The sequence below is a fragment of the Veillonella sp. HPA0037 genome (genome assembly GCF_000411535.1).
Lineage (GTDB): Bacteria > Bacillota > Negativicutes > Veillonellales > Veillonellaceae > Veillonella > Veillonella atypica.
Genome location: NZ_KE150483.1, coordinates 886993 through 1002335, shown reverse-complemented (window position 1 = coordinate 1002335; position 115343 = coordinate 886993). Strand labels below are relative to the sequence as shown.

The 115343-nt window shown below is 40.1% G+C and carries 114 protein-coding genes, 8 tRNA genes and 1 pseudogene (1 of these 123 running past the window's edge); 100 read left to right on the top strand and 23 right to left on the bottom strand.

The window, feature by feature from the left end; genetic code table 11:
• The 12 genes from trmB to HMPREF1477_RS04600 all read left to right on the top strand — a co-directional run.
• Window positions 1-162, top strand: the final stretch of a protein-coding gene (trmB, locus tag HMPREF1477_RS04655) for a tRNA (guanosine(46)-N7)-methyltransferase TrmB (protein WP_016475992.1). 498 nt of this gene lie to the left of the window's left edge; only the last 162 of its 660 coding nucleotides appear in the window; its start codon lies off the left edge, out of view; it ends in the stop codon at window positions 160-162.
• 1 nt (window position 163) lies between these two features.
• Window positions 164-1492: an FtsW/RodA/SpoVE family cell cycle protein gene (locus HMPREF1477_RS04650; protein WP_016475991.1), complete on the top strand. Its 1329-nt coding sequence runs from the start codon at window positions 164-166 to the stop codon at window positions 1490-1492.
• A gap of 27 nt (window positions 1493-1519) precedes the next feature.
• A complete protein-coding gene (uraA, locus tag HMPREF1477_RS04645; protein ID WP_016475990.1) occupies window positions 1520-2803 on the top strand; it encodes a uracil permease in 1284 nt (427 codons plus the stop codon).
• Between the two features lie 382 nt (window positions 2804-3185).
• On the top strand, window positions 3186-3635 hold the full coding sequence (locus HMPREF1477_RS04640) for a CopY/TcrY family copper transport repressor (RefSeq protein ID WP_016475989.1): 450 nt from the start codon (window positions 3186-3188) through the stop codon (window positions 3633-3635).
• Window positions 3636-3654: 19 nt separating this feature from the next.
• The gene (locus HMPREF1477_RS04635) at window positions 3655-5757 is read left to right on the top strand and encodes a heavy metal translocating P-type ATPase (protein ID WP_016475988.1); all 2103 of its coding nucleotides are present in this window, start codon (window positions 3655-3657) and stop codon (window positions 5755-5757) included.
• Between the two features lie 184 nt (window positions 5758-5941).
• Window positions 5942-6406 carry an NfeD family protein gene (locus tag HMPREF1477_RS04630; RefSeq protein WP_016475987.1) on the top strand — a complete coding sequence of 155 codons (465 nt, stop codon included), beginning with the start codon at window positions 5942-5944 and terminating at the stop codon, window positions 6404-6406.
• Window positions 6407-6442: 36 nt separating this feature from the next.
• Window positions 6443-7399 (top strand): flotillin-like protein FloA, encoded by a 957-nt coding sequence (gene floA / locus HMPREF1477_RS04625; RefSeq protein WP_005377705.1) that lies wholly within the window; start codon window positions 6443-6445, stop codon window positions 7397-7399.
• 8 nt (window positions 7400-7407) lie between these two features.
• Window positions 7408-7956 (top strand): hypothetical protein, encoded by a 549-nt coding sequence (locus HMPREF1477_RS04620; protein WP_016475986.1) that lies wholly within the window; start codon window positions 7408-7410, stop codon window positions 7954-7956.
• 155 nt (window positions 7957-8111) lie between these two features.
• Window positions 8112-8834, top strand: coding sequence for a helix-turn-helix domain-containing protein (locus HMPREF1477_RS04615; RefSeq protein WP_009661656.1), 723 nt, complete (start codon window positions 8112-8114; stop codon window positions 8832-8834).
• A gap of 120 nt (window positions 8835-8954) precedes the next feature.
• A complete protein-coding gene (locus tag HMPREF1477_RS04610; protein WP_016475985.1) occupies window positions 8955-9893 on the top strand; it encodes a hypothetical protein in 939 nt (312 codons plus the stop codon).
• Window positions 9894-9970: 77 nt separating this feature from the next.
• Window positions 9971-10603, top strand: a complete 633-nt coding sequence (locus tag HMPREF1477_RS04605; RefSeq protein ID WP_050777378.1) for a DNA glycosylase — start codon at window positions 9971-9973, stop codon at window positions 10601-10603.
• 263 nt (window positions 10604-10866) lie between these two features.
• A complete protein-coding gene (locus tag HMPREF1477_RS04600) occupies window positions 10867-12117 on the top strand; it encodes an MFS transporter (RefSeq protein WP_016475984.1) in 1251 nt (416 codons plus the stop codon).
• Window positions 12118-12211: 94 nt separating this feature from the next.
• Here HMPREF1477_RS04600 and pepT read toward each other — a convergent pair whose 3' ends face one another.
• Complete coding sequence (gene pepT, locus HMPREF1477_RS04595; protein ID WP_016475983.1) at window positions 12212-13435, bottom strand: peptidase T; 1224 nt, start codon at window positions 13433-13435, stop codon at window positions 12212-12214.
• Window positions 13436-13671: 236 nt separating this feature from the next.
• Between pepT and HMPREF1477_RS04590 the strand changes: the two genes are divergently transcribed.
• From HMPREF1477_RS04590 to mmuM, 3 genes and pseudogenes are all read left to right on the top strand, one after another.
• Window positions 13672-15612: an OPT family oligopeptide transporter gene (locus HMPREF1477_RS04590; RefSeq protein ID WP_016475982.1), complete on the top strand. Its 1941-nt coding sequence runs from the start codon at window positions 13672-13674 to the stop codon at window positions 15610-15612.
• Between the two features lie 191 nt (window positions 15613-15803).
• Window positions 15804-15986 (top strand): annotated as a pseudogene (locus HMPREF1477_RS09555) (transporter substrate-binding domain-containing protein); the annotation flags it as partial.
• 8 nt (window positions 15987-15994) lie between these two features.
• Window positions 15995-17014, top strand: coding sequence for a homocysteine S-methyltransferase (gene mmuM / locus HMPREF1477_RS04585; RefSeq protein WP_016475981.1), 1020 nt, complete (start codon window positions 15995-15997; stop codon window positions 17012-17014).
• Window positions 17015-17096: 82 nt separating this feature from the next.
• On the opposite strand, the gene HMPREF1477_RS04580 is transcribed toward mmuM, so the two are convergent.
• The 3 genes from HMPREF1477_RS04580 to HMPREF1477_RS04570 form a co-directional block, all read right to left on the bottom strand.
• Window positions 17097-17187 (bottom strand) — tRNA-Ser (locus HMPREF1477_RS04580).
• Between the two features lie 137 nt (window positions 17188-17324).
• Window positions 17325-18560 (bottom strand): FprA family A-type flavoprotein, encoded by a 1236-nt coding sequence (locus HMPREF1477_RS04575; protein ID WP_005382151.1) that lies wholly within the window; start codon window positions 18558-18560, stop codon window positions 17325-17327.
• A 215-nt stretch (window positions 18561-18775) separates the two neighbouring features.
• Entirely contained in the window at window positions 18776-22519 is a 3744-nt protein-coding gene (locus tag HMPREF1477_RS04570; RefSeq protein ID WP_016475980.1) for a phosphoribosylformylglycinamidine synthase, read from the bottom strand.
• 247 nt (window positions 22520-22766) lie between these two features.
• Between HMPREF1477_RS04570 and HMPREF1477_RS04565 the strand changes: the two genes are divergently transcribed.
• The 18 genes from HMPREF1477_RS04565 to HMPREF1477_RS04480 all read left to right on the top strand — a co-directional run bounded on the left by HMPREF1477_RS04565 (window position 22767) and on the right by HMPREF1477_RS04480 (window position 40720).
• Window positions 22767-23672, top strand: coding sequence for a LysR family transcriptional regulator (locus tag HMPREF1477_RS04565; protein WP_005377632.1), 906 nt, complete (start codon window positions 22767-22769; stop codon window positions 23670-23672).
• Window positions 23673-23785: 113 nt separating this feature from the next.
• Window positions 23786-24361: a xanthine phosphoribosyltransferase gene (locus HMPREF1477_RS04560; protein WP_016475979.1), complete on the top strand. Its 576-nt coding sequence runs from the start codon at window positions 23786-23788 to the stop codon at window positions 24359-24361.
• A 32-nt stretch (window positions 24362-24393) separates the two neighbouring features.
• A complete protein-coding gene (locus HMPREF1477_RS04555) occupies window positions 24394-24846 on the top strand; it encodes a hypothetical protein (RefSeq protein WP_009661657.1) in 453 nt (150 codons plus the stop codon).
• A gap of 9 nt (window positions 24847-24855) precedes the next feature.
• Entirely contained in the window at window positions 24856-25296 is a 441-nt protein-coding gene (locus tag HMPREF1477_RS04550; protein WP_005377730.1) for a hypothetical protein, read from the top strand.
• Window positions 25297-25679: 383 nt separating this feature from the next.
• Window positions 25680-26171: a 5-(carboxyamino)imidazole ribonucleotide mutase gene (gene purE, locus HMPREF1477_RS04545; RefSeq protein ID WP_005377732.1), complete on the top strand. Its 492-nt coding sequence runs from the start codon at window positions 25680-25682 to the stop codon at window positions 26169-26171.
• Between the two features lie 24 nt (window positions 26172-26195).
• Window positions 26196-26924: a phosphoribosylaminoimidazolesuccinocarboxamide synthase gene (gene purC, locus HMPREF1477_RS04540; RefSeq protein ID WP_005377738.1), complete on the top strand. Its 729-nt coding sequence runs from the start codon at window positions 26196-26198 to the stop codon at window positions 26922-26924.
• 14 nt (window positions 26925-26938) lie between these two features.
• Entirely contained in the window at window positions 26939-28357 is a 1419-nt protein-coding gene (gene purF / locus HMPREF1477_RS04535) for an amidophosphoribosyltransferase (RefSeq protein ID WP_009661649.1), read from the top strand.
• Window positions 28344-29405 (top strand): phosphoribosylformylglycinamidine cyclo-ligase, encoded by a 1062-nt coding sequence (purM, locus tag HMPREF1477_RS04530; protein WP_005380238.1) that lies wholly within the window; start codon window positions 28344-28346, stop codon window positions 29403-29405. The genes purF and purM overlap by 14 nt, the downstream gene beginning before the upstream one ends.
• Entirely contained in the window at window positions 29398-30018 is a 621-nt protein-coding gene (purN, locus tag HMPREF1477_RS04525; protein ID WP_016475978.1) for a phosphoribosylglycinamide formyltransferase, read from the top strand. Before purM ends, purN begins: the two co-directional genes overlap by 8 nt.
• An 8-nt stretch (window positions 30019-30026) precedes the next feature.
• Window positions 30027-31556, top strand: a complete 1530-nt coding sequence (gene purH / locus HMPREF1477_RS04520) for a bifunctional phosphoribosylaminoimidazolecarboxamide formyltransferase/IMP cyclohydrolase (RefSeq protein ID WP_016475977.1) — start codon at window positions 30027-30029, stop codon at window positions 31554-31556.
• An 8-nt stretch (window positions 31557-31564) separates the two neighbouring features.
• Window positions 31565-32827, top strand: a complete 1263-nt coding sequence (purD, locus tag HMPREF1477_RS04515; RefSeq protein WP_016475976.1) for a phosphoribosylamine--glycine ligase — start codon at window positions 31565-31567, stop codon at window positions 32825-32827.
• A 171-nt stretch (window positions 32828-32998) separates the two neighbouring features.
• Window positions 32999-34141: an isochorismate synthase gene (locus tag HMPREF1477_RS04510; RefSeq protein WP_016475975.1), complete on the top strand. Its 1143-nt coding sequence runs from the start codon at window positions 32999-33001 to the stop codon at window positions 34139-34141.
• Between the two features lie 68 nt (window positions 34142-34209).
• The gene (menD, locus tag HMPREF1477_RS04505; RefSeq protein ID WP_016475974.1) at window positions 34210-35949 is read left to right on the top strand and encodes a 2-succinyl-5-enolpyruvyl-6-hydroxy-3-cyclohexene-1-carboxylic-acid synthase; all 1740 of its coding nucleotides are present in this window, start codon (window positions 34210-34212) and stop codon (window positions 35947-35949) included.
• Complete coding sequence (menH, locus tag HMPREF1477_RS04500; RefSeq protein ID WP_016475973.1) at window positions 35946-36806, top strand: 2-succinyl-6-hydroxy-2,4-cyclohexadiene-1-carboxylate synthase; 861 nt, start codon at window positions 35946-35948, stop codon at window positions 36804-36806. The genes menD and menH overlap by 4 nt, the downstream gene beginning before the upstream one ends.
• Window positions 36807-36811: 5 nt before the next feature.
• Window positions 36812-37654, top strand: coding sequence for a 1,4-dihydroxy-2-naphthoyl-CoA synthase (gene menB, locus HMPREF1477_RS04495; RefSeq protein ID WP_005377688.1), 843 nt, complete (start codon window positions 36812-36814; stop codon window positions 37652-37654).
• 129 nt (window positions 37655-37783) lie between these two features.
• Complete coding sequence (menE, locus tag HMPREF1477_RS04490; protein ID WP_038148075.1) at window positions 37784-39211, top strand: o-succinylbenzoate--CoA ligase; 1428 nt, start codon at window positions 37784-37786, stop codon at window positions 39209-39211.
• Window positions 39204-40346, top strand: coding sequence for an o-succinylbenzoate synthase (menC, locus tag HMPREF1477_RS04485; RefSeq protein WP_016475971.1), 1143 nt, complete (start codon window positions 39204-39206; stop codon window positions 40344-40346). Before menE ends, menC begins: the two co-directional genes overlap by 8 nt.
• Complete coding sequence (locus HMPREF1477_RS04480; RefSeq protein WP_016475970.1) at window positions 40343-40720, top strand: PaaI family thioesterase; 378 nt, start codon at window positions 40343-40345, stop codon at window positions 40718-40720. Before menC ends, HMPREF1477_RS04480 begins: the two co-directional genes overlap by 4 nt.
• 160 nt (window positions 40721-40880) lie before the next feature.
• Here the strand turns inward: HMPREF1477_RS04480 and HMPREF1477_RS04475 are convergent, their stop codons facing one another.
• A complete protein-coding gene (locus HMPREF1477_RS04475) occupies window positions 40881-41498 on the bottom strand; it encodes a DUF2939 domain-containing protein (protein WP_005382170.1) in 618 nt (205 codons plus the stop codon).
• Window positions 41499-41645: 147 nt separating this feature from the next.
• Between HMPREF1477_RS04475 and HMPREF1477_RS09850 the strand changes: the two genes are divergently transcribed.
• The 5 genes from HMPREF1477_RS09850 (at window position 41646) to HMPREF1477_RS04455 (ending at window position 43428) form a co-directional block, all read left to right on the top strand.
• A complete protein-coding gene (locus tag HMPREF1477_RS09850; RefSeq protein WP_016475969.1) occupies window positions 41646-41990 on the top strand; it encodes a hypothetical protein in 345 nt (114 codons plus the stop codon).
• A gap of 78 nt (window positions 41991-42068) precedes the next feature.
• Entirely contained in the window at window positions 42069-42860 is a 792-nt protein-coding gene (locus tag HMPREF1477_RS09845; protein ID WP_342353674.1) for an inverse autotransporter beta domain-containing protein, read from the top strand.
• Between the two features lie 296 nt (window positions 42861-43156).
• Window positions 43157-43232: transfer RNA gene (locus tag HMPREF1477_RS04465), tRNA-Asp, on the top strand.
• 20 nt (window positions 43233-43252) lie between these two features.
• Window positions 43253-43328, top strand: a tRNA-Phe gene (locus tag HMPREF1477_RS04460).
• A gap of 14 nt (window positions 43329-43342) precedes the next feature.
• Window positions 43343-43428, top strand: a tRNA-Leu gene (locus HMPREF1477_RS04455).
• 92 nt (window positions 43429-43520) lie between these two features.
• Here the strand turns inward: HMPREF1477_RS04455 and HMPREF1477_RS04450 are convergent.
• Entirely contained in the window at window positions 43521-44594 is a 1074-nt protein-coding gene (locus tag HMPREF1477_RS04450) for a site-specific integrase (RefSeq protein WP_016475967.1), read from the bottom strand.
• A gap of 199 nt (window positions 44595-44793) precedes the next feature.
• Between HMPREF1477_RS04450 and HMPREF1477_RS04445 the strand changes: the two genes are divergently transcribed.
• Window positions 44794-44997 carry a hypothetical protein gene (locus HMPREF1477_RS04445; RefSeq protein WP_148529036.1) on the top strand — a complete coding sequence of 68 codons (204 nt, stop codon included), beginning with the start codon at window positions 44794-44796 and terminating at the stop codon, window positions 44995-44997.
• Here HMPREF1477_RS04445 and HMPREF1477_RS04440 read toward each other — a convergent pair whose 3' ends face one another.
• From HMPREF1477_RS04440 to HMPREF1477_RS09770, 5 genes are all read right to left on the bottom strand, one after another.
• Window positions 44998-45999 carry a restriction endonuclease gene (locus tag HMPREF1477_RS04440; protein ID WP_016475965.1) on the bottom strand — a complete coding sequence of 334 codons (1002 nt, stop codon included), beginning with the start codon at window positions 45997-45999 and terminating at the stop codon, window positions 44998-45000.
• Between the two features lie 59 nt (window positions 46000-46058).
• Window positions 46059-46442 carry a hypothetical protein gene (locus HMPREF1477_RS04435; RefSeq protein ID WP_016475964.1) on the bottom strand — a complete coding sequence of 128 codons (384 nt, stop codon included), beginning with the start codon at window positions 46440-46442 and terminating at the stop codon, window positions 46059-46061.
• Window positions 46443-46470: 28 nt separating this feature from the next.
• A complete protein-coding gene (locus HMPREF1477_RS04430; protein ID WP_016475963.1) occupies window positions 46471-47040 on the bottom strand; it encodes a hypothetical protein in 570 nt (189 codons plus the stop codon).
• Window positions 47041-47346: 306 nt separating this feature from the next.
• On the bottom strand, window positions 47347-48207 hold the full coding sequence (dinD, locus tag HMPREF1477_RS04425; RefSeq protein WP_016475962.1) for a DNA damage-inducible protein D: 861 nt from the start codon (window positions 48205-48207) through the stop codon (window positions 47347-47349).
• A 17-nt stretch (window positions 48208-48224) separates the two neighbouring features.
• The gene (locus HMPREF1477_RS09770) at window positions 48225-48602 is read right to left on the bottom strand and encodes a helix-turn-helix domain-containing protein (protein WP_016475961.1); all 378 of its coding nucleotides are present in this window, start codon (window positions 48600-48602) and stop codon (window positions 48225-48227) included.
• 203 nt (window positions 48603-48805) lie between these two features.
• On the opposite strand from HMPREF1477_RS09770, the gene HMPREF1477_RS04415 reads away from it, so the two are divergent.
• From HMPREF1477_RS04415 to HMPREF1477_RS04395, 5 genes are all read left to right on the top strand, one after another.
• A complete protein-coding gene (locus HMPREF1477_RS04415) occupies window positions 48806-49075 on the top strand; it encodes a hypothetical protein (protein WP_016475960.1) in 270 nt (89 codons plus the stop codon).
• 352 nt (window positions 49076-49427) lie between these two features.
• On the top strand, window positions 49428-50861 hold the full coding sequence (locus HMPREF1477_RS04410) for a hypothetical protein (RefSeq protein WP_016475959.1): 1434 nt from the start codon (window positions 49428-49430) through the stop codon (window positions 50859-50861).
• Between the two features lie 461 nt (window positions 50862-51322).
• Window positions 51323-51544 carry a type II toxin-antitoxin system RelB family antitoxin gene (gene relB / locus HMPREF1477_RS04405; protein WP_016475958.1) on the top strand — a complete coding sequence of 74 codons (222 nt, stop codon included), beginning with the start codon at window positions 51323-51325 and terminating at the stop codon, window positions 51542-51544.
• Window positions 51534-51800 (top strand): type II toxin-antitoxin system RelE/ParE family toxin, encoded by a 267-nt coding sequence (locus tag HMPREF1477_RS04400; protein ID WP_016475957.1) that lies wholly within the window; start codon window positions 51534-51536, stop codon window positions 51798-51800. Before relB ends, HMPREF1477_RS04400 begins: the two co-directional genes overlap by 11 nt.
• A gap of 11 nt (window positions 51801-51811) precedes the next feature.
• Window positions 51812-52024 carry a hypothetical protein gene (locus HMPREF1477_RS04395; protein WP_009661003.1) on the top strand — a complete coding sequence of 71 codons (213 nt, stop codon included), beginning with the start codon at window positions 51812-51814 and terminating at the stop codon, window positions 52022-52024.
• 42 nt (window positions 52025-52066) lie between these two features.
• Here HMPREF1477_RS04395 and HMPREF1477_RS04390 read toward each other — a convergent pair whose 3' ends face one another.
• Complete coding sequence (locus HMPREF1477_RS04390; RefSeq protein WP_016475956.1) at window positions 52067-52858, bottom strand: carbon-nitrogen family hydrolase; 792 nt, start codon at window positions 52856-52858, stop codon at window positions 52067-52069.
• A gap of 176 nt (window positions 52859-53034) precedes the next feature.
• Between HMPREF1477_RS04390 and HMPREF1477_RS04385 the strand changes: the two genes are divergently transcribed.
• The 13 genes from HMPREF1477_RS04385 to tnpA all read left to right on the top strand — a co-directional run bounded on the left by HMPREF1477_RS04385 (window position 53035) and on the right by tnpA (window position 65272).
• Entirely contained in the window at window positions 53035-53841 is an 807-nt protein-coding gene (locus HMPREF1477_RS04385) for a polysaccharide deacetylase family protein (protein ID WP_016475955.1), read from the top strand.
• Between the two features lie 11 nt (window positions 53842-53852).
• Window positions 53853-54791, top strand: coding sequence for a phosphodiester glycosidase family protein (locus HMPREF1477_RS04380; protein ID WP_005377648.1), 939 nt, complete (start codon window positions 53853-53855; stop codon window positions 54789-54791).
• An 8-nt stretch (window positions 54792-54799) separates the two neighbouring features.
• Window positions 54800-55741 carry a hypothetical protein gene (locus HMPREF1477_RS04375; protein WP_005377691.1) on the top strand — a complete coding sequence of 314 codons (942 nt, stop codon included), beginning with the start codon at window positions 54800-54802 and terminating at the stop codon, window positions 55739-55741.
• A gap of 168 nt (window positions 55742-55909) precedes the next feature.
• Window positions 55910-56989 (top strand): lipopolysaccharide heptosyltransferase II, encoded by a 1080-nt coding sequence (waaF, locus tag HMPREF1477_RS04370; RefSeq protein ID WP_016475954.1) that lies wholly within the window; start codon window positions 55910-55912, stop codon window positions 56987-56989.
• Between the two features lie 82 nt (window positions 56990-57071).
• Entirely contained in the window at window positions 57072-57389 is a 318-nt protein-coding gene (locus tag HMPREF1477_RS04365; RefSeq protein ID WP_005382186.1) for a hypothetical protein, read from the top strand.
• A gap of 490 nt (window positions 57390-57879) precedes the next feature.
• Entirely contained in the window at window positions 57880-59232 is a 1353-nt protein-coding gene (locus HMPREF1477_RS04360; protein ID WP_009661019.1) for a pyruvate carboxylase subunit B, read from the top strand.
• 138 nt (window positions 59233-59370) lie between these two features.
• Window positions 59371-60714: a cell wall metabolism sensor histidine kinase WalK gene (locus HMPREF1477_RS04355; protein ID WP_005377717.1), complete on the top strand. Its 1344-nt coding sequence runs from the start codon at window positions 59371-59373 to the stop codon at window positions 60712-60714.
• On the top strand, window positions 60707-61396 hold the full coding sequence (locus HMPREF1477_RS04350) for a response regulator transcription factor (protein ID WP_005377711.1): 690 nt from the start codon (window positions 60707-60709) through the stop codon (window positions 61394-61396). Before HMPREF1477_RS04355 ends, HMPREF1477_RS04350 begins: the two co-directional genes overlap by 8 nt.
• Before the next feature lie 445 nt (window positions 61397-61841).
• Window positions 61842-62939, top strand: coding sequence for a S1C family serine protease (locus HMPREF1477_RS04345; RefSeq protein ID WP_016475953.1), 1098 nt, complete (start codon window positions 61842-61844; stop codon window positions 62937-62939).
• A gap of 228 nt (window positions 62940-63167) precedes the next feature.
• Window positions 63168-63491 (top strand): PadR family transcriptional regulator, encoded by a 324-nt coding sequence (locus tag HMPREF1477_RS04340; RefSeq protein WP_016475952.1) that lies wholly within the window; start codon window positions 63168-63170, stop codon window positions 63489-63491.
• A complete protein-coding gene (locus HMPREF1477_RS04335) occupies window positions 63484-64059 on the top strand; it encodes a DUF1700 domain-containing protein (RefSeq protein WP_009661008.1) in 576 nt (191 codons plus the stop codon). The genes HMPREF1477_RS04340 and HMPREF1477_RS04335 overlap by 8 nt, the downstream gene beginning before the upstream one ends.
• A gap of 9 nt (window positions 64060-64068) precedes the next feature.
• Complete coding sequence (locus HMPREF1477_RS04330) at window positions 64069-64479, top strand: hypothetical protein (RefSeq protein ID WP_016475951.1); 411 nt, start codon at window positions 64069-64071, stop codon at window positions 64477-64479.
• Window positions 64480-64807: 328 nt separating this feature from the next.
• Window positions 64808-65272, top strand: coding sequence for an IS200/IS605 family transposase (gene tnpA, locus HMPREF1477_RS04325; protein ID WP_005375295.1), 465 nt, complete (start codon window positions 64808-64810; stop codon window positions 65270-65272).
• Window positions 65273-65417: 145 nt separating this feature from the next.
• Here the strand turns inward: tnpA and pyrE are convergent, their stop codons facing one another.
• Together pyrE and pyrF are read right to left on the bottom strand one after the other, a co-directional pair.
• Window positions 65418-66005 (bottom strand): orotate phosphoribosyltransferase, encoded by a 588-nt coding sequence (gene pyrE / locus HMPREF1477_RS04320; protein WP_009661023.1) that lies wholly within the window; start codon window positions 66003-66005, stop codon window positions 65418-65420.
• Entirely contained in the window at window positions 66002-66721 is a 720-nt protein-coding gene (gene pyrF / locus HMPREF1477_RS04315) for an orotidine-5'-phosphate decarboxylase (protein WP_005375655.1), read from the bottom strand. Before pyrF ends, pyrE begins: the two co-directional genes overlap by 4 nt.
• Window positions 66722-66948: 227 nt before the next feature.
• Between pyrF and HMPREF1477_RS04310 the strand changes: the two genes are divergently transcribed.
• The 4 genes from HMPREF1477_RS04310 to HMPREF1477_RS04295 all read left to right on the top strand — a co-directional run bounded on the left by HMPREF1477_RS04310 (window position 66949) and on the right by HMPREF1477_RS04295 (window position 70074).
• Window positions 66949-67578 (top strand): 3'-5' exonuclease, encoded by a 630-nt coding sequence (locus HMPREF1477_RS04310; RefSeq protein ID WP_016475950.1) that lies wholly within the window; start codon window positions 66949-66951, stop codon window positions 67576-67578.
• 63 nt (window positions 67579-67641) lie between these two features.
• Entirely contained in the window at window positions 67642-68304 is a 663-nt protein-coding gene (gene deoC / locus HMPREF1477_RS04305; RefSeq protein ID WP_016475949.1) for a deoxyribose-phosphate aldolase, read from the top strand.
• Between the two features lie 53 nt (window positions 68305-68357).
• Window positions 68358-69659 carry a pyrimidine-nucleoside phosphorylase gene (locus HMPREF1477_RS04300; RefSeq protein ID WP_016475948.1) on the top strand — a complete coding sequence of 434 codons (1302 nt, stop codon included), beginning with the start codon at window positions 68358-68360 and terminating at the stop codon, window positions 69657-69659.
• Window positions 69660-69669: 10 nt separating this feature from the next.
• Window positions 69670-70074 (top strand): cytidine deaminase, encoded by a 405-nt coding sequence (locus HMPREF1477_RS04295; RefSeq protein WP_016475947.1) that lies wholly within the window; start codon window positions 69670-69672, stop codon window positions 70072-70074.
• On the opposite strand, the gene HMPREF1477_RS04290 is transcribed toward HMPREF1477_RS04295, so the two are convergent.
• Window positions 70040-71509, bottom strand: coding sequence for a glycosyltransferase family 39 protein (locus HMPREF1477_RS04290; protein WP_016475946.1), 1470 nt, complete (start codon window positions 71507-71509; stop codon window positions 70040-70042). The two genes, HMPREF1477_RS04295 and HMPREF1477_RS04290, sit on opposite strands and share 35 nt — an antisense overlap.
• 4 nt (window positions 71510-71513) lie before the next feature.
• Window positions 71514-72149, bottom strand: a complete 636-nt coding sequence (locus HMPREF1477_RS04285; protein WP_016475945.1) for a phosphatase PAP2 family protein — start codon at window positions 72147-72149, stop codon at window positions 71514-71516.
• Window positions 72150-72307: 158 nt separating this feature from the next.
• Here HMPREF1477_RS04285 and HMPREF1477_RS04280 point away from each other — a divergent pair, with 158 nt between their 5' ends.
• Window positions 72308-73792: a HAMP domain-containing sensor histidine kinase gene (locus tag HMPREF1477_RS04280; RefSeq protein WP_016475944.1), complete on the top strand. Its 1485-nt coding sequence runs from the start codon at window positions 72308-72310 to the stop codon at window positions 73790-73792.
• A gap of 3 nt (window positions 73793-73795) precedes the next feature.
• Entirely contained in the window at window positions 73796-74518 is a 723-nt protein-coding gene (locus HMPREF1477_RS04275) for a response regulator transcription factor (RefSeq protein ID WP_016475943.1), read from the top strand.
• An 80-nt stretch (window positions 74519-74598) separates the two neighbouring features.
• On the opposite strand, the gene HMPREF1477_RS04270 is transcribed toward HMPREF1477_RS04275, so the two are convergent.
• Window positions 74599-75420, bottom strand: coding sequence for a MetQ/NlpA family ABC transporter substrate-binding protein (locus tag HMPREF1477_RS04270; RefSeq protein ID WP_009660992.1), 822 nt, complete (start codon window positions 75418-75420; stop codon window positions 74599-74601).
• Between the two features lie 237 nt (window positions 75421-75657).
• Complete coding sequence (locus tag HMPREF1477_RS04265) at window positions 75658-76554, bottom strand: prenyltransferase (protein WP_009661002.1); 897 nt, start codon at window positions 76552-76554, stop codon at window positions 75658-75660.
• Window positions 76555-76756: 202 nt separating this feature from the next.
• Between HMPREF1477_RS04265 and HMPREF1477_RS04260 the strand changes: the two genes are divergently transcribed.
• The 4 genes from HMPREF1477_RS04260 to HMPREF1477_RS04245 all read left to right on the top strand — a co-directional run bounded on the left by HMPREF1477_RS04260 (window position 76757) and on the right by HMPREF1477_RS04245 (window position 80221).
• Entirely contained in the window at window positions 76757-77701 is a 945-nt protein-coding gene (locus HMPREF1477_RS04260; protein ID WP_016475942.1) for a hypothetical protein, read from the top strand.
• Window positions 77701-78525 carry a hypothetical protein gene (locus HMPREF1477_RS04255; protein ID WP_016475941.1) on the top strand — a complete coding sequence of 275 codons (825 nt, stop codon included), beginning with the start codon at window positions 77701-77703 and terminating at the stop codon, window positions 78523-78525. Before HMPREF1477_RS04260 ends, HMPREF1477_RS04255 begins: the two co-directional genes overlap by 1 nt.
• A gap of 75 nt (window positions 78526-78600) precedes the next feature.
• Window positions 78601-78972: a RidA family protein gene (locus tag HMPREF1477_RS04250; protein WP_005375663.1), complete on the top strand. Its 372-nt coding sequence runs from the start codon at window positions 78601-78603 to the stop codon at window positions 78970-78972.
• 1 nt (window position 78973) lies between these two features.
• A complete protein-coding gene (locus tag HMPREF1477_RS04245) occupies window positions 78974-80221 on the top strand; it encodes a serine dehydratase subunit alpha family protein (RefSeq protein WP_016475940.1) in 1248 nt (415 codons plus the stop codon).
• Between the two features lie 86 nt (window positions 80222-80307).
• Here the strand turns inward: HMPREF1477_RS04245 and HMPREF1477_RS04240 are convergent, their stop codons facing one another.
• From HMPREF1477_RS04240 to tadA, 3 genes are all read right to left on the bottom strand, one after another.
• Window positions 80308-81495, bottom strand: a complete 1188-nt coding sequence (locus tag HMPREF1477_RS04240) for an MFS transporter (RefSeq protein ID WP_016475939.1) — start codon at window positions 81493-81495, stop codon at window positions 80308-80310.
• A 140-nt stretch (window positions 81496-81635) separates the two neighbouring features.
• Window positions 81636-81726, bottom strand: a tRNA-Ser gene (locus HMPREF1477_RS04235).
• Window positions 81680-82189, bottom strand: a complete 510-nt coding sequence (gene tadA / locus HMPREF1477_RS09545) for a tRNA adenosine(34) deaminase TadA (RefSeq protein ID WP_100068639.1) — start codon at window positions 82187-82189, stop codon at window positions 81680-81682. The genes HMPREF1477_RS04235 and tadA overlap by 47 nt, the downstream gene beginning before the upstream one ends.
• Window positions 82190-82333: 144 nt before the next feature.
• On the opposite strand from tadA, the gene HMPREF1477_RS04230 reads away from it, so the two are divergent.
• From HMPREF1477_RS04230 to HMPREF1477_RS04105, 26 genes are all read left to right on the top strand, one after another.
• Window positions 82334-82960 carry a trimeric intracellular cation channel family protein gene (locus tag HMPREF1477_RS04230; RefSeq protein WP_005375667.1) on the top strand — a complete coding sequence of 209 codons (627 nt, stop codon included), beginning with the start codon at window positions 82334-82336 and terminating at the stop codon, window positions 82958-82960.
• 139 nt (window positions 82961-83099) lie between these two features.
• Entirely contained in the window at window positions 83100-84893 is a 1794-nt protein-coding gene (locus tag HMPREF1477_RS04225; protein ID WP_016475937.1) for a DUF4127 family protein, read from the top strand.
• A gap of 6 nt (window positions 84894-84899) precedes the next feature.
• Window positions 84900-86015: an acyltransferase gene (locus HMPREF1477_RS04220; RefSeq protein ID WP_005377259.1), complete on the top strand. Its 1116-nt coding sequence runs from the start codon at window positions 84900-84902 to the stop codon at window positions 86013-86015.
• A 208-nt stretch (window positions 86016-86223) separates the two neighbouring features.
• A complete protein-coding gene (gene dat, locus HMPREF1477_RS04215) occupies window positions 86224-87081 on the top strand; it encodes a D-amino-acid transaminase (protein WP_016475935.1) in 858 nt (285 codons plus the stop codon).
• 73 nt (window positions 87082-87154) lie between these two features.
• A complete protein-coding gene (locus HMPREF1477_RS04210) occupies window positions 87155-88201 on the top strand; it encodes a methionine ABC transporter ATP-binding protein (RefSeq protein ID WP_016475934.1) in 1047 nt (348 codons plus the stop codon).
• Entirely contained in the window at window positions 88182-88835 is a 654-nt protein-coding gene (locus HMPREF1477_RS04205) for a methionine ABC transporter permease (protein WP_005377242.1), read from the top strand. The genes HMPREF1477_RS04210 and HMPREF1477_RS04205 overlap by 20 nt, the downstream gene beginning before the upstream one ends.
• Before the next feature lie 8 nt (window positions 88836-88843).
• Window positions 88844-89143 carry a YerC/YecD family TrpR-related protein gene (locus HMPREF1477_RS04200; protein ID WP_005380196.1) on the top strand — a complete coding sequence of 100 codons (300 nt, stop codon included), beginning with the start codon at window positions 88844-88846 and terminating at the stop codon, window positions 89141-89143.
• Between the two features lie 135 nt (window positions 89144-89278).
• Complete coding sequence (locus tag HMPREF1477_RS04195; RefSeq protein WP_009660997.1) at window positions 89279-90073, top strand: TSUP family transporter; 795 nt, start codon at window positions 89279-89281, stop codon at window positions 90071-90073.
• An 11-nt stretch (window positions 90074-90084) separates the two neighbouring features.
• On the top strand, window positions 90085-90852 hold the full coding sequence (locus tag HMPREF1477_RS04190) for an SDR family NAD(P)-dependent oxidoreductase (RefSeq protein ID WP_016475933.1): 768 nt from the start codon (window positions 90085-90087) through the stop codon (window positions 90850-90852).
• A 160-nt stretch (window positions 90853-91012) separates the two neighbouring features.
• Window positions 91013-91876 (top strand): hypothetical protein, encoded by an 864-nt coding sequence (locus HMPREF1477_RS04185; RefSeq protein ID WP_016475932.1) that lies wholly within the window; start codon window positions 91013-91015, stop codon window positions 91874-91876.
• Between the two features lie 14 nt (window positions 91877-91890).
• Window positions 91891-92229, top strand: coding sequence for a YkvA family protein (locus tag HMPREF1477_RS04180; RefSeq protein ID WP_005377221.1), 339 nt, complete (start codon window positions 91891-91893; stop codon window positions 92227-92229).
• A gap of 117 nt (window positions 92230-92346) precedes the next feature.
• Complete coding sequence (locus tag HMPREF1477_RS04175) at window positions 92347-92766, top strand: thioesterase family protein (RefSeq protein WP_005377257.1); 420 nt, start codon at window positions 92347-92349, stop codon at window positions 92764-92766.
• Entirely contained in the window at window positions 92759-93568 is an 810-nt protein-coding gene (gene murI, locus HMPREF1477_RS04170; protein ID WP_005380166.1) for a glutamate racemase, read from the top strand. The genes HMPREF1477_RS04175 and murI overlap by 8 nt, the downstream gene beginning before the upstream one ends.
• Before the next feature lie 12 nt (window positions 93569-93580).
• Window positions 93581-94120 carry a hypothetical protein gene (locus HMPREF1477_RS04165; protein ID WP_005383163.1) on the top strand — a complete coding sequence of 180 codons (540 nt, stop codon included), beginning with the start codon at window positions 93581-93583 and terminating at the stop codon, window positions 94118-94120.
• A 12-nt stretch (window positions 94121-94132) separates the two neighbouring features.
• Window positions 94133-94786 carry a coenzyme F420-0:L-glutamate ligase gene (locus tag HMPREF1477_RS04160; protein ID WP_005377243.1) on the top strand — a complete coding sequence of 218 codons (654 nt, stop codon included), beginning with the start codon at window positions 94133-94135 and terminating at the stop codon, window positions 94784-94786.
• Between the two features lie 94 nt (window positions 94787-94880).
• On the top strand, window positions 94881-96545 hold the full coding sequence (locus tag HMPREF1477_RS04155; RefSeq protein ID WP_016475931.1) for a hydantoinase/oxoprolinase family protein: 1665 nt from the start codon (window positions 94881-94883) through the stop codon (window positions 96543-96545).
• Entirely contained in the window at window positions 96532-97905 is a 1374-nt protein-coding gene (locus HMPREF1477_RS04150; protein WP_016475930.1) for a histone deacetylase, read from the top strand. The genes HMPREF1477_RS04155 and HMPREF1477_RS04150 overlap by 14 nt, the downstream gene beginning before the upstream one ends.
• 140 nt (window positions 97906-98045) lie before the next feature.
• Window positions 98046-98819: a ribonuclease PH gene (rph, locus tag HMPREF1477_RS04145; RefSeq protein WP_016475929.1), complete on the top strand. Its 774-nt coding sequence runs from the start codon at window positions 98046-98048 to the stop codon at window positions 98817-98819.
• A gap of 1 nt (window position 98820) precedes the next feature.
• Window positions 98821-99402 (top strand): XTP/dITP diphosphatase, encoded by a 582-nt coding sequence (locus HMPREF1477_RS04140; protein WP_016475928.1) that lies wholly within the window; start codon window positions 98821-98823, stop codon window positions 99400-99402.
• Window positions 99399-99896, top strand: coding sequence for a metallophosphoesterase (locus HMPREF1477_RS04135; RefSeq protein WP_009661006.1), 498 nt, complete (start codon window positions 99399-99401; stop codon window positions 99894-99896). Before HMPREF1477_RS04140 ends, HMPREF1477_RS04135 begins: the two co-directional genes overlap by 4 nt.
• Before the next feature lie 79 nt (window positions 99897-99975).
• Complete coding sequence (speD, locus tag HMPREF1477_RS04130) at window positions 99976-100758, top strand: adenosylmethionine decarboxylase (RefSeq protein ID WP_005377253.1); 783 nt, start codon at window positions 99976-99978, stop codon at window positions 100756-100758.
• Between the two features lie 203 nt (window positions 100759-100961).
• Entirely contained in the window at window positions 100962-102167 is a 1206-nt protein-coding gene (locus HMPREF1477_RS04125) for an NADP-dependent malic enzyme (RefSeq protein WP_005380274.1), read from the top strand.
• Between the two features lie 127 nt (window positions 102168-102294).
• Window positions 102295-102888, top strand: a complete 594-nt coding sequence (locus HMPREF1477_RS04120) for a type IV toxin-antitoxin system AbiEi family antitoxin domain-containing protein (protein WP_016475927.1) — start codon at window positions 102295-102297, stop codon at window positions 102886-102888.
• A 184-nt stretch (window positions 102889-103072) separates the two neighbouring features.
• A tRNA-Pro gene (locus HMPREF1477_RS04115) sits at window positions 103073-103149 on the top strand.
• A gap of 11 nt (window positions 103150-103160) precedes the next feature.
• Window positions 103161-103234: transfer RNA gene (locus HMPREF1477_RS04110), tRNA-Gly, on the top strand.
• A gap of 108 nt (window positions 103235-103342) precedes the next feature.
• Window positions 103343-103419 (top strand) — tRNA-Arg (locus HMPREF1477_RS04105).
• 371 nt (window positions 103420-103790) lie between these two features.
• On the opposite strand, the gene HMPREF1477_RS04100 is transcribed toward HMPREF1477_RS04105, so the two are convergent.
• Window positions 103791-104198 carry a type II toxin-antitoxin system death-on-curing family toxin gene (locus HMPREF1477_RS04100; RefSeq protein ID WP_016475926.1) on the bottom strand — a complete coding sequence of 136 codons (408 nt, stop codon included), beginning with the start codon at window positions 104196-104198 and terminating at the stop codon, window positions 103791-103793.
• Window positions 104195-104356: a hypothetical protein gene (locus HMPREF1477_RS09765; protein WP_016475925.1), complete on the bottom strand. Its 162-nt coding sequence runs from the start codon at window positions 104354-104356 to the stop codon at window positions 104195-104197. Before HMPREF1477_RS09765 ends, HMPREF1477_RS04100 begins: the two co-directional genes overlap by 4 nt.
• A gap of 334 nt (window positions 104357-104690) precedes the next feature.
• Here HMPREF1477_RS09765 and HMPREF1477_RS04095 point away from each other — a divergent pair, with 334 nt between their 5' ends.
• The 7 genes from HMPREF1477_RS04095 to HMPREF1477_RS09760 form a co-directional block, all read left to right on the top strand.
• Entirely contained in the window at window positions 104691-106898 is a 2208-nt protein-coding gene (locus tag HMPREF1477_RS04095; RefSeq protein ID WP_016475924.1) for an ATP-dependent Clp protease ATP-binding subunit, read from the top strand.
• Window positions 106899-107207: 309 nt separating this feature from the next.
• Complete coding sequence (locus HMPREF1477_RS04090; protein WP_016475923.1) at window positions 107208-107975, top strand: LamB/YcsF family protein; 768 nt, start codon at window positions 107208-107210, stop codon at window positions 107973-107975.
• 55 nt (window positions 107976-108030) lie between these two features.
• Complete coding sequence (locus HMPREF1477_RS04085) at window positions 108031-109227, top strand: NRAMP family divalent metal transporter (protein ID WP_016475922.1); 1197 nt, start codon at window positions 108031-108033, stop codon at window positions 109225-109227.
• 9 nt (window positions 109228-109236) lie between these two features.
• A complete protein-coding gene (pxpB, locus tag HMPREF1477_RS04080; RefSeq protein WP_016475921.1) occupies window positions 109237-109980 on the top strand; it encodes a 5-oxoprolinase subunit PxpB in 744 nt (247 codons plus the stop codon).
• Between the two features lie 37 nt (window positions 109981-110017).
• Complete coding sequence (locus HMPREF1477_RS04075; RefSeq protein WP_369759371.1) at window positions 110018-110992, top strand: biotin-dependent carboxyltransferase family protein; 975 nt, start codon at window positions 110018-110020, stop codon at window positions 110990-110992.
• A 318-nt stretch (window positions 110993-111310) separates the two neighbouring features.
• Window positions 111311-112423, top strand: coding sequence for a DUF2827 family protein (locus HMPREF1477_RS04070; protein WP_083939103.1), 1113 nt, complete (start codon window positions 111311-111313; stop codon window positions 112421-112423).
• Between the two features lie 6 nt (window positions 112424-112429).
• On the top strand, window positions 112430-115343 hold a 2914-nt coding region (locus HMPREF1477_RS09760; RefSeq protein ID WP_016475918.1), incomplete at its 3' end, for an ESPR-type extended signal peptide-containing protein.

The window sequence follows — 115343 nt, the reverse complement described above, 5'->3', positions numbered from 1 at the left end:
GAGTTCAAAAATTGTGGGTGGGAACTCAAGAATGTCACCTATGATTTACATAGTACAGATTTACCGAATGTAAAAACGGAATATGAAGAGAAATTTAGCGCAAAGGGACAACCTATTTTCCGATTAGAAGCAGTAAAACCGACTGTTACTAAGGAGGCATAATATGGTGCAAAAAGGGGAAAAGAAGGGGCACTTTTGGGAGAAAGTGTTTAAGAACGACCTACAAGGCATGTTATTGCCTATAGCGCTTATGGCCTTGATTGGTAGCATTAATATCTTTAGTGCCACCTATGTTGGGTCGATTACAACAGATACTGGATTGTTGGGCTATGCACCGAGACATTTAGGTTATTTATTGGCTTCTGCTATTTTGGGTGTCCTTTTGTATCGATTTGATTATCGTCGATTACAAAATGCTAAATTACTGACTTGGATAATGGGATTGACCGCAGTATCCTTAGTGGCTATATATTTGGTTGGTGTAGAGGTCAATGGTGCGCGCCGGTGGATTTCTCTTGGCCTATTCTCGTTCCAGCCATCAGAGTTTGCTAAATTGGCTGCACTCATGTGGACAGCAGCTAAATTGGCGGATAAACCGTGGGTAAAACCCAGATTTACATCTATGATTAAACCTAAGAAGGGTTTGTCTCAAAAAGAGGTAGCATTAGGTTATATTTTTGAACGCGTAAGATATATGTGCTATATGTTGCTTTGGCCAATCATATTTGCTTTGCTCACTATTAAACAGCCAGATATGGGGACTGCCGTATTGATTATAGGTTTCTCATACCTGTTAATATTCTTATCTGGCTTTGAGAAAAGTATATTTGGCTTATCCTTGATGGGGGCTATTGTCGTAGGTATTTATGCTGCTCGTAGTAGTTCGTATCGGTGGGAACGCGTTGTATCTTGGTTTGATCCCTGGTCCTATGCACAGGATAAAGGCTATCAAACTGTACAAGGTTTGTTAGCCGTAGGCTCAGGTGGGTTCTTTGGACAAGGCCTTCTGAATGGTACGTCAAAGTATTTCTATCTACCTGAAGCACATACGGACTTTGCCTTCGCTGTTTGGGCACAGGAAATGGGCTTTTTAGGTGGTATTCTGGTCGTATTCTTAATGGCCATGTTTACGTATTTTGGATTCCGTATTGCTAATAGAGCACACGATGCTTTTGGTAGATGGTTAGCCATTGGGATTACGATTCTCATCAGTGGTCAAGCATTCTTCAATATCGCCATGGTTTGTGGTATGTTACCTGTAACAGGTGTGCCATTGCCATTCGTTAGCTATGGTGGTTCTTCTCTAATGATGAACTGTTTGGCCATCGGTATTTTAGCAAGTATTGCGAGACGTGGCGTAGAAGGTGTTAAACCAGTAGGTAATAAGGAAACGTTGCCGTCGTTGCGCGAGGAAACGCAGAGTCGGTTTAGACCGAATAGAACGGTTGAATCTAAATTACCGGGACGTTTTGTACCACCAAATAAACGATAATATATGTGTTGTGTATGAGGGAAAATTATGAACGATTTTATTGATATTCAAGAACGCCCATCATTGGGTAAATTATTGCCACTTAGCTTTCAACATTTATTTGCCATGTTTGGCTCTACCGTACTTGTACCGTATTTGTTGAAAGTCGATCCAGCAACGGCATTATTTATGAATGGTATTGGTACATTGCTATACTTATTTGTATGTAAAGGCAAGATTCCAGCCTATTTAGGATCTAGCTTTGCTTTCATTGCTCCTGTAGCAGGCGTATTATCTGCAGGTCTTGGTTATGAGGCCGCAAAGGGGGCTTTCGTTGTATTTGGTCTATCCTTTGTGATTTTATCTATTCTCGTTCGTTATATTGGTACTCGTTGGATTGATAAGTTATTCCCTCCAGCAGCGATGGGGGCTATCGTAGCTATTATCGGTTTGGAATTAGCACCAGTAGCGATGAGTATGTCTGGCCTTATTGGTAATCAAGATTTAGGCATGAGCCATAGCCAAGCTATTTTTATCTCTATGTTTTCCTTAGTCGTTACCTTGCTTGGTACTGTTGTGTTCCGTGGTTTCTTAGCTGTAATCCCTGTTTTGATTGGCGTTGTTTCCGGCTATATCTTGTCTGCCTTCATGGGCGTTGTTGATTTCTCTGGTGTAGAGGCTGCTCCTTGGTTCTCTTTACCACAGTTCTATGGCATGCCTGTATTTGATATCAATGCCATTATTATGATTATGCCAGCACTCTTTGTAGTATTTGCTGAGCACGTTGGTCATTTAGTTGTAACGAGCAACATTGTATCAAAAGACTTGATGAAAGAACCAGGTTTACAACGTTCCTTATTAGGTGATGGCCTTGCGAACATTCTTTCTGGTTTCTTTGGTGCTACACCAAATACGACATACGGTGAAAATATCGGTGTCCTCGCTATTACTCGTTGCTTTAGCGTATGGGTAATTGGTGGTGCTGCAGTTCTTGCGATGATTATCTCCTTTGTAGGTAAAGTAGCAGCTCTTATTCATGCTATTCCAGTTCCAGTTATGGGTGGTGTATCCATTCTCTTATTCGGTATCATTGCAGCATCCGGTTTACGCATGCTTGTAGAACGCAAGGTAGATTATACAAACCCTGTTAATATGATCTTAACATCTGTTATCCTTGTTGTAGGTCTTAGCGGTGCAGAACTTGCTGTAGGTCCTGTTGTATTGAAAGGCATGGGGCTTGCTACTGTAGTAGGCATGGCCATGAGTATTATCTTATTAATCCTTCAAAAAACAGGCGTTGGTAATGACCAATTGAAAAAAACAGAAGTATAATTCAAGTTGCTGTGAGGCTACCATATAAATCGTTGCGTTTATAAGCCCAATTTGTTTTTTACTCCTTATAATAAACGACTACTAGATCAGATGGATGTCTGTGAAAGTGGTCGTTTTTAGTTTACTTATTAAAATTGTAGATTTGGATACTGTTCAATTTCATATTGCAATTAAAAAAGAGTATTCTTTGAATAAAGAACAATTTTCTGACCTTGTTCAGTTTAGGAAAACTATGAAAATTATTATGGGATAGAAGTGGAGAGATAAAAAGCTATAAGTGTTGCTTACATTTATTAAAAAGACTTGACATAATTCGTTTACAATAGTAAACTTACATTAAACACATTTGTTTACACTTGTAAACGAAGAGGAGGAAAGGAAAATGAGCACAATAGAACTTAATACTTATATTACAGATGCTGAGTGGGAAGTCATGCGTGTAGTTTGGGCAAATGATCGAGTAACTAGTAAAAAAGTCATTTCCGTATTGCAAGAAAAAATGGGCTGGACACAATCCACTATCAAAACGATCTTAGGTCGATTAGTTGGAAAAGGCGTACTAAATACAGAGCAAGAAGGTAGAAATTTTATTTACACTGCCAATATTGAAGAGAAAGAAGCCGTAAGGGATTATGTAGAAGATATTTTTAACCGTATTTGCAATAAGAAAGTCGGAAATGTAATAGGAAGCATCATTGAAAATCATGTTTTAAGCTTCGATGATATAGATCGACTAGAAAAAATATTAGAGATGAAAAAATCTTTCGCAGTAGAAGAAGTGGATTGCAATTGTCCAGAAGGACAATGCGAATGTCACTTACATCATCATTAAGCATAAGGAGGAATTTAAAATGAATAATGACAACAGATATTCGTCCCATAGTCACCATGATTATGACGACATAGATAAGTTAAAACACGAGCATGGAATCACAGATGAACATGGAGACCATAAGGATCAACATCACGACCATCATGCTGGTCATGATCACAGTGGGCACGGAGGGCATGACCACCATCATCACGGAAGCTTTAAGGAACTTTTCTTAAAGTCATTGCCACTAGGAATCGTTATTATGCTCTTATCCCCTATGTATGGATTTGAACTACCATTCCAGTTTACTTTTCCATATTCTGATATTGTAGTAGCTATTTTATCTACTATATTAATTATTTATGGTGGACGTCCATTCTATCAAGGCGCAGTTGACGAATTTAAACAAAAAGAACCTGGAATGATGACTCTAGTTTCTTTAGGTTTAAGTGCTTCATATTTATACAGTATTTATGCTGTGATCATCACCTACGTAACGGGTGAACACGTGATGGACTTTTTCTTTGAATTTGCTTCATTACTATTAATCATGTTATTAGGTCACTGGATTGAGATGAAAGCTATTGGAGAAGCAGGAGACGCACAAGCAGCATTGGCTAAGTTAGTGCCGAAAGATGCTCACGTTGTATTAGAAGACGATTCAATTGAAACACGACCAGTTGCTGACTTAAAGATAGGTGATTTAATTCGTGTTCAAGCCGGAGAAAATGTGCCAGCAGACGGGATTATCGAGCGTGGCGAATCACGTGTAAATGAAGCTCTTCTAACTGGGGAGTCAAAAGCAGTAAAAAAAGGCCCTGGCGATGAAGTAATCGGAGGCTCAACAAATGGAGAAGGGGTACTTTATATTAAAGTGCTTGAGACAGGTGATCAATCCTTCATCTCTCAAGTTCAGAATTTAATCAGCCAAGCTCAAAGTCAGCCTTCCAGAGCAGAAAATATTGCTCAAAAGGTTGCAGGATGGCTCTTCTATATTGCGGTCATTGTCGCACTAATAGCTTTTGTAGTGTGGATGATTATTGGAGATATCCCAACGGCAGTTACCTTTGCTATCACTACCTTAGTTATAGCTTGTCCACATGCATTAGGTCTGGCTATTCCATTGGTCACCGCCCGTAGCACAAGCTTAGGAGCTAGTCGTGGGTTACTGGTGAAAGACCGCCAAGCCTTAGAAATAGCTCAAGATGCAGATGTGATGATTTTAGATAAAACAGGTACTTTAACAACTGGTGAGTTTAAAGTATTAGACGTTGAACTTTTTAATAACAAATATAAGAAAGAGGAAATCATTGCCTTATTGGCAGGTATTGAAGGAGGATCTAGTCACCCAATTGCTCAATCAATTATAAGTTTCGCCGAGCAGCAAGATATACGTCCAGCATCTTTTGATTCTATTGATGTGATTTCCGGTGCTGGAGTAGAGGGTAAAGCAGGCGGACACCGTTACCAATTAATCAGTCAAAAAGCCTACGGACGTAATCTGGATATTGATATTCCAAAAGGAGCAACTCTCAGTGTCTTAGTAGAAAACGATGATGCTATTGGTGCTGTAGCTTTAGGGGATGAATTAAAACCAACGAGCAAAGAGTTAATTAAAGTTCTTAAAAAGAACAATATTCAACCAATTATGGCAACAGGTGATAATGAAAAAGCAGCTCAAGGCGTGGCAGAATATTTAGAGATTGAATATAGATCAAATCAATCTCCACAAGACAAATATGAGTTAGTAAAAACACTTAAAGAAGAAGGAAAAAAAGTTATCATGGTAGGTGACGGTATCAATGATGCTCCTTCTCTTGCCTTGGCAGATGTTGGAATAGCGGTCGGTGCAGGAACTCAAGTGGCGTTGGATTCAGCTGATGTCATCTTGACTCAATCTGATCCAGGAGATATTGAATCATTTATTGAATTAGCACACAAAACAACTCGTAAAATGAAACAAAATCTCTTTTGGGGAGCCGGTTATAACTTTATAGCTATCCCTCTAGCTGCAGGAATTTTGGCTCCTATTGGTATCACATTAAGCCCTGCATTAGGAGCAGTCCTAATGTCTGTGTCAACAGTCATCGTCGCCATTAATGCTATGTTATTAAGGTTAGATCCCAAAAATAACGGTTAACAGATTGAATTATTGAAACTCCTTAAAGTATCAAGATACAATAGTTTTACAGGAGAAAAAGAGATGTAAGTACTAGCTCTTTTAATACCATGAAAGTTGGTACTATAGAATCTTTATAAATTATTTTTAATATTGTATAATGAGTATATAAGTTGTATAAAATTAATTATAGAGAGGAGGGCCTATGGAGTTTTTAATTTGGATGGCTATAGGGATCGCCCTGATGGCGGTAGAACTCGTTGTACCGGGCGGTATTTTAGGGCTCATCGGTTATTGTGCATTCCTTTGGGGCGTTTTTGTAGCTCTTGGAGAAGGAACGGTAGCGCTGTATGCAGTACTAGGATTAACGGCCTTACTAATTGTCCTTATCATCGTGTTCTTTAATCACTTTGAAAAGACTTGGATAGGCAAATTGTTTACCTTAGGGCAACGATCTACGACAAAAGCTGGCTATGTATCTAATGATGTATTAGATGACTTAGCTGGTAAAGAGGGGGTAGCTCATACTACACTGCGCCCTGCAGGTATCGCAAAAATTGATGGTAATTTGGTAGATGTTGTAACCGAAGGGGACTTCATCGATGCCGGTTCACCGATTGTGGTACTGCGTGTTGTAGGCGGCCGCAATATTGTTAGAAAGCGCGATTAAGCTTTCACCACATCGTCGTATATAATGGAGGTTATTATGGATGTAGGTATTTTAATTTTGATTCCCATTCTACTGATTGGGATTATGGTATTCTTGTATGTTGTGCCATTAGGCCTTTGGGTATCCGCATTGGCAGCCGGTGTTAACGTAGGCATTTTTACATTAGTTGGTATGCGTTTACGTCGTGTAAATCCATCTCAAATCGTAATGCCTTTGATTAAAGCTAATAAAGCGGGCCTTGAGGTTAATGTAAATCAATTGGAAGCGCATTACCTTGCAGGTGGTGACGTTGACCGCGTCGTAGATGCATTGATTGCCGCTGAGCGCGCATCCATTCCTTTGACATTTGAACGTTCTGCAGCTATCGATCTTGCAGGTCGCGATGTATTGGAAGCGGTTCAAATGTCCGTTAATCCTAAAGTGATTGAAACACCAATTATCTCTGCAGTAGCAAAAAACGGTATCGAACTCAAGGTTCGTGCTCGTGTAACTGTACGTGCTAATATTGACCGTCTCGTTGGTGGTGCTGGTGAAGCGACAATCATCGCCCGTGTTGGTGAAGGTATCGTAACAACTGTAGGTTCCTCTGAAGAGCATACAGATGTATTGGAAAATCCAGATCACATTTCTCGTACTGTATTGGGTAAAGGTCTTGATGCGGGTACTGCATTCGAAATCTTGTCCATCGATATTGCTGACGTAGACGTAGGACGTAACATTGGTGCCCAATTGCAAACAGACCAAGCTGAAGCAGATAAGAAAATTGCTCAAGCTCGTGCGGAAGAACGCCGTGCTATGGCAGTTGCTACAGAACAAGAAATGCGTGCTAAAACACAAGACATGCAAGCTAAGGTTGTGGAAGCACAAGCTGAAGTTCCTAAAGCATTGGCAGAAGCTTTCAGAAACGGTAATCTTGGCGTTATGGATTACTACAATATGAATAATATTATTGCAGACACTAAGATGCGTGAGAATTTAGCAGATGGTGAATAGGAGTAGCTATGGACTCTATTTTGTCTACAGTACTATCGGCCTTTACGCATAATCCTATATTTGTTCTAGCTATAATTGCTTATATCGTGTTCTCCTTTTTGAAAAGCTCAAAGACTGAAGATACTGATGAGTATGAAACCTCAGGTGCTGAAAAGACTTGGGAGGATATGGAGCGTGAATACGGTATTTCTATTGAACGTAAAATAGAAGAATCTCCGGTTAATGCTACATCTAATGATGCTGTCTATCAGTCGTCTAATACTCAGATTTCTTATAATCAATCTGCAGAACAACCTAAAAAAGAGCAACCTAAACAACGAGAAGAACATAAAGTATCTACTAGTAAAACGGTTGCAGTTTCTACATTGACTGAGCGCCTAGCAGAATTTAAGCGCCAAAAAGCAATGGAAGAAGTAAAAATTCCTCTTGTTGATGTAGAGACTCATGCGAAGACTGTAACGACGACGGCTCGCAAGTCGCGTCATGATATTAAAGAAGGTATGAAATGGGCTTTTATATTAGAAAAGCCGAAGGCATTGCGTCATAGGGCTCGATAATGTATATCTGTTCCTGATAAAGGCAGGGTTCCCAATGGTCACCGGGGTGACTATTGGGAACCCTTTTTCTATTGCTAAGACTATAACTAGCCTTTCATAATAAGTGTAATAGGTGTGTGAATATAGTTCGCCTAAATTATGAAAGGAGCGATTATATGTATCGCAGCGTACGAAATATTCCAAAACAATTATTAGAGAATCTATATGTTAAAGAGAAATGGACCTTACGAGACATTGCCGATTATATTGGGTGTAGTGTAGATACAATTGTAAGGCGTATGCAGATGTATAAGATTGCGCGACGTGAAACGCGTAAAGATATCAATCGCGCAACCTTGGTAAATTTATATGAAGTGAGTCATACGAGTATTGAAGCCTTGGCCCGTCGTTTTAATGTATCCACTGCGACCATATCTAATCGATTACATGAGTATGGGCTGCTGTGTACTCATGACCATTCTATACATAGTGTAGAACCAGATCGTATTAAAAAGGCTTATGAAAGTGGTAATAGTACAACTCGTATTGCCCATATGATGGGGCTTTCACGATGGAAGGTATTACATATCTTACATCACATGGGTGTCAATATACGCGGTGGGCGGCGTAAGGTGATGCCTATCGATGAAATGAGCTATTTGTATAGCTATCATGGGTTGAGTACAAAGGATATAGGGGTTGCTTATCAGTTACAAGCCAATACAGTCGCCTTATATTTACGAGAATCTGGTGTTGCATTGCGTGGTAAACGGTTAGAGGTAGATACGAATGAGATTAGTAGATTGCGGATGGAAGGATTATCCATTGCAGCTATCGCACGACAACTCGAATGTTCCCCGTCTGTTATAAGAAACCGATTAAAGCAGCAACAATCTTAGTAAAGACGTAGTATTGTATGGTGTCGTATGGTAAAACTGTATAAACCTCATCCCATTCGGTATAGAAATTTGTAGTTAATTACTATATACTTAGATTTATATGATGATGGGAGGTTTATTATGTTCGAATATTTAACATTATTATTACCATTTTTACTGCTAGGGTTCATCGCCGCCGGCCTATCTAGAATATCTGGTGTGGCGTTATCCATGATTATTGTACCAACCTTGTTGATTTGGGGGGCTACACCACTAGATGTGGTTGCGTTTATGCTCCTCTTTGTAGTGTATAATAATTTCACATCTGAAACACAAGATGTACGCCTTGATTACAAGGATCTCGTATTATTTCCTAAATGGCGTTTGTTAATTCCTTTGGTTTTGACGGTAGTTGGTATCTTCATTAACCCAGCTATTGGTATTGCTGTCTTTATGGCTTGCTTTGTATTGGAATTGCTAGCAACCGTGTTCAAACGCATTCCTGAACGGGAACGTCCTGCTGTTCATCGCGTCATTGTACTTTCCGTTCTCAGTGCTATTGTAACCGCTATTGGCGCCTATGTAGGTCCTACTATTAGTGGGGACTATTATTTTGGCTTAGTTGGCTTGGCTATTTTGGTGATTACAGGTTTTGCATGGTATGCAGGTCGTAATAGAAATGCATTTAAAGGTATTTGGGAATTTATCTGGGTTGATTTCGGCATTTTGCTTGGTTTATTCGGTATTGAAAGCTCCAACTATCCATCTGGGTTGACTCGAGACTATAAGAGTTCTATGGATCGTATGCTACCAATGATCACTGTAGTAGGCGGTTATGCGGGATTGATGGTTATCTTTGGCGTATATGGTATGTTCTCATTGCCATCCTTTATTACAGCCATTGGTGCGGCTATTGGCATACGCATGTTTGGTTTGTATGAATTCCCTAAACGGGGCACCTTCTCTTACCTAGCAATTGGATTTGCTATTGCTGCCGTTGTATGTTTATATCTCGTATCTCCTGTACCAACAGGATTTGATGCGGTCAATACGATTATGACCCAACCTATGGTTCAATAAAAGGTGAGTTTTATCATAGTATCAATCATCTAAACTTGTTAATGTGAGAGTAGATGGTTAACATAAACAATAAGGAGATGTGTATCGTGAAAGATAATACTACTGTTGAAGTACATTCTAATGAAGTTGTAGAGACGAGACCATTTCCGCCATTCTTGCCGAAGAATGCAACGGTTATGATGATGGGAACATTTCCACCAACATCTGAAAAGCGAGCCATGGAATTTCATTATCCGAATTTTCAAAATGATATGTGGCGTGTTTTCGGTTTGGTGTTCTTTGATGATAAAGAACATTTTAGAAAAGGGGAAGAAAAAGCATTTGATGCGGAAAAGATTAAAGCTTTTTTATCTCAAATTGGTATAGCTTCTTGTCCAACGGTATTGAAAGCTATTCGTGAGCATGGTAATGCATCTGATGCGTTTTTAAAGGTAGTTGAGCCCGTTCCTCTCGCTGACGTATTAGCACAAATACCAGATTGTACTCATATTGGTACAACAGGTGGCAAGGCTACAGAAATCTTACTTAGTTTATTACCTGAAAAGGTAAAACTACCTAAAACAGGAGAAACGATTCCTTTTGTTTATGAAGGTCGAGAACTTTCTTTGACGCGTTTGCCATCTACCTCTAGAGCCTATCCGTTGAGTCTTGTGAAGAAGGCAGAGGCTTATAAAGCATTTTTTAAAGCTTGTGGATTAGAAACAAAATAATTGAATAATAGTAGGATACCTTTGATGGTCTATTCTAACTGGTAAATTAGAGTAGAACCTATCAAAGGTATTTTTATTATTAAAAATTTACGTAAATAAGTGATATGGTAATTCGCTTATTGTATATAAATCTATGAGATTAGTCATAATTAAAAGTGATAACAAAAATAACTATTTAATTCTTGTTTTTTATGATGAGAGGTCTATAATTAACCAATGTCATTATATGGTTGACAAATATTTTAGAAATAGGAGTTGATACTATGGATAAGGCTAAGGCGGCCTTATGGACAAGATCATTTGTCCTCGATACTTTGATTAATTTCTTAGTATTTTTGATTTATTATTTATTAATTGTTATTATTGCCGTAGTGGCAAAAGATAACCTTCACGCCACAGCCAGTCAAGCAGGCTTAGCTGTTGGTATATATATTATCGGTACCGTCGTGGCACGATTGTTAGCGGGACGCTTTATTAGTGTCTTAAGTTGCCGAAAGATGCTGTACTTAGGTTTGTTTATTTATTTGGCTTCAACAGCCATGTACTTCTACACACCTAACTTGTTAATGCTCGATAGCGTTCGATTCATAAATGGTTTTGCTTACGGTATTACATCAACTGCAACAAGTACGATTATTGCTGCTATTATACCTCAATCTCGTCGTGGCGAAGGGATTAACTACTACGGTTTATCTACTTCTCTTGCTGCTGCAGTAGGTCCATTCTTAGGTATTTTAATGCTTCACAGTCTTGGCTATGATTTTATCATCGCATTCTGTGTTGCACTTATCGTTATTTGTGGCATTGGCGCCGTAATTATGAAATTTAAGGAACCTAAGCTTGATATCGATTCTGAAGCTCATAAGGGCATTAAGATTTCCGATTATATTGAACCTCGTATGAATTCTATTAGCCTTGTTTCTGTGCTTGTAGGCTTTGCATACTCTGGTGTTATCGGCTTTATGGCGGCCTATACAAAAGACTTAGATCTTATTATGGCAGGTACATTCTTCTTCGTTGTCTATGCCGTAGTGATCACTATTACAAGACCTTTACTTGGTATTCTATTTGATATGAAAGGGGAAAACTTCGTTTTATATCCTTGTTTCGTATCTTTAGCGCTTGGTATTTTCTTACTATCCATTGCTCACTCTACATGGCTTGTACTTTTATCCGCCGTATTCGTCGGACTTGGCTATGGTACATTCATGTCTAATGGTCAAGCGGTAACTGTTAAAATTGTACCGGTACACCGCATTGGTGTTGCTACATCAACATACTTTATCGCCTTGGATGTGGGCCTTGGCTTTGGTCCATATATCTTAGGTGCCATTAAGGAGGTAGTCGGTTATACAAGCATGTTCCATGTAACTGTTGTAGTAGCCCTTGTTGCCTTAGTTGCTTATTATTTATTCTATGGCCGTTATGTAGGCACAGATAAAGATCTTTCCATGAAAGCACGTGCTGAAGAAGAACAAATTAGAAATCGTAAACGTAATGGTAAACTTGTATAAAACGATGTTTGACATTGGGGATACAATTTTATAGAGTAATAAAAAATGACTATTCGAGCAGTTGCTCGGATAGTCATTTTGCTATCTTATAGTATTATTTTTCGATATTTACAATGTTGACGATAACTTCAACAGCTTTTTTCATATCGTCGATACATGCAAATTCATGACGACCATGGAGATTTTCTACACCAGTAAAAATATTAGGTGTTGGAATGCCCATAAAAGAAATTTTAGAGCCATCGGTACCGCCACGAATAGGATCGCAGATAGGTGTGATACCTGCTTTTTCCATGGCCGCTTTGGCTACGTTTACACATTCCATATTGTCTTTAATGATATCGTACATATTGTAATATTGATCTTTTACGGAGACTTCGCAAACTTCACGGCCATAGATTTCGTTTAATGTTTGACCTGCTTGTAGGAAAAATGCTTTTTTCGCTTCGAACAATTCTTTGTCATGGTCGCGGATGATGTAGTTCATCTTACCAGTATCTACTTGTGTTTCCATGCTCATGAGCATAAAGAAACCTTGACGACCACAAGTGTGTTCAGGAACGGCCGCCCCAGGTAATAACGCGTCAAATTGCATAGCCAGTTTAGCACAATTAATCATGATACCCTTTGCTGTACCCGTGTGAACCGATACGCCTTTGAGCATTACAGTACCGCCAGCCGCATTGAATGTTTCATACTCGAGTTGACCTAGGCTTTCACCATCAATCGTATAGGCAAAATCAACAGGGAATTGTTTCACATCAAAGTGATCTGCGCCAGTACCAATTTCTTCATCAGGGCCAAAGGCACACATGATTTTACCGTGTTTGATTTCTGGATGAGCCACGAGATAGGAGAGGGCTTCCATAATTTCGCAGATGCCAGCCTTGTCGTCACCGCCGAGTAGTGTGAGACCATCTGTTACGACCAAGGATTTACCAATATAGTTCTTTAAATTAGGAAAATCTGTACGACGTGTGAAAATCTGATGTTCTTCGTTGAGGCAAATATCGTTGCCATCATAGTTTTCAATGATGCGTGGCTTAATATTTTCTGCGTTATAGTCGGCCGTATCCATATGGGCGATAAAACCAATAGAAGGGGCCTTTGCATCTGTGTTAGCATTTAATGTACCGATGACAAATCCGTTTTCTCGATTGTAGATGACCTCATCAAGACCAATTGCTTTCAAATCAGGAACAAGCACATTGGTAGCAAAATCAACTTGCGTTTGCGTACTGGGAATCGTTGTACTTTCCTCGTTAGACCGTGTATTTATGCTTGTGTAGCGTACAAAACGTTCAACCATTGGTTCCATAATAAGCCTCCTTGAGAGAATGTATTGAATATATAATTGGTTGATACCATAGTTAGACCTATTTAGCCTATATATCTTAATTGTAGACTAGTAGTACATAAAATGCAAAGTCTATCGGTGCATAATGTGTAAAAATATTCGTATTATGCATATAAAGCAATTGAATCGTATATAATGCCGTGATAGTATAAAGGTGGATAGATATACGTTTGTGTTTTTTATGAGGAGGTTTTACTATGTCGGACGAAACTCGTTCTATTCCGCCCGTAGAACCGGTACTTGATCCTAAAAAGGACTACGAAGAAATTAATTCATACGTAGTATTTTGGGGCCTGTTCTATGCAGCAATCTTTACACTGGCTGTTGGCTATCTATGTTTGAAAATTGGTCAAACAGTAGATGCCTTTGCTCCAGTATCTGTACTTGCCATGGGTACAGCAGTTATTTTGAAACGGAAAAATGCGTTTGCTGAAACCGTACACATTCAAGCAATCGCCAGCTCTAGTACAAACACATTAGCTGGGGCTATGTTCTTCTTGCCAGCCCTTTACATTTGGGGTGTAACAGATGTAACCTTTACACAAATGGCAATTCCAATTATTCTCGGTGGCGTACTTGGTGTTCTATTATGCGTTATGTTCCGTCGCTATTTTGTAGAAGAAATGCACTATGTGTATCCATTCCCAAGCGGTCGCGCTGCAGCTGAAGTATTGATGAGTAATGAAGGTAGTAAAGCTAAATTGATGTTAGGTTCTGGCCTTATTGCTCTCGTATATGACTTTATTCTAAACAGCCTTGGCTGGTGGGAAGAGGTCATTCGTACAGCTACGTTTAAATGGGGCGCTGCCTTAGCCGACCAAACTAAATTGACGGCTGCCGTAGACACTGATGCAGCATTGCTCGGTCTTGGTTACTTTACAGGCCTTCGCTATGCAGCGATTATTGCAGCGGGCTCCTTCTTCTCTTGGTTCGTATGTATTCCAATTGTATACTTCTTAGCGCCAGAACATGTGATGCACATCAATGGTCAATCTGTATTTTTAGCGGATGCTCCAATTCGTAAGGTATTCCTTGATTATGTGCGTCATATTGGTATCGGTATGCTTGCCATGGCCGGCATCATTGGTCTTTTGAGCATGTCTAAGGTGGTTGGCAGCGTTGTTAAAAAAGCAGTTTTAGATATATTCACATCCAAAACTACAGAAGTTAACTTGCTCCGTACGCAACGTGATGTTCCTACATCTTGGATTGGTGCAGGCATCTTGTTATGTACTGTGTTATTTGCCGTATACTTCCACTTTATGTATTCTGAAAGCCTCGCGCAAACAGGCGTAGCATTCTTAATCGTTCTAATTATGTCCTTCTTACTTGCTGTAGTAGGTATTAGCTCTATTGCGTATACTGGTACAGAACCGGTATCCGGTATGACAATCTTTATGATTATCATTTCTGCTGTATGCTTAACAGCTGCTGGTATGACTGGTAAAGTCGGCATGATTGCAGTCCTCATGATGGCATCCTTTATCGGTACAACCATCGGTATGGCCGGTAACTTTATGTCCGAACTTAAGGTAGCGCACATGACAGGTGCTACACCTAAAAAAATGGAACAATGGCAAATCGTTGGTACCATTCTCTGTGCTGTACTTTCTGTAGGTGTCATGATCTTATTAAATGGTGCCTATGGTTTCGTAGGGGACCATGCATTGAATGCTCCTCAAGCGAATGCAATGGCTGCCATCATTGAACCAATGATGACTGGTGGTAGTGCACAATGGCCTTTATACATGGCAGGCGCATTGTTTGCAATCATCTTATGGATGGTGAAAGTTCCACCGTTGGCATTTGCATTAGGTACATATCTACCTATGGAAATCAACACCCCATTACTAGTTGGTGGTTTGATTGCATACTTTGTACAAAATAGTACAAACGATAAAGCGTTGGCAGACCTTCGATTCTCCAAAGGTAGTACAATTGCATCCGGTCTTGTAGCCGGTGGTGCTATTGGTTCCTTGTTCAGTGCCGTACTTCGTATTGCAGGTATTGATGTATTTGCTCAAGAATGGGTAGAAACACCAGAAGCAACATACCTCAGTATTGTAATGTACTTGTTACTCTGTGCATTCTTGTACAAGGTAGCTATGTACATTAAAGATAAAAAAACAGCTAAATAATATGAATCTCATCTAATGGGATTGCGAATAACGCTCTCTATGAATATAATTCGTAGAGAGCGTTTTTATATGGAGATGACTTGGGGATTGTCTTTGATATATAGATATAATCTATACCAAATAAAACATATTTATATAGTAGGAATTATTGACCTAGGATATATAGGGTGATATGATATGTTTATGTTATCATTGCTAAAGTAACCGGTGAAGACTATGATGCGGCGCCACTTGGTATTGCTGTGAAAAAAGGTAATACGGAGTTACTTGGTAAAATAAACGATGGATTAGCCAAAATTAAGGCTAATGGTAAATATGCAGAGATTTATAAAAAGTGGTTTGGTAAAGAACCACCTGCAGAAGATTTGAAATAGGTGATAGAATGGCTAAACGGAAAGCATTTTTGAAGATTGTAAAGGAAAATGGACCTCTTGTACTAGATGGTGCATTCGGTACAGAATTAGAGCGCCATGGATGTAATATTCATGATGAGTTGTGGTCATCTAAGATGCTTATTGAAAATCCAGAGATCATCAAAAAAGTTCACATTTCCTATTTGGCGGCCGGAGCAGATATTATTGAAAGTTCCGGTTATCAAGCAACTGTAGCCGGGTTTAAAGCTCATGGGTATGGTACAGAAGAAGCACTAGATTTGGTGAAGTTATCCGTTCGTTTAGCCGTGCAAGCACGTAATGAATTTTTAGAAGCTAAAGCGAATGATGCGCTTACATTGCGTGGCATTACATTAGGTGAACAATTGCCAGATGGCAGTGTCCGTTACTTCTCTGAAGGGGCCTTACCAAAACCATTAGTAGCCGCCTCTGTTGGCCCATATGGTGCTTTCTTGGCAGATGGCTCTGAATATCGTGGTGATTATGGTGTACAAACCGAATATTTGGAAGTATTCCATATTCCTCGTATAGCATTATTTTGCGAAGAAAATCCCGATGTGTTAGCCTGTGAAACGGTGCCGTGCTATGATGAGGCTATTGCCATTGCCCGTACCTTGTGTGATCCGCTTACGACAAAAGGCATTCCTGCATGGATTTCTTTCTCTTGCAAAGATGAACATCATATCTCAAGCGGAGAGACCATCATTAAATGCGCTGAAATGATCGATAAGGTGCGTCAAGTGACGGGCATAGGGATTAACTGTACAGCGCCGGAATATGTAGAATCCTTGATTAAAGATATACGGTCTGTAACTAATAAACCGATTGCTGTCTATCCAAATCTTGGTGAAACCTATGATGGAGAAACCAAAACATGGTCAGGTGGACAACAAAGCTTTATCGACTATGTTGATGTATGGCGCAAAGCTGGTGCGAATATAATCGGTGGATGTTGCCGAACAAATCCTGATATCATTAAAGAAGTAGCAAAACAAATACATGTAAAATAAATGAGAGGGACTGTATAAGTACAGTCCCTTTTTGCTTGTATATAGAAAAAGAAGGTCATCCATCGGATAACCTTCTTTTATGTGGCGGAGAGACAGGGATTTGAACCCTGGGTACGGTATAACCGCACACATGATTTCCAATCATGCTCCTTCAGCCGCTCGGACACCTCTCCATGTATTCTGTTGTGTAACAGGTACTTGTATAGTATATGAAAAAGTTAGATTTATGTCAAGAACAAAATAGTAGAATTATTATAGTTTCATAAGAGTTTTAAAAAGCCGCCCCGAAGGACGGCTTTTAGTATGTATATTATAATACTTCTTTAATTTCTTGTGCATCGATGGATGCTTTGATATCGTCTGCCATTTTTTCGATTAATGGGATATCTTCTTCTTTTAAAGAGGATTTGATATCAAGAGGTTGGGATACGATTTCAATATCTTTGAAGTCGTTTTCGAAATGAGCAACCATTGTTTTCATTGCAGCGGAAGCCCAGGAATGGTTTCCGATGATGGATACCTTATGATTTTGGAAGTTAAGCGCTTTTAACTCGTGAATGAAGTTTTCCATAGTAAGGTATAGGTTCAAGTTATAAGTTGGTGCAATTGTTACCAAGTTTGTATATTTCCAAGCATCAGCGATGATGTAGGAAGGATTAGTTTTGGAAACATCGTAGATTTTAATATCTGTAACACCCCGTTTAGACAATTGTTTAGCCAATTGTTGAGCGATGTCACGAGTGTTGCCATACATGGAACCGAAGGCGATAACAACACCTTTTTTCTCAGCTGTGTAGCTGGACCAGTGTAAGTATTTGTGCAAGATATATTCAATCGTTTCAGGTGTACGCCAGATTGGACCATGAAGTGGAGCAATGCGTTTGATTTCAAGGCCGGAAACCTTGCGAATTGCATTTTGTACTTGAGGACCGTATTTACCAACGATGTTTGTGTAGTAACGACGAGCTTCATCTTCATAGGTTGCTACGAAATCAGTTTGGTCAGCAAAGATGTTGCCATTGATTGTACCAAATGTACCGAATGCATCAGCAGAGAACAATGTACCTGTAGATTTTTCATAGGTACAAGTTACTTCTGGCCAGTGAACCATAGGCATTGTGTAGGATACAAGAGTATGTTTACCTAAGCAAATTTCGTCGCCTTCTTTTACTGTGTAATATTGATCAGGCTTTGGTGTGCGGTAGAATTGTTCGAACATGCGGAATGTTGTTGCATTACCAACCATTTTACAATTTGGATAGCGTTCCAATGTTTCTAACAATGTTTGACAGTGGTCAGGTTCCATATGGTTTACGATGATGTAATCAAGATCACGACCATTTAAAAGGTGGGATAAGTTGTCAAAGTATTCTTCGCGAATTTCTGCATCAACAGAGTCTACAACGCAAGTTTTTTCATCATCGATGAAATAGCTATTGTAGCTTACACCATTTGGAATAGGGAATAAGTTTTCAAAACGTTCAGTTGTCCAGTCATTACTACCAATCCAGTAGATATTATGGGTCATTTTTTGAGCACAATGCATAGTAATATCCTTTCCTTACACATATGTATATACATAACTAACCTCATCCATGTGATGACGGTTTAATTAATTATATTGACATCTTATAATACAGTTTTTTTCGAAAAAAATCAATATATCGATATATGTCAATGTGTTATAACTGTGTTAACTTTCACATATTAGAATGTGAAAGTTTGTAAATATAGCCCATTCCGAAGAATGGGCCATATAGATTATTTAAAGTATTTTACGCCGGATGTGAAGATTGGCATTTCTAAGTTGCCTGGAATATTTTTATTAATATCTGCACCACAGCGTTCGGAGTGCGCCATTTTACCAAATACGCGGCCATCAGGGCTATAAATACCTTCGATAGCAGCCACGGATTGGTTAGGATTAAATTGTCCATCCATGGATGCTATACCGTCAAAGTCGACATATTGTGTAGCGATTTGACCAGTTTTATTGAATTCCAATACTTGTTGAGGAGATGCGATAAACCGACCTTCACCATGAGATATAGGAACCGTATAAATTTCGCCAGCTTTAGCTTCACACATCCAAGGAGATTTTGTAGAAATAACCTTAGTGTTGGCCATACGGGATACGTGGCGTCCAATGGTATTGTATGTCAAGGTAGGGTGATCTGCCGTTAATGTTTCAATATGGCCACCAGGCAATAGACCTAATTTAATCAACGCTTGGAAACCGTTACAGATACCGAGAACTAGACCATCTTGTTTATAAAGTAGGTTTTCGAGGCCTTCTGCAAGATATGGGTTGCGGAATAGGGTAGCCATGAATTTACCAGACCCATCTGGTTCATCGCCACCGCTAAATCCACCAGGGAACATAAGAATTTGAGACTCTGCTAATTTAGCTTTGATTACGTCAATAGATTCTTTTAATTGTTCTGGCGTTTGATTGCGAATCAGTACGATGTCTGCAATAGCACCAGCTCGTTCAAAAGCACGAGCGGAATCGAATTCACAGTTAGTGCCAGGGAATACAGGGATAAGTACCTTTGGTTTAGCACCTAAGGAGGTACTGCGAGGTTTTGCGTGCTGATCGTGAATGTAAGCTACCGCTTCACCAGTACCGGATTTTGCTTCCAATGGGAATATATCGGATAATGGTTTTTCGTATGCTTTTTCGATTTCATCAAGTGTTACAGATTGGCCATTCCATTCGATGACAGGTTTGTCTTGGGTAACTGCAATAACGCGAACGTCGGACAATTCAAGTAAATGGTTAACCGCTGTAATATCTACTTCTACGATGAAAGAACCTATAGCTGGTTGGAAAATAGCTCGTTCTGCATATTTGTCGAACTTAGCGCCAATTTTATTGCCGAGAGCCATTTTGGAAACTGCTTCAGGGATGCCACCTTGGTCTACTACATAGGCAGAGTATACGCGACCTTTTTCAATTTCCTCTTGTAAGATATCACAATTTTCTTTGAAGTGATCCCAGTCAGGTGTATCGTTGTACGTACGAGGTACATCAAAGTATACGAGACGATGGTCAGGTCCTTTTAAATCTTGGCTTACAATATTTTTAACAGGAGCTGTTACCGCTGCGAAGGATACGAGGGTAGGAGGTACCGTTAAATCCATAAATGTACCACTCATAGAATCTTTGCCGCCAATGGCACCAATCTCAAGTTCTTTTTGCGCTTTGTACGCACCTAGAAGTGCTGATACCGGTTTACCCCAAGATTCTTTGGAGTGTAAACGTTCAAAGTATTCTTGTAAAGTAAGGTATGCATCTTGACGACGACCACCGAGTGCCACAAGTTTTGCAACGGATAAAAGCACGGCATATTGTGCGCCATGGTATGGACTCCAAGCGGACAATTCAGGTACAAAGCCATGTGTCATAATACTAGCAGTTGTTGTTTCACCGTGAAGAACTGGTAATTTTGCCACCATACCTTGGGTAGGTGTTTTTTGATATTTACCACCAAATGGCATGAGCACTGTATTGGCCCCAACTGTGCTATCAAAGCGTTCAACAAGGCCTTGTTGAGAAGCAGTATTTAATGTAGATATTGCTTCGAGCCATTGATCTTTGAAATTGTCGGCACTTGCAGAACCACGACGGAAATAAGATTTTTCAGTAGGAGCTGTCACTACAGCTTCTTGTTGTTGACTCGCTCCATTTGTATTTAAGAAATCACGACTGATATCGACAATTGTTTCTCCGCGCCATGTCATGATGAGGCGATTTGTATCGGTTACATCGGCAACGATTGTGCATTCAAGATTTTCTTCATCGCAATATTTCATAAATGCATCAACATCGGCTGGTGCAATGACACAAGCCATACGTTCTTGGGATTCGGAAATAGCGAGTTCTGTACCATCGAGACCGTCGTATTTTTTAGGTACTAAGTCAAGGTTGATGGTAACGCCATCTGTTAGTTCACCGATGGCTACGGAGACACCACCAGCACCAAAGTCATTACAACGTTTGATGCGTGTTGTTACCTCAGGGCGACGGAATAAGCGTTGAATTTTACGTTCTGTAAGGGCATTCCCTTTTTGAACCTCAGCACCACATGTAGCGAGGGATTCTAATGTATGTTCCTTAGAGGAACCTGTAGCCCCACCGCAGCCATCACGACCTGTTTTACCACCGAGTAGTACGATGATATCACCTGGTGTTGGTACTTCACGTCGCACTTGATTGCGCGGAGCAGCACCGATAACAGCACCGATTTCCATGCGTTTTGCCACATAACCTGGATGATAGTATTCTTTAACTTCGCCAGTAGCAAGGCCGATTTGGTTACCATAGGAGGAATAGCCACGTGCGGCTTCAACAGTAATTTTCTTTTGTGGTAGCTTGCCTTCTAGTGTATCGGCTAGCGGTGTGTGAGGGTCTCCGCTACCAGTGATGCGCATAGCTTGATACACATAAGAACGGCCACTTAGAGGATCGCGGATACAACCGCCAAGACATGTGGCAGCACCACCAAAAGGTTCGATTTCAGTTGGGTGATTGTGAGTTTCGTTTTTGAATAGCAAGAGCCATTCTTCTTCTTTACCATCTACATCAACGGGAACGATGATAGTGCATGCATTGATTTCTTCGGATTCATCAAGGTTAGTAAGACCGCCTACATGACGTAATTCTTTTACAGCTAATGTGGCCATATCCATGAGAGAACGAGCTTTCACCTTAGTTGTATATAACAAATTGCGACCTTCAGTATATTCTTCTAGTGCTTCCTTGATTGGTTCTGTGAAACGACTCTCTTCGATAGTAATATCCGTTAACTCTGTCATAAATGTAGTATGGCGGCAATGGTCAGACCAATATGTATCGAATAAGCGAATTTCTGTAATCGTTGGATTGCGTTTTTCTACATTCTTGTATTGCTTTTGAATTAATTTGATATCTGCCAATGTCATAGCGAGTCCATATTCGCTAATCATATTTTGTAGTGCATCCTCTGACATTTCTGTAAAACCGTCGATGATAGCTACATCTTCTGGCTCTTCTAGTTTAAGTGCCAAGGTATCAGGTAACTCGAGACTTGCTTCTCTAGAATCAACAGGATTGATGTAATATTGTTTGATTGATTCTTTTTCTTCGTCTGTAAAAGTACCTTCTATGACAAATACTCTTGCACAACGAACGGTATGACCTGTTGTAAGTGTGAGCATAGAAATACATTGCTCTGCACTGTCTGCACGTTGATCGTATTGTCCTGGTACATATTCGATAGCAAAGACAAAAGTATTTGCTGGAATATCTAATGTTTCTGCTACTAAATCAACAGGTGGTTCAGAAAAAATCAAATGTTTAGCCTTTTGTAATGCGTCATCGCTAAGATTTTCTACATCATAACGTTCATAGATTTGCACGGCTGTAGCTGGTACATGTAATTCTTGCTGTAATGTAGCTAATACATGTGCTGCTTCATTAGCGAAAGCATCACGTTTTCTTACAAATAGTCGTTGAATAGCCATATAGCCTCCTGTAATATGCAGAATAAATGAGTTCTGGTGTTGACAAGATAAGTATAGTCGGTCTAGACTTATAAGTAAAGATAATCTTACTTATATAAAGATTAACGCTACTTATAAATATGAAATTTTCATGAAGGTCATAAGACCAAAATTTCATAAACCGTAACAATAGCATCTTGTTTTGAGTAAAAAGTAGAATATTAATAATGTATTACTATACTATTAGTATATAACAGAGGAGGATAAAATGGCAGTATCAGCAGATCTATATAGATCATTTTTAGGAGTTGGGTTGTATTTGTCATTTTCTCGCGCTGCAAAAGAGCTAGGTGTTTCGCAGTCCGCAATTAGTCAAAGTATCAAACAATTAGAAGGCGAATTAAAAATGCCTTTATTTGTGCGCACTACTAAATCAGTAGCATTTACGCCAGAAGGCAAGGAATTATTCGATACAGTAGCCAAAGCATTTTCCATTCTAGATAATGGGATTACGCAATTACAAGAACGGGTGAATCAAGCTTACGAAAGCTTGAATATTGCCGCTACAGATACACTATGTCGTCATTTCTTGTTGCCCTACTTTCATAAATGGCAATTGCAAGAAAATCAAATTGGCTTGCATATCATAAACAGACCGTCCCCAGATTGTGTGGAAATGGTCATTAATAAAGAAGTACAGTTAGCTGTAGTTAATGACTACGAAGGTTTGCGTAGTAATACACAATTAGAAGTTACTACCTTGGCGAGCATCCAAGATATCTTTGTGGGCGGTCATGAATATAAAGGGGCAGGCTTCTTTGACCAAGGCCGCTTGCTCAGTGAGCCTATGTTGTTACTACAAAAGGGAACAGCTAGCCGTACTTTCTTTGATGAAGTAACGCATGGTGCTTGTAGTAAACCGCGTTTTGAATTGAGTAGTGTAGACGTTCTCCTCGATCTTGTGGAAATTAACATGGGTATCGCTATGTTGCCAAGTAATGTGGTGCAAGAAAAAATGCAAGAAGGTACTGTCGTAAAAATTGATACAGATATTCCTGTGCCAACGCGAGATATCGTACTTGTTCGGTCGCGTCTCGTTCCACAATCCGAAGGCGCTGCTAGATTTACAAATTTATTGACTAATCGTGAAGATAAGCGAGACAAAGTTTTATAAATATGAATTACAAACACACTTTATTCTTTTTTTCAATAAAGTGTGTTTTTTTGTTGACCCTAAGCGTTGATTTACGTTAAAATTTAAAGATAGTTATGCGGAGGTAAAACGAAATGGAATTATTAAAACAACGCATTCGTGAAGAAGGTATTGTCTTAAACAATCGTGTATTAAAAGTTGATGGTTTTTTGAATCATCAAATCGATCCACAATTATTTAAAGCTATTGGTAAAGAAATTGCTGACCGCTATCGTGATGCTGGTGTTCAACGTATTGTTACCATTGAAGCATCTGGTATTGCCTTGGCATTGATGGCTGCTCTTGAACTAGATGTGCCATTAGTATTTGCTCGTAAGAAAAAATCTATTCTTATGGTCGATGATGTGTATCACTCTGTTGTATATTCTTATACAAAAGAAGAAAATTATGACATTACAATTTCTAAAAAATTCTTGCCAGCAGGCGAAAAAGTTTTAATTATTGATGACTTCTTGGCTTCTGGTGAAGCAGCTATGGGGCTTGCTAAACTTGTAAAAGATGCAGGCGATGAAGTAGTTGGTATGGCAATTGCTATTGAAAAGTCTTTCCAACCAGGTCGTGAACGCTTAGAAAATGCTGGTTTCCGTGTTGAATCCTTAGTGCGCATCAAAGAATTTAAAGATAATAAATGTGTTTTTATAGAGGACTAGTCCTATAGTTTTTTGCGGAGAGAGGTAGAATAATGAACGTAAAAGCTGAGAAATTTGATGTACTAGTAGCGGACATTGAAAAATCTGGTAATACATGGTTTACAAAGGATGTTATTGAAGGCGATGAATACAATACGGTTGTATACCATGGTCGTTTAGAAATTCATGGTAATTCTTTACCTGTTTTTATCGTGTTGGATGATTCTGTATTCTCCTATATTCGTGTTGCAGTTACAACAACGAGCATTACAGATGCAGCCATTAAAAAAGTATTGCCTAAATTGAATGAGCTTAACCAACAATTTAAAGTGACAAAATACTATGTAAATGATGAAGACAGCAATATTTACACTGATATTTCTGTGCCATCTACAGCTGAAACATTTGAACCAGCAGTATTGGTTAATCTTATGTTAGAGGTTATTAAACCGCATTTAGATGAAGTTCATCCAGAAATTTTGAAAATTGTAGGACAAGCAAAATAAGAGGTTAGTATGAATCCTAAAGCATTAGCCTTTGATAAATTTATGAAGGCAGAAGAAGTAACGGCTTTTGAGCGCAAAGATTTTGATGATGAAGATGGTACAGTTGTATATCGATCCTATATTAAATCACCGCTTTGGGATATGCCGATGTTCGTGATCTTAGATAATAGTATTTATAGTGTTATCCGTTTAGTGCTTGGCCCTGAAAAGGTAACAGCGCAGAATATGGCGGCCATTAATGCATTGATCAATCGTGAGAATGCAATGTATAAAAACTATAAATTTTATATTGATGAACAAGACTCTACATTGTATTTAGATTGCGTCTACATGTGTGCTAATGATGAGTTTATACCAGAGTTGATGTATGCTTTAATGACGTCGATTGTGGATTATATTCCTGAGGCCGTTGGCGATTTAAAAGCTGCTTTTGAAAGCAATGTACAATAAAATATGATATTCCTTATACGATAGTATATCGTGTGAATAGGGAATAGAATACAAGGGACTTCCATACCTATGTGTGGAAGTCTTTTTTTATCAATGTACATTCGTACATAATAATTATTATTCGTATCATACTGTGTAATTTTCAACATAGGTATTATATAGTTCGGAATATAACGAACGATTATAAAAACTAATATAATTATTATTCGAAAAATGATTGACCGATATAAATTGGTCTGCTACAATTTAGATACAGATAAGGAGGCGTTATCATGAAGAGACATATGAACCTAACATCCGTTACTATTATGACTATTTCTGCTAACGCTATCAGTGCGTAAACTCGGCCTTTTTAGGTCGAGTTTTTTTATTAAGGAGGAACAATGAAGGTTGGCATTATCATGGGCAGTAAATCTGACCTAGACACGATGAAAAAAGCATCTGCTATATTAGATGAATTCAATATTCCTTATGAAATGGTGATCGCTTCGGCGCATCGTACACCAGAGGCTGTTAAATCCTTTGTGGAGCGTCTAGAAGCAGAAGGAGCAATCGCCTTTATCGCAGGTGCAGGCGCTGCAGCCCATCTACCTGGAGTAGTGGCAAGCTTTACTACGGTACCGGTTATTGGTATCCCTCTTAATGCGACAGCATTAAAGGGCATTGATTCCCTCTTGGCAATTGTACAAATGCCGTCCGGTATGCCGGTAGCTACGATGGCTGTAGATGGTGCAAAAAATGCTGCATTATTTGCAGTACAAATCGGTGCTACTTTCAACAAGGAACTAAAAGAAAAATATGTTGCCTATCGCAAAGATATGGCTGACAAGGTTTTAGCAGATAATGCTGCATTACAAGCAGAATTAAATAAATAATTATTACATAGGAGGATTACTATCATGGCTAATATCGATTTGGAAAAATTAACACTTTTATACGAAGGCAAAGCAAAACAAGTGTATCAAACAGATGACAAGGAAACATATATTGTTCACTACAAAGATGATGCCACTGCATTTAATGGTGAAAAACATGATACTATCCTTGGTAAAGGCGTATTGAATAATAAAATTTCCTCATTCTTCTTTGAATTATTGAAAAAAGAAGGCGTTCCAACACATTTCGTTCGTCGTGAAGATGACCGTAACCAAACAGTATTGACGTTGAACATTGTTCCTCTAGAAGTTATCGTTCGTAATATTGCTGCTGGTTCTATGGCTAAACGTTTTGGCATTGAAGAAGGCACGCCTCTTAAACATCCAATTCTTGAATTCTGCTACAAAAATGATGAACTTGGCGATCCATTTGCCAACGAATCTCAAATCACAGCTCTTGGCTGGGCTACGCAAGAACAATTGGATAGAATTTCCGAAATTACTATGAAGGTTAACGATATCCTTAAAAACTTCTTGGCTACTAAGAATGTAACATTAGTCGATTTTAAACTTGAATTTGGTACACATAATGGAGAAGTATTGCTTGGTGACGAAATTTCTCCTGATACATGCCGTTTCTGGGATGCAACAACAGGTGAAAAACTTGACAAAGACCGTTTCCGTCGCGACCTTGGCAATATCGAAGAAGCTTATAAAGAAATGTTATTCCGCTTAACGGGCGAACGTGCATAACCTGGGGGTTATTGATGAACTACGATCCAATTTTTGACAAATGGCATGAAGAATGTGGCGTCTTTGGTGTGTTTGACCGCACTGTTGACGTTGCACGATATGTATACTGGGGATTGTTTGCTCTTCAACACCGCGGTCAAGAAAGCGCAGGTATCGCTATTACCGATGGTAATGAAGTGGCTCTAAAAAAAGGTATGGGTTTATTGACTGAGGCTATCAAGGAATTACCAACATTAAAAAGCCATATGGGGACTGGTCATGTTCGGTATTCTACAACTGGCTCTAATAACCCACGTAATATTCAACCTCTTGTAATCCATTATCAAGGTGGCCAAATTGCAGTAGCCCATAATGGCAATTTGACGAATGCTCTAGGCATCCGTCGTCAACTTGAAGCAGATGGTTCCATTTTTCAAACAACTATGGATTCAGAGGTTATCGTAAACTTAATCGCTCGTTCTAAGGCTGAAACGCAAGAGGAACGCATTGCTGATGCAGCTCGACAAATCGAAGGGGCATTCTCCTTGGTTATTACAACTAATGACTCTCTCGTTGGGGTTCGCGATCCTCAAGGCTTTAGACCTCTTTGCTTAGGTAAGACTGAACATGGCTATGTGTTATCTAGTGAAAGCTGTGCTTTTGATGCTATAAAGGCTGAATTTATTCGCGATATTGACCCAGGTGAGATGGTTATCATCGATGATCGTGGTGTGCGCAGCACAATCTATGCAGAACCTCAAAAAATTGATAAAAAACTTTGTGTCTTTGAATATATTTATTTTGCGCGCTCCGATAGTAAAATCGATGGCCAATCTGTATATGAAACACGACTCAATATGGGACGTGAACTATATAATGAAACTAAATATGATGCAGATATCGTCATGTCTATTCCCGACTCTGGCACGACGGCTGCTCTTGGATATGCTCGTGCATCGGGCATCCCTTTCGCAGAAGGTTTGATTAAAAATCGATACAGTGGACGTACATTTATCAAACCTAATCAAGAAGAACGGGAACTAGCTGTGCGTATGAAGCTAAATGCTATGCCAGAGGTTGTAGGCGGTAAACGTATTGTATTAATCGATGACTCTATTGTGCGTGGTACCACAAGCGGCCTTATCGTTAAGATGTTAAAAGAGGCAGGCGCTAAGGAAATCTATATGTGTGTTAGCTCGCCGGCTATCGAATATTCTTGTCACTATGGTATTGATACGTCGGTTCGTAAAGAATTGATTGCGGCCACACATACAATTGAAGAAATTAGAGATTATATTAAGGCAGATAAATTGCATTATCTATCAAAAGAAGGCTTGTGCCGAGCTGTTAGCGGCGTGCCAGAAGCGGATTTATGTTTCGCTTGTTTCAATGGCGATTACAGGGTAGATGTGCCTACAGAACAAGAGGAAGGGGTCAAATATGTGCTCGAATAAAACAGGATTAACCTATCGTGATGCAGGTGTAGATATCGATGCCGGTAATAAAGCCGTAGAGTTGATGAAAGAATCCGTAAAAAGAACATACACAGCAGGTGTTGTAGGTGATTTAGGTGGCTTTGGTGGCCTATACTCCTTAGCAGGTCATTCCATGGAAGAACCAATGCTCGTATCTGGCACAGACGGTGTTGGCACAAAATTGCGCCTCGCTATCATGATGGATAAACATGATACGATTGGACAAGACTGTGTGGCCATGAGTGTAAATGATATTCTTGTACAAGGGGCAACGCCTCTGTTCTTCTTAGACTATGTAGCGGTTGGTAAACTTGATCCCGTACAAGTCGCTGATATCGTACGCGGCGTCGCTAATGCTTGTGAAGAATCAGGTTGTGCTCTCCTTGGTGGGGAAACAGCTGAGATGGCTGGTTTCTATGGTGAAGGTGACTATGATGTGGCAGGTTTTGCCGTAGGTATTGTAGATCGTCCTAAACTGATTACAGGTGAACATATTAAATCTGGTGATGTCATTCTTGGTTTGCCATCCTCCGGTGTTCATTCCAATGGCTTCTCCTTAGTTCGTAAAATCGTTTTCGACCATAAGGGTTTCTCTATAGATCAAGACATTCCCGAATTTGGTAAAACCCTTGGCGAAGAACTATTAACACCAACACGCTTGTATCCTAAAGCTGTATTACCGTTGATTAAAGAAAACTATATCAAAGGTATGGTTCATATCACAGGCGGTGGTTTCTATGAAAACATTCCACGCGTACTACCAAATGGCGTAACTGCTGAGGTAGATTGTGATACATGGCCACGCCTTCCTGTGTTTACAAAATTGCAAGAATGGGGCAATGTGGATTGGCATGAAATGTACCGTACGTTTAACATGGGAATCGGTATGATTCTCATCGTCGATGCCGATGATGTAGATACGGTGAAAGCTAATCTTGAAAGCCGAAATGAAGCTGTCTATGAAATTGGTCGTATCGTTGCAGGCGAAGGTCCTGTTGTCGTAAAAGGGGCGGTATTTAATGACTAATTCCGTATCTAAAAAGCGTCTTGCTCTATTTGCCAGTGGTAGAGGCTCAAATGGCGAAGCCTTGTACAAGGCGATGCAAGAGGGCCTTATCAATGGCGAGTTTGTCGTTATTATTACAGACCATGCAGATGCAGGTATTGTAGAACGCTCTAAAGGCTGGGGCATTCCACTTATTGCTATTGAACGTAGTCAATTTGATTCAAAGCAAGCCTTTGAACAAGCTCAATTAGATGCTCTTGATGCATATTGTGTCGATGGTATTGTGTTGGCAGGCTATATGCGTATTGTAGGGATCGGCCTTATTGCTCGCTATGAGCATAAGATTTTAAATATTCATCCTGCTCTATTGCCATCTTTTCCAGGACTTCATGGCCATCAACAGGCTATCGATGCGGGCGTAAAAGTAACAGGTTGTACCGTTCATTTTGTAGATGCCGGTATGGATACAGGTCCTATCATCATGCAAAATACAGTTCCTGTATATCCAGATGATACAGAGGATACTTTGTCCGAACGATTATTGCCCGTAGAACATGCAACATATCGTGAAGCACTTCGCTTGTTCTGTGAAGATGCATTACGTATAGAAGGACGCATTGTACATTATATTTAGGAGGAACGATGATTCAAAACGCATTACTTAGTGTTTCTGATAAAACAGGTATTGTCGACTTTGCCAAAGGTCTTGTGGACTTAGGGGTAACTATCTATTCTACAGGTGGCACGTTGAAAGCTATTTCTGATGCAGGCGTTCCTGCAAAGGCTGTAGAATCTCTTACCGGTTTTCCTGAAATGATGGATGGTCGTGTAAAGACGTTACATCCAAAGGTACATGGTGGCATCTTAGCGATTCGTGATAATGCAAAGCATCAAGCCGCTATGGAAGAACACGGTATTTTACCAATCGATTTAGTGGTCGTAAATTTATATCCTTTCCGCGAAACGATTGCAAAACCAAATGTTGCATTAGAAGATGCTATTGAAAACATCGATATTGGGGGACCAACTATGGTGCGCTCTGCGGCTAAAAATAATGCGTATGTAGGCATAGTAGTTAACCCTGATCACTATGATGAAATTTTAGAAATGCTTAGAACAAATGGTGCATTGACGCAAGATTATCGTTTTGCACTTGCTAAAGAAGCCTTTGCTCATACAGCTGCTTATGATACGGCTATTGCCAATTATATGAGTGGTGTTATTGGAGAAGGCCCTACACCTCCTGAATATTTAAGTGCTTATGAAAAGGTTATGGACCTTCGGTATGGCGAAAATCCTCATCAAAAGGCAGCTTTTTATAAAGAAATTGGCAAGGCTCACGGCATGGGGGCATTAAAACAACTACACGGTAAGGAATTATCCTATAACAATATCGTCGATATGGAAGCTGCGTGGAATATGGTGTGGGAATTTACGGATCCTGCGGCATGTATTATTAAACATACTAATCCATGTGGTGCTGCAACGGCAGCCACATTGCATGATGCCTATGTCAATGCCTATGAAGCCGATTCTGTATCTGCTTTTGGTGGCATCGTTGCGTTAAATCGCGAAGTTGATGCGGCCACTGCCGAAGAAATGAGCAAGATTTTCTTAGAAGTTATCATGGCGCCAGCTTTCAAAAAGGAAGCTCTAGATATTTTGGAAGCGAAGAAAAATATTCGTCTCATCGAGTTATCTAAGCCTGAATCTGGCCAAGTAACTGTGAAAAAGGTATCTGGCGGTATGCTCGTACAAACGGAAGATGACATCGTAGAAGACCGTGCTAATTATAAGGTTGTTACAAAGGCGCAACCTACAGAAGAACAATGGAAAGCTCTTGAATTTGCGTGGAAGCTTGTAAAGCATGTAAAGTCCAATGCTATCTTAATTTCTAACGAGAAACGAACACTCGGTGTTGGTGCCGGTCAAATGAATCGAGTTGGATCGGCTAAAATTGCCCTTGAACAAGCTGGAGAGGCTGCAAAAGGGGCTGTTCTTGCATCTGATGCGTTCTTCCCATTTGGTGATACCGTAGAAACAGCGGCTAAACATGGTATAGCGGCTATTATCCAACCAGGTGGTTCTATCCGTGATGAAGAATCCATTAAGGCTGCTGATGAAGCAGGTATTGCGATGGTATTTACAGGCATTCGTCATTTTAAACATTAGAGGTAACTATGAAGGTTTGCGTAATCGGTAGTGGCGGTCGCGAACACGCTATAGCGTGGCGTTTATCCATCAGTCCGAGTGTAGAAAAGGTGTATGCCGTTCCTGGCAGTGCGGCTATGAAAAATTGTGCTGAACTAGTAGGCATTGATTGGTGTCATACGGATCATCTTATCCGTTTTTTGAAAGATAATAAGGTGGACCTTGTTGTTGTAGGTCCTGAAGCGCCTCTTGTGGCAGGTCTTGCAGATGTGTTGCATGAAGCAGGAATTCCTGTGTTTGGGCCTTCCAAGGCGGCTGCTCAATTGGAAGGTTCTAAGGTCTTTGCTAAAGATCTTATGAAAAAATATAATATCCCTACAGCTGCTTACGGTGTATTCTCCAATGTAGATGAAGCAAAACAATTCATCGCCAAAACAGGGGCCCCTATTGTGGTGAAAGCAGATGGCCTAGCAGCTGGCAAGGGTGTTGTAGTGGCAATGACTGTTGAAGAAGCTAATGCAGCCGTTGATGACATGCTAAGCGGAAATCGCTTTGGCGAGGCTGGTAGTACCGTTGTTATTGAGGAATTCATGGTAGGTGAAGAAGCGAGCCTTCTTGCCTTTGTAGATGGTAAGACCGTAGTTCCTATGATTGCCTCTCAAGACCATAAGCGCATCTTTGATGGTGATAAGGGTCCTAATACAGGCGGTATGGGAACCTATGCACCAGCACCTGTGCTAACTGATGCATTGCGCGATGAAGCCATGAAGACCATTTTAGAGCCTATGGTAGCAGCCATGGCAAAGGAAGGTATGCCATATGTGGGCTGTCTTTATGCAGGCCTTATGATTACCAATGAAGGTCCGAAGGTGGTAGAATTTAATGCACGCTTTGGCGATCCAGAGACACAAGTGGTATTACCATTGTTGGAAGGTGATTTAGGACAAATTATGATGGCCTGTGCTACAGGTACATTACAACCTAATATGGTGAAATGGAAAGACTCTTCTGCTGCCTGTGTCATTCTCGCTTCAAAAGGCTATCCAGAAACCTCGTCTAAAGGCGATGTCATCTTAGGTGAACTTGTACAATATGATACATCCATCATTTTCCATTCTGGTACGAAGTTAGAAGGTGACCATTATGTCACGAATGGTGGTCGTGTTCTTGGCGTTGTGGGACTGGGTAAGGATTTGCGAACCGCTTTAGACCGTGCCTATGAGCGCGTTGACCATATTACATTTAAGGGCATGCAATATCGTAAGGATATTGGTGCAAAAGCTTTCAAATAATACATAATCCCCTATACTATATGCATATGCATACGGTGTAGGGGATTTTTATTGCCTATAATTTAGTATGTACCCGTGATATAATAATATCGATATACATAGAAACACCAATGTAGATGACATTTGGTGAAGTAATAGAGTCTGTTTTCTTTGTAATAGCGATATACCATTATGATTTATAATAAAGAACCGTTACAACTGAATAGTCCTGTAGCCTTTTGGCTTAATTTCCCCAATGAGGAACGTGTTTTTTGGGTGGACCGGCAAAGTAATCGTATTGTTGTAGGCGCTAAACGTCTAGCCACAGTTAAAGATGATGAGGACCGCCATAATTATGCGTATGTATTTTATGGGGATACTTTTTTTGACACATCAAAGGATCCTAAGTGGTCGGGAATGGGGCATGAAATGATTGCGTTCACCCATTACTACATCGTAGAAAATGGAGAAGCCTTTTATTTGCATGCTGGTGAAAGTGTTAGCATCGAAGATATAGAAGTGCCTCATATTCGTCATGATTTCCGTGAAACTAGTGATGATAAAGGCGATTGGGACCGCTTGATGAATGCCATTTCAGATGGCATCGGCCGTGGAGAGATGACAAAGGTGGTCGCATCCCGTGAGGTGCAATTCACAAGTGATACACCGTTTAATGTGGCGAGTATCTTGGCCAATTTGGTTGAAAATAATCCGAACTGTTTCATCTTTGGCTATGAGAAGGATGGGCGCACCTTTGTGGGGGCCTCTCCTGAAATTTTGGTGCGTCATCGTGGTAGCGAAATCCTTAGTTATGCATTGGCTGGAACCGCGCCAAAGGATGGCCCTAATGCGTGGACTAAGGAACAGTTGCTAAGTGATAAGAAAAATCTCTTTGAACATAATATCGTCCGTGACCGTATCGTGAACACGATGAAGCAAATCACTCCAGACGTTACGGTGGGGGAAACTGGCATTATGGAGCTAGCTCATCTCTATCATTTACGTACCATTATTACTGCAAAAGATAGCACAAAATCTCTCGTAGAATGGGCAAAATTACTACATCCAACACCGGCTCTTGGTGGTGAACCACGAGAGAAGGCGATGGCTCTCTTAGAAACATACGAAGCTCATGAGCGCGGTATGTACGCTGCACCATTTGGTTTTATGAAGGATATGGGGGATGGCATTGTTGTTGTTGCCATTCGTTCTGCCTTGATTATGGATAATATTCTCTATGCCTATGCAGGATGTGGTGTGGTTGCCGATTCTGATGCGGATGAAGAATATATAGAGACTAATAATAAAATGCGTACTATTCTAGATGCATTGTAAATGGTAAAGATCTAGTGCGAAAAAATATGATGAGGAATATATCCTCATCTATATTACGGAGAAATTACATGAATGAATATATCGCCGCCTTGGTGGATGAATTCGCCCAATTAGGCATCACATATGCTGTGTTTAGCCCTGGTTCGCGCTCTACAACGATGGCCATGCTATTTAGGGAACACGGTGCTTTTGAAACCTATATGAATATTGACGAAAGGTCCGCAGGATTTATGGCCTTAGGCATCGCAAAGGCCCATAGAAAGCCTGTAATTCTCGTGTGTACGTCGGGCTCAGCGGTAGCACATTATATGCCGGCTGTACTAGAAGCACAATATAACGGTGTACCCTTGATCATTTTATCCGCAGATAGGCCTCACACATTGCAACATGTAGGGGCTCCACAAACGGTAGATCAACAAAAAATATTTGGTACAGCTGTTAATTATTACGAGGAATTGGCAGTACCACAACAGGAGCATTACTATACATATCCGCGCCTAGTAGCTCGTAAGGCTTATATGAAGTCTATGGATGTGAAAAGGGGACCCGTGCATATTAATGTACCGCTCTTTGAGCCATTGGTACCGGAGTTGGATAGGAAACATTTTGAATGTGGCAGGCAACCATTTTCTGTTGTTCCGGCTGCTATTCAGCCAAGTGATGCATGCACTATCTATGACCTCCTTGCGAATAAAAAAGTGCTTATCTTAGCGGGGCCAAGTACGAATCTTGAGGATACCGATGCCATTCTTGGTCTATCTAATATATTCCATGCGCCAATATTAGGTGATCCATTGTCCAATATGCGTCGTGTTTATGATGAACGAGTCATTACATCTTATGATGCATTGCTTTCACAAGAGGTGTATCAAGATACATTGCGACCAGATTGCATTTTACAAATTGGTCAGATGGTCGTATCTAAACGCGTTCAGCAGTGGGTGGCATCCATGCAACATATCCCAATCATATCTGTTAGCCCTACAATGGACTATACAAACCCTGCAGGAAACACGACCCTCTTTGTACAATCGACACCACAAGGTTTGGTTGATGCACTAAAAATACAGATTCCTGAGCTTCATGTAATGGCAAATGAGGTCCATGCAGAAGTCGCTGATGAGGAACTCAATACAGCTGATAATGGCTATTTGGCTACGTGGATTGATGCAGATGGTGTAGGCCGTAAACAACTCGATACAGTAGCTAGGGAACAAGAGCTATTTGAAGGATGTACGATTCATCTCTTACAAGAATTGTTGCCGAAGAATAGCCAACTTGTGGTTGCCAACAGTATGAGTATTCGAGATATGGATTATTTCTGGTCAGGCAATCGTCACAGTGCTATTATCTATGGTAACCGTGGCGTTAACGGTATTGATGGTACCGTTTCTACCGCCCTTGGCATCGCTACAAATGGCATGCCTACCGTATTGCTTACGGGGGACTTGACCTTCTTTCACGATTTGAATGGCCTCGCCGTGGCGAAAACGCACACCTTAAATGTAACCATCATTGTTCACAATAATGATGGGGGTGGTATTTTTGAATATTTGCCGCAAAAGGGAACGCCGCATTTTGATTACTTATTTAGTACCGCACAAGGCCTAGACTATAGTGGCCTTGCGACCCTATATGGTATCGACTTTGTACGTGTATCGAGCAATGATGAATTGAAAAATGCGTTACAAAACTATGTAGGAATAGCAGGTGTTCACGTTATTGAAATCCCCACATCTAAAGAACGAAGTCGGGAATTACATGCGCTATATACGACGATTCCTACAAACAAGGAGGACCGACTATGAGCCAATATGCTTGCAGTATTATAGATAACTCCCTATTCAATCCAGCACTTCGCATGTATGTCGATCTTGGTGAATATCGATATGGCGTTACATTGGCTGGCGCTGGAAAACCTCTTGTGTGCTTACATGGCTTTTCTGAGTCTGGTTATACCTGGGATGGCATCGTTGTGCCAGGCTATCAACTTATCCGTATCGATACGATTGGACATGGAGATTCGGATATTCCAGAGGATGAGATTGCTTTTTCTATTCCTACTATGCTCAACGATTTACATACGGTAATTTCTGCCGTGGCTGGTGAAAGCTATTCTCTCATGGGATACTCCATGGGGGCACGATTAGCTTTACTATATGCTCTTGAGTATAGTTCTAAAATTGAAAACCTCATCTTAGAAAGTGGTTCTGTTGGCATTGAATCAGAGGTAGAGCGACAAGCGCGTAAAGCTGCTGATGAACAATTAGCACTAGCTATAGAAGATAATGATGGAGAGTGGTTTGCTACTAAATGGGCTAACATTTCTATTTTTGAAAGTCAACATCAGCTTTCACCAGTTGTACAAGATAAGTTGTTTCAACGTCGTGCACACAATAGCCCCTATGCATTAGCAGCTACATTGAGAGGCTCAGGACAGGGCGTTATGCCATATGTAGGCCATCGATTACAAGAATTATCTATGCCATCTCTATATATTAGTGGCGCGTTAGATACAAAATATACTACAATAGGAGAAGAGCGGTTTAGTAATTTACCAAACTGTGACCATGTCATCGTCAATGGGGCGGGACATAATGTACATTTAGAAAAGCCGGGTCCGTTTATGACGGCCTTAGCAGATTTTTTATATAAGGAAAGGTAACATCCATGAGCAAATTTGATTGGAAAGTATTGGATCGTAATTATGAAGATGTAATCTACGAAACCTATAATGGTATTGCAAAAATCACGATTAATCGCCCAGAAGTGCGCAACGCATTTCGTCCTAAAACCGTAATTGAGCTTATTGATGCATTTACAATTGCTCGCGACGATGCAGAAATCGGCGTTATTATCTTGACCGGTGCCAACCACGGCCAAGGCGAAGATAAAGAAGCATTCTGCTCCGGTGGTGACCAACGCGTGCGCGGTAATGGCGGCTATGTAGGCGATGACAATATCCCTCGTCTTAACGTACTTGATTTGCAACATTTAATCCGCATCATTCCAAAACCTGTTATCGCTATGGTAAATGGTTTTGCCATCGGCGGTGGCCATGTATTGCACATCGTATGTGACCTTACCATCGCTTCTGAAAATGCGAAATTCGGTCAAACAGGTCCTCGCGTAGGCTCCTTTGATGCTGGTTACGGTGCTGGTTATTTAGCGCGCATGATCGGTCACAAACGCGCTCGCGAAGTATGGTTCCTTTGCCGTCAATACACGGCTGCTCAAGCTTACGAAATGGGGATGGTTAACTGCGTGGTACCATTTGACAAATTGGAAGAAGAAACGGTTCAATGGTGTAATGAAATTTTGGCATTGTCCCCAATGGCATTGCGCATGTTGAAAGCATCCTTCAACGCAGATACAGATGGCCTTGCAGGTTTACAACAATTTGCAGGGGATGCAACGTTGATGTACTATACAACAGATGAAGCTAAAGAAGGTCGTGATGCGTTCAAAGAAAAACGCAAACCAGACTTCAAACAATTCCCTAAATTCCCTTAATAGGAATATGGTTATCAGTCCTTATGTATGGACTCGAACCTTTTACATGATAAGTGCAGTGCGCCTCTATATGAGGCGCCTTTCTTATACGTATATGTTTTATAGTATGATGGTTAGCTATGAGGTGAGATGATGGAATGGTTACGATATGGAAAACAGCATTATCCGAATCGTATATGTATGAATGAATATACCTATCGCGACATATATAGTGCCGTTGTGCACGTGGCAACGCGATTACAAGCATTGCCAGATACACGCATCGCGATAGTATCGGATAACTCCGTAACGATGGCCGTTTATCTCTTGGCTGCTATGCTAGTCCGTAAAGAGGTGCTCCTATTAAATGTTCATCTTACAGCACGTGAAATAGAAAATCAGTTGTGTCAGCTACACATTACAACTGTGTTACACAGCGCTAAACGACGTGAACAAGTACCAAAATCTGTAAAGGCTATTGAACTTGAATCCATGGACGTTGTGTTGCATGATGGGGTAAAGGATATCTTTGACTGGACCATGGATGACAATGACATTGCTGCTATTATGAATACCAGTGCTACAACGGGACAGTTTAAATCGGTGCCGCTTCGATGGAACCAAATTAAGGCTCATGTACAAGCATCACAAGAGGTGCTAGGCAGAACTAAACAGGATAATTGGCTTATGGTATTACCGTTGTTCCATGTAAGTGGATTATCTATTTTGATGCGGTCTTTGTATAATGGTACAGCTATGACCATTATGGAATCCTATGACGAAGAACAAGTACTGCAATATATTCATGATGGGCGCATTAATATGATGTCTCTGGTGCCTACCATCTTAAAGAATTTGGAACCGCGCATTACGCACCATCAATTGCGGGTTATCTTATTGGGTGGAGAATTTATACCTCGACCTCTAGTTGATGCGTGTGTAGCGAAGCAGTTACCGATTTATAAAACCTATGGTATGACAGAAACCTTTAGTCAAAGCGTGACCATGCCTGTATTATCCAATCTAAACAAACTAGATTCGGTAGGCAAACCCTTACCGGGGATGACCGTACATATTGTAAATCCTGATGCGGATGGGGTAGGGGAAATCCATTTGAATGGGCTCATGGTCATGAGTGGCTATATCAATCGCGAACCGATTCATGGCGATTTTAATACCGATGATATGGGTTATGTCGATGAAGATGGCTTTTTATACATTTTAAATCGCCGTACAGATTTAATCATTTCTGGAGGCGAAAATATCTATCCTAAGGAAATTGAAGATACCGTGTATGCTATGCAAGGTGTGAAGGAATGTGCTGTTATCCCTGTGCCTGATGCGAAATGGGGACAGGTGCCAGCATTATTCCTTGCCGTTGATGATGAGACACTATCAAATGATGATATAGAAATATCGGTACGAGACCATATTGCACATACATTGGCCAAATACAAGGTGCCTAAATACATTACAATTATGGATGCATTGCCACGTAATGAGACAGGTAAGATTATGCGCAAGTCGTTGGCCTCTCATCTCGATATGACTGCGTCAAATGGAGGTTCTCATGAATGATGTATTGAACTTTAAATCCATAACGACGTATCGTGTGGCTTTGCCGTTAAAGTTTGAATTTAAAACGGCTAAGGGTACTGTTCGTGTTCGTGAAAGTATCATCGTTCGTATCGAGGACCAACAAGGCTATGTTGGATACGGGGAATGTGTGGCTTTCACAGACCCTTTTTATACGGCGGAAACTGTTGATTCCGCATGGAAACAATTGGTGGATACCTATATTCTAGAGTTACGCTTGATGCGGCCAAAACCATTAATGGCCTATATTCGGCAGTTACAATTTTGGTTAAAGCGCGACAATATGCCCATGACGATAGCAGGCCTTGAAAATGCTTTAATTAATCTAGATTGCAATCGAAAAGGCGTGAATTCTGTGTCGTATATCATGGGGCAGTCTTTGGAATCAACTATTTCCAATGGCATCGTCATTGGTGACGTGTCCATGGATGAACTATTAGGTATCGTGGAACGGCATGTAGCCAATGGTTGTAAACGAATTAAACTCAAGGTATCGCCTCGTGATGGTTATGAACGGACCCGACTTGTGCGTGATGCTTATCCAGAATTAGCCTTAGCTGTTGATGCTAATCAAAGTTATACCTATGACCAGCTGGAAATGGTGGCTGCCTATAATGATTTGCATTTGCTCTGCATAGAGGAACCCTTTAGCATGACGAATTTGACCACCTATAAAGCGTGGAAGGAATCGTTGCCTAATTGGCCTATTACGACCTCTATTTGTTTAGATGAGTCGATTTTATCCTATGATGACTTATCTTATGCAATCGAGCATAGATTTATCGATGTACTCAATGTGAAAGTAGGTCGTCTTGGGGGCTTAATACAGACGCGAGCCGCTATTTTACGATGCCGCGAAGCAGGTATTCCGTATTGGATTGGCAGCATGGTTGAATCAGGCATCTCAAAGACATTACATGTTCAACTTTCGGCCTTAGGTGATACCTATATGGCAGGGGATTTATCCGATTCTAATCGCTATTTTGAACATGATCTTATCGACCCAGAAATTTTATTTACTGATGGGGCCATGCAGGTGCCTAATGGTGCTGGCCTTGGCGTTGATGTAGTAGATAGTCGTATTGAGGAATATACAGTGGAGAAACGAACACTATGACAATGATAGAAGCATTACAAATTGATTGTGTAGAGTTAACAGGGCCTACCAGTGGGCAAGGGGTGATGCATGTAACTAGTTATCATGCGCAACCACAAGGCTATCTCAATGGCGGAGCTACCTTGGCCTTTGGTGAAATTTTATCGGGGATGCTCAGCAATCAACTGATTCGAGATGATCAATTTGCTGTAGGACAATCGGTAACCGCAAATCACATGCGCCCTATGAAAGCAGAAGGCGATTTGATTGCTAAAGGACAGCTACTCTTACAAGGGAAAACATCTCATGTTTGGCGCTTTGATATGTATGATGAAAGCCATCGCTTGATATCTCAGGTTACCGTAACCTGTGCGATAGTACCTAAAAATCGATAAGAAAAAAAGACCTCTTTTTATAAGCTGATACGGAAAAGAGGTAGATGATAGCAAAATTCGACTTTGGCCCTGCGAAGCCCGAAGGGCGTAGACAGACCCGGCCGGTGGAGAGTTTTGCTATCATCTACCTCTACAAACGTATTTGCTACGAAAGAGGTCTTTATTTTCTTGTGATTTTATAGAGTGCTTCGATATCTGGGATATCATAGATAGCCCAAGTTCCGTCACCGATGTGCTTCATAAGTACTCGAATGGGAGCTGTTTGGTTTGTTTTTGTATTGTGAATCGTTACGGTTACTGTGGCAGTATCGCCATCATCTTCAGAGGTAATGTTCTTGATTTCCAAATGGCGTTGTTTAAATAATTCACCTCGTTGGATGCGGTCTACCATAGAAAACGTATTGGATGTATCTTCGCTTTCAACATCTGAATCACTACTATTTTGCGATTTGAAACTATCTGGATCCTCTACATATTTACGAATTACATCATCAAGAAGGGCTGGACCGAATGTTTTCGTTGCTGCCACTGCAGCCTTGCCTAATGGTGAGGATGTATCCACATAGGTGTTGCCCTCGCGGGTAACAATGTTTTTAACCAATGATGTTGTATCGATGTGCTCCAATACCGTGTCCGCATCTTTGTTTTCAACGGCTTCACGGATAGTTTGGAACGTATAGACTGGTGTATGAGGAATATACCATAAGAAATACCACATAGCGCTCAGTGCAGCTATGATGGCAATAATAATTGCTATTGTTAATGTTTTTGATCTCATAATGTTGCTCCGATGTATATAATACATATATTTTAACACATAAATTTCTCCTTCTCTATAGTTGTCAGCGCGTTAGATTATAGGTATAATAAAGTGTATTCATTTTATATTCATCATTAAAGTGAATGTGTAAGAGAGGAGTTAGAAATGAAAGACAAATTAATACTAAAAGCTCTGGTTTGCAGTGCTTTTATGTGCAGTCTAAGTGTGGGAACGATGGCTGCAGATGTGAGCATGGATGTAAAAGCTGGGGATACTGAACAAAGTAGCTGGATGGATCGTACGGACATCGGTATTGGTTTACAAGGGTCTCAGAAAGATTCTTATCATGATTATGCAATGCCTAATAAACAAATGACCGATAATAATCTAAGCTATGATACACGATTCCATTATCATAATCATAATTCTAAGCAGAAAATGAACGCAAAGTATTTTATAGAAACATTGCAACCTATAAAGAAATATGATAAATCTATGGTTTTTGTATAGGGGCGCTTAGATGGTAATGGTGGCGAAAAAGTTTCCACTACTACATATTGGAATGGGTCGGACTCAGATTTTGGAAGAATTGACGGTCAAGGAACTTATATTGATAAAGGTGAAGTAGTAGAACATGATACTCTTGGTGTTGTCGGTACTGCTGGTATTGGCTATCGTCGTCTTAGTACACATGAGCATGCCTACGTCGGTACCAATGTATTCTATGACTATGCTTTTAAGAATAAATTTTCTCGTATTAGTGCAGGATTAGAATATGTAGCTGGTCTAAATACGATTAGTGTCAATGTATACCATGGACTATCAGAAAAAACGGTGGGTCCTTATCACATTAACACACCTTTGCGTCAAGTACCACGGGCAATAGATTTTCATGATAGCTTAAGTTCACCGCCTAATGGTATTCGAAAAACACCTCGATATTCTTATGAACATGTATTGGATGGCTTTGATATACGGTATACACGAGATTATAAGAATGCTCGTTGGCTATCTAGTTATGTGGAAGGATATCATTGGAAAACAAAAGCGCCAGGAAAACATCCAGAAGAGATGTACTATATTGACCAACATAAGTGGCAATCTATACATGGATTAAAGGTAGGCGCTAAAATGAATGTGACGCCTCATATTTCTGTAGATTTAGGAATTGGTAAAAGTAATATTAGTTCTGTAGAACCGTATGTATCTGTTATGTATACCTTAGGTAAGTCTAAATATGCGTACTTTGGTGGTAAGCATAGCGAAAATGTGATGACTTCGCCACGTTCTAAGATGTTCGATAAGGTTAAACGCAGTGATATGAAGGTTGAGTATTATTGGGAACAAGACTTGCGTGATGGTCCTTGGGATCATCTATAATCAGTATCATGCTGGTAGAAATACTATAATCAACAATTTCATATAACTATATTTGAATTGGCACCTAAGGTTTCCTTATAGAAATCTAGGTGCCAATTTTATTTCTATAAATTTTGGTCTAATCTGGAGTATATTAAAGTATACTGAATATAAATGATTAATATATACGATTTTTGATGTATAATTCATATTTCTATATATTTTGGAAAAATTCATTTAAAAATTAGAAAAAAGTACTTGCATTATATGAGTGGCTCATGTTAATATATACGAGTAGTCAACGAGAGTTGATACGCGGCCCCGTGGTGTAGCGGTTAACATGTCGCCCTGTCACGGCGAAGATCGTCAGTTCAAATCTGATCGGGGTCGCCATTTTTTTTTACAAAAAACATGCCTCGGTAGCTCAGTCGGTAGAGCAACGGACTGAAAATCCGTGTGTCGACAGTTCGATTCTGTCCTGAGGCACCATTTTTGTATTCCACGCGGTTGTGGTGGAATGGCAGACACGCCATCTTGAGGGGGTGGTGAGCGTACGCTCGTGAGGGTTCAAGTCCCTCCAACCGCACCAAGCTGATTAAATAAGGGCTTACAGGTAATTCTGTAAGCCCTTATTTTTGTTTGACATCATAAAATCTTGCGTGGTTTGACATCATTTTGACATCAGAATATTTTAGAAATACGTTCTACGATGTCATCTTCCATTTTAGGTGTAACATGTGAGTAGGTATCCATCGTTTCTTGGAATGAAGCATGTCCTAGACGTTCCTGTATGGCTTTCATATTGGCCCCATTTTCAATGAGAAGGGTGGCATGGGTATGTCTAGTACCATGCATAGTAAAAGATGGCTTACCGATTAAATTAGCGTATTTCTTACATAGCTTGCTGACTTCATCAGGACAACGAGGACCGCCTTTTATACCAGGAAATACAAGGTTATTATTAATCCAGTTCATGGTTTTAATTCTACGCTTGTCTATGACCGTTTTGTGCTTCATAAGCTCCTGGAGTGTATCTGAATCGATGGCAATTATCCGATTTGAGGATGTTGTCTTAGTTGTATTGGATATAACTGCCGTAGATCCGATTTTGAGGGCAGTTTGTGAAATAGATACAGTTGATTTCTTGAAATCAATATCCGACCATCTTAAGCCTAATAATTCAGACCGCCGCATACCTGTTGCAAATGCTAATTTAAAGAGCGCATGATGTTCTACATTAGAGATATTGGATAAGAAGTTTTTAACCTCATCTGCAGATAGCGTTACCATATGACGGACTTTTACCTGTTTTGGCCGGTCTATGTTTTTCATATAGTTTTTAGGAATAATGTCATCTTTTACCGCCTGCTCTAATATGGATCCTAGAATTGTCATGGCGTAGGATATAGTCCTTGATGATAATCCATCCATTGATTCAAAGACATACCGTAATGTATTAGGTTTAATTTCGGCTAACTTCATGCCACCGATTTTATCTCTGATATAGCGATTAATAATGCCTGTATAGCTTTGATATGTGGCAGGGGTTATAGTCTTTTCCTTTAGATTCAGCCATATATTAATCCAGGTGTTTAATGAAATAGTATCGTCGAAATTAGCACATGCTTGATTTGTATTTACGTATTTCTCCATGGATTCTATGGCAGCTTTTTTGGTAGTACCATAAAAGTATTTACGCTTACCATTTATCATTTTGGATACTTGGTAGCGTCCATCGGTTCGTTTTTTAGCCATAAAAATAACCTCCTTGGCATAGTTAATAAGCCTTAGAGGTTTTATGGTATAATGTTATTGGAGTAAAAATGAAGTACCTCTAAGGTATGTAGTTTTTAATGGCCCTCACTGCGGTGAGGGCTTATTTTTTTATAGAGTTGGGTATTGCACGGATTAGCGAGGAAGAATTATAATGAGGGTAGGAAAGGAAGGTAATCATATGAATATGTTATATCAATATGTTGGATATGCTGTTTGGTATGGTACATTTATTTCAGCACTATCCGCAATTTTAGCAATACCCTTTATATGGATGCCTTCTGTTTGGCATTATTCTATTGCTGGTATTGAAATAACTAAGTATATAATTTGTATTATTGCAACAATATTAGTTATAACTAACGTGACAATAACTTTACATTAATTAACGAAGCTCTTTTGGTGTCTGAATTTTTAGATTTTCCATGGAGCTTTTTAATTTTTCTAACTCAATTCTAGCCATTTCTTCTTCATGTCTATTCATTTCTTTATAAATACTAATGGCTCCTTCGGAATTAATTGAATATTTTTGGCCGGCAATTTCAAAACTAGTATTTGCACCAAATGCAAATAAGGAGAAACCACCGAGTAAAATCGTAAGAGCGGCAGCACCTCCTATATATTGAATAACTCCAGGAGATTCGACCATCATTTTTATTTCTAGTTCATCCAATTCCTTTTCTTTTTCAGCAAAATTAAAACGGTCTATATAAGCGAGCGTATTACTAAGTAATGCATTCATATTACGAGTAGAAATCCCGTTTTCTTGTTCTACGTGCAAGGTTACGTTTAATTTATTGTTTTTATAATAAATTGAATGTAAGTTTCTATCTATATACATATCATAAGACGAGGCGTCTGTAATTGTGTTTCTAGCCCACATTAGCTTGAATAATTGAGGGTCCAGCTTATTCTTTTTTATAGTTGTAATCCATTTTATGTCTCTACGCTTTTTGTATTTACAGATTTTGTATCCAACATCTTCATCATCAAGAAAATCATCTGAATCGTTTAATTCGTCAGCATCTTCCGTATAAATATAAGCGTCGCTTGTAATTTCACCAATGGCCAAATCTCGACTATTTTTTGAAGGAATTAATACAATATCACCTATTTCCATTGTATTGATAAATGTAAGAATCTGATTAACTGCCAATCCAAAGCGACGCTCATTAGGATAGTGTTCTTTGAATTTGTTTTTTAGCGTATCAATATCGTCATAAGCAGTCATATTCTTTAAATTATCTATATTGCAAAAATCATCCCAGCCTAATGCAATAAAGTTATTAATTTTAAAGTCTGGATAATATTCTCCACCTTCTGTTCTAAAGAACCAGTATTTACGATCTGAAGGTATCTCCGGAATAACTATTGTACGTGTATCCATTTTTTCTCCTTTATTACAAAGCCTCTTACCCAGTAGTAGGGTAGGAGGCTTATTAGTTACTAACAAATCTTAGGAACCAGGTATTTAACAATTTCCCTTGCAGTATTAACTGAGTTTTCACTGTTAAAGTTGATATTGTTTTCATCGTTGGTCCTGTCAAAACCTTTCATCGATGTGTTTTCGTGGCCGTATGTGGCAAATTCTAAAAATCCGGAAGTAACACCAGTTGATTTTACTTGAATGGCTAAGATGTTCTTTATTGGAATGATTTTGTAGGTACGATTCCCCAAGTTGAATAGACCACCTTGGGTGCGATCGATAACAACACATGTATCATACACAAATAAATTAGCACCAATACCATCTAAGTGGTATAAGTGTTGACCCATAAAGTCCTTTGTAGGGCTTTCGATAACTTTCGGTTCACTGCTAAAAAATCCCATAATACTAACCTCCCTGTATTAAACACTTTTATATTCCAAATATCCCTTTAATGATGCTACGATTGCGCTCGTGTTTAGCTTTTCTTTCTGCTTCTTTTTGCTGAACAATTCTAGCTTCCTGTTGTGCCTGTTCTAGCTGAGCTTTTTCTTCAGCGCGTGCCTGTGCTTCATCGGCTTGTTGTTTCTTGTAATCTGCTAGTTTAGTATCACGGCCAACTAATCCTTTTACAGAAGCAATAAGTGCTTCATCACCACTACCTGGAGCGGCTACGTGGTTTTGGCCATTGAAATCATCTTGAACAATCGCAGCATCGGAACCATCTTGGTAAATATAATATTGACCAACATCCATAGAGTTATCTTTGAAGTATATGATATAAGACATAAGGTCTTGGTGACCGTTGGTCCGCACCCATACAGCCCATGCCGTCGCAGTATCTGTTGATGGGTCATATGACAATGTATTCAAATCGACTTTCCCCGTGTAGTTCGCATTTGAATAGAACCATTGCCAACGTGCGTCGTTAAATTCCTTCGCACTAACCATCATAGTTGAACATAATGCAAATATTGTTGCTAATACTAATCCCTTTTTCATTTTGTATCTCCCAGTATTAAATAATATGGTGATAAAAGTCGATTCCGTTAAGGTCAACATCTTCAATTTGAGACATTCTAACCATACGCTCGACTAAATTAACGTGATGATCGACATAAAAATCATCATTAATAATATGCATTAATTCATGTTTAATTTCCTCTCTCATGCGATCATGAGGGAGGTTTTTGTGTATGTAGATGTTTATGAGTATCTACATCTTCACATTCCTCTGACACAGCATTGGCATGTGGTAAGTCGCAGTATATCAAATTTACAACCAATATAACACTCTCCCCTTTAAAGTCATTTTTTATTTTGTGGATTGGTATCAATAGACTTTAAATGTTTATTAATTTTACGTTCGATTTTCTTCAAGTCTTTTTCTGCTGGCAGTTCCTCTGGTTTAATTCCGCGTTCCGCTAGCATTTCACGAATGGTCGAATTATTCTGTACGTGTTCGTCTGTAATAGGCTCTTCTCCATACATATCGTTTTGTTCAACATTATGATTCGTCATTTCTGTTGCTAGATTTTTAGCTGCAATTGTTACAGTGGGAAGAAAATCAGCTAGAGGACGTGTAGGGTTAACTCCAAGTTTGTCTTTCATAGCTTGTGTAGAATGCCCTCCAAATAATGCAGTATCACCTTTGGAGCGAATGCGTGCAAAGCCTTTATTATCAACGCCGCGCTCGTATATATTTTGTGAAAGTCGCTTTTCTGACTCTTTTAATTGGTCGCGAGCCTCCAGCCGTTTTATATCTTTGTCGTACCGCTCTAAGGTTTCTTGTTCGTGAGTTTTTACAGCAAAATAGGTCTGTGCTAAAGCAATGACCTCTTTGCGAGGGTCGCCATTCATGGCGATTAAATAGCAGGCGTATCTTGTCAATTTAATATCATCGACGTTTCTTGTTGCGCCACTTCCGATTTCAACCATTCCGCCCACGTCGGCGAAATGGTCAGAAGTTATATGACCACTGCTTTTACATGCTTTTTTAGCTTTGGCTATAACAGGTAAAAATTTTCTGTATTCAGTATATTCTAATAATCTTTGCAAATCCCTAGCATACCAATACTCAATACCTTCATCATCAAGTTGCTTTATAGAATCAAAAGGCGATGTATACGAACCTGTACCAGTATTTTCCTCAAGAAAAAAGAAAAACATATAAGCTTCACCTCCTATTATTTATGTTTTAGTTTTAGCAGCTCTATATACTCAACAGCCTTCTCCATGTCCTCCTTACTGATATCTTTTGCAGCAGAAAAAAGCATGCGTGCCCCTGGACGTGTGCGTAAGTATTCCGCGAATTCAGCTGCTTCAGGAATTGTGTAGTATCCTTTTGTTTCGCTTGGAATTGTTATTTCCTCACCAACTTCAGCTAACTCATCAGGCCTTATATTTAAGCCTTTACAAATTTTTATGATGTTATCAATTGATGCTCCACCAACATTTCGTAATATTGAAAATAATGTAGAAGGAGGCATTCCTATTTTTGCCGCAAATTCTCGTTGGGTACCTTGTTCTTTGATTTTCTCTTTTAGATAATCTTCTCTAGTCATTTTAGAAGCTCCTATATAAACAATCTATATCTGTATAATATCAATTAATGTTTGAAATTTCAATATAGATTTATTTGGCTTGCACGAAACATAAAGCTACAATAAATCCATAAAGATGAACGAAATTTCGTTTATCTGATGTTAAAATTTGTATATTGTCATTGAGCGAAGTTCAGAGCTTAACAGTCAAGCAGGCGACCGAATTGCAAGAATTGAAGATTATCAACGAAGAGAGGGCGAAGGACTTAACCGCCTTGAAGGATATCAACAAGAAACAGGGCGAAGAGTTAGCAAAGGCATCGGAAGTAATAACCGAGCAAGCAAGCTCATTGGAGAGAGCCTCGACATCATTAGACGAGTTTAAAGCGGAACTAAAGAACAACCGAAGAACTGAACAAAGGTTACGCCGTCAACGTGATACATGGGCGATTAGTAATGCTGCACTTTTCTTGGCTGGTGCATTACGTAGATAACATGGAGGTGATCTCATTTCTCCTTACTGCATAAAGGTGGATATGCAGACAATTTTTGATTATCAAACAAGGGCACTTACTATAAAAGTAGGTGCCCTATTTTTTGCAGTTTTGACATCAATTTATATTAAAATATGCTAAAATATATAATTATATATGTTATATAAAAGCTGATAGATACTGTATTCCTTGAGTTTATAAATATTTATTAAATGCTACGCCATCTTGAGGGGGTGGTGAACGTACGCTCGTGAGGGTTCAAGTCCCTCCAACCGCACCAAATATAAGGACCTACAGTTCACTGTAGGTCCTTTTTTATATCTGTATGAGCAGAGTTTTATGGGGGAGAGATATGATTAAAAAAAGTATTGCCTTATGCATGCTTTCACTAGCATTGTCTTGTCAATCTAGTTTAGCTGTATCAGTAGAAAATCAAAGTCAGACGTCAAGTATTACAATTAAAAGTAATATAAAATCTGAAGATTCTTTAAAGTCAGAGTTTGTTGAAATTATTCCTGGTGCATTTAAAAGAGTCGGGACGGGCAATTCAAAAACACCAAGAAAGCTTTCAGCAGAAGAAATTGAGTTATTGAAAGCACAAAGTCAGAAACGAGCTAAACAACGATTATTAGAACTACAAAAGTCAGATATGAAGGTGGAGTATCAAATTTTTGATCCCCTTTATAATGATCGGGATGAAAAGGCACTCAAACAAATTACGCGCTATAATACGTTAGAAACAAATAAGCAAGGTTATGGATATGGCAGTAGAGATAAACCATTACGTATCGTAAGTCCTTATATGAGAAAAAATGGACACGGGGAAATTAAATTAACGAATCCAGTTAATATTCCATCCTACAGAACACGTACAGATAAGAATAAAGCAAGTGATAAAGAATTTAAAGCCTTTCTAGAAAAGAATAAAGGGAAATCTTATGATCTGTATACGGCTAGAACTAAAGAGGAGATAAAAGAATCAATAGAGGCATTTTTTAAGCCCATAGAGTTAATTGAATATCCTATAAATAATCCTAAGGATTATAAGCTGGTTGCTACGATTCCAGGGTTTCCTAAACAAATACCTAGCTTTGCAAAGAATATTCATCTACATAGTAATCCCCCGTTCCTACAAGGCGGTTCATATGTACAACTGGCTTTTGGTGGTACACCAGATCAATTGAAGCCTTACATTGATGAGGCACGGATTGATTCTAAAGTTGTCATTTCGAAATCTGATCTATCCAATGTATATGTAAAAAACTATGTTGATTCAAATATGGAATATGCAGATACTTTGAAAACCTTACTGCCTACATCGATAGTTATTGTAAAAAATACAACAGTACCTATGGGCAAATATGTACAAAATCTAGTGGATAATCCTATTGAGAAATCTGTTGATGAAATGTATGCATTACAGAATCAAGTGTTGGCTGAATTTAATAAGATTAAGATTGATGGTGAGGATAGCGAAGCTAAGTATAAACGTTATGTAGAAACGCGCAAGAGAGTAGAGGCTGAACGAGATAGATTAAAACCTAAACCGACGGATACGGTAGGTTTAGGTAAGAAGAAATATCCTATTTATACAGAGTTGGAGAATCGAAAACTACAGAAACAATATTTACATAGATTGTCTTTTAATGAAGACTCGGTAGAAATACCTGCTGGTTATGTAATATATTTATTTGATTTCGGTGGTAATTGGAATCATCCATATGCGTTGGGCGCAGCGGTGAGCCCTGAGAAAAATTATATTATTTATTTCTGTCAGCGCGGTTAATTGTAGATTTAATATTGTAAGTAGCTGATTTAATCTCTTTATAAATGGCAATTATTAAACTAAAAATAAATTATTGACATAAAATATTTTAAAATATAAAATAATTGTAGACATACTGGCGTGTCAAAAAGGGATTAGAGAGTTTAGCCAGATACAATATGATATAGTTCGAGAGATCTATATACAAATTAAGACATGTTACGAGAGAGACGAGAGAAGAGTAACATGTCTTTTTTGTATACCTAAAAACAGATAATAGCTCGTTTTATATAGTATAATTACAGCTTTTTATACTACGGCTGATAAATAAATATAGTAAAAAATAAATAAAATATGGATGCTACAAGAACTTCGTGCAGAAATTGCTGTATTAAAAGCAAGCATGACAAAATAATATAATTATAGTTATAGACAGGCACCTCCTTATGTATTACAATGTAATACATAAGGAGGTGCTTTGTATGTCAAATATTTCTGTGAGACTTAATGAACAAGAAGAAACACTGTTTAAAACTTATGCGGAATTTATGGATGAAACCTTGTCAACACTATTTAAAAAAGCGTTACTAGAAAAAATTGAAAATGACTTTGATCTTAGAGTCGGCCAAGAAGCTCTGAAAGAATATAAACAGGATCCTGTTACATATTCTGTAGCGGAAATGCGTGCAAAGTATGGTTTATAAGCTAGAGTTTAGTAAACGGTTTGACCGACAATTTTCAAAGTTGGATAAGTCAACACAACGTTATATTTTTAATTGGTTGATAAAACATTTGGATAATGTAGAAAATCCACGATATTCTGGTAAATCATTGACTGGTAATAAACAAGGATTGTGGCGGTATAGAATTGGTAACTATAGAGTTATTGCTGATATTAGTGATACGAATTGTGTGATTATAGCGGTAGAAGTAGGACATCGGAAATTTATTTATAAGTAGAGGTCATAATAATGAAATACTTACGTCGTGAATTAAACCAAGTAGAAAAGGAATATTTAAAACAATTTGGCGAAGATTCCTTAAATCGTGTTATCCTTCATGATCCTAATACAAAGGACAAGCAAGAGGTTCAAGATACGATTGATATTTTAAAAGAAGCGATAGCAAAAAACAAACCTCTAGAACAAGTACCAGAGGATATGTGGAATCTTATTGAATTCTAATGTAAAAGACACATTGCAAATTATAGCAATGTGTCTTTTATGTTATAGATTATACAGTTCTGGTTTACGGTCCCTGAATATATTGATTTTGTTGCGAATGTCTTCGACAACATCGAAATCAATATCTACAGTAGCAATACCTTCCTCAGTATTCATTTCTAATAGATTTGTACCCCATGGATCATATACGGCGGAGTGTCCAGTACTTTGGACGCGACCAACCGTGCCACAGCCGTTTACAGCACACACGAATAATTGATTCTCTATGGAGCGTACTTCATTAAGTACTTGCCAGTGTCGTAGGCGCATAGTAGGCCATTGAGCTGGCACAAATAGCAATTCTGTATTCGGTAATGCGGCCATGCGCACTAATTCTGGAAAGCGGATATCGTAGCAAATAACGGTGCTACACGGAATGCCATCTAACTCAAAATGTGTGGTATGCGTGCCGCCTGCGAAGTATTGATCTTCTTTCGCGGGACTAAATCCATGCATTTTAGAGTACTCTCCAACGAGCGTGCCTTCTCGGTTATAGGCATAGGAGGTATTGAACACAACATCATTTTTAGCAACTGCTACGGAACCGCCTATGATGTTTACGTTGTGCTCTTTTGCAAATGCACTTAATAATGATTGAGTTCGTTCTCCGTTTCTGTCAGCGATGTTGATTAACTCTTTTGATGGATAGAACCCGGTATTCCAAGTTTCTGGTAATACGATAATATCTGGATGTTCAGAAAGTGATTGAGAGAGTAATTCTTGAACACGAGTATAGTTATATTCTACGTCATTTACATGGACGTCCATTTGAATAATAGTTAGGCGTTTTTTCATAGTAAATCCTTTATTTGATGAAATAGTATCATTTATGTGAAATATATTATAATTAAAATATTAAAACATTATTGAGTAGATTACAATCACGGGTAAACAATTCGCTAGTTTTTACTATTCTCTTTATAAATGATATAATATAAGTTATTAAATTGTGTCTATATAAAGGGGGACCTATGAAACGATTTTCATTGGTAGTGCTTTTCACAATTGTAATTGCTACAGCGTTAGCAGGATGTGGAATGCTTTCACAGCAAACGACAGAAAATGAAACTAAAACGCCACCTACACAACAGGTTACGATGGTACATCCGTCGGGAGTTCCGGTGCTCATGTATCACAAGATTGGCGATGATAAAGATAATGATGCGGTTATCCGCGAGGATTTATTCCGTCAGCAAATGAAGTTCCTCAAGGATAATGGATACCATCCATTGACGATGGATCAATTATACGATTATGTAGTTAATGGTGCAGCGGTACCTGAAAAGCCTGTAGTACTAACCTTTGATGATGGTTATGCAGATACATACTCTATCGTGTATCCATTGATGAAAGAATATGCTTTTGCTGCTACTGTATTTGTTAATCCAGGCGATGTAGGAACGCGGCTTACATGGGAACAGCTAAAAGAAATGAAAGACAATGGTATAACTATTTCTAATCATGGATTCCAACATGTGGAAATGGGCCAACTTTCAAAAGCAGCACAAATGGAAAACATTCAAAAAGCACAACAAGCGTTAGCTGATAAGTTAGGAATTACAGATAACCCTTGGTTCTGTTATCCCTATGGGGACAAAAATAAGGATACAGATGCTGCCACAAAAGACAGTGGTATAAAGATGGCAATGGCTATGAAGTCCGGTTGGGCTCATACAGGGGATAATCCATACAATATTTTACGTGTTTGGGTTGGTAATGCCGTAGACATCAAGCATTTTGAAGAACGAATTAGCACTGAACATTACAGTGATTTATAAGGAGATATACATTGTTTAAAAAGAATTGGGTAAAGTTCATCATTATGGTGTTCTTATTTACCGCAGTCACATCACCATTCGTGGTATTGTTTGGACCATTTAATAATGTAAAACGTGCCGTTATTGGTGCTATCTTACAATCTCGTCATCCTCAATACATTACATGGTTATTCAGCAACGATGAATTGCAATCTATTTTGGGGACAGTAGGCGTTGTAAAGAGTCAAGATTTGTTTAAATTTAATGCTCGCGAAGATAAAGACTTAAAATTGGAAAAAATTGAGTCTTCTCGTTATGTAGGGTACGTACTTGAAATTCCAGATCCACGCCGTATCCAAGTTGCGACAGCTGCAAACATTCAAGAAAAAGGGGATACTACAAGTAATATTGCTAAAATGAATGGTGCCGTAGCAGCTATCAATGGTGGTGGCTTTCACGATCCTAATGGTACTGGTACAGGCCGCTTGCCATATGGTTTTATCCTTCACGAAGGGGATTATATCATCGGTAAGGATGTGGGGCCTGATGAATCCGTTGATTTTGTAGGTTTCTCTAAATCTGGTAACCTCATTGCGGGCAACTATGATAAAACTGAATTAGCTGATATGAAAGCTATGGAAGGTATTACCTTTGGGCCACCTCTTATCGTAGATGGTAAGAAGATGATCACCGATGGCGATGGCGGTTGGGGCGTAGGTCCTCGTACGGCCATAGGTCAACGTAAGGATGGTACTGTGTTGTTCGTTGTAATCGACGGTCGTCAACCAGGTTATTCCTTGGGTGCTACCTTGCGTGATGTGCAAGATGTACTTTATGAAAAGGGCGCATACATCGCGGCTAACCTCGATGGTGGCTCTAGCTCTACATTGTATTTAAATGGCAAAGTTGTAAATAAACCAGCCGATTTGTTAGGGGAACGGATGATTCCTACGGCGTTTATCGTGAAATAGGAGGAACAATGAAACCTTTTACGCGTGTACTGAGCGCCTTTGCGGTAGGTATTCTACTGCAAGGAGGGGTGTATCTGTACCTTGATCAATATATGTTTGCACCGACTACGGAATTTAATGTCTCTGGTGCGTCTAAGGATGACACGAAAAACTTCCCTGACGTAAAGGAGGGACGTAAATACGTATCTTATGACCATCAATTTATGGCTGTTGTTACAGATGAATCTCTTCGGATTTATAAGGCTGGTGAAAGCAAGCCTACAACGGTTAGTTTGAAAGGTCGCTCCATTAGCTATTTTGATTGGATGCCAGATCGTAACTATGCAATTATGGGCCTGTATACGGACAACAAGGTTGTTATGGCCCGACTCAATGCAGATGATCCGGAACACGAAGTAGATACAGAACTTGAAGATGTACCAAAGGGAAGTCGCATTGTTGATGCGGCATATTCCGAAGCGACAAATGTGGTGTACATGAAGGTAAAAGTTCGTGAAGGTGCATACCGGATTTACAGAACTGATGCGAACTATGATACGCGTCGCGTTTACATGCAAGCTACGGACATTGGTCGTATTGCTGTATTCTATGATGAAGATAATTTCTTCTACGATAATGCTAAAACTGGCGACATCTTCATGTTTAATGGTATCGAAGGTGGTTGGCGTGTTATCAACCCACCTGGACGATTCCGTTTGCTTGGTGTAGATACTAGCAAGACCATCTATATTGCTCGTGTCGATGAAGATAATAATGTATTAACTGTATACTCTGGTAAATTAGGCGTAGGATTTAAACCTATTTATAAATACAATAATCCGACTACCTTGTCTGAAGTAACTATGAATGCGGTGAAAGAAATTATTGCCAATGGCAGTGATGATACGACCAAAGTAACAGAAGATAACGATAAATCATCTAAAGACTCTAGCTCTAAGAAAAAGAATTAATATAAAGCCTTTATAATCGCAGGTTATAAAGGCTTTATTTATAAACTTATTTAGTTTTATACGACATAATTCAAGTTGAACTCATATATATTTCGTTATAATCGGTATATGAGTATACGAGATGATGATTTAACGGGCGACGATAATACATGAGAAAGGCGGTTGTCTATGAATATATTGTTTGTACGGCTCAGTTATATTGGTGATATACTGCATGCCACAGCCGCCGCAAGGTGGATAAAGCAACAGTATCCGGATGCAAAATTACATTGGATTGTTACACCGAGCATGGCTGAACTATTAGAACATAATCCCTATGTAGATCATATAATTCCTTGGGAACGGGATGAATATGAGGCTCATTCAAAAAAATTACACCTTCGTACCATGTGGAATATGTGGTGGGATTTACGAAAACGTTTAAAGCCTTATCACTTCGATATAGCTGTTGATGTACAAGGTCGGCTTATTACGGGGCTTGTACTATTGGCATCTGGTGCACCTATACGGTTAGGATTAGGGGGTACTAAAGAACTGAATTGGTTATTTACTAATTACAAATCGAAGAATCGGTCAAAGCATGTTATAGAGCAATATCTTGATGTAGCTAAATTACTGCCAGGTGCATTAAACACAGAAACTATCCCTGTTGAGACTAAGAATATGAATCTAATGGATCTCATTGTAACAGCTGATGAGCAACAACGAGCTAAATTCGAAGTGGAAACGGCGTTTACAGAAAAAGATAGACCATTGATAGGTTTAGTTTTAGGTTCATCATGGCAGACTAAGTCCTGGCCTTATGAAAAGTGGCAACAACTAATTGATTCCCTGTCCTATAGAAGCAATTTTATATGCTTGGGTGGACCAAAAGAAGCACAAGAGTTTGAAGAATTGATGCAACATGTAGAGAAAGAGAATTTGCCAGTTTACAATAAATTAGGTAAGACTACTTTACGTGAAATGGCGGCTCTTCTTGGTGAATGTGAGGTGGTAGTAGCCTGTGATACGGGTGCACTACATATGGCCGTGGCTCTACAACGCCCTGTAATAGCTTTATTTGGCCCTACAAACCCTGCAGAGTGGGGACCTCTGACTGGAACCTATAAAGTGCTACAAAATCATGATATGGAGTGCTTAGGATGCCGTAAACGAAAATGTCCGAAGGGAAAAGCGTACTGTATGTCTGGTATTGATCCAGTTATGGTGAAGGAACATATTATTGAATTATTAGGTGTAAAGAATTAGACTTAAATAAGAGTGATAATATATAAAGTTAGCTAGAATACGCATTATGTTGGTCGTCTAACTAGTAGAATAGGAGTATATAATGGCAAAGTTTAAAATTCAAAAAGGCTTATCAGACGCAGAAATGATGAAGCAATGGGGTGGAAATGATAACTTTGAAGAAACTATGATGCAGGCGGAACGCAATGCAGCGAAACCTGTGATTCATCAAAGTCCTAAGCAAACACAAGATGCATTTTATCGTGAATTTTTAACTGAGAAGGTGGAAACGCTTATCGGTAAGATGCTGTTAGACATTAAAATGGAGTATTTTAAAGAGGGCGAAGGGGCATTCTCTATCCAAGTAAAACGAGATGGCAAGAATATTGTTCTTGAAACAGCACCTAAAAAGGTGAAATAAAAAGTATATTTGAAATAGAAAATGTATATTCATGAATATTAGATTACCTTTGTCAATCATCAAAAAAAGTGATAACAAGATCTGTAAATCAAGATAATTCGTTGTACTACATCAATAAATACTGATATACTTTCGTACATAAATAAAAATTATAACGATATGAGGATTAGTTTGCTTTTACATTCTCATTAACATACTCATTTGGTAATGATTAAAAATGCACGATAAAATCTAGCATAACGAGAGTTTTTGGTGATTTTTTTTACACTTTTATATCAAAAATGCATGCTTTTTGATGATAAATAAGCATAATATACTTGTTGACAAAGAATTTTAGAAGTAGTCTAATATAAGTATGTTCCAATAATTCCTAGCACATTTTACCTACATAAGTAGGAACTATAGGAATTGTTGATAAATAGGTATGAGATAGTCATTGAGTGTATGTATAAAATTACATCACCTTACTATTTCGAATTGGAGGATTAACATGGCTAAAAAATTAAGAATCTGTGAAACCGTTCTTCGTGACGGTCATCAATCTATTTTGGCAACTCGCATGCGTTACGAACAAATGGAACCAGTGCTTGGCCTTTTAGATGAAATCGGTTATGAAGCTCTTGAATGTTGGGGCGGCGCTACTTATGATAGCTGTCTTCGTTTCTTGAACGAAGATCCATGGGAACGTCTTCGCAAATTAAAAGCTAATGTAAAAAATACACCACTACAAATGTTACTTCGTGGCCAAAACTTGTTGGGCTACAAACATTACTCTGATGATGTAGTGGAAGCATTCTGTAAAGCTGCTGTAAAAAATGGTATCGACCGTATCCGTATTTTCGACGCATTGAACGACCCTCGTAACATGGAAGCTGCTATTAAATATTCCAAAAAAGCAGGCGCACACGTTCAATCCGCTATGGTATACACTATTTCTCCAGTTCATACAACTGAAAGCTTCTTGAAAGTTGCTGAAACTTTGGTTGAAATGGGTACTGATTCTCTTTGCATTAAAGATATGTCCGGTTTGTTAGGACCTGCTGATGCATATGATTTGGTTTCCACATTCAAAAAACGTTTTGGTGAATTGCCAATCGACTTGCACAGCCATTTCACTTGCGGTCTTGCAAGCACTACATACTGGGAAGCTGCTAAAGCTGGTGTAGATATCATCGATACTGCTATCTCCCCATTTGCTCATGCAACTAGCCAACCAGCTACTGAAACTATGATCGAAATGTTCAAAGGCACTGAATGGGATCTTGGTCTTGACCTTGATAAATATATTCCATTAGTTGATCATTTCCGTAAAGTAAAACAACAAATCGCTGAAGAATTCAACTTGAAACCAGCTAGCGATGTAATCCCAGCTGTTCGTCGTTACCAAATTCCTGGCGGTATGTTGTCCAATACTCAAAACCAATTGAACGAAATGGGTATGGGCGATCGCTTCTTCGACGTAATGGATGAAATGCCACGCGTTCGTGAAGACTTGGGTTACCCTCCATTGGTAACTCCAACATCTCAAATCGTTGGTACAATGGCTATGATGAACGTTATGATGGGCGACCGTTATAAAATGGTTCCTAACGAAGTTAAAGACCTTGTACGCGGTAAATATGGTGCATTGCCTGGTAAAATTTCTGACGAAATTCGTCACACTATCATTGATGATGAAGAACCTATCACTTGCCGTCCAGCAGATCTTATTGAACCTGAATTGGCAGGTTACACTGAAGATTTGAACTCCAAAGGTTACACTGGCATCACTGAAGAAGACGTATTAACATATGCTATGTTCCCAGAAGTTGCAATTAACTTCTTCGAAGCTAACCGTCGTTAATCTTAATATTAACAGCTCTACCTTTTAGGTAGGGCTGTTTTTATGTTTATACGAATTTTATATTTTCTCTTGCTAATCATGAGTAAAATAGCGTACACTATAAGGAGTATCTACTAATTATGATATTGAGGTAATCCTGTGAATTTACAAATTAGAATTTGGATATCCAATGTTGTTCTATTTGTAGTTCCTATATTAATTGCAATTATTCTATTTTTGTTATATTTTTCAGGACTACGCATTTTAGCGAATGCCGGATACTATTTGCGTATCGAGCAAGAACAACAGTTTAAAAGTGTTAGCCGTGTGGCTGAGACTATTACCTTTTATGGTATAGACAATGGTTTAATGGATTCTCTTGTTAAACCAAGCTATAGTTTGTTAGACCCTAATGAGGTGTATGTAGAAATTCTCGATCAGGGAAAGGTTCTGTATTCTTACGGTACACAACAGATTTATAATGAATCTGCTATCGTTGGCTTGATTGATGTAAATCCTGAGTTACAAGGGATTGTCTATCAGTCAAATCATACCTTTGTGTACGAAATGCGTAAGAATGAAGGACGTCATGCATATCTATATCACATAGCTATTAAACGAGCTGTGCATGGAAGTGATAGTTTGATGGAGACCGTTTCGTTCTACATTAGCATTGTTGCATTACTTTTGTTTATAGTTACATTTTTTGCAATTAACCGATTTGTGACAAAGTTCATTATGATTCACGTCCGCAATATGACGGAATCATTACGAGCTGCTAATTACCAAATCGAAATGGAGCAGGAGCAACAAAAAGAATTGCTTGCAGGTATTTCTCATGATATCCGTACTCCATTAACTGCAATTAAGGCCTATGCAGAAGGCGTTCGGGATGGTATCGCGCCAACCGAAGAGCAACAAAAACGCTACATGGGAATCATTTTGAAGCGCGCTAATGATCTAGATTCTATGTTGGAGGAATTGTTCCTTATTACAACATTGAACTATAAAAAGGAATCTAGACCATCAGAGAAAATAGAATTAGGGAAATACGTACAAGGTTTTGTAGAAGATCATATAGAACATTATAAGTCTAGAGGTCTTGAACTGAGCCAACGTGTTACAGTTAAGGATGCTACTATTATGGCGAATCCGCAGTTATTACAGCGGGTTTTGCAAAATATTTTAAATAATAGTGCAAAATATAAGATGGCAGATATAGGACATAGTGTTATTGATGTCACCGAAGATGAAAGTCATGTGTACTGTGTGGTAAGTGATGATGGCCCTGGGGTTCCGCCAGAGTCGCTTGACCGACTTATGCGTCCGTTTTATCGAGTTGATTCGTCCCGCACTAATCCACAGGAGGGGAGTGGACTTGGTCTTTCGATTATTAGACGTATTATGGAAATTTTCGAAGGTCGTGTAGTGATAGAAAATATTAGACCACATGGACTTAGAATTATTTTAGAGTTCCCGAAAAAAGGAGAAAATCATGAGTGAACATATTCTAATAATTGAAGACGATATTGATATTGCTAATATTGAGCGTGATTATTTGATGGTTGCTGGTTATGACGTAACTGTTATGAATAATGGTACTGATGGTATTGAAGCTGCTTTGAATACGCCAGTAGATTTAATTATTTTGGACGTTATGTTGCCAGAAATGGACGGCTTTGAAGTGTGTCGCGCCATTCGTGATAAAGTGCGCGTACCAATCGTGATGGTAACTGCACGCCTCGATGATATTGATAAAATTCGTGGCCTTGGCGTAGGTGCTGATGATTACATCGAAAAACCATTCTCTCCATCTGTATTGATTGCAAAAATTAAGGCTATGTTAGCACAATATAAACGACTTACTGAAAAAGATGTCGTTGATACAAATGCTATTCAATCCGGTGATATTCGCCTTGATCCTAAGATGATGAAAGTTTGGGTAAATGACAAAGAAGTTCATCTTAAGAAAAAAGAATTCCAATTATTAGAATTTCTTATGCGTAACCGGGATATCGTATTTTCTAAAGAAGAATTATATTCCCGTGTATGGGGGTTAGATTCGTATGGCGACTATGCAACTGTAGCAGTTCACATCAATCGTTTGCGTGAAGAAATCGAAGAAAATCCATCTGATAGTAAACATATCATTACAGTTTGGGGCGTAGGTTACAAGTTTGTATAAAAAGCATAGCTAAATTCACTTTTAGTTCATGGATTGGTGAGCTGTTGATGTTATATATGTTTTTAGGGACTATCTTATAGAGAAATAATTGAAGTTTTATATATTTTTTATATACTATGCTTTATTTTTTAGAGATTTTGTGTATACTATAACTGTAAGGATTATTATGAAGATATACGGAAAAGATACACTTAACTTCTCTCTCTTAATAAGTTCTCTCTCAACTTTTCCGTCTTCATATATAACTCTCTCTCACAGTCCTTACACTCTCAAACTATATGCAAAAGAGGTATTCATTAGTTAATGCTAATGAATACCTCTTTTGTTTTCTTATCTTTTTACATATAATTTAGGAATGGTAATAATTGTTATATTGCAAATCTAAAGAATTAGCCCTATAATAATTGTGCATTGATTGTATGCAATTAAAAATAGGAGACAAAATATGAATATAAAACAATATAAGAAACAGATTATAGCATGTGCTATTGCACTATGCGTAGGTGTAGGAGGAGGTTATTATTTCTTTGGTACACCAGCAGGTACGCAACAGAGTGTTGTGACAAATCAAACTAAGCAAACAAAACCGTTGACTGAAGCTCGTAATACCTATGTTGTACAAGCGGCTAAAAAATCGGGCCCCGCCATAGTAGGTATTACAACACAAGTATTCCAAAAGGATATTTTTAATCGTACCATTTATGCAGGTGAAGGCGTTGGTTCAGGTGTTTTAATAGATAATGAAGGTCATATTGTAACGAATAACCACGTTGTATCCGGTGCTAGCAATGGTGAGGTTACAGTTTCGCTGTCTGATGGTACTACCGTCAAAGGTACTGTTATGGGCACTGATGAACAATCTGATTTAGCTGTCGTAAAGATAGATCCACCTAAAAATATTCAACCTGTTGCTATAGGTGACTCCGATTCTTTACAGGTAGGTGAACCAGCAATTGCCATTGGCAACCCATTAGGTCTTGAATTTAAAGGTTCTGTTACATCTGGTGTAATTAGTGCTTTAGCTCGTACCATTGATGATCAAGGACAACGTTTCCCATTGATTCAAACTGATGCTGCCATTAACCCAGGAAACTCTGGTGGTGCATTGCTAAATGCTGATGGTGAGTTAATTGGCATTAATAGCTCTAAAATTTCTAAAGAGGGTGTAGAAGGAATGGGCTTTGCCATTCCTATTAATTCTGCAAAACCTATTATTGACTCTATCATTAAAAACGGTAAGGTCATTCGCCCATATTTAGGCGTATGGGCTGTAGATCGGCAAACAGCGGCTCGCAATAATGTAAGCTATGAAGGGGAAGGCCTTCTTATTGTACAATTGGATCCTACCGGTCCTGTGGCTCGAGCTGGTATTGTAGAAGGTGATACGATTGCTCAAATCGATGGTAAGAATGTAAGTACATTAATCGAATTGAAAGAGCAAATTGACGCCAAGAGCCCTGGCGATACTATTTTAGTATCCTATACTCATAATGGTAAAATGAAAAGTACTCAAGTTACATTAGGGCAATCCTCGTCTAACTAATAGTTTTAGAAATAGAAAATTATATATAAAATCCTTTCGACTGGTGGAACTCTAGATATTATCTGCATTTTTCAGCACGTTGAAAGGATTTTTTATTTTATAAAACATTTTTTACAAGGTACCTTGCAATTCGAGGTACCTTGTGATATTATGTATTTGTCAGTATAAGATAGTGACCGTAAGAGAGCTTTCACATTGGCAGGTAGGCACAACCTAAAGGGAGGAACTATGCAAGTTCAATTAAAAAAAGGTGTTATGGATATGTTGGTGCTAGCATTATTAACACAGCAGGATCGCTATGGATATGAAATTGTAAGCACTATTTCGGAATACATAGAAATTTCTGAAGGAACGATATATCCATTATTTAATAGGCTAAAAAAAGAGAAGTATGTTGAAACCTATTTAAAGGAATCTTCTACAGGGCCTTCTCGGAAATATTATCATATAACAGATACAGGCCGACAGGCTTATAACGAGATGAGACGAGAATGGAATGAGTTTTCTGGCGTTGTAAATATCCTGTTGAAAGGAGTCGACTATAATGAATAAGAAAAGTTTTTTAGAAGCACTGCGTAATATCTTCAAAAAGGCACGTGTTGCTGATGTTGAAAGTATTATAGAGGTTTATGAAGAACACTTTGCTGTAGGCCATGAAAAAGGCCTTACAGATGATGAAATTATTAAATCCTTGGGGACTCCAGAGGAAATTTATGCATCCTATGTAGATGCTGGAATTATTACAGATACGTTAAATGAGGATGGTAATACAAGTAAATCTGTGAATATGCAAGAAATCTATGCTAGATTTGATGAGTATAAAGAACGCTTATTACCACAACTGCCGGGAATGGCAAAAAAGGCATCGAAGACATTAGTTGCTATTGGCAGTGCGTTAGCCTATATTGTAGGCGTACTTATATTGGTGATTACGCCAGCTATTTTATATTTATTAGGTAGCTCATGGCAACCATTTGAAAATGTAACCGCATTTCCTGCGTTATCTATGATAACTTTAGTTGCACTCGCAGGTGTAGGCCTTTTTGGTGGCCTTACATGTATATTTATCGGTGCTGAACTTCGTGGTGTACGCGAACGTTATTTCAGCAATGTAGATTAAGGAGGACCTATGAGACGAATTATAATTGCTGCCATTCTAACTGTAATCAGTGCTGTAGGGGTAGGTACATCCTTTGCTGTAAATGATTTACCAAATTTTGGTGAATGGATGAAAACCAATGAACAACAGTTTAGAAAACCACATAGACATGATGGTTCTAATATGCATATGGACCAACATATGATGGATGGAAATAATCAAATGATGCCTCAAGATGGTATGGGGCCAAATAATGGTCAACATATGTACCAAAATTGTCAAAACCAAATGATGCCTCAAGATGGTATGGGACGAAATAATGGTCAGTATATGAATCAAAATGGTCAAATGCCTCCACAAGGTCCAGGATCACAACAATCTAATGGTAATGCACCACAACAACAAACTGGTCAAGGTGCACCACAAACTACACAAAACTAACAATATTTTATGAGTCCTTTTCTCTCATAAAATAATAGAGAACGTGGTCGTGAAAGTGCATTCATGGCCACCGTAGAGCCACACACTCTATGTGATACATTCGTATCAGAATCTCTCTCTTACACACAATAACTACACACAAACAAAAAGAGCTCCTCGGTGAAGGAGCTCTTTTTGTGTTGTTGTTGTACGCCGAATAGGCATGACTAAACCCCCAGTTAAACTGGGGGTCGGTAAAAAATTCTTAGAGAAAAGGAAAGAACCTCCTAGTGGTAAAATGAAGTTGGTCTGGCAACCACAACATTTCAACATAGGAGGTTCAATGTCAATGAATGACGTAAAAAGCTTATCACATAGTAAATGGAGATGTAAATATCATATTGTTTTTGCACCAAAGTATAGAAGGCAAATAATTTATGGACGGATAAAAGCTGATGTAGGTAAAATTTTAAGAGATTTATGTAATAGAAAAAATGTAGAGATTATAGAGGCAGAATGCTGTCCGGATCATATTCATATGTTAGTAACTATTCCACCACATTTAAGTGTATCAAGTTTTATGGGATATTTAAAAAGCAAAAGTAGCCTCATGATATTCGATAAACACGCAAATTTAAAATATAAGTATGGAAATAGACATTTCTGGTGTAGAGGATATTATGTGGATACAGTGGGAAGATACGAAGGAGCGATAAAAGAGTATATTCGCAATCAATTACAAGAAGATATAGCACAAGATACATTAAACTTTAAAGAATATACCGACCCGTTTACGGGTGAGCCGGTAAAATAGGCAAAATAAAAGCCCCCGAGTAGGGGGCAGCCAGTGGTAATAGAGTGGTTGTCAGATCATTCAAAGCCCTCTTTAGAGGGCCACCACTAGAGAAAGACCCTTATAGGGTCAGAGCAAACCACCCGTTCTACGGGTGGTTATGATTTTATTTAATGTGTTTAGAACCGCGTTCTGTCATAGCTACGCCATCTTTGCAAAGAGGGCATTCTTCAGGTTTGTATGTAGGAACTTCGAGGTTAAGCAATGCTTGTACTTTTTCTTTTGGTACACCGAATTCAGCTTTGCCGCCAGAACGGTTAACGAGAAGACCTACGCCTACGATTTCACCGCCGGATTGGTTAACTACGTTAACAACTTCTTGTACGGAACCGCCTGTAGTTACGATGTCTTCTACGATAAGTACGCGTGTACCTGGTTCGATTTTGAATCCACGACGCAATGTCATAACGCCTTTTTCACGTTCTGTAAAGATAGCGCGTGTGCCTAATTCTTTACCGACTTCGTGAGCTAATAAGATACCGCCAGTCATAGGTCCAATAACGAGTTCTACGTTTTGATCGCGGAAGCGTTCTGCCAATTCTTTGCACAATGTTTCAGTGTATTTTGGATGTTGTAACACGTTGAATTTTTCAACGTACATAGGGCTATGTAGGCCGGAAGTCAATAAGAAATGACCTTCTAAAATTGCTTGAGTATCGATAAGTAATTGTTTTACTTCTTGTTCTGACATCATTTGGATACACTCTCCATTTCTTCAATAATTAAACGTACCGCCTCTTGTGGGTGTTCAGCTTGCGTAATAGGTCGGCCAATAACGAGGCGAGATGCACCATCCTGTAATGCACTCGATGGTGTAGCAATGCGTTTCTGGTCATTTGTAGCTGCGAAGGATGGGCGAATACCTGGTGTAACGATAAGGAAATCAGGTCCACAGGCCTCGCGAATCATCTTAGCCTCTAAAGCGGAACATACAACACCGTCCATACCGGATTCTTTTGCTAGTTTAGCAAGGCGAATTACTTGGTCTGCAATTGGTAATTGACCGCCAATAGATGTCCAAGATTCGTCATCAAAGCTTGTTAATACGGTAATCGCTAATAGTTTTGGACGTTCGATGCCTAGTTTTTCAGCGCTTTCACGAGCAGCCTCAGCGGCAGCTTTCATCATTATAGGACCACCTTGACCATGAATGGTAATTAAATTGGCGCCTAAACGAGTAAGGGAAGATACGCCATGGGCCACCGTATTAGGAATATCATGTAATTTCAAATCGAGAAATACATGTTTGCCGTGCTCTTGCAAATAGCGAACCGTTTGGTCCCCTTCGGCGTAGAATAATTCCATGCCCACCTTATAGAAACTAACGGAGTCCCCGAGTGAGGACACGATAGATTTCATCGCATCCATTGTGGATACGTCGAGGGCGACGATTAATCTGTCATCTGCCATGTTATAACCTCCATAGTACTTATATATCTAAATAATTTTCACATAGAATAGGGCGTCCTGTCAATGAAAATCCGTTGTGAAAGTCGGCTTAAGAACTGCTTTTGTACATCGATTTTCTTCGCGTTCATGATATAATAATAGAGAAGTGAAGATGATTCCTAATACGAGTTGATATATGTATATCAGATGTATGTATATAATATTGTTGTAGCTAAGAAAGGATTGCCATGTTAGATTTTGTAGCATTGGATTTTGAAACAGCTAATAAATATAAAAATAGCGCCTGTTCCTTAGCGGTTATTACCGTTGAAAATGGGCAGATTACCAAAAAAGCGTATAGTCTTATTAAACCACCGTTTATGTCTTTTGACCCAGAATGCATTGAAATTCATGGAATTGAGCCTAAAGAAGTGTTGCATGAAAAGACATTTGATCAGTTATGGCCTGCTATCTATGAAAATCATTTGAAGGGAAAAATCATGATTGCCCACAATGCAAAATTCGATATGAATGTATTGCGAGCTACTCTTGATTACTATAAAATTCCTTGGCCAGAACTTGATTATGCATGTACTGTAAAAATTTCTCGCGCCGTATGGCCTGATTTGGTAAATCACAAATTGAATACAATGGCGGCGTACTTAGGCGTAGAATTTAAACATCACTATGCATTGGATGATGCTGAAACTTGTGCTAAGGTTGCCATCGAGGCAGCTCGTTTAAAAGGGGCAAACTCACTACCAGAACTGCTTTCAAAAACAGGCGTACCTCTTGAACCTTTCATCGATGAAAAAAATAAAGCGGCACAAGCAGAATTACATAAAGAACCAGAGCCAGAACAGATGTCATTTTTCTAAATGCGTGCTCGGTTACGATTGTAATGAATTCTGATAGTATACTAGATTGTTTGGGAGGTAGTCATGTTAGGTAAAGAATTATTAACCTATGTGGACCATACATTGTTAAGACCTATTGCGACATGGGACGAAATTAAGGTGATTTGTGAAGATGCATTAATCTATCATACGGCATCTGTATGTATTCCGCCTGATTTTGTAGCATCCGCTCGTAATGCGTATCCAGAATTGAATGTTTGTACCGTTATTGGATTTCCACTAGGCTATCAAACGACAGAAGCTAAGGTGGCAGAAACGAAGCAAGCCATTGCAGAAGGTGCATCAGAAGTGGATATGGTTATTAACTTAGGGGATGTTAAACAAGGTGATTTTCATGCCATAACCGAGGAAATTAAGGCCCTTAAAACCGTATGTGGTGATAAAATTTTAAAGGTTATCATCGAGGCCTGTTTCTTAACGACTGAAGAAAAGATTGAACTATGCCATTGTGTAACGGAAGGTGGCGCAGATTTTATCAAGACCTCGACTGGATTTGGTAGTGGTGGCGCTACATTAGAAGATGTGCAGCTATTTAAGAAGCACATTGGCCCTAATGTACGGATTAAGGCGGCTGGAGGCATTCGTTCCATTGCTGATATGAAATCCTATATTGCAGAAGGATGTAGTCGTATCGGGGCGAGTGCGGCCGTAGAGCTCCTAAAAAATCATTTGGACGAAGAAGTATAAAGAAAAACCACCTAGGCAGTGCTTAGGTGGTTTCTTAGAATGGTGGTGTAATTATGCGCATGTATGATATTATTTTGAAAAAACGAGCGAATTTGGCTCTCACAGATGATGAAATTCGTTTTGTCATCGATGGCTATGTGAACGGTATTATTCCTGACTATCAGGTGAGTGCGTTATTGATGACCATCGTATTTAATGGCATGAATGCTCGTGAACTCGGTACGTTGACACTCTCTATGGCTCAGTCTGGGCAGATGGTGAATTTATCATCCATTGATGGCATTACCGTAGATAAACATAGTACAGGCGGTGTAGGGGATAAGACGACACTTATCATCGCTCCTTTAGTGGCTGCTTGTGGTGGTAAGGTCGCAAAAATGTCTGGTAGAGGCCTAGGGCATACAGGGGGGACTATCGATAAAATGGAATCGATTCCTCATTTGAAAGTATCCTTAAGTCAAGAAGATTTTATCGCCCAAGTGAATAGAATAGGCATTGCTGTTATAGGTCAATCAGAAGGCTTGGCACCAGCCGATAAAAAACTTTACGCTTTGCGCGATGTAACGGGAACAGTGGACAGTATTCCTCTTATTGCTTCCTCCGTGATGAGCAAGAAATTGGCATCTGGTGCGCAAGCCATTCTACTAGATGTAAAGGTCGGCAGTGGAGCCTTTATGAAAACCATTGAAGAGGCCCGTTCCTTGGCTAAGGCTATGGTAGATATTGGACGTGAAAACGGTCGTTCCGTTAAGGCTGTTTTGACGGATATGGATCGGCCCCTTGGTCATGCCATAGGCAATGCCTTAGAAATTCGTGAGGTCATTGATACATTAAAAGGTCATGGCCCTGAGGACTTGACTCATGAATGTATTATCATGGCTGCTCACATGCTCGTTTTAAGCCACATCTGCGACTATGAAACCGCCCTAACTCGGGTGCGTGAGGCTCTCGATTCTGGCGCTGCACTCGAACGTTTACGCCTCATGATTGACGCTCAAGGTGGTAATAGCTCTGTGATTGATGATGAAAACCTACTCGCTATCGGTCAATATACATATGATGTGATTGCAACTCAGACCGGTTTTATTACGCATATGAATACGGAACAATGCGGTATTGCATCAGTCATGCTTGGTGCAGGACGCACCGTAAAAGATGGGCCTATTGATTATAGTGCAGGTATCGTGATGCACAAAAAAACGGGCGATACTATTACTACTGGTGAAAGTATAGCGACCTTGTATGCCTCTGATGAAAGCCTACTTGCTAATGCGGCTAAGGCCTATATAGAGGCGATTACAATTGGCGAAACAATGCCAAACATAGTGGATACCATCCTTGATATTGTAGAATGAGGAACAGTATATGATGGAATTAGAAATTCAGAATCTTATAAACCGTGCGATAGAAGCTCGTGAAAATGCTTATTGTCCATATTCACATTTCGCTGTTGGCGCTGCTTTATTATGCGAAGATGGCACCATTTACGAAGGATGTAACATAGAAAACGCATCCTATGGGCTTACCAATTGTGCGGAACGAACGGCTATTTTCAAAGCTGTATCTGAAGGCCATACAACATTTAAGGCCCTTGCCGTAGTTGCTGATACGGAAGGGCCTTGTGCTCCATGTGGTGCGTGTCGTCAGGTGATGGTGGAATTTAAGATTCCTCTTATTATTATGGGAAATTTGATGGGGGATATAAAAATAGTATCTATGGAGGAACTATTACCATTTAGCTTTTCGGAGAGCGATGTAATTGGTAAATAGATCCTTCTGAAGTGGAATAGAGTTTTGTCCAGTTGTTTTGATTGAGTGTAGATGGAAAACTATCGTCACCATAGATGAGTAGGTAGACGTCTTTATCTGTAGGAAGATTATTGACGGATATAAATGGCATAACCTCTTTGGCATTCCATGAAATTGTGTTTGGATTAGGGGCCACTTCATCTGGACCAATTAATTTATAGACTTCATGACCACTATAGTAGGTAGGTGAAACGCGATATCTGCCACTGCCTTGTACAACGAGAGCATCTTGGCTTATTGATTGACCAATATAGTTACTAATAGTTGGACTAGATGCCATATCCATTTGTGGTATAGCAATCGTAAAGGCCAGTGTAATATAGGCAATGCTTGTAACCAGTGCAGTTTTACATATGAATGAAGCTCGCTTATGGCACATGATAGCCATTAATATAGCTAGTGGTGTTAGCGCAGGGAATGTATAGGTGGAGTACTTGGTTGCCATACATGAGAAGAAAAGGATTATTGTGCCAGCCCAGACTGCTAAAAAAGTATGAAAGGGAACGTTCGTAAACCAATTTCTTCGGTTTGTATATACTAGTTTTGGCAGTAAAATGGACCAAGGCAATAAAGCGATTATAGTAATAGGAATATAATAGTACCAAACATTAAATTTAGGATGCTCTGATACTGTGGCGCGTAACCAATTATGGACGCCAAAAAAGACATTAACAAAGTCACTTCCATGTGTTGCGTACATATAGTAATACCAACTACCACCAAGAGTTAGAAGGATGAATAGACCTGGTATGAGCTGGAGGCTTAATAACTCGCGAAGATCTTTGCGAATGATTAAATATATGAGTATGATGAGCCCTGGTAATAAGAATCCGATAGGTCCTTTTGTTAATACTGCGATAGCTGATGCAGTATAAGCTGATAGATAATAGAACTTATAGTTTTTGTTGTGCTCCTTATGACGAGTATAGCCCATATAGAAACTCATCAATGTAGCGTTAAAGAATAAACCTAGTGTCATATCTGTTATAACTGCTTTAGCGATAATCCAATATTCAGCTGATATAGATACGATAATAGCACTAAGAATAGCGATGATATGGCTGCTTTGTGCTTTTACAAAGCGGTATACTAGGAAAACATTACAAAGTGCTAATAGACTAGAGAAGAAACGAGCCCCAAAATTTGAAATGCCAAAGAGTTTAAAGCCTACAATGAGTTCCCAGTAATAAAATATTGGTTTATCATACCAATAATGTCCAAAAATCTGTGGAGATAAATAGTTGTGATTGAGTACCATCTCCTTAGCAGTTAAGGCATAATTGGTTTCTACAGGATCTGTAATGCTGAGCCAAGTATTGCCAATAAAATAGACAATAGAGGATAAAAGAAGAACTATAAAAATATGATAGTCCTTATTTTTTAACATATATTTCATCGATTTATCCCCTTATATTAAATTGGTTAGTCACTGGTGTTTTTGATTTTTTTATAAGTTGCACACATTGTTTTATATTTACAAGTAAACGGAAAATATTATATTTAGGGTGATGTAACATCTTATCAATAATCGAAGAAATATAGTTTTGAGAAATTTTAAATAATAAGTAGGTAATGAGTATCCCCATGATGATATCAAGTGGGTAATGGTGCCCTACAAATACCTTTGCAAATCCTGTTACGATAGTGCCTGTTAGTAGTATTGATCCCAATCTTTTATAAGTGGCAAAAATCGGTAATGCAATAGCTGTCATAGCCATTGCATGAGTGCTAGGAAAACTAGAGTCAGCAGCGTGAGGAATTAGAAGATGTACTGTATGTGCAATAAAAGGTCTAGGTTCCTGAACTATGAATCCGATAATACTGTGAGTGATTAATATAATACCTAGAAATACTACGGTATGTATGCTTGTTTTTAAAAGTGTTTTGTCCTTGTAATAGATTCCAAGTCCTAATAATAGAAGAAGTAATGCAGCGAAGCAACCTGCCAGATATTTAACGATCAATATCATGGATATATCTAGCCAAGTGTAGGTGCCTGCGAGGTTATTAATGAGTTGAAATAATTCGTAATTCATATATATCTCCTTTTTTAGTGATGACTTAACTGTATGAGTACATCATAAAGGGTAAATATTACGAAATTATAACGACTGGATTACGTATTGAAAAAGATTAGTTTTCTATCATGACTGCTAGGATATGACCTTGTATAATAAATGAAAAGGAGGTTGCTATGTTATTTAATTGGTTTAACCATTTAGGTGTACAGAAAAAGATGATAATTAGCAACTTATTAATTATCATTGTACCCTTTGTAGTACTAATAACTTCTTTGGCTATGGTATGGGGTGTTATTCGCTATACAAATCCAGTTGCCCACCGCCAATGGATGATGCTCGCACCTAGTACGATTCAGTCACAAGTATTTCAATTAGGACTTGAGCAAATCAATAAAAAACTTTCGACGGAATCCACATCTATAAGTGATATCTTAGATAGTAGCGCCATATTAGAAGCACAGGGTTTAAATATAGTTATTCTTGAAGATAATCAGGTGGCCTATTCTACATCAGGTTTAGATGTAGATGGTCTATTGAAGAACTTTGATAGTACGATAAATTTATCAGAACCTGTTCATTATTTGAACTGGCAGGGCAATCAATTTACCTATGTGAATTCGTATGGAACAGGACTCACAATTTATGGATATGGGCAAATTCCATTTATGGCCAAGAGCATGGGGCCAGAGTCGATGGATAAGAAACTCGTCGAGGGCGCATTTGGCTTTGGTATCGTAGTGATGTTGGCTATTATTGTTGGCATAGGCATCTATATATCTAATCGCTTAGCACGATATATTTTGCGACCTGTGAAAGATTTGAAAGCAGCAGCTGACAATCTTAAGGATGGTATAGATCCTAAAATTATTACGGTCAGAACATATGATGAACTAGGGGATACTTGCGAGGCTTTCAATAATATGCAATCCACTCTGCTGAAAGCCCGAGAAGAACAGGCTGTTTATGAAGAGCGGAGACGGGAAATGATTGCTGGCATTTGTCACGATATTTCTACACCGCTTACCTCTGTAAAAGGGTATGCTAGCGGCATACTTGAAGGGGTTGCTAATACAGAGGAAAAACGAGCTAAATATGTACAGCGAATCTATGATATGGCAGGACGTATTGAACATTTAGTTACCATGTTATCTGATTTCTCTAAGCTAGAATTAAAACAAATTCATTATGATCGTCATATCTATGTATTAGATGATTTACTGCATGAATATGTCGTCAGTCGTCAGCTTGATGAACACGAACATATACATTTATATGAAACATATGATGCCGGTGATGACATGATTTCCATTGATCGGGAGCAGTTTTACCGCGTTTTAGATAATCTTGTGTCTAATAGCTTGAAATATAGGCGTAGTGAGTCTGTAGTAATTAATATAGCAACGACTAAAACGACTGATGGTTATAGATTAAGATTCTCTGATGATGGGCGAGGCGTATCTACAGAGGAGCTACACCGTTTGTTTGATATCTTTTTCCGCACTGATGAGGCGCGTACGGAAGTGGCCAATGGCAATGGCATAGGTCTAGCCATTGTAAAACAAATTGTTGAAGATATGAATGGTGTTATTTACGCTGAACATAATGAAAGCGGTACTGGATTATCTATTGTGATGGAATTTCCTCGCATAAAGGAGTAAGGTATGGGTAAAGTTTTGATTATTGAAGATGATATGGGCATCTATGAACTTGAACGTGATTATTTGGAAATTGAAGGCTTTGAAGTCGATATTGAAACAAATGGTATAGATGGCTTGAATAGGGCACTTAATAATGAGTATGACCTTATACTACTTGATATTATGATTCCTAAAAAGGATGGATTTGCTGTTTGTCGTGATATTCGTAAAGAAAAAGAAATTCCCATTATCATGGTTAGTGCTAAGCGAGAAGATATTGATAAGATACGAGGCTTAGGACTGGGTGCTGATGATTATATGATAAAACCCTTTAGCCCTGCTGAACTTGTAGCTCGTGTTAAATCCCATATTCAACGCTATAATAGAATACGCAATAGCTTGAATCTTATAGTGGACGTTGTTGATCCCAAAATCAGTGCAGGAAATTTAGAAATTATGCTAAATTCACATCAAGTGTTTTTAGGTGGATCTGAGGTAAATTTAACACCGCGCGAATACGATATTTTAGTACTTCTTGCATCGACTCCTAACCGTGTGTTCACAAAAGAAGAGGTTTTTGAACGTATTTGGGGTATTGATTCATTAGGTGAGACATCTACTGTCATGGTTCATATCAATAGATTAAGGGCCAAAATTGACAAACAATTCCAAGAAGAGGAATATATTGATACCGTTTGGGGTGTAGGCTATCGTTTTCATAAATGGGATAACTACAAAAAAATATAGTCGTAAACAATCTTTGTGTAAGATTATAAGAAAAAGGCTGGAGCACGTGGCTCCAGCCTTTTAGCATAAGATAATGACCATTAGAATGCAGGAACAATTGCACCTTGGTATTTATCTTGAATGAATTTTTTGATTTCAGGGCTATGAAGAGCTTCCATCAATTTCTTGATGCGAGGGTCATTTTCATTGCCTTTAAGAACAGTTACGACGTTTACGTAAGGGGAATCGTTGGATTCGATGAACAATGCATCTTTACCAGGGTTAAGACCTGCATTTAATGCAAAGTTAGTGTTGATAGCTGCTAGTGCAACATCGTCGATGGAACGAGGCACTTGAGCTGCTTCTAATTCTACGAATTGGTAACCATTAGGGTTAGAAGCGATATCTTGTACAGTGGATAAGATATTGTTAGAGTCTTTCAATGTGATAAGACCAGCTTTTTGTAATAACATTAATGCACGACCACCATTTGTAGGGTCATTAGGAATAGCGATTTTTGCACCTTTAGGAAGGTCTTTTAAATCTTTGATTTGACGGGAATATAAGCCCATTGGTTCGAGATGAACACCACCAGCAGATACTAGAGGAAGGTTATGTGCTTTTGCAAATTCTTCCATGTATGGTACATGTTGGAAGAAGTTAGCGTCGATTTCTTTATCGCCTAATGCAAGGTTAGGTGTGTTATAATCAGTGAATTCTGTGATTTGTAAATCGATGTTATCTTTTGCCAAGATGGGTTTTACTTGTTCTAAGATTTCCGCATGTGGTACTGCAGTAGCACCAATTTTTAATACTTGTTTGTCACCGCTGTTAGCCGCTTTGTTATTATCGCTGCCGCAACCTGCGATTAATAGCGCACCGCCGAGAACGACTGTAGCCGCTAATGCTAAAAATTTGTTCATACAAACACTCTCCTTTTCGAGAAAATTAAATGTAATTCGATAAGCTTATAGTACTAAATTATTTCCTATTCCGCAACTATGTATTATTAGAGGTTATCCATAACTAAAAGTTATAGGGCTCATTATACGTAAATGTAAAAGATAAGCCACCCTAAATAACTCCACCGGCCGGGTCTGACTCCGGCCTTCGGCCTTCGCAGGGCCAAAGTCGTAATTTAGGATGGCTTATCTTCTTTTTTACTTACCTATAATGAGCCCTATACTTAATAGTAATTGGTACAACATGGCGGCACCAGCAGTGGTACCCATGGCTTTATCTAGTTTGATTTCATCTACATGGGTATAGAATATGTTAATGGTTTTAAATGCTGGGATAATGGCTATTAATGCGAGTAATGCTGGAATAGGGAGGACTTTCAAATAGATCCATGCACCAATCCAGATGAAGTTAAAGATATAAGTGATGCTCATAAGGCTGATGGCACGGTCGCGGCCTAATACAATTGGTAATGTACGACGGCCGTGTTTTTCATCGTTTCGAATATCTCGAATGTTGTTGGTGAGCATGATGGATCCAACTAATAGGGTAGCCGGTAGTGCAGGGATTAGGAATGCTAGTGAAAGTTCACGCGTCCACGCAAAGCCTGTAATGAGGACAATAGCAAAACCCATGGCGATACCGGATGAGATTTCCCCAAATGGTGTGCGAGAAATTGGCTTTGGGCCACCTGAATACAAAAAACTAATTAAAATACAGATGATGCCGGCCGGAATGTACCACCATGTAATGGTGGCTGATAGGTATAGGCCGATGATGATAGGTACAATCATAAGAACCTTAATCATAGTGGAGATGAGCTTTGGCGTCACTGCACCACGGGTAAGGGAACCAGCATTACCTATTTTTTGCCCCGCATCAAGACCAGATTTAAAATCTTTCAATTCATTCCATAAATTAGCGATGATTTGAGCCGATACGACGGCTAAAAATATAAGAATTGTATGGAATATGGCGAGTCCTGTGCCATGAAGTGCACCGAAGGTATAATAACTAAATGCAGCACCTAAGATGGTTGGCCCTAATGCAGCAGCCAATGTGCGAGGTCTAGTGAGAGGAATTAATTCTTGTATCATAATGGTGTGGCGAAATGCCAACTCCTTTCTGTTAGAAATACGTTTTCTTATCTTTAAGTATTGTATAGTACATTAGGAGAAATGTAAATTTGGTGTCCCTATCATGTTAGTACAATTATATAGTATAATATTATATGTATATTTAAAATTCTTAATTTAACTTACTGATATAATTCAATTCATATATTCATGAGGTGAGACTATGAAAACGTGGAGTAAGAAGGTAATGACACTAGCTTGCGCGACCTGCTTAACGGTAGGTATGGCGGCTGTAGCTTGTGCCGATACAATTGATTTAGGCTATGGTCAGTATGCTACCACTAATAATGGTGTACACGCGGTAGCTGTAGATGCGATTCCTACAAATCCTACTTTCAGAACGATGGAACAAAATAAGACTCTTCAAAAGGCTAATGAACGAGCTGCACAATCTATGAACGACCGCATAAAAACATCCTACCCAATGGTAAAAGAAGAGTTTAAAGGTACTGCTCTAGATGGATATAGTTTGTATCAATTATCTGGGGATAGTACATTAGGTCATCATACAGGTTGGTTGCTTACATACAATGTAAATAAAGAGGCGATTAATTATCTCGATCGTACAGCTACTCAAATTGTTAACGCAGCAATGGCTGATAAACAAGTGAAAGCACAATCAGTTAGCGAGCCTTACACAAAATCTAATGCAGAGAAGTTTATTTCAAAAATGGCCACAGTTACACTTGACCGCAAGATGTTAGAGCCACAAATAGCAAATTTAAATGCGACTATGCATCGCGACATGATTAAAACAATACAACAAAGTGCTATGCAAGATGCGTCGTTGTCGCAAAAGAATAGACAAAGTGTGCAAGAGGGCGTAGATCTGTTTAAGAGAGTCATCCCTAACTTTACAATGGGCGCTACAGAAATATCATTTAAACCATATACATCTAAGTTTGGTGCTATGGCCGGTATGAGTGTGCGCGGCAGCTTAAAATATGATGGCTTTGTATTGCCTGGTAGCTTAACTATGTATGCAATGCCACAAAACGATGGGCTTACAGTACAAATCTTGGCTACCGAAGATACGAGCCGAGACTACTGGTCAGGACAATTAGAATCCATGTATGGATTGAAAACCCTAAAGGGAGGCAATAAATAATGAAACCATTAAAAACTCTTGTGCTAGCAGCTTGTTTAGTTGGTGCTGTGACTAGTTTTGCTGGTGCAAAAGATGTAAAAACCATAGCAGGATCCATGTCTGTTCCGAATACAGTTACGGTAGCAACTGCATCTACTACAGATTCTGTGGACATTATAAAGGATTTGCTTATCAAGGATAATGCAAAACCAACTACGAATAAACGGACCCGTCAAAGTAATGAGGATGCATTATCTGCGCTTAACTATATGGGCGTTTCCTATGATGTATATCAATTACAAGGGGAAGATAAAACTGGCCAAAAGGACGCTTTGTTAGTGGCCGTAGATTTGAAAACAGCAGCCAATGCACTGTTTGATAACCCTAAGGCTAATGCGTCTGTCCTTCCTGTATTAGCCATACTCAATAATGGTGAGTTGGATCCGATTACAGAACAACTCATGTTGACTACGGTTAATAATCTGTTGCCAAAAGAATCTAAAACATTTACATTGCCAGATAAGAACGTACCCGGTTCCATCTATGTAAGTGCTGGTACAGGTTACAGTGCTGCCTTTGGTGTAGTTGGTGAAAGCCAAAAACCTACTACCATTACTGTAGAAAACACGGAACAAATGGAGAAAATGAATAATACAAAGTATCAAACATATACGGTAGGTTCTCGCGTATTAGTTGATGCGGAAGGTATCAAATTCCCATATTATGCAAAAGCGGCACTCGTAATGAATCCACAAAAGCCTACATTGTTCTTGGCATTGACTAGTGATGTACAACGTCAATATTTTATGCCAATCTTTGCAGATGCTTTCAAATCTATTAAATAAAATATATTGAAAAACATCGATATTAATGTATAATAATTTCTATATGATGTATGTATTGTAAAAAGGAGTCCTATTATGAAAACAATTCACACAGATAAAGCGCCTGCAGCAGTAGGTCCCTATTCCCAAGCTAAAGTAGCTGGCGGTTTCTTGTTCGCTTCTGGTCAGGTAGCGATTAACCCTGCTACAGGTTCCGTAGTTGAAGGCGGTATTGAAGCACAAACTGAACAAGTATGCAAAAATATTGAAGCTGTATTAGCCGAAGCAGGTTCTGATTTCTCCAAGGTTATCAAAACAACATGCTTCTTAGCTGATATCAATGACTTCAAACCTTTCAACGAAGTATATGCAAAATATTTTACATCTAAACCAGCTCGTTCTTGCGTGGCTGTAAAAGATCTTCCATTGGGCGTTGCAGTAGAAGTGGAAATCATCGCGGAAGTATAATATGGATTATATTTCAGTATTACAAAAAGAAATGCGACCTGCCTTTGGCTGTACAGAGCCAATTGCGCTTGCCTATGCAGCAGCCAAGGCCGCATCCGTATTGGATGAGTTTCCCAACCACATTCATGCGCGATGCAGTGCCAATATCATTAAAAACGTAAAATCAGTGGTCATTCCGAACTCTGGAGGCCGCAAAGGCTTAGCTGCGGCTACCGTGCTCGGCGCCATCGTAGGCCATCCAGAACGAGAACTAGAGGTGTTAGAAGCGGCTACCGATGAAAATCGTAAGTGGTTAGGTACCTTATTAAAGGCTAACTTTTGCACTGTAGAACTAGCAGAAGGCGTTGATAATCTCTACATTGAAATTACGGCCACAACCGATGAACATACGGCAGTGGTACGCATTGAAAATGCACATACTAATATTACCTATGTGTCCGTAGATGGAAACGTGATTTCTGAAACCATTAATGAAATTAAAGAGGCTGAAAGTAGTACTTGTCCGATGACATTCGATAGTATCTACGAATTTACAAAAGCTGGTGACATTTCCGGTATCTTACCTAGCATTAAGCAGCAGGTAGAATATAATACGGCCATTTCGAATGAAGGGTTATCCAATGATTATGGTGCCAATATTGGTCGATTGTTATTGCTTGATGATGAAACCCCATCTCTAGAAACAAAGTGCAAGGCTCGTGCCGCAGCAGGATCCGATGCACGCATGAGTGGGTGCCCGTTGCCTGTAGTTATTTGCTCCGGCTCTGGAAACCAAGGATTGACCGTATCTATGCCTATCATTACAACCGCGGAGGAGCTTGGCAAAACCGATGAGGAACTGTACCGAGCTCTTGTGTTTGCCAATTTGTTAACGCTTTACGTTAAATCTGGTATTGGTAAACTATCCGCATATTGTGGTGTTGTATCGGCTGGCATTGTAAGTGTAGCTGGTATTGCCTTTTTGAAAGGCGATAGCAAAGATATTATCGAAGATACACTCGTAAATGGTCTTGTTAGCCTATCCGGTATCGTATGTGATGGGGCGAAACCATCTTGTGCCGGTAAAATTGCTATCTCCTTAGATGGAGCTTTCATGGGCTATAAACAAGCTCGCCTTAACAAGAGTTATCAAAAGGGTGATGGCCTTGTAGCCCACTCCGTTGATGATACGATTAAAAGTATTGGTGTCGTAGCACAAGGCATGAAAGAAACTGACGTAGTTATTTTGAATGAAATGTTGAAGCATTAATTGGCTCTATATATGGAGTATATTTTGTTCTAGAAACAAGAAAACAGCGTTATGATCGGTTTGGTCATAACGCTGTTTTTCTAATGTTATTGTAATTTTTTAGGATCCTTTAGTAGCAATGATGCGATCAGTCCAACAATAAGGAATGGAACTAGTGTCATCATGGCTGCTGGTAGGGAATAGGTATCTGCTAAATTCCCTACAATCGGTGCGATGATGCCGCCGATTGTTTGGCTTACGCCAAGGGTGATGCCTGATGCAAATCCGATGCTCTTAGCTAGATAAGTTTGGCCCAGTACAATAACAGGGCTATAACTGATGGCCTTTGCAGCACCAATCATGAGCAAAATCAGATAGGCGAGTGGCATCATAATCGTTACAGAAAACTCAGGGACTTGTGTTAATAGGAACATGGATGGCAACCAAATCAACAGAGATAATCTAATGATTTTGATAGGACCGTATTTATCGCCCAATAAGCCACCGATGTAGGTCATAAAGATGCCGATGCTAAAGAATACGGTTAATGCAAAACTACCTTGTTCGGGGCTCGTGCCGAGTTCATGAGTCCAGAATACAGGGATAAATGCATTAATTACGCGGAAATTAACCGATTGGCTTAGAATAATGATGAACAATATGCCAAAATATTTCCAATAATTTTTCAGTGGCTGAGCCGCAACTGTTGGATTTTCGGTGGCTACGGCTTGGTCGATAGTTTGGGCATGAGCTACGATACGTGGCATGAGCAAGAATAGAACGGTAGATATAATAATACCGGCTACGGTGAAAGCTGCTAGGCCATGTGCACCTACTGTATAGGCGATAGTGCCAGCAAATAGAGGACCAAAGGCGAAGCCTGAACTACCGCCGATGGCGAAGGTTCCCATTGCTTTGCCTTTCTTGCCACCTCCGAGGCGGTTCATAATTTTTGCCCCTTCAGGATGGAAAATGGAAGAACCTACACCGGCTAGTGTGGCACATACAAGGAGACTTTCATAAGACGAAACAAAACCCATCATCCCCGTACTACATGCGGATAATAACGTGCCTGCTGCAATGAGTCGTGGCTGATTGAGCTTGTCTGAAATATACCCTAGCAATGGCTGTAGCAATGACGATAATGCCGTGTTCGCTAAGATAAGAAAACCTGCTTGCTCCAAGGACAGTCCATACGTATAGATAAACAGCGGCAATAATGCGGGTAATACACTTTGGCATGAGTCATTAATCATGTGACTCAGCGTGATGAGATAAGGATAATACTTTTGCATAGTAAACCTCGTTGATTGATGATGTAATATATAATATATTTATATTATATACTATATGTATACAAATAAAACCTAGATAACATCTGTATTATGTGTATCTAGGTTTATCTATTATATCTCTATCATTATCATTTTAAATATGGCAGAGGAGGAGGGATTTGAACCCCCGCGCCGGTTGCCCGACCTACCGCATTTCGAGTGCGGACCCTTCAGCCTCTTGGGTACTCCTCCGTGCTTTACGACGCTCTTTAAAGAAATCTTTCATCAATTGGCTACATTCATCAGCGAGGATGCCTGCTTGCAATTGTGGCTCATGGTTCAATCCCGGGTGGGATAGCACATTAAACAGTGATTCTACGGCGCCTCCTTTGTAGTCGCTAGCACCATATACAACGCGATCAATACGGCTGTTAATAATGGCCCCTGCGCACATAGGACACGGCTCTATCGTAACATACAGGGTGCATCCAGTCAACCGCCAGCGCTTTAGGCTATTACAGGCCTCACGGATGACGAGAACCTCGGCGTGAGCTGTTGCATCATGATCCAGTTCACGGCGGTTATGATGACGTGAAATGACTTGATTATTGTGGACCAAAATGGCGCCAATAGGAATTTCGCCAAGGGCATACGCTTTTTTGCCTTCTTCGATGGCAAGGCTCATAAAGTATTCGTCACGACTGCGCTCGTCCATTGTATTAAGTTCGGTTGAATCCATTAGGTCTTTTGTCATTATTGCACCTCTTAATGTATAATATCTTACATAGAGTCTATCATATTTTATCGTATTTTTGCGAATAGATTTAATCGTTGTGTCAGTTGCTTGTGTGAGGCTAGTATGGATATTATTTGGTATATGTTTGACATGATCGGCACCGTCGCATTTGCCGTCTCTGGAGCACTTGTGGGTGTGTCCCGTAAAATGGATATTTTTGGCATGGCCGTGCTCGCGCTTGCTACCGCTATTGGGGGCGGTGTGATTCGTGATGTACTGTTAGGCTATTTCCCGCCCAATTCACTTCGTAATGTAGTGTACGTTACGGTCGTCCTCGCAGTGACCTTTATTGTATTTGTCATTTATAACAGTCGTTATCATCGCAACATAATGGGACCTCGTAGTAGGGCTAGTTATTTATTTGCCGATGCTCTTGGCTTAGCATCCTTTACCGTTACGGGTGCCTCTGCAGGGTATACACTATATCCGGACTTGCCTATATTCATCGTATTGCTTGGTACGATTACCGCTGTAGGTGGTGGCATTCTGCGCGATATGTTAGCGCAGCGCGTGCCTTCCGTACTGAAAGAAGACGTATATGCGTTGCCTAGTATTATTGGCGGTATAGCGTATTATCTACTGGTAATTAGCGATTGGGCAGGGCAAGCCGTATATGGGGCTTTCACCATTGTGCTTGTTATTCGTCTACTAGCTATAAAATATCACTGGAGCCTACCTCGTGTCAGATAATAATCGGTTTTATGCGATATATTTGCCAAATTATGACTAAGTGATATAATTGTAATATTAGTTATTTTTTTATGATTGTATCCCTTACAACAGTTGTGAAATGGTACGCACAAGCGTGCTTGATAAAGGAGTTTAACCTATGTCTAAAAAATGGTTGAAAGTAGCGTTAATGGTTACGGCTATTGCTACGGGTACATCCATTCAAGTTGATGCGGAAACTGTGTTATATGTTCCGCAAGATGATCGTCCAGTAAGCCTACAATATACAGTTGATACTGCAAAGGCAGCGGGAATGACGGTGTTAACACCACCACAAAATTTGATTTCCGGTAAAACCTACAAAGGGCAAGCCGATCAAATCTGGAATTGGGTAGAGCAAAATGCGGGCCGTGCCGATGTTATGGTATTGAGTACAGATACCTTAATCTATGGCGGCCTTGTGGATTCTCGTAAACATAATTTGCCATTGAGCACATTGGAAAATCGTTTAAAACGCATCGAAGCGCTTAAGGCAAACCATAAAAATATACGCATTTATGGTTTTGGTACCGTCATGCGTTCCCCACGCGCTAGTGGGGGTGGTACAGAACCATCCTACTATGCAGATTATGGTCCAACCATATTCCAAATTGCTGCGCTACAAGATAAATTGGATGCAGGCACATTGACACAAGCGGAAACACAAAAATTGATGACCTTGCAAGCCTCTGTCCCTGTAGAATATCTACAAGACTGGTTCTCTCGCCGTCAAAAAAATATGCAAGTGAATAAAGACTTGATCGATGAAGCGCGTAATGGTGTCTTTGCATACTTTGCATTAGGCCATGATGATACGTCTCAATTGTCTCAATCCGCATTGGAAGGACGCTATTTAAATCAATATTCCAAGGGCATTCCACGTACACAATATGGCAGCTTCCCTGGGGCAGATCAACTCGGTTTATTGTTGATGGCTCGTTCTCGTACCGATGAAAGTGCGGAAAAACCTACGTTCTCCGTTATCTATCCACTTGGTGGTGCCGGCAAAACATTGCCAGGTTACGAAGACCAAACCGTTGATAAAACGATTGCGGAACACGTAGAAGCCGTTGGTGGTACGATGACAACTGCAGGTAAACCAACTGTTCTTCTCGCTGTTAATACACCGCTTTCTACGAGTACATCCGAATCTGAAACCTTTGGTAACTTCCCAATGATTTCTCAAGCTACGACTGCCTTTGTAGATCGTATTCAACAAGCTACGGAACAAGGTGTAAACGTGAGCATTGCGGATATTGCCTATAACAATGGCTCCGATAATACCTTGTTAGGTGCTTTATATAAACGCGATTTACTCTATAAAATCGGCGCTTACAATGGCTGGAATACAGCAAGTAATACGGTAGGCTATGCGATTGCACAAGGCTTATTGCTACAAACTATGTCCCCAGAAGGGCATCGCGATATGTTGACCCAACAATACTTAGATAACTGGGCATACCAAGCGAATATCCGCAAGGATATTTATCGTATGCAAGATTCCATTCGTACCGACAATGTACGCTACTCTGGTGATTTGAATTCAAAATTAGAAGAGTATTTACAAGAACGTGTACAAGATTTCAGTGAAACTTATTTGAAGGTAGACCCTCGTACAGTTAAGGCTACATTCCCATGGGGCCGTTTGTTTGAAACGGATATTACTGTTTATGATAAACCAGTAGTACCTCTTCAAAAAGAAATTCGTATGCAACGGGAAGCAGAAGCGAAGAGACAAGCTGAAGCTGCAGCAGCTGCTGCGGCTGCACAAGCCAATGGCCAAGCACAAGCCGCTCCAGCTGTGCCAACTACAACAACTCAAGCTGCACCAGCTGCAACTTCGACAACGGTAGTACATCAAGCATCGACTTCACCGCGCATCGTTCCAACACCGGCCGCTGTGCCTCAACAATAATCGCCTATGAAACGATCATTTTTGCCTGAAATAACCTATATGCGTGGTCTCTGTATGCTCGGCGTTATCGGCATTCATGTCGGCTCCTATGCATTACAAAATCCGTTCGTTAATTTACAACTCATTAGCGTGTTGGAAATCTTATCGCGTTTTGCAGTGCCTGCATTTTTCTTCCTGTCAGCCTTTGGTTTGTTCTACCATACATCGGTAAACGATCCATTTAGCTACAAGGATTTTATGAAACGACGCTTTCAAGTGGTGCTCTATCCTTACATTGTGTGGTCTCTATTCTACCTTATCTATACAGGCATAACGGCGCACAATTTTGGAAATCTCCATCCCGGACCATTGCTTGTGAACCTCTTGTTTGGTAACAGTATGTACCATTTATATTTTATGGTTATACTGGTATGGTTCTATGTGCTCATGCCACTATGGCGTGTGATGGTACGGTGGATTTTGAAAGCCCCCATTCCGTGGCTTGTCATCTTATTTGCCATCCAATTAGGTGTTGACTTTATATCATCTTATCGATTGGGAGCCTGGGTGACACAACAGTTTAGCGATTCTCCAGCCATAAAATATCTCTTCGATATGCGCCTTAATTATTGGGTGATTCATTATGTATGGATATTCCTCTTTGGTGCTGTTGTAGCTGAGCGATATGAAATCGTGAAGGACTATATGTGGCGTTACCGATATCTATTGGCCACATGTGCCATTTTATCGATTCTATCCATGTTGGGCGCCTACTACTATGTCATGGATGTATGGCATTATACGGTGCTCGAAGCGATTTACACGGTACATCAGTTGAGTCCAATGGGTGTATTCTATACGGCATTAGGCACATTGTTTAGCTTATTCCTATTCCAAGTGATGCCCCTCAACAATACGATGGAGGCGTTCTGGTCACAAATTGGGGATACTTCATACGGCATCTATTTGGCACATCCGTTCTGGTTATTGATCATGACCGGTATCATGGCCAAGTATAATCTTCTATTTACAGTGCCTCACGTAGTGCTGTTGTATGTGATGGCCGTAGGATTATCCTACTTGACGACAGTAGGTTTACAACAAATACCAAAGCCAATTCGAAAATATATTCTTGGCAACTAATAGGCTTATACAAGCCCTGTAAGATTGGTATATAACTAATTACAATAGAATCCGCTCCTACCATAACTTATAGTTATCGGTAGAGGGCGGATTTTTTCATGACTAATTTGAAAACTTTCACAATGTAAAGTGTGAAAATTAATCTGTGATTGTGCTATAATACAATCATACTGATTAGAGTTACAACAAGGGAAAATGAGGTGCTCTTATGAAAGAATTAACATATTTTAACGGTGAATTCGTCGAACCAGGTGCAAAGGTAATCAGCATTGATGACCGTGGTTACTTATTCGGCGATTCTGTATATGAAGTTGTACGTGTTACAAAAGGTCGTTGTTTTGCATTGTCCTATCACCAAGATCGTCTATATCGGTCCATGCGTGAAATGGATATTCCTGTAAAAATGACGCCAGATGATTTGACCGAACTTCATGAAATTTTGATTGAACAAAGTGAAATCAAAGAAGGTTACATTTATTTACAAATCTCCCGTGGTGTAGCGCCACGCCATCATGCGTACGATCGCTCTAAACTTGAACCACAAATGCTCATGTCCATTCATAATCTCGATATGGATGCAGTGAACAAGTTGGAAACCGGTGTGAAAGCTATCGCATTGCCTGATGAACGTTGGGGTCATGTAGACATTAAAACAACGAATTTGATTCCTAACATTTTGGCGCAAACAAAGGCGGAAAAGAAATTTGCCTATACGGCGATGCTATTCCGCGATGGCATTTGTACCGAAGGGGCTACATCTAATGTATTTGCCGTGAAAGATGGAATTATTTATACACATCCAGCGGATAGTCATATTTTGAAGGGCATTACGCGTCAAATGGTTATCACTCGTGTGGCACCTTCATTGGGCATCACTGTTATCGAAAAAGAGTTTGACCGCGCCTTTGTTGATGATGCGGATGAACTATTCTTTACCAATACAACCGGTGGTGTGATTCCGATTATAAAACTCGACAGAAATCCTGTATCTGATGGTAAACCAGGTGCAGTGACTATGAAATTACGTCATGGTCTAGAAAAATTAATGGAAGAAGGCTTGGCTTAATTAGCATACATAGGTATCAATATGGTAGCTATAGTGGCTGGTAAGGGGAGCTTTCACAAAGAAAGGACATATTTTGATTACATTAGAACACATTAGCAAGGTCTACGAAGGTGCTAATCGTGTAGAAGCGCTGAAGGATATTAGCCTCACCATTGAAAAGGGGCAAATCTACGGCATTATTGGTCAATCAGGGGCCGGTAAATCTACACTGATTCGTTGCATCAATATGCTGGAAGCCCCTACATCGGGCTCCGTTATCGTAGACGGCACAGATTTAACGAAATTGAGTGCTAGTGAACTGCGTAAAGCGCGTAAACACATTGGCATGATTTTCCAACATTTTAATCTTTTATCTTCGCGCACGGTCTATGACAATGTAGCATTCCCATTGGAATTGCAAGGGCTTAGCAAGGCTGAAATCAAAGAACGCATCACTCCGATTCTCGATATCGTAGGTTTATCGGACCGCGTGAATAACTATCCATCCCAGCTATCCGGTGGTCAAAAGCAGCGCGTCGGCATTGCTCGTGCGTTGGCATCTAATCCAAAGGTATTATTGTGCGACGAAGCTACATCTGCGTTGGATCCACAAACAACAGAATCCATCTTGGAATTGTTGAAGGATATCAATGAACGGATGGGGCTTACCATTGTGCTCATCACTCATGAGATGAAGGTTATCCGTGAAATTTGCGACCGCGTAGCCGTTATCGAAGGCGGTGTTATCTTAGAAGAAGGTAGCACGCTCGAAGTATTTACAAATCCGAAGAAACCGACTACAAAAGATTTCGTTGGCTCAGTAGTAAGTGATAACCTACCACAAGAAGCGCTTGAACATATTGAACTTCATGATGACTGGATTGCTGGTACGGCACCATTGGTAAAATTGAAGTTTACCGGCCAAGCCACAGATGAACCTGTTGTAGCAGGTTTAGTACGTCGTTTTGATCTCGATGTAAGCATCTTATTTGGTGGCATCGACTACATTCAAAACACTAGTGTAGGCCGTCTCATCATCATTTTGAATGGTGATCCTATGAAGGCGCAAGAAGGGCTAGACTATATCAGAACATTACCAATTGAAAGCGAGGTGATCGGTTATGTCAGAGCAAGTAATTAAATTGTTGATAACCGGTACCTTGGATACATTGCAAATGACCGTTATCTCTACGATTATGGCCATGATTATTGGTATTCCGCTCGGTGTAGTATTGGTGGTTACATCTAAAGGGCATATTTTAGAAAATGCAGCGCTTAATAAGATTCTAGGGGCTATCGTTAATGCGACTCGTTCCATTCCGTTTATCATCTTAATGGTTGCCATCATTCCGTTTACACGTATGGTTGTTGGTACGTCCATTGGTACGACGGCTGCTTGTGTACCGTTGACATTGGCGGCGATTCCGTTTTTAGCACGTCTTGTAGAAACATCCATTAAGGATATTCAATTCGGTGTTATCGAAGCTGCTCAATCGATGGGGGCAAGCCCATTCCAAATTATCCGCAAGGTATTGTTACCAGAAGCATTGCCAACTATTATCGATAATGTTACGGTGCTTATCGTTAACTTGATTGGTTACTCTGCAATGGCTGGTGCTATTGGTGGCGGCGGCCTTGGTGATATTGCTATCCGCTACGGATACCAACGTTTCCAAGGAGATATCATGCTTGCTACCATTATCATTCTTATCATTATGGTTCAAGTTATCCAAATGATTGGTGACGGTTTATCCAAAGCGATGAATAAGAAATAGGAGGCGTTATGAGCGTCAATGAAAAATTGAGAAGTGCTCAACATGACGAGCTCTTTGAAGGCATTTTACAACTTCAAACTGTAGAAGAATGTTATGCATTCTTTGAGGATATTTGTACTGTTAATGAACTGAAAGCATTATCGCAACGACTTCAAGTGGCTAAAATGTTACGCGCTGGTGATAGCTATGAAACGATTGTAGAAGAAACCGGCGCTAGTACAGCGACGATTAGTCGTGTGAAACGATGCCTTGTATATGGTGCTGATGGTTATACAGTGGTATTAGATCGATTGGCAGACAAAAAATAGTCGTAACATATTCATAGTAGGATATAATACATAACGGTGACCCTGGTCACCGTTATTTTGTATATAGGACTATTGTTTTTACTTATACGAATGGTAAAATGATAGTATATGTATATGAGATATGGGAGGTCGTATATGGAATGGCTAATTGCAATAACCGGATTACCCTATGAGGTAATGATACTTATATTGCTTGCTGTAGCAGGGGCCTTTGCGGGCTTTGTGGATTCCATAGTGGGTGGCGGTGGATTGATATCTGTGCCGGCCATGTTGCTAACTAATTTGCCTCCTAGCATGGCTCTAGGTAGTAATAAATTGTCTAGTATCTTTGGGGCCGGTAGTGCATCAATTACATTTTTACGAAACCATATGGTTGATTTTAGGCTGGTTCGTAAACTATTGCCTTTTACCTTTATAGGTTCTATGCTGGGTACTTTGGCGGTTGTATCATTACCGCCGCTATATGTTAAACCGATTATCATCGTATTACTCGTGGCCGTTACATTATTTGTAGTCTTTAAAAAGAACTGGGGCGAAGTAAATCGCACCTCTCAAGTAATGGGGCGAGCACTTTATATTTGTATGGCCTTTGCCCTTGGCATCGGTATTTATGATGGCTTTATAGGCCCTGGTACGGGTACATTTCTCATTATGGGATTTATCTTTACCGGATTTGATTTTCTCCATGCTTCGGCGAATGCTAAAATTTTAAATTTCACCAGTAATTTAGCATCTTTACTTGTGTTTCTATATTTAGGACACGTCAATATTATGTATGGTCTTGCCGCTGCGGTGGGACAAGTTGTGGGCGCCTATTTAGGATCTCATTTAGCCATTGCGAAAGGGTCCTCTTTGGTGCGTGTTGTATTCCTGTCTGTTACGACAGTGATGTTGTTAAAATTAGTATTTGATTATATTTCTACCTTGTAGGAGGTGTGAGTATGCCTCATAAAAATGATGTTCAAGTGGCATTGATCAGCGGTGGTACATCGGGGATTGGATTTGCCACAGCTAAGCTATTATTGCAAGAAGGTTGGTGCGTCGTTATCAATGGCCGCGATGAACAAGCGGGACAAAGGGCAAAGATGAAATTGCGCCGATATTCTTCGAAGGTGCGCTATGTGAAAGGCGACGTATCTAGTGTTAGCGATTGTCAGCGCATCGTAAAAGAAACGGTAGATTTATTTGGTAGTATTTCGGCTCTTGTAACGGCGGCTGGATATTATGAAGAAGAGCTACTAGCCGATGTATCTGAATCGGCCTTTGATGAAATGTTTGGAACAAATGTAAAAGGAACTGTATTCTTGTGCCAAGCGGCATTGCCTTATTTACGTCAAGTAAAGGGCAGTATTGTTACCGTATCTAGTGATGCAGGCCTACAGGGCAATGTAGCCTGCTCAGTATATGGTGCATCAAAAGGTGCTATCGTAAGCTTTACAAAATCACTGTCCCTTGAGATGGCACCTCATGAAGTACGTGTAAATTGTGTATGTCCTGGCGACGTAGATACATCGCTTGTAGATAAGCAAATTGCCCAATCCCATCAAGATGCGGAACAAGTAAAAGAGGAGATGGGCCAACATTATCCGTTAGGACGTATTGCAAAACCTCATGAAATTGGAGAAGTTATCGCTTTTTTAATTAGTTCAAAAGCATCCTTTGTAACAGGTGCTGCGTGGACGATTGATGGAGGTCTTACGAGTTGGTAGTGAATAGAGTGTTATCTATTACTAATAGTCATAATAAGACAGTTTATACAGGGTAAAATATATATTATTCATTTCAATTCTACATTGAGAATGGTATAATAATACTAATGAACGATACATACATTCACAAGTGGAATCCGGAGAAAAAAGGAGAACGATTATGGCAGAATATAATGGCGTTAGAATTGAACCGCTTAGCGATGGTGGTCAAGATTTAAATTATCAAGTTGAACAATTTATTTTCTGGGGTGCAGGCCGTGCTGCCGTATTGGCTTTGTCTCCAAAATTCAGCAATGTTGCACTATGCACAAATGCAACATACATGGTAACTCGCATTGCTCATTTATATGATGTTGAATTACAAACAGGTGCTGTTGTAGGTTTAGTAGGTGGCTTGAGCACTGCTATTGCTACAGCTGCTATTTCCTTACTCGTACCTTTTAAAGCAGTACGCGTACCGGTAGCTGTTGGTTTGACCTATGCTATTGGTAAGGTAGCTCATATCTGGATCGAAGATGGTATGCCATCCGACATCGAACGCTACAAACCTATGATCGCTGAGTTCTATGAAAATGGTAAAACCATTGCTGGCGAAATCGCTCGCGATGCAGCAGCAAGCATTCCGTTCACTCAAGGCCAACGCGATGTATGGGCTGGTATTGCCAATGAAACAGGTCTTGCAAAAGAACAATTAGAACAAGTATATTCTGAAAAAGTAGCACCTGCTATTGAAAAATGGAATACGGAAACGAAATACCAATTGCATGATAATGCAGCAGAAGCAGTAGCAAAAGTAACTGATGCGGCAAAAGAAAAAATCGATGTAGCAAAAGAAACATTGGATACTGCAAAAGAATTGGCTAAAGGTGGCGTAGAAGTAGCGAAAGCAACTACTCAAGTGGCTGTGGAAAACGCAAAAACTACAGCGACTAAAGCTGTGGAAAATGCAAAAGATACTGCATTCCAAGCTGTTGAAACAGTAAAAGAAACGACAAAATCCACAATTAACGGTTTTCGTAAATAGTTAGAAGGATTGGTATGAATCCATTAAAGATCATCAAATATGGCAAGTATTTTAGTGAGTCTCGATTCTTGGCGTTTGCCACTCGCTATGGTAAAAAACTTGCCTTTGTACAAAAAGCAGTGGTGTTATTCTTTTGCTTGCGCGATCAAGATACACCAAAATATGTAAAGGCTATTTTAGCCGGCGCCTTAGGGTATCTCGTCCTACCAATCGACATCATTCCTGATACGATTGCGGGCCTTGGCTGGGTAGATGATGTAGCAGTTCTCGGCATTGCTTTCAAAATCGCCAACCGCTATATCAAAACATCCCACGAAGAACAAGCGAAAAAGCTATTCCCTTTTGGCAACTAACAAGTACATAAAAAGGCAGTTTAATCATTGTTATTGGTTGGACTGCCTTTGTTTATTTGACACCCTTTGTTAATAGATATACAATTAAATTTGTATTGTAATAAGAAGGATGAATAAATGTATACAGCGACAATTAACGTCCGTTTTTATGAAACCGATATGATGGGAATTGCTCACCATAGCAATCATTTTCGGTGGTTTGAAATGGCGCGTATTGAATTCCTTCGTCACATCGGTGTCACCTTGTGGGATATGATGGACGAGGATATAGTATTTCCAATTATGAATGTATCGTGTAACTATAAGGAACCGGCTCGGTTCGATGACACGATTAATATAGAAACCTATTTAGTCAAAATGACCCGTGCTCAGATGGTATTTAAATACCGCATGCGCCGCGCTAGCGATGGTGCACTATTGGCGACGGGTGAGACTAAGAATGCCTTTATGTCTAAATCGTCTGGGAAAATCGTACGATTAGAGGATCGCTTTTATCAACCTATTCTAAATGCTGTTGAGGAGATGCCTCATGACTAATATAGATACACAACGACTGCCTATCGGCGTCTTTGACTCAGGTGTAGGTGGTCTATCCGTTTTGAAAGTTCTACAGGAACAATTTCCCAATGAAAACTTCATCTATATAGGGGATAATGCTAATAATCCCGTTGGCAATCGTCCAACCGAGGAGATTACAGAAATCGCTTGCCGTATTGCAGAAACATTACATCAAGTACCTGTAAAATTGATGGTTATCGCTTGTAATACTTTCACCGTAGTGGCCCTCGATGAGGTGCGTAGTCGCGTCAACGTGCCGGTTATCGGTGTATCGCAAGGTGTTAAGACTGCTATTCGTGAAAGCAATAGTAATACCATCGGTATCATGGCGACGGTGGCGACCGTTAATAGTCATATTCATAAATATGTGGCTATGGACATCGACCATGAGGTTTTTGTATGGGAACAACCATGCCCAGAACTAGCCGGCTTAATTGAACAAGGTCATTTGCATGATGACGCTGTTCGTAAAGCCGCTAAGGAGTACTTAGCACCTATGCTAGAACGGGATATCGATGTTGTCGTATTGGGATGTACTCATTTCCCATTTGTTAGCCCTGTCCTGCAGGAGTTATCAGGTGACCGCATCCGATATATCGACCCTGCTTATGAGACTAGTGATCTAGTACGACGTACGATGGACAGCAATCATTTGCATAATCCATCTACTGAGAAGGGCCGTAGCACCTTGTATTTCACAAAGGATATTGCCCTAGGGGCTGATTTGGGTGCCCAATTCTTAGATACTGATGATTTTTCGGTGGAATTGATTACACTATAAAGGAGAATTCACATGTGGTTTTATGACATAATAAATGTGATAGTTGCCATTGCAGTTATCGTAGCTATTTTGTACTTACTATTCCGTCTATTCGTATTAAAACAAGGTAACGAACGAGTTATTTTGTTGCCAAAGCGAAAAACAAGCTTTCAATTGGCAGATATGAATATGAGCTCCATGACATTGTTCTGCGATGTGCCATTTGTAAACAAAGGCCGTCAACTTGGTACAATCATGGATTTATTTCCACGTCCTTTGCTTCCAGAAGAACATTTTGATGGTGTGAAAGTAGATGCTTGGGCTATGGATATCGATCGTCCTCGTCACGATGGTTACTTTGAAGCTATCATTATCAAGCCTCGCAAGGGTGGTACAATCCGCATTTACGTTACCTTAACTGGTAGAAATGGTAATATTCGTGAAGATATTAAGGGATTCCCTTATATGGACATCGATATTTATTACCAAATCGTAGGTCGTACCGATTACCATATCGATAAACAACGTATTCGTTTGACTGCAGAAGAAGTACAAGCAGCATTGGTTCACTAAGGAGGCATAACAATGGCAGAATTAGAATTAGTATGTGTTCCTACACGTATTCTTACAGATAATGATGACATCGTTGATGCTATCGTTGAATTTGGTGGTCACAATATTGGACCAGAAGATATCGTATGCGTAGCAGAATCCGTTGTGGCTATTACACAAGGTCGCTTTACACGTCCTGAAGAACTCAATGTATGTTGGCAAGCGCGTATGATCAACCGCTTTATCCATCCAGATGGTTCCATGGCTTCTATTTATGGTATGCAATCCGCTATGAACTTAGATGGTAAATGGAAGGTATTAGGTGCTTTCTTCTTAGGTGCTATTGCTAAAATTTTCCGCAAACCAGGCGTGTTTTACGCTATTGCCCGTGCTGCATCCTTAACCGATGACGTAACAGGTACAATGCCTCCATTTGATAAACACATCGTATTTGGTCCAAAAGATCCAGATAAGGTGGCTGAAAAAATCGTTCAACGCACAGGTTGCTATGGCGCTGTTGTAGCAGACGTAAACGACTTGAAACGCTCTGCAATTCTCGGTACAAGTCGCGGTATTGATGCGAAGAAAATCGCTAAATTGTTGATTGATAATCCGTTTGGTAATGATAGCCAAATGACACCAATCGTTATTATTAAAAACTACGCTTCCGTTTCGGGAGCAAAATAAAAGATTCTCGATGTTTCCGGTGCAGAACTGGTAAGTCTAGAGATTAACAAAAGAGACTGCTCCGGCGGTCTCTTTTCTGTTTAAAGGAGGATATATGTTATTAGGCATAGATGTAGGCGGCACCTTTACGGATGCCGTTATTATAGATGGGGGTACCATCGTTTCATCGGCGAAGCGGCGAACCACGAAGGAGAACCTCATGAATGGCATAACGGATGCCTTAGGTGCGGTGATGCGTGGTACGGACCCTGCACAAATAGAACAGGTAACGCTATCCACTACGGTAGTGACAAATACAATTGTGGAGCATAAAGAACAGCCTGTAGATCTCTATGTAGTAGCGGGACCAGGGCGCAATGTAGATGATATATTCCCTGTAAGACCTGTGTATCTTAAAGGGTATACGGACCATCGTGGCATCGTGGTGGAACGTACAGATATAGAGGGGACTCATCAACTAGCGAACATGGTGCAAGCTAAGAGTGGTACCGATTTGGCTGCTGTATCCGCAAAATTTGGTGTTCGCAATCCGAAGGAAGAAATCGATGTTGCTCAGGCTCTAGCTGACACATACCATACGATTTCTACAGGCAGTGCGTTAAGTGGCAATCTTAATTTTCCACGTCGCACCATCAGTGCCTATTTTAATAGCGCCGTGGCCTCTGTATTTAAGGAATTTAAGAACGCTGTTTACCACGCATTAGATACCTTTCACATTACGGCACCGGTATATATTTTGAAAGCTGACGGTGGTTCGCTACCGATAGATACGGTGGAATCCATTCCTGTAGAGACTGTATTTACCGGACCAGCTGCAACGGTACTTGGCTTGGAAGCATTGCGCAGCACTAAAGACGCCCATACGGTGGCCCTTGATATTGGTGGGACTACAACGGATATTTCCTTGTGGAAACAGGGCAAACCACTGATGACAAAGGAGGGCGTATCTATTCGTGAATATCCAAGTGCTGTACGTTCCTTTGCGGTTACCTCGGTGGGCATTGGCGGTGAATCGGCGGTGCGCTATGAAGATGGGAAACTCATGGTCGGCCCTGAACGGATTGGCCCATCTGTTGCATTGGGCGGCACAATCCCTACATTAGGGGATGCCCTCATCGTGCTTGGTAACGCGCATTATGGCGATGAACAGAAGGCGTACGATGCCATTGCACAGATTGATACGACCATTGATGCTAGCACTATGGCTCAACGCATCGTAGATGAAGCCGTCCGTGTTGTAAAGGAAGGGATTGATACGGTCGTGGCGAAGGAAAATAAACGACCTATCTATGTAGTAGCCGATATTGTGCATCCTGATCCATTTGTGCCGGCCCAGCTTGTTATCGTCGGTGGCACGGCGGCTAGTTTGGGCCCTATTATTGGGGACCAACTAGGATTGCCTGTTCATATTCCAGCCGATGCGGCCGTGGCTAATGCCATCGGTGCTGGTGTGGCTAATCATACGATGGCGATAACGGTTCACGTCGATACAAAACGTCGTACTATGGTGGTGCCAGAACTGGGAATTCAGGATACAGGTAGCTCTTTGCGCTCTGCTGACGCTGTGGAAGAGGTGGCGTATCGATTATTATGTGAAGCTGCTCAAGAACAAGGCCTTGTAGCAGCAGGCGTAATACCTGATGTAGAAACGATAAGCGTTGAAGATTTCCCTGTTGTCGATGGATGGCAATCGATGGAACGCATTATTACTGTGAAAGTACAATTGAAAGCGGGGGTGAGCGGCTATGTGGAATCATAAGGACAGTTACCGTGTGCGAAATGGAATCGTGTCGGCTAGCACAATAGAACATCCTTCATTAGGCCTTGTATTTTTCCCTGCCTTTGATTGGAAAATTTCTGCTACTCATCCAGAACGGCAAGAACGGTTGCTCTATACGCGGGATCAAATCGTAGAAGAAGGATTGCTCGATGTACCGAATATTAGAGAATATAATCCTATCGTAGCCGACTGGGATGTGATAGAACGAGTTCACGTTGGGGCCCCTGATTTAGCATCTTGGGTAACCGATGCGCATCGCGTATCGGCTGGTGGTGCCATTGCAGCAGCTGATGCGGTGCTACGAGGTGAAGTTGATCGGTCCTTTGCCCTCGTTAGACCACCAGGACATCATGCGATGGCTATGGTTCATGGCATCCGTGGATTCTGTACCATCAATATCGAAGCTGTTATGATTCAGCATATACGTCAAACCTATGGTGTGAAACGGGTGGCCATCGTCGATACTGATGTACATCATGGAGATGGATCGCAAGATGTGTTCTACCACGATCCGGATACCTTGTATATAAGCTTTCACCAAGATGGACGAACCTTATATCCGGGTACAGGATTTATGGATGAATTTGGTGGACCTCAAGCCATTGGTGCTAATATCGATATTCCGTTGCCACCGGGGACGGGCGATGAAGGCTTATTAAAGGTTATGCGTGAGCTAGTGCTGCCTATACTCCATGAATTTAAACCGGATATCGTCATTAATTCGGCGGGACAGGACAATCACTTCTCTGATCCGTTAGCTAATATGAATGTGACCGCTAAGGGCTATGCAGAATTAGTGGATTTATTGCAGGCAGATATTGCAGTCCTTGAAGGGGGCTATTCTGTACAAGAGGCCTTGCCTTATGTAAATACGGGTATCATTTTATCGATGGCTGGGTTAGATTACAGTCGCGTTATCGAGCCAAACTATGTAGAACAACATCAGTCGGCTGATGTAACGAGATATATTGATGATCTTATTTTGAAATGGAAGGACCAATGGGCACGGCGTGAGGAAATAGCACGAGATGAACTCATCGGCCATAAGGATAGATGGGTCCGTGATTATTCTGTGTATTACGACGAATCTGGTGTACAAGAAGAGCGTCGTGAAACAGTGCGCCTCTATCCTGATAAAATTGGTTGGCATAGCATTGAATCCTATGGAAATTATGGGCCCTATGCAAAGCAAAGTGTGTACGCTATGTTTATTCCATGGCAGGCCGATAATGCTACGCGCGAAGAGGCTTTCACAGAAGCACGTCGCATGAAAGAACAGGGTGGTCTCAATCGCTATGTAGTGGTGGACCCTATGGGACAGGGACAAGTTGAAATTTAGCCTGTCGAATGGGAACCATTGTTCATGATATAATAGAATAGACGAGATAGCGCCCCTCGTGTGAGGGGCGTTTCTATTGTAATACATATCCTATAATGAACAATTCAGCATGGTATACTAGACATAAAGGGGGCGTTGTTATGCGCAGTGATAATAGAACAGCAGGTCAATTGAGACCGATTAAAATAACAAGACATTTTACAGAATATGCAGAAGGTTCTGTACTCATCGAATGTGGTAAAACAAAGGTCATTTGTACAGCTACTATCGAGGAAAATGTACCGCGCTGGCTAAAAGGTTCTGGTCAAGGCTGGGTGACTGCAGAGTATTCCTTGTTGCCACGTTCTACAAAAACACGGGTAAGCCGTGAGGCCGCTCGAGGTAAACAAACGGGCCGTACCGTTGAAATTCAACGCTTAATCGGTCGTGCATTGCGCGCTGTTGTAGACTTAAAGGCTTTGGGCGAGCGCTCCATCACCGTAGACTGCGATGTTATCCAAGCCGATGGCGGTACGCGTACGGCGTCCATTACAGGTGCCTTTGTAGCCCTTGTGGATGCCATCGATTTTACATTTGGCGGCTTTGGTAAATTCCCTATTACCGATTTCTGTGCCGCTATTTCCGTCGGCATTGGCCCAGAAGGTCCTATTACAGACCTTTGCTATGAAGAGGATAGCGCTGCCGTCGTGGACATGAACGTGGTGCGCACCGGTGCGGGTAATCTTATCGAGGTACAAGGTACGGGTGAACATGGCACATTTAGCCGCGATGAACTTAACCAATTATTAGACCTTGCAGAATCTGCTACTGACGAATTGATGGCTGTGCAACGCAATGTACTCGGCTCTGTAGCGGACAAAATTGGCAAGGTGTATCCTGATGCACCTGTTCAAACCGCTGAAGGAGAACAATAATATGGAACGTATTGTATTAGCAACGGGCAATAAGGGGAAAATACGCGAATTTGAACGGGCCTTTTCTCATATGAACATCACCTGTGTGCCTGTGAAAGACATAGTGGACGTTCCGGAACCAGAGGAAACGGGCACAACTTTTATGGAAAATGCCATCCTCAAAGCGAAATACTATAGCGAAAAAACAGGATTGCCGTGCTTAGCTGATGATTCGGGGCTCACTGTCGATGCTCTTGATGGGGCACCTGGCGTATACTCCGCACGCTATGCAGGCGTTCATGGCGATGATGAAGCAAATAATGAAAAATTAATACGCGAATTACAAGGTAAATCGGATAGAACGGCGCACTATGTATGCGCTTTAGCTTTGGTACATCCGGACGGTGCTAGCGTGACGGCCGAAGCCTCTTGTGATGGTGAAATTCAAGATACACCGGTTGGCACCAATGGATTTGGGTATGATCCATACTTCTTTGTTCCCCGATTTGGCAAAACTATGGCGGAACTCGATATCGATACGAAGGAAACCATCAGTCATCGTGGCAAGGCGTTGCAAGAATTGGTTGCAAAGGTGAACAAATGAAACGAATAGGTATTATTAGTGATACACATGGCTATCTGGACACCATTGATCTCGTGCTAGATGCAACGATGGACCAAGATATCGACATCTGGCTACACGCCGGCGATTATGGCGATGATGCACGATATATGCAAACGCGTATTGATGTGCCGGTCTACGCCGTGCGCGGTAATAATGACCGCGTGCAGCCCTTAGAACCTAAGGAACAATTGATTCCCTTAGAGGATACCTATATTTACATGACCCATGGTCATGAGGTATCATATGATAAACGAATACAAGAATTGATACACATCGGCAATGCTATGGGTGCGCGCCTCATCGTGTGCGGGCACAGCCATGTTTATAAAAAAGAACTTTTAGGTGATACATTATTTATCAATCCTGGCAGCATTGCATTGCCGCGGGATGGATCGGGTGGTACCTTTGCCATCGTCACCTATGAAAATGGTGCCTTTGATGTAGAATTTGTGTATAAACAGGATATTATATAGTATATGTGTGAAAGCTACATTTTGTATGACTTTCACAAAAAAATAGTAAGTCTATGCATGGAAAGGGTTATGGCATATCATGGATACACCAGTTAAAGCAAAGCCTAAAATGAAGTTATATGGGTTTAATAATCTCACGAAGACGTTGAGTTTTAATATTTATGATATTTGTTATACTCGTACAGAGGAAGAAAAAAAGCAGTATATTCAATATATTGATGAAGTATACAACGCGGAACGTTTGACGAATATTTTGACCGAAGTGAGTCATATTATCGGTGCTAACATTTTAAATATTGCGAAACAAGATTACGACCCACAAGGGGCATCGGTTACGATTTTGATATCTGAAGAAGAAATTGAAAAAGAAGATGTGGTTATGCATTTGGATAAATCCCATCTTACAGTTCATACGTACCCTGAAAGCCATCCGCACAAGGGTATTAGTACATTTCGTGCCGATATCGAAGTGTCCACATGTGGTCAAATCTCTCCGCTAAAGGCCCTCAATTACTTGATCAATAGCTTTGATTCGGATATTTTGACATTGGACTATCATGTGCGTGGCTTTACGCGCGACGTGTCGGGCAAGAAAATCTACATCGACCATCGTATCAACTCTATTCAAAACTACATTAATGCGAAAACGCGCAATTTGTACAATATGATCGATGTGAACGTGTACCAAGAAAATATCTTCCACACTAAGATGATGCTCAAGGATTTCGATTTGGATAATTACTTATTCGGCATTACCGAAGCGGAATTGAGCGAACGAGAAATTAAGCAAATTAAACACCAATTGCGACAAGAAATGACAGAAATCTTCTACGGACGCAATTTGCCATCTGTGAAAGCCTAGATGGTTTAAAACGCTTAGTTATTTGTGGACATGTAATTAATGCTAAGAATATGAATTCATGGTTAATTCTAAAATTTTCGAAAAACTATATCGAAAAATCTTGTATTATTGTTTCTGATTCTGTATAATGAACTTGTAAGGGGTATTAATAATTAATACCAAGAAACTATTGTGTCCGTTGTCATCCACAAAGGAGAATTATTATGGACGTACGTGAATTAGCAGTACAAAAAAAACGTGAATTAAAAGGCTTCCTCACAGTAGGAACTAAATATGAATTAAAAGACGCTCATGATTTATCCGTTGCTTACACACCAGGTGTAGCAGAACCATGCTTGCGTATTAAAGACAATGAAGCAGAATCCTTTGAATTAACTTGCCGTTCCAACATGGTTGCTGTTGTATCCGACGGTACTCGTGTACTCGGCCTTGGCGATATCGGCGCTGCTGCCGCATTGCCTGTAATGGAAGGTAAATCCTTATTGTTCAAAAAATTTGGCGATGTAGACTGCATTCCATTGGTAGTAGATACTAAAGATGCTGATACATTAATCAACACTGTAAAATTGTTGCAAAAGAACTTTGCTGGCATCAACTTGGAAGACATTTCTTCTCCTAAATGCTACGAAATTGAAAATCGTTTGAAAGAAGAATTGGAAATCCCTGTATTCCATGATGACCAACATGGTACAGCAATCGCATGTTTAGCTGGTGTAAAAGGCGCTCTTCGCCTTGTTAAAAAAGATTTAGCAACTGCTAAAATCGTAGTAAACGGCGCTGGTGCAGCTGGTGCAAACATCGCTCGTTTGTTATACCTTGCAGGCGCTCGTGATATTACCGTATTGGTATCCTCTGGTGTATTGCACAAAGATTACAAACGCCTTGATTCCTTGCAAACTGAATTGATCGATCTGCTTGGCCTTGAAGAAAAACATGGCAACTTGGCTGAAAACGCTAAAGGCGCTGACATCCTTCTTGGCGTATCTGCAGCAGGTGCTTTCACAAAAGAAATCTTGGAAAACTTGGCTGACGACGCTATCGTATTCGCTATGGCGAACCCTAACCCAGAAGCAACATACGCTGATATGAAAGCTGCTGGCGTTCGCATCGCTGGTACAGGCCGTTCCGATGCACCTAACCAAATCAATAACGTAGCTGTATTCCCTGGTATCTTCCGTGGTGCTATCGACGTTCGTGCATCTAAAATCACTGACGAAATGAAATTGGCTGCTGCCGATGCATTGGCACACTTGATTCCAGACAGCGAATTGAATGATGAAAACATCATGCCATCCGTATTCGACCCTCGCGTAGCTCCTGCAGTGGCAAAAGCAGTTGCTGAAGTAGCTGTAAAACAAGGCATCGCCAAAAACCCTCAAATCGTTGAAGACGGTCATTACGAAGGCTAATTTTAACTAAATCAAATATGATTTTGAACATGCATCCTATGGGGTGCATGTTTTTTTATATAGATGTTGCATTTGTGCGTACAAAATTATAAAATGTAAGCACGATAATAACAATAGGAGATATTATATGGATTATAGAGGAATTATAGAATCAAAACTAGAACAAAATAATGGTATACTTTCAAGTCGCGATATTAAAGCTCTTAATATTCCTTCCATATACCTAACTAGAATGGTAAATGAGGGGATACTTAATCGTGTAAGTCGAGGTATTTATTTAAGCACAAAAGGTGATTATGATGAATACTATCTCTTTCAAAAACAATATGGAGTTCCCATTTTTTCATATGCATCAGCCCTGTATTTACATCAATTTACTGATGATATTTATCCGGTACTAGAGGTAACTGTGTATCGAGGGTATAATGTTCATAGAATTAACAACGTGACTCTTGTACATTATGTTACTAAAGATATATATGAATTAGGTATCACAGAGTGTAAAACGGTATATGGTAATATTGTCAAAACCTATGATTTAGAACGGACCTTATGTGATTTCATTAAAAATAGAAATAAGATCGATACTGAATTATTTTCTAAAACTTTACATAGGTATATGCGTTATAAAAATCGAAATCTAAATCGTTTATACGATTACGCTAAGAAAATGAAGATATATGATAAGGTTAAAAGTATTTTGGAGGTTATCTATGAATAAGGATAAACTGAAAGCTTTATGTCATAAATTTTTAATGAAGTTATAAAAAAACACTTGTCAGAATAGTAGTCCGATGATATAATAATTTTCGTTGCAGAGAGGTACTCACAATTGAGTAAAACTCAGCAAAAGTAGTGGTTGACATCAACTACCGGGTTTGCTATAATTAGCAAGTAATTAATGACGGGGCATAGCGCAGTTTGGTAGCGCACCTGGCTTGGGACCAGGGGGTCGCAGGTTCGAATCCTGCTGCTCCGACCATTTTTTATTTTGCGGGTGTAGCTCAATGGTAGAGCCCCAGCCTTCCAAGCTGGTCGCGAGGGTTCGATTCCCTTCACCCGCTCCATTTTTTTTTGCCTTTTTTAGGGTGAACGAAAAATGACGTCATTAGTTGACGATACATGCCACATAATTTATACTATAATAGATAATTACATATAAAGGTAATCCACATGGTTCAGTAGCTCAGTTGGATAGAGCAACGGCCTTCTAAGCCGTGGGTCGGGGGTTCGAATCCCTCCTGGATCACCAAAGAATTAAGCGGATAGCTCGTAATGGGCTATCCGCTTTTGCATTGCTATTTTAAATTAGAACAGGCGTGTACTAATTTGAAGGGCCTTATGTATAGGTCTTATTAGAAATAGAACAGGCCTGTACTAAGTTGTAGGCCCCTATGTATGTGCCTTGTTAGAAATAGAACAGGCGTGTTCTATTTTGTAGGGCCCTATGTATGTGCTTTGTTAGAAATAGAACAGGCCTGTACTAATTTGAAGGACCCTATGTATAGGTCTCGTTAGAAATAGAACAGGCCTGTTCTATTTCTCAGGACCCTTATATAGGTGATCTATTGGAAATACTACACGTCTGTACTAATTTATAGAACCCTATGTATCTCTGTCAAATTATAAATTCGTATCTATCTTTACGGTATTTTCCCGCAACCATTGTACCAATTCTACATTGGTCATATTACCTGAGGCAACATCGATAATCATGTTTTCTGCGTCTTGTTGTGTTGCCATAATATCGAATCCATTAATAATTAAATACACATACATGCTATGCAATGCTGTTCGTTTGTTTCCATCCGTAAAAGGATGATTGTTGGCTAAGCCATAACATAATTGTGCTGCTTTGTCGTAGATGGATGGGTATAGATCTTTTTCCATAAAGGTTTGAAAGGGGGTATAGACGGCTGATGCTAATAGGTTTTCATCGCGTACGCCTGGTGAAAGGACAAATGCACTTTCTAGTTGGGCGTGGAGTTCATAGATATCTTGTAAGGTGAATTGGATATTAGCTGTATTCATTTGTTCTCCAATGCTTTATAGAGTTCATAATTTCGTTTTAGTACTTGCTGGGAAATGTCTTTAATATGCTTCGCTAGTTCTTTGTTGTTCGCACTTGTCATGATAGGTGTGTTATGGAGTGCGGTGGAATCGGTATGGGGTGAAGAATTTTGTGCCATAGTTTGATCTCCTTTGATATATTTGACTTTTATATCTATTATATAGGGAATAAATCAATTTAAACAATCTAATTTATAGTAAATATTTTAAAAGTTCAAATTTAATTATCTCTCACAACCCCAGTGTTTATCTATATTCTTATCGTATAAGTCTGACTTGTCAAAATAAAAGTCAAATAAAGTCAAAAATTCATATTTTGACCTATTGACTTTTTGACTTAATGAGTTTATTATAATGACATAAGGTTGAAGAAACCTAGAAATAAAGCAAGAAATTAAACAGACTTAAAAAGTCAAACTGATATACTTGTAGTGAAAAAGTGAGGTAATATATATGAACAACAACTTCAATAACTTTGGTAGCGATTTCAGTAGCATGAATGATTTGTTCAATCAATTGATGGGTAATATGGGTGGTTATTCCACAGAAAACCGTCGTTATAAAATAAATGGTCGTGAAGTAACTCCTGAAGAGTTTGCTTATTATCGTCAAACAGGTCATTTGCCTACTAATGAAGAAATCCAAGCAGCACAAGCTGCAGCTCAACAAGGTCAAATGAAAAAGGATGGTATCCTTGCTCGTTTAGGTACGAACTTAACAGATGAAGCTCGTAACGGTAAGCTTGATCCTGTTATCGGTCGTAACAAAGAAATTCAAGAAACTGCTGAAATCTTGGCACGTCGTACAAAAAACAATCCAGTTCTAGTCGGTGATGCAGGTGTTGGTAAAACAGCTGTTGTAGAAGGCTTGGCACAAGCAATCGTTAACGGTGATGTTCCAGCAGCAATTAAAAATAAAGAAATCATTTCCATCGATATTTCCGGTTTGGAAGCTGGTACTCAATATCGTGGTTCCTTCGAAGAAAATATCCAAAACCTTATCAAAGAAGTTAAGGCTGCTGGTAATATCATCTTGTTCTTCGACGAAATCCACCAAATTTTGGGCGCTGGTTCCACAGGTGATGGTCAAGGCTCCAAAGGCTTGGCAGATATCTTAAAACCTGCTTTGTCCCGCGGTGAATTAACAGTTATCGGTGCTACAACACAAGATGAATACCGTAACACAATCATGAAAAACGCAGCACTTGCTCGTCGTTTCAATGAGGTAAAGGTAAACGCACCATCTGCAGAAGATACTTTCAAAATTCTACAAGGCATCCGTCCATTGTACGAAGCGCATCACAACATTGAATTGCCAGATGCTGTTTTGAAAGCAGCTGTAGATTATTCCGTACAATATATTCCTCAACGTAGCTTGCCAGACAAAGCAATCGACTTGATCGATGTAACAGCAGCTCACTTGGCTTCCCAACATCCTGTAACTGATATTAAAACATTGGAAGCAGATATTGCAGAAGCTAAAGCAAAACAAGAAGAGTTTGCTCAAAAAGAAGATTACGAATCCGCTATCAACGAAAAAATGCGTATTCAAAAATTACAAGAAGAAATCGACAAGCACACTGATAACCAAAAGGTTGTGGCTAAGGTTAACGATGTAGCCGAAGCGGTAGAACGTATGACTGGTATCCCTGTTTCTCAAATGGGTGCATCCGATATTGAACGCTTGAAAGATATGAAATCTCGTTTACAAGCTCATGTTATCGGTCAAGATAAAGCAGTAGAAGCTGTATCTAAAGCAATCCGTCGTAACCGTGCAGGATTTGACGAAGGTAACCGTCCAATCGGTAGCTTCTTATTCGTAGGTCCTACTGGTGTTGGTAAAACAGAATTGGCTAAACAATTAGCACTTGATATGTTTGGTAACAAAGATGCTATTATCCGCTTGGATATGTCTGAATACAGTGACCGCACAGCCGTTTCTAAATTGATTGGTGCTACAGCTGGTTATGTTGGTTACGAAGATAACTCCAACACATTGACTGAACGCGTTCGTCGTAATCCATACTCCATCGTATTGTTCGACGAAATCGAAAAAGCAGACCCTCAAGTTATTACATTACTTCTTCAAGTATTGGATGATGGTCGCTTAACAGATGGTCAAGGTAACACAGTAAACTTCAAGAACACTGTTATCATTGCTACATCCAATGCAGGTTTCGGTTATGGCAGCGACAATGACGATGAAAACAAAGTCGATGTAATGGACCGCATTGCTCCATTCTTCCGTCCTGAATTCTTGAACCGTTTCAATGCTGTTATTGAATTCAATCAATTGAGTAAAGAAGATTTGAAGAAAATCGTTGATTTGATGCTCGACCAAGTTAACAAAACTTTGGCTAAAAAACAAATTACCTTAGATGTAACTGATGCAGCTAAAGATTTGTTGATGGAACAAGGTTATGACAAAACAATGGGCGCTCGTCCATTACGTCGTGTTATCGAATCCGAAATTCGTGACAATGTAACTGATTACTACTTGGATCACATCGATGCGAAACACTTGATGGCTGATGTTGTAGGTGGTCACATTGTAATTAGCGACAAAGATGCTGCTAATACATCTGATGCTAAATCCGGTGATGACAAATCTGCAGATGACAGCAAACAAGCTGATGATGCTGCATCCAAGGACAATAAATAATCGGTAGGCTATTGATCCTTTCATTGAATCCCTTACAACTCTCTCCATATACACACAAATAACAATAGTCCTATTGATTGTGAAAGCACTCGACATTACGTCGAGTGCTTTTTTACGTTATTATATGAATTTTGTATACATGACAAAAATCATTGATAACGTATCAATATATTTTGTATAATCATGTTACTATATTCTATAGAATTTAAAGATAAGATGAAGATATAAGGGAAATTAGAATATAAGGGGAATTAGAATATAAGAAAAACCAAGCATATAAGAACGATGAAGAACGAGAGGAGCATAGTGATGTCACATTATATAGATTTAAATAGCGATTTAGGTGAAAGCTTTGGTAATTATACATTGGGCATGGATAGTGAGGTGTTAAATCACGTCACTAGTGCCAATGTGGCCTGTGGTTGGCATGCCGGCGATCCTCTCATCATGGAGGCCACTGTTAAGATGTGTAAAGAGAAGGGCGTAGCCGTAGGGGCTCATCCGGGATATCCCGATTTAATGGGCTTTGGACGCCGCAAGATGGCGGTCAGCCCTGATGAGGCACGGGCGTATATGATCTACCAACTCGGTGCGTTGCAAGCCTTTTGTAATCAGTACGATGTAGAGTTGCAGCATATGAAATTACATGGTGCTTTTTACAATATGGCGTGTGTAACACCGGAATTAGCTGATGCGGTGTTAGATGGTTTACAAGCGGTGAATCCCAAGGTTCGAGCGATGGTGCTCAGCGGTAGTTATATAGCCAAAGAGGCAGAGCGACGAGGTATCCCAGTGATACAAGAGGTCTTTGCGGACCGAGGGTATACAGCAGAAGGCACCTTGGTGCCTCGTACGGAAGAGGGGGCTTTCATAAAAGATCCGCAAGAGGCCTTGGAACGGGTGCTCATGATGGTGCAAGAAGGCAAGGTCGTAACGAATACGGGCAAAACGATCGATATTGTGGCCGATTCCGTATGCGTCCATGGCGATAATCCGAAAGCGATAGCTTTCACAAAGTATATTCGTGAAGGCCTCACTAAGGCAGGTGTCGTGGTAGCGAATTTTCAGAATCGATAGATTACAATCGATTGTATAAGAATAGATAGAATCAGAATAGATAAAAGGAGTCAGTATGAAACCGATTACAGGTAAAGCGAGTTTATCTGTCCTCTTAGGGGCAGCATTTTTGATGGCCACGTCGTCCATTGGGCCAGGATTTATGTTACAAACGGCGGCGTTTACAGGCCAGTTACAGGCGGATTTTGCGTTCGCCATTGTGGTGTCCGTTATTTTCTCCATCATTGCACAGCTCAATGTATGGACCATCATCGGCATATCCCAAATGCGGGGCCAAGACATTGCGAATAAGGTATTGCCCGGCCTTGGTTACTTCGTAGCGTTCTTGATTTCCCTTGGGGGCCTTGCGTTCAACATCGGCAACATTGGGGGCGCGTCCATGGGCCTTAACATCGTATTCGGTATCGATACGACGACGGCAGCAGCCATCAGTGGTATTTTGGGAATTTTATTATTTGCATCCCCTAGAATGGGTGGCGTTCTCGATAATACGGCGAAAGTGTTGGGTACAGTGATGCTCGTACTCATCGGTTATGTAGCATTTTCTACTAATCCTCCTGTAGCAGAGGCCGCAACCCATGCCATCGTGCCAACCAATTACCCTTGGCTAGCTACGATTACCCTTATCGGCGGTACCGTAGGTGGGTATATTACATTCTCCGGTGGTCATCGCTTGATTGATGCGGGCATTACAGGCCGTGAACATTTAAAAGATGTGCGTCGTGCTGCCTTCATGGGCATGTCCGTAGACGCCATTGTTCGTATATTGTTATTCTTAGCCGTACTCGGCGTCGTATCCATGGGCTTTGCGTTAGATCCAAAGGACCCAGCAGGTTCTGCATTCTTACTTGGTGCTGGTGAAATCGGTCATAAATTATTCGGTATCGTATTCTTCTGTGCAGCGTTGACATCTGTTGTGGGTGCTGCCTATACATCGGTATCCTTCCTTAAAACCTTGTTCAAGGTGGTAGAACGATATGAAAAATTGACCATCATGGCATTCATTTTCGTGTCCACATGCATTCTTATCTTTATTGGTAAACCAGCTACACTGTTAATCGTGGCGGGCTCCGTGAACGGTTTGATCTTGCCTGTTACATTAGCTGTAATGTTATTGGCAACGCGTAAGACGAATATCGTAGGGGACTATAAGCACAATCCGATTCTATTCTATACCGGCTGGATTGTTGTGCTTGTGACCGCTTATATCGGCGTTACATCCTTGCAAGGTATTGCGAAATTATTAGGTTAGGGGGCACGTATGAATCCCACAATTTCTCCGGTTGGGGATAGTGCTATCTCCATCGAATTTGGTCAAGCCATTGACCCTAAGATTAATCAGCGTATCCGTCAGACTGTGGCGGGTATTGAAAGCCTCCATTTAGAGGGGATTATTGAGATGGTGCCTACCTATTGTGCGCTTCTCATTCAGTATGATGCGCTGCGCTACACCTATGCTGAACTGTGCCGCATTCTTGAACCTATCTGTACGCAGCCTATCCAATCTGATGAAAGTGAACTCGTGACGGTCGTTGAGATACCGACCGTCTATGGTGGTGAATTTGGCCCAGACATTGGATTTGTAGCTTCTCATAATCACTTGAGAGAGGCCGACGTGGTAAGCATTCATAGTGGCACGGATTACCTCGTGTACATGATGGGCTTTATCCCCGGTTTTACCTATTTAGGTGGCATGGATCCGCGCATTGCTACGCCGCGATTGTCTTCGCCGCGTACACATATTCCGGCAGGGTCCGTAGGCATCGCGGGTGAGCAGACCGGCACCTATCCGTCGGATTCCCCTGGAGGATGGCAAATTATAGGATGTACACCGGTATCCATGTACGATGAGTCGCGAGAACAGGCGGCCCTTCTCAAGGCGGGCGATTATGTGCGCTATGTTCCTATTGATGAAAGTGCGTTCCACTGTATTAAGAAATTGGGCTCTTCTTTTAAGCCCGTTGTACATCATGTAAAGGTAGGTGACCTCCGTGGCGGTAAGTGAATATAAGAATGCGTCATTTGAGGTGGTTGCGCCTGGTATGATGACCACCGTGCAAGACGGAGGGCGCGTAGGCTTTCAACAATATGGTATGCCCGTGGCCGGTCCTATGGATGGTGAAAGCTATGCTATCGGACAAGCCCTTGTAGGGAATACGACGCCTGTAGGTGCTTTGGAGTGTACCGTACTCAGCCCTACGTTGAAGGTGAAAGGTACATGCATTGTTGCTTTCACAGGTGCCGATATGCAGCCTACCATTAATAATGTGGAGGTGCCGCGGTACATTCCTTTTGTCTGTCATAACGGCGATGTAATCTCTGGCAGCTTTAGCCAATGTGGGGTGCGCATGTATATTTCCTTCTCCGGAGGTATTGATGTGCCCGAAATCAACGGCAGCGTGGCGACACATACAAAAGCGAATATTGGCGGATTTGAGGGACGTCCCTTAGCGGCGGACGATGAAGTGCGTTTAAAGGACTGTATGCGTGATACTATCATCTGCGACTATACTAGAGAATCAAATCATTTATTTAATACAGTTCTATTTAATCGGGGCGGCCGTGAATGCCATGAACCACTGCGCGTTGTACTGGGCTCGCAAGCAAAGCACTTTACAGAAAGGGGTATCCGTAATTTTAGCAGTGAACTCTATACATTGACCATCCAATGCGACCGCATGGGATTTAGATTAGATGGAGCCCCTGTTGAACACATCGACGGCGCCGATATCATCTCCGATGGCGCTGTGTTTGGATCCATTCAAGTCCCATCTGATGGTAATCCAATTATCCTCATGGCGGACCGACAAACAACGGGGGGCTATACAAAAATCGGCATCGTTATTACCGCCGATTTGCCTAGACTTAGCCAGTTGCCTATTGGGGATGGAATTACCTTTGATATTGTATCTGTGGAAGAGGCACAAGAGATGTATAGAGCCTATGTAAAACGTTTGAATGAACGAATTCAACTGGCAGAGCAGCAAAGTCACTATGTGTTTAACATAGTAAAATAGAGCTAAAATCATTCAAAATATCATTATAAATATAAGGTAGTTATGCATAATTTATTGATTATGTATGACTACCTTATTTTGTTATATATTATTCTATTATAAATAACCTTTTATTTAGTACCTTAACTTGACGAATTTTATCTAAATATTAAAAAGTTTAAATCAACTATTTGTAAAGCGTAGTATTTTTATAAAAATATCGAAAATGCTCGAAATAGAATTGTCAATGTAATATCTATTTGATACAATGGGCTATATGAATTTTAGATGAGGGGAATTCTAAGAGTTAGATGAGGAGTGATTACGATTAATATAGGGATTACCTTTTTTTGGGGCGAATCTTACAATCATATCTGGTCGAATGGGGCCGGACAAAACATGTACTTCTTAAAACAATGCTTGGAACAGATTGACGGTGTCGAATCTGTTTATTTTGTTTATTGGAGAAATGATAAATCTAGCATATCTGATAATATGCGGTTAGATTTGATGGATGTCGAACTTTACGAATCTGATGAGGTTGTTGAAAAAACAGACATCTTAATTGAGGGGACATTAACACTAGAACCAGAAATAGAAAAGAAATATCGCAAACATGGTGCTAAAATTGTATCCTATCGTATGGGAAACGATTTTGTGTGGGATATGGAAAAAATGGTTCACAACTTACCAAATCCTCGTTCCTTTAATGGTGCTACATATGATGCTGTTTGGATGATCCCACAGGTTATAAAAACTAATCGTTGTTATTTAGAAATTATTACACGAGCACCTGTGTATGAGGTACCACATTTGTGGTCACCGATATTCTTGGATGAAATGGCTAAAACGGTAAAAGAACCTTTTACATTTGGCTATGAACCTGGCCAAATGGATAAAAATGGTGCTCGCATATCTGTTATGGAGCCGAACATATCTATATCTAAGAATTGTATGTTACCTATTTTAATTGGTGAAGAGGCCTATAGAAATCATCCAGAGTTGATAAAACATGTTTATTTATGTAATACATTTGATAAAAAGGATGATAAGGCTATTTTTAACTACATAGGCTATACAACTGCTGTTAAGGATGGAATTATGTCTGTTGAAACGCGGCATATTACGCCGTTATTCTTGGCAGAATATACAGATATTCTTTTGTCTTTTCAATGGGAATTAGCATTGAATTATATGTACTATGAAGCACTTCATGGCAATTATCCACTGGTACATAATTCACCAATGTTAAAAGAACATCATGTAGGTTTCTATTATGATTATTTCGATGCTTATGATGGAGAACGGCAATTAATTAATGCGATTAAGTCTTATGATGCCGATTTTGATACGCATGTAAAACGTAATAAGGAATTAATTGAGTATTTATCACCATTAAATCCGGAAAATATTAGAAAACATCAGATTTTAATTGAGAAATTAGGAGTTTAATAATACATGAATAAAATATTTAAGGTTATTTGGTCTAAATCTAAACAATGTTATGTAGTTGTATCTGAAATGGCTAAAAATACAACAGGTAAAAAGAAAATCGTTGTGGCTGGTATTTTGGCTTCTTTAGCTGTAACTACGAATGTTATTGAAGTTGATGCGGCTGGTCGATTCTTCGGGAATGCGCCTGCCAAAGGCATTGCAATTTCTACTACTGATGCGGGTAGTATAGCTAGTGCAAATGGTAATAATGCTATTGCGATTGGTCGAGCTAATGCTGATTATAATGGTGCTGTTGCAATTGGTAGTGATGCGGAAAGTGCTGGTAATGCAGTATCTATGGGCTGGGATGCAAAGGCTACTGGTGGAAATGGTACTTCTTTAGGTATGAAAACCGGGGCATCAGGGTCTAATGCGACGGCAGTAGGCGCATATGCACAAGCAACTAAAATTAGTGCTACTGCAATTGGTAACAATGCTGCTGCTACTGGAAATAATTCTGTAGCAGTGGGTTATACTGCACTTGCTGATCAAGAAAACGATAACGCATTTGGCTCTCAGACTCATGCTAATGGTGGTGGTGCTACTGCAGTTGGTTATTTAGTAAATACTACCGGTAACCAAGCCTTTGGTGCTGGCTCTAATACTACTGTGTCTGGTACGGCAGCAGTGGGCATTGGTTATAGCAATGAAGCATCTGGTGATCGAGCTATCTCTATTGGTAGTGCGTATAATGGTACAAAAACAGGTGCTACTGGTGATTACTCTGTTGCCCTTGGTTCGGCAGCACGTGCTAGTAATGAAGCTAGTATAGCAATCGGTAAGACTACTCAAGCTAAGTCTAGTAAATCTATTGCTGTTGGTGAAGGCGCAGTTGCTGATGGCACTGCAACCATTGCGATTGGTGCTGGTAACAATGCAACTGGTTGGGGCGCAACAGCAGTAGGTAAAAATGTACAAGTTACAAGAGAAAGATCTACTGGTATTGGTTGGGATTTAACTGTTGATCAATCTGCGGCTACACTCGTTGGTTATAACTCTCAAGTACATGCTAACCAAGGTACTGGTCTTGGTTCTACTATTAATATTACAAGTGCTGCACAATACGGTACTGGTATTGGTTATCAAGTAGATGTAAGTGGTAAAAATGCAGTAGCTATCGGTTCTAGTGGTGATACTGGTACTCATACTACAGCTAGTGCTACAGATGCTGTATCTATTGGTACCGCTACTGTAGCTTCTGGTGAAGCCGGTACAGCTATTGGTAAACAAGCAGCTGCAAGTAAAGCAAATGCCATTGCATTTGGTACAAGTGCAGCAGCTTCTGAAAGCTCTGCTACCGCTATTGGTAATGGTGCAAATGCAAGTAAAGATAATGCAATTGCAATAGGTACAAATGCAGCTGCATCTGACTCCGCTGCTACTGCGCTTGGTTATGGTGCTAGTGCAGGTAACACAGGGACTGTAGCTATTGGTTATGGTGCTAATTCTGCTGGCTATACATCTATAGCCATTGGTAACTCTGCTAGCGCAACAGGTAGTACAAGCGTAGTTATTGGTGATGGTGCTTCCTCTACTGTATCTTTAGGTACTGCATTAGGTAAAGGCGCAAAGGCAAATCATCAAGATAGTGTTGCTTTAGGCGCTGCTTCTGAAACTGATGCGGCAACAAGCACAAGTACAATGACTATTGCTGGCAAAAGCTATACATTAGCTGGAGGTACTGCTGGAGGTACTGTTTCTATTGGCTCTTCTTCTAAAAAACGTACTTTAACTAACTTAGCAGCTGGCACTGTATCTGCTACATCTACAGATGCCGTTAACGGCTCTCAATTATATGCGGCAACTCAAGCAATAGAAAGCAATGCAACTGCTATTACAAGTGTATCTAATGCTGCGAGTACGGCACTTTCAACAGCAAATTCAGCAGTAACTAAAGCAGATGCAGCTGTATCTACAGCTAACTCTACAGCGGCTGGTTATAATGCAGCTAAGGCGGCTATATCTAGTTCTGCTGCAGCAGCAGCTGCGGCAGCCTCTAATGCACAAACTGCAGCAACGAGTGCTTCTAGTTCTGCAACAGCAGCATCAACAAGTGCTAGTACAGCATCCTCTAGCGCGAATGCGGCAAGTACATCTGCATCTAATGCGGCTACAAGTGCAACAAAAGCAAGCACAAGTGCGACAGCAGCAAGTACATCAGCATCCAATGCAGCAACAAGTGCCACTTCAGCATCTACTAGCGCAACTGCGGCATCTACATCCGCATCTAATGCGGCTACAAGTGCAACAAAAGCATCCACGAGCGCAACGGCAGCAAGCACGTCTGCATCTAATGCTTTGTCTAGTGCAAACGTAGCGACAGCACAAGCAAGTGCAGCAAGTACAAGTGCAGCAACAGCAAGTACTGCGGCAGTTAATGCTAATAGCTCAGCAGATCGTGCAGAAGCAGCGGCAAATAGAGCAGCTGCGAGTGCAACAGCGGCAAGTACATCTGCTTCCAATGCGGCAGGATCTGCAACAGCAGCAAGTACATCTGCATCCAATGCAGCAACAAGCGCAACGAAAGCAAGTACAAGTGCGACAGCTGCGTCTACTAGTGCAACTAACGCAGCAGCGTCTGAAACAGCAGCTAGTACGTCTGCATCTAATGCAGCAATAAGCGCAACGAAAGCAAGTACAAGTGCGACAGCTGCGTCTACTAGTGCCACTAACGCAGCAGCATCTGAAACAGCGGCGTCTACATCTGCATCTAATGCAGCGGATAGTGCAACATTAGCATCCAGTAAAGCAGCCGCAGCCTCTACATCTGCATCTAATGCAAGTACAAGTGCAACAGCAGCAAGTACAAGCGCGACTAATGCAGCAGGATCTGCAACATCAGCATCTACATCGGCATCTAATGCGGCTGATAGTGCAG

What these genes read in the sequence shown, in the direction of transcription:
- HMPREF1477_RS04245 (WP_016475940.1), top strand. Translation starts at nt 78,974, where the DNA reads ATGGATTATATTTCAGTATTACAAAAAGAAATGCGACCTGCCTTTGGC.
- HMPREF1477_RS04510 (WP_016475975.1), top strand. Translation starts at nt 32,999, where the DNA reads ATGATTTATAATAAAGAACCGTTACAACTGAATAGTCCTGTAGCCTTT.
- HMPREF1477_RS04400 (WP_016475957.1), top strand. Translation starts at nt 51,534, where the DNA reads ATGGTTTATAAGCTAGAGTTTAGTAAACGGTTTGACCGACAATTTTCA.
- purN (WP_016475978.1), top strand. Translation starts at nt 29,398, where the DNA reads ATGACTAATTCCGTATCTAAAAAGCGTCTTGCTCTATTTGCCAGTGGT.
- HMPREF1477_RS04195 (WP_009660997.1), top strand. Translation starts at nt 89,279, where the DNA reads ATGGAATGGCTAATTGCAATAACCGGATTACCCTATGAGGTAATGATA.
- HMPREF1477_RS04600 (WP_016475984.1), top strand. Translation starts at nt 10,867, where the DNA reads ATGGATAAGGCTAAGGCGGCCTTATGGACAAGATCATTTGTCCTCGAT.
- HMPREF1477_RS04390 (WP_016475956.1), bottom strand. Translation starts at nt 52,858, where the DNA reads ATGAAAAAACGCCTAACTATTATTCAAATGGACGTCCATGTAAATGAC.
- HMPREF1477_RS04650 (WP_016475991.1), top strand. Translation starts at nt 164, where the DNA reads ATGGTGCAAAAAGGGGAAAAGAAGGGGCACTTTTGGGAGAAAGTGTTT.
- HMPREF1477_RS04345 (WP_016475953.1), top strand. Translation starts at nt 61,842, where the DNA reads ATGAATATAAAACAATATAAGAAACAGATTATAGCATGTGCTATTGCA.
- HMPREF1477_RS04230 (WP_005375667.1), top strand. Translation starts at nt 82,334, where the DNA reads ATGGATATTATTTGGTATATGTTTGACATGATCGGCACCGTCGCATTT.
- HMPREF1477_RS04350 (WP_005377711.1), top strand. Translation starts at nt 60,707, where the DNA reads ATGAGTGAACATATTCTAATAATTGAAGACGATATTGATATTGCTAAT.
- HMPREF1477_RS04440 (WP_016475965.1), bottom strand. Translation starts at nt 45,999, where the DNA reads ATGGATACACGTACAATAGTTATTCCGGAGATACCTTCAGATCGTAAA.
- uraA (WP_016475990.1), top strand. Translation starts at nt 1,520, where the DNA reads ATGAACGATTTTATTGATATTCAAGAACGCCCATCATTGGGTAAATTA.
- purE (WP_005377732.1), top strand. Translation starts at nt 25,680, where the DNA reads ATGAAGGTTGGCATTATCATGGGCAGTAAATCTGACCTAGACACGATG.
- HMPREF1477_RS04285 (WP_016475945.1), bottom strand. Translation starts at nt 72,149, where the DNA reads ATGAATTACGAATTATTTCAACTCATTAATAACCTCGCAGGCACCTAC.
- dat (WP_016475935.1), top strand. Translation starts at nt 86,224, where the DNA reads ATGAAAGAATTAACATATTTTAACGGTGAATTCGTCGAACCAGGTGCA.
- HMPREF1477_RS04620 (WP_016475986.1), top strand. Translation starts at nt 7,408, where the DNA reads ATGGACTCTATTTTGTCTACAGTACTATCGGCCTTTACGCATAATCCT.
- HMPREF1477_RS04270 (WP_009660992.1), bottom strand. Translation starts at nt 75,420, where the DNA reads ATGAACAAATTTTTAGCATTAGCGGCTACAGTCGTTCTCGGCGGTGCG.
- menE (WP_038148075.1), top strand. Translation starts at nt 37,784, where the DNA reads ATGATGGAATGGTTACGATATGGAAAACAGCATTATCCGAATCGTATA.
- HMPREF1477_RS04150 (WP_016475930.1), top strand. Translation starts at nt 96,532, where the DNA reads ATGTGGAATCATAAGGACAGTTACCGTGTGCGAAATGGAATCGTGTCG.
- HMPREF1477_RS04240 (WP_016475939.1), bottom strand. Translation starts at nt 81,495, where the DNA reads ATGCAAAAGTATTATCCTTATCTCATCACGCTGAGTCACATGATTAAT.
- HMPREF1477_RS04085 (WP_016475922.1), top strand. Translation starts at nt 108,031, where the DNA reads ATGAAACCGATTACAGGTAAAGCGAGTTTATCTGTCCTCTTAGGGGCA.
- HMPREF1477_RS04165 (WP_005383163.1), top strand. Translation starts at nt 93,581, where the DNA reads ATGTGGTTTTATGACATAATAAATGTGATAGTTGCCATTGCAGTTATC.
- HMPREF1477_RS04095 (WP_016475924.1), top strand. Translation starts at nt 104,691, where the DNA reads ATGAACAACAACTTCAATAACTTTGGTAGCGATTTCAGTAGCATGAAT.
- HMPREF1477_RS04615 (WP_009661656.1), top strand. Translation starts at nt 8,112, where the DNA reads ATGTATCGCAGCGTACGAAATATTCCAAAACAATTATTAGAGAATCTA.
- HMPREF1477_RS04340 (WP_016475952.1), top strand. Translation starts at nt 63,168, where the DNA reads ATGCAAGTTCAATTAAAAAAAGGTGTTATGGATATGTTGGTGCTAGCA.
- pxpB (WP_016475921.1), top strand. Translation starts at nt 109,237, where the DNA reads ATGAATCCCACAATTTCTCCGGTTGGGGATAGTGCTATCTCCATCGAA.
- HMPREF1477_RS04155 (WP_016475931.1), top strand. Translation starts at nt 94,881, where the DNA reads ATGTTATTAGGCATAGATGTAGGCGGCACCTTTACGGATGCCGTTATT.
- HMPREF1477_RS04435 (WP_016475964.1), bottom strand. Translation starts at nt 46,442, where the DNA reads ATGGGATTTTTTAGCAGTGAACCGAAAGTTATCGAAAGCCCTACAAAG.
- purM (WP_005380238.1), top strand. Translation starts at nt 28,344, where the DNA reads ATGTGCTCGAATAAAACAGGATTAACCTATCGTGATGCAGGTGTAGAT.
- HMPREF1477_RS09850 (WP_016475969.1), top strand. Translation starts at nt 41,646, where the DNA reads ATGAAAGACAAATTAATACTAAAAGCTCTGGTTTGCAGTGCTTTTATG.
- HMPREF1477_RS04610 (WP_016475985.1), top strand. Translation starts at nt 8,955, where the DNA reads ATGTTCGAATATTTAACATTATTATTACCATTTTTACTGCTAGGGTTC.
- pepT (WP_016475983.1), bottom strand. Translation starts at nt 13,435, where the DNA reads ATGGAACCAATGGTTGAACGTTTTGTACGCTACACAAGCATAAATACA.
- HMPREF1477_RS04125 (WP_005380274.1), top strand. Translation starts at nt 100,962, where the DNA reads ATGGACGTACGTGAATTAGCAGTACAAAAAAAACGTGAATTAAAAGGC.
- HMPREF1477_RS04255 (WP_016475941.1), top strand. Translation starts at nt 77,701, where the DNA reads ATGAAACCATTAAAAACTCTTGTGCTAGCAGCTTGTTTAGTTGGTGCT.
- deoC (WP_016475949.1), top strand. Translation starts at nt 67,642, where the DNA reads ATGTTAGGTAAAGAATTATTAACCTATGTGGACCATACATTGTTAAGA.
- HMPREF1477_RS04330 (WP_016475951.1), top strand. Translation starts at nt 64,069, where the DNA reads ATGAGACGAATTATAATTGCTGCCATTCTAACTGTAATCAGTGCTGTA.
- pyrE (WP_009661023.1), bottom strand. Translation starts at nt 66,005, where the DNA reads ATGATGTCAGAACAAGAAGTAAAACAATTACTTATCGATACTCAAGCA.
- purF (WP_009661649.1), top strand. Translation starts at nt 26,939, where the DNA reads ATGAACTACGATCCAATTTTTGACAAATGGCATGAAGAATGTGGCGTC.
- HMPREF1477_RS04385 (WP_016475955.1), top strand. Translation starts at nt 53,035, where the DNA reads ATGAAACGATTTTCATTGGTAGTGCTTTTCACAATTGTAATTGCTACA.
- HMPREF1477_RS04310 (WP_016475950.1), top strand. Translation starts at nt 66,949, where the DNA reads ATGTTAGATTTTGTAGCATTGGATTTTGAAACAGCTAATAAATATAAA.
- HMPREF1477_RS04160 (WP_005377243.1), top strand. Translation starts at nt 94,133, where the DNA reads ATGGCAGAATTAGAATTAGTATGTGTTCCTACACGTATTCTTACAGAT.
- HMPREF1477_RS04100 (WP_016475926.1), bottom strand. Translation starts at nt 104,198, where the DNA reads ATGAATACAGCTAATATCCAATTCACCTTACAAGATATCTATGAACTC.
- HMPREF1477_RS04375 (WP_005377691.1), top strand. Translation starts at nt 54,800, where the DNA reads ATGAAACCTTTTACGCGTGTACTGAGCGCCTTTGCGGTAGGTATTCTA.
- HMPREF1477_RS04295 (WP_016475947.1), top strand. Translation starts at nt 69,670, where the DNA reads ATGATGGAATTAGAAATTCAGAATCTTATAAACCGTGCGATAGAAGCT.
- HMPREF1477_RS04395 (WP_009661003.1), top strand. Translation starts at nt 51,812, where the DNA reads ATGAAATACTTACGTCGTGAATTAAACCAAGTAGAAAAGGAATATTTA.
- HMPREF1477_RS04550 (WP_005377730.1), top strand. Translation starts at nt 24,856, where the DNA reads ATGAATCCTAAAGCATTAGCCTTTGATAAATTTATGAAGGCAGAAGAA.
- HMPREF1477_RS04260 (WP_016475942.1), top strand. Translation starts at nt 76,757, where the DNA reads ATGAAAACGTGGAGTAAGAAGGTAATGACACTAGCTTGCGCGACCTGC.
- tadA (WP_100068639.1), bottom strand. Translation starts at nt 82,189, where the DNA reads ATGGACGAGCGCAGTCGTGACGAATACTTTATGAGCCTTGCCATCGAA.
- murI (WP_005380166.1), top strand. Translation starts at nt 92,759, where the DNA reads ATGACTAATATAGATACACAACGACTGCCTATCGGCGTCTTTGACTCA.
- HMPREF1477_RS04180 (WP_005377221.1), top strand. Translation starts at nt 91,891, where the DNA reads ATGAATCCATTAAAGATCATCAAATATGGCAAGTATTTTAGTGAGTCT.
- HMPREF1477_RS04225 (WP_016475937.1), top strand. Translation starts at nt 83,100, where the DNA reads ATGTCTAAAAAATGGTTGAAAGTAGCGTTAATGGTTACGGCTATTGCT.
- HMPREF1477_RS04185 (WP_016475932.1), top strand. Translation starts at nt 91,013, where the DNA reads ATGGCAGAATATAATGGCGTTAGAATTGAACCGCTTAGCGATGGTGGT.
- HMPREF1477_RS04605 (WP_050777378.1), top strand. Translation starts at nt 9,971, where the DNA reads ATGTGTATCGTGAAAGATAATACTACTGTTGAAGTACATTCTAATGAA.
- mmuM (WP_016475981.1), top strand. Translation starts at nt 15,995, where the DNA reads ATGGCTAAACGGAAAGCATTTTTGAAGATTGTAAAGGAAAATGGACCT.
- dinD (WP_016475962.1), bottom strand. Translation starts at nt 48,207, where the DNA reads ATGTTTTTCTTTTTTCTTGAGGAAAATACTGGTACAGGTTCGTATACA.
- HMPREF1477_RS04590 (WP_016475982.1), top strand. Translation starts at nt 13,672, where the DNA reads ATGTCGGACGAAACTCGTTCTATTCCGCCCGTAGAACCGGTACTTGAT.
- HMPREF1477_RS04290 (WP_016475946.1), bottom strand. Translation starts at nt 71,509, where the DNA reads ATGAAATATATGTTAAAAAATAAGGACTATCATATTTTTATAGTTCTT.
- HMPREF1477_RS04410 (WP_016475959.1), top strand. Translation starts at nt 49,428, where the DNA reads ATGATTAAAAAAAGTATTGCCTTATGCATGCTTTCACTAGCATTGTCT.
- HMPREF1477_RS04565 (WP_005377632.1), top strand. Translation starts at nt 22,767, where the DNA reads ATGGCAGTATCAGCAGATCTATATAGATCATTTTTAGGAGTTGGGTTG.
- HMPREF1477_RS04090 (WP_016475923.1), top strand. Translation starts at nt 107,208, where the DNA reads ATGTCACATTATATAGATTTAAATAGCGATTTAGGTGAAAGCTTTGGT.
- menH (WP_016475973.1), top strand. Translation starts at nt 35,946, where the DNA reads ATGAGCCAATATGCTTGCAGTATTATAGATAACTCCCTATTCAATCCA.
- waaF (WP_016475954.1), top strand. Translation starts at nt 55,910, where the DNA reads ATGAATATATTGTTTGTACGGCTCAGTTATATTGGTGATATACTGCAT.
- HMPREF1477_RS04570 (WP_016475980.1), bottom strand. Translation starts at nt 22,519, where the DNA reads ATGGCTATTCAACGACTATTTGTAAGAAAACGTGATGCTTTCGCTAAT.
- HMPREF1477_RS04300 (WP_016475948.1), top strand. Translation starts at nt 68,358, where the DNA reads ATGCGCATGTATGATATTATTTTGAAAAAACGAGCGAATTTGGCTCTC.
- HMPREF1477_RS04430 (WP_016475963.1), bottom strand. Translation starts at nt 47,040, where the DNA reads ATGAAAAAGGGATTAGTATTAGCAACAATATTTGCATTATGTTCAACT.
- HMPREF1477_RS04450 (WP_016475967.1), bottom strand. Translation starts at nt 44,594, where the DNA reads ATGGCTAAAAAACGAACCGATGGACGCTACCAAGTATCCAAAATGATA.
- purC (WP_005377738.1), top strand. Translation starts at nt 26,196, where the DNA reads ATGGCTAATATCGATTTGGAAAAATTAACACTTTTATACGAAGGCAAA.
- menB (WP_005377688.1), top strand. Translation starts at nt 36,812, where the DNA reads ATGAGCAAATTTGATTGGAAAGTATTGGATCGTAATTATGAAGATGTA.
- HMPREF1477_RS09765 (WP_016475925.1), bottom strand. Translation starts at nt 104,356, where the DNA reads ATGGCACAAAATTCTTCACCCCATACCGATTCCACCGCACTCCATAAC.
- HMPREF1477_RS09770 (WP_016475961.1), bottom strand. Translation starts at nt 48,602, where the DNA reads ATGACTAGAGAAGATTATCTAAAAGAGAAAATCAAAGAACAAGGTACC.
- HMPREF1477_RS04335 (WP_009661008.1), top strand. Translation starts at nt 63,484, where the DNA reads ATGAATAAGAAAAGTTTTTTAGAAGCACTGCGTAATATCTTCAAAAAG.
- HMPREF1477_RS04200 (WP_005380196.1), top strand. Translation starts at nt 88,844, where the DNA reads ATGAGCGTCAATGAAAAATTGAGAAGTGCTCAACATGACGAGCTCTTT.
- speD (WP_005377253.1), top strand. Translation starts at nt 99,976, where the DNA reads ATGGATACACCAGTTAAAGCAAAGCCTAAAATGAAGTTATATGGGTTT.
- HMPREF1477_RS04560 (WP_016475979.1), top strand. Translation starts at nt 23,786, where the DNA reads ATGGAATTATTAAAACAACGCATTCGTGAAGAAGGTATTGTCTTAAAC.
- HMPREF1477_RS04360 (WP_009661019.1), top strand. Translation starts at nt 57,880, where the DNA reads ATGGCTAAAAAATTAAGAATCTGTGAAACCGTTCTTCGTGACGGTCAT.
- tnpA (WP_005375295.1), top strand. Translation starts at nt 64,808, where the DNA reads ATGAATGACGTAAAAAGCTTATCACATAGTAAATGGAGATGTAAATAT.
- HMPREF1477_RS04265 (WP_009661002.1), bottom strand. Translation starts at nt 76,554, where the DNA reads ATGATACAAGAATTAATTCCTCTCACTAGACCTCGCACATTGGCTGCT.
- HMPREF1477_RS04220 (WP_005377259.1), top strand. Translation starts at nt 84,900, where the DNA reads ATGAAACGATCATTTTTGCCTGAAATAACCTATATGCGTGGTCTCTGT.
- HMPREF1477_RS04075 (WP_369759371.1), top strand. Translation starts at nt 110,018, where the DNA reads ATGATGACCACCGTGCAAGACGGAGGGCGCGTAGGCTTTCAACAATAT.
- HMPREF1477_RS04445 (WP_148529036.1), top strand. Translation starts at nt 44,794, where the DNA reads ATGAATATGTTATATCAATATGTTGGATATGCTGTTTGGTATGGTACA.
- menD (WP_016475974.1), top strand. Translation starts at nt 34,210, where the DNA reads ATGAATGAATATATCGCCGCCTTGGTGGATGAATTCGCCCAATTAGGC.
- menC (WP_016475971.1), top strand. Translation starts at nt 39,204, where the DNA reads ATGAATGATGTATTGAACTTTAAATCCATAACGACGTATCGTGTGGCT.
- purD (WP_016475976.1), top strand. Translation starts at nt 31,565, where the DNA reads ATGAAGGTTTGCGTAATCGGTAGTGGCGGTCGCGAACACGCTATAGCG.
- HMPREF1477_RS04555 (WP_009661657.1), top strand. Translation starts at nt 24,394, where the DNA reads ATGAACGTAAAAGCTGAGAAATTTGATGTACTAGTAGCGGACATTGAA.
- HMPREF1477_RS04640 (WP_016475989.1), top strand. Translation starts at nt 3,186, where the DNA reads ATGAGCACAATAGAACTTAATACTTATATTACAGATGCTGAGTGGGAA.
- HMPREF1477_RS04475 (WP_005382170.1), bottom strand. Translation starts at nt 41,498, where the DNA reads ATGAGATCAAAAACATTAACAATAGCAATTATTATTGCCATCATAGCT.
- relB (WP_016475958.1), top strand. Translation starts at nt 51,323, where the DNA reads ATGTCAAATATTTCTGTGAGACTTAATGAACAAGAAGAAACACTGTTT.
- pyrF (WP_005375655.1), bottom strand. Translation starts at nt 66,721, where the DNA reads ATGGCAGATGACAGATTAATCGTCGCCCTCGACGTATCCACAATGGAT.
- HMPREF1477_RS04140 (WP_016475928.1), top strand. Translation starts at nt 98,821, where the DNA reads ATGGAACGTATTGTATTAGCAACGGGCAATAAGGGGAAAATACGCGAA.
- HMPREF1477_RS04205 (WP_005377242.1), top strand. Translation starts at nt 88,182, where the DNA reads ATGTCAGAGCAAGTAATTAAATTGTTGATAACCGGTACCTTGGATACA.
- HMPREF1477_RS04190 (WP_016475933.1), top strand. Translation starts at nt 90,085, where the DNA reads ATGCCTCATAAAAATGATGTTCAAGTGGCATTGATCAGCGGTGGTACA.
- HMPREF1477_RS04630 (WP_016475987.1), top strand. Translation starts at nt 5,942, where the DNA reads ATGGAGTTTTTAATTTGGATGGCTATAGGGATCGCCCTGATGGCGGTA.
- HMPREF1477_RS04365 (WP_005382186.1), top strand. Translation starts at nt 57,072, where the DNA reads ATGGCAAAGTTTAAAATTCAAAAAGGCTTATCAGACGCAGAAATGATG.
- HMPREF1477_RS04275 (WP_016475943.1), top strand. Translation starts at nt 73,796, where the DNA reads ATGGGTAAAGTTTTGATTATTGAAGATGATATGGGCATCTATGAACTT.
- floA (WP_005377705.1), top strand. Translation starts at nt 6,443, where the DNA reads ATGGATGTAGGTATTTTAATTTTGATTCCCATTCTACTGATTGGGATT.
- rph (WP_016475929.1), top strand. Translation starts at nt 98,046, where the DNA reads ATGCGCAGTGATAATAGAACAGCAGGTCAATTGAGACCGATTAAAATA.
- HMPREF1477_RS04175 (WP_005377257.1), top strand. Translation starts at nt 92,347, where the DNA reads ATGTATACAGCGACAATTAACGTCCGTTTTTATGAAACCGATATGATG.
- HMPREF1477_RS04135 (WP_009661006.1), top strand. Translation starts at nt 99,399, where the DNA reads ATGAAACGAATAGGTATTATTAGTGATACACATGGCTATCTGGACACC.
- HMPREF1477_RS04280 (WP_016475944.1), top strand. Translation starts at nt 72,308, where the DNA reads ATGTTATTTAATTGGTTTAACCATTTAGGTGTACAGAAAAAGATGATA.
- purH (WP_016475977.1), top strand. Translation starts at nt 30,027, where the DNA reads ATGATTCAAAACGCATTACTTAGTGTTTCTGATAAAACAGGTATTGTC.
- HMPREF1477_RS04575 (WP_005382151.1), bottom strand. Translation starts at nt 18,560, where the DNA reads ATGCATTGTGCTCAAAAAATGACCCATAATATCTACTGGATTGGTAGT.
- HMPREF1477_RS04480 (WP_016475970.1), top strand. Translation starts at nt 40,343, where the DNA reads ATGACAATGATAGAAGCATTACAAATTGATTGTGTAGAGTTAACAGGG.
- HMPREF1477_RS04250 (WP_005375663.1), top strand. Translation starts at nt 78,601, where the DNA reads ATGAAAACAATTCACACAGATAAAGCGCCTGCAGCAGTAGGTCCCTAT.
- HMPREF1477_RS04635 (WP_016475988.1), top strand. Translation starts at nt 3,655, where the DNA reads ATGAATAATGACAACAGATATTCGTCCCATAGTCACCATGATTATGAC.
- HMPREF1477_RS04120 (WP_016475927.1), top strand. Translation starts at nt 102,295, where the DNA reads ATGGATTATAGAGGAATTATAGAATCAAAACTAGAACAAAATAATGGT.